At 40.2% G+C, this 115,343-nt stretch carries 104 protein-coding genes (1 of these 104 running past the window's edge); 70 read left to right on the top strand and 34 right to left on the bottom strand.

Going from position 1 to position 115,343, the window contains the following annotated elements; all coding sequences use genetic code 11:
* Together rmuC and ACEQ81_RS16340 are read left to right on the top strand one after the other, a co-directional pair.
* A protein-coding gene (gene rmuC, locus ACEQ81_RS16345; protein WP_411031987.1) for a DNA recombination protein RmuC crosses the window boundary here: on the top strand, positions 1 to 234 show its 3' portion. Its footprint begins 1,110 nt before the window's first position; the window shows 234 of its 1,344 coding nt (coding positions 1,111-1,344); its start codon lies beyond the left edge, outside the window; it ends in the stop codon at positions 232 to 234.
* A 9-nt stretch (positions 235 to 243) separates the two neighbouring features.
* Entirely contained in the window at positions 244 to 786 is a 543-nt protein-coding gene (locus ACEQ81_RS16340) for an acyl-CoA thioesterase (RefSeq protein ID WP_411031986.1), read from the top strand.
* Here ACEQ81_RS16340 and pgl read toward each other — a convergent pair.
* Positions 770 to 1,492, bottom strand: coding sequence for a 6-phosphogluconolactonase (pgl, locus tag ACEQ81_RS16335; protein WP_411031985.1), 723 nt, complete (start codon positions 1,490 to 1,492; stop codon positions 770 to 772). The two genes, ACEQ81_RS16340 and pgl, sit on opposite strands and share 17 nt — an antisense overlap.
* Before the next feature lie 9 nt (positions 1,493 to 1,501).
* Complete coding sequence (zwf, locus tag ACEQ81_RS16330) at positions 1,502 to 3,034, bottom strand: glucose-6-phosphate dehydrogenase (RefSeq protein WP_411031984.1); 1,533 nt, start codon at positions 3,032 to 3,034, stop codon at positions 1,502 to 1,504.
* Positions 3,035 to 3,237: 203 nt separating this feature from the next.
* Between zwf and gndA the strand changes: the two genes are divergently transcribed.
* Entirely contained in the window at positions 3,238 to 4,650 is a 1,413-nt protein-coding gene (gene gndA, locus ACEQ81_RS16325; RefSeq protein WP_411031983.1) for an NADP-dependent phosphogluconate dehydrogenase, read from the top strand.
* Between the two features lie 48 nt (positions 4,651 to 4,698).
* Here gndA and ACEQ81_RS16320 read toward each other — a convergent pair whose 3' ends face one another.
* Entirely contained in the window at positions 4,699 to 5,376 is a 678-nt protein-coding gene (locus ACEQ81_RS16320; RefSeq protein WP_411031982.1) for an RNA polymerase sigma factor, read from the bottom strand.
* Positions 5,377 to 5,485: 109 nt separating this feature from the next.
* Here ACEQ81_RS16320 and ACEQ81_RS16315 point away from each other — a divergent pair, with 109 nt between their 5' ends.
* Both ACEQ81_RS16315 and ACEQ81_RS16310 read left to right on the top strand, forming a co-directional pair.
* Positions 5,486 to 5,869, top strand: coding sequence for a hypothetical protein (locus tag ACEQ81_RS16315; protein WP_411031981.1), 384 nt, complete (start codon positions 5,486 to 5,488; stop codon positions 5,867 to 5,869).
* Positions 5,870 to 6,007: 138 nt separating this feature from the next.
* Entirely contained in the window at positions 6,008 to 6,787 is a 780-nt protein-coding gene (locus ACEQ81_RS16310) for a hypothetical protein (protein ID WP_411031980.1), read from the top strand.
* An 18-nt stretch (positions 6,788 to 6,805) separates the two neighbouring features.
* On the opposite strand, the gene carB is transcribed toward ACEQ81_RS16310, so the two are convergent.
* Together carB and rpmH are read right to left on the bottom strand one after the other, a co-directional pair.
* Entirely contained in the window at positions 6,806 to 9,658 is a 2,853-nt protein-coding gene (carB, locus tag ACEQ81_RS16305) for a carbamoyl-phosphate synthase large subunit (protein ID WP_411031979.1), read from the bottom strand.
* Between the two features lie 90 nt (positions 9,659 to 9,748).
* Positions 9,749 to 9,907, bottom strand: coding sequence for a 50S ribosomal protein L34 (gene rpmH / locus ACEQ81_RS16300; protein ID WP_411031978.1), 159 nt, complete (start codon positions 9,905 to 9,907; stop codon positions 9,749 to 9,751).
* A gap of 173 nt (positions 9,908 to 10,080) precedes the next feature.
* Here rpmH and ACEQ81_RS16295 point away from each other — a divergent pair, with 173 nt between their 5' ends.
* On the top strand, positions 10,081 to 10,965 hold the full coding sequence (locus ACEQ81_RS16295; protein ID WP_411031977.1) for a DUF6263 family protein: 885 nt from the start codon (positions 10,081 to 10,083) through the stop codon (positions 10,963 to 10,965).
* A gap of 1 nt (position 10,966) precedes the next feature.
* On the top strand, positions 10,967 to 11,482 hold the full coding sequence (locus ACEQ81_RS16290; protein ID WP_411031976.1) for a DUF2892 domain-containing protein: 516 nt from the start codon (positions 10,967 to 10,969) through the stop codon (positions 11,480 to 11,482).
* Positions 11,483 to 11,489: 7 nt separating this feature from the next.
* Here the strand turns inward: ACEQ81_RS16290 and ACEQ81_RS16285 are convergent, their stop codons facing one another.
* Both ACEQ81_RS16285 and ACEQ81_RS16280 read right to left on the bottom strand, forming a co-directional pair.
* Entirely contained in the window at positions 11,490 to 12,434 is a 945-nt protein-coding gene (locus tag ACEQ81_RS16285) for a lytic transglycosylase domain-containing protein (protein WP_411031975.1), read from the bottom strand.
* A gap of 177 nt (positions 12,435 to 12,611) precedes the next feature.
* Positions 12,612 to 13,274, bottom strand: coding sequence for an alpha/beta hydrolase (locus ACEQ81_RS16280; protein ID WP_411031974.1), 663 nt, complete (start codon positions 13,272 to 13,274; stop codon positions 12,612 to 12,614).
* Positions 13,275 to 13,445: 171 nt separating this feature from the next.
* Here ACEQ81_RS16280 and ACEQ81_RS16275 point away from each other — a divergent pair, with 171 nt between their 5' ends.
* Entirely contained in the window at positions 13,446 to 13,739 is a 294-nt protein-coding gene (locus ACEQ81_RS16275) for a GNAT family N-acetyltransferase (RefSeq protein WP_411031973.1), read from the top strand.
* Between the two features lie 32 nt (positions 13,740 to 13,771).
* Here ACEQ81_RS16275 and mtaB read toward each other — a convergent pair whose 3' ends face one another.
* The 3 genes from mtaB to ACEQ81_RS16260 form a co-directional block, all read right to left on the bottom strand.
* The gene (mtaB, locus tag ACEQ81_RS16270; protein WP_411031972.1) at positions 13,772 to 15,100 is read right to left on the bottom strand and encodes a tRNA (N(6)-L-threonylcarbamoyladenosine(37)-C(2))-methylthiotransferase MtaB; all 1,329 of its coding nucleotides are present in this window, start codon (positions 15,098 to 15,100) and stop codon (positions 13,772 to 13,774) included.
* Between the two features lie 80 nt (positions 15,101 to 15,180).
* Positions 15,181 to 16,365, bottom strand: coding sequence for a GlmU family protein (locus ACEQ81_RS16265; RefSeq protein ID WP_411031971.1), 1,185 nt, complete (start codon positions 16,363 to 16,365; stop codon positions 15,181 to 15,183).
* Between the two features lie 80 nt (positions 16,366 to 16,445).
* Positions 16,446 to 16,703 carry a type B 50S ribosomal protein L31 gene (locus ACEQ81_RS16260; RefSeq protein ID WP_411031970.1) on the bottom strand — a complete coding sequence of 86 codons (258 nt, stop codon included), beginning with the start codon at positions 16,701 to 16,703 and terminating at the stop codon, positions 16,446 to 16,448.
* Between the two features lie 167 nt (positions 16,704 to 16,870).
* On the opposite strand from ACEQ81_RS16260, the gene ACEQ81_RS16255 reads away from it, so the two are divergent.
* From ACEQ81_RS16255 to ACEQ81_RS16220, 8 genes are all read left to right on the top strand, one after another.
* Positions 16,871 to 17,389, top strand: coding sequence for a DUF4199 domain-containing protein (locus ACEQ81_RS16255; RefSeq protein WP_411031969.1), 519 nt, complete (start codon positions 16,871 to 16,873; stop codon positions 17,387 to 17,389).
* A gap of 42 nt (positions 17,390 to 17,431) precedes the next feature.
* Positions 17,432 to 18,406 carry a glycosyltransferase family 2 protein gene (locus tag ACEQ81_RS16250; protein WP_411031968.1) on the top strand — a complete coding sequence of 325 codons (975 nt, stop codon included), beginning with the start codon at positions 17,432 to 17,434 and terminating at the stop codon, positions 18,404 to 18,406.
* Positions 18,407 to 18,438: 32 nt separating this feature from the next.
* On the top strand, positions 18,439 to 20,148 hold the full coding sequence (locus ACEQ81_RS16245; protein ID WP_411031967.1) for a phospho-sugar mutase: 1,710 nt from the start codon (positions 18,439 to 18,441) through the stop codon (positions 20,146 to 20,148).
* Positions 20,148 to 21,974, top strand: coding sequence for an ABC transporter ATP-binding protein (locus ACEQ81_RS16240; RefSeq protein WP_411031966.1), 1,827 nt, complete (start codon positions 20,148 to 20,150; stop codon positions 21,972 to 21,974). The genes ACEQ81_RS16245 and ACEQ81_RS16240 overlap by 1 nt, the downstream gene beginning before the upstream one ends.
* 57 nt (positions 21,975 to 22,031) lie before the next feature.
* On the top strand, positions 22,032 to 22,574 hold the full coding sequence (locus tag ACEQ81_RS16235; RefSeq protein WP_411031965.1) for an RNA polymerase sigma factor: 543 nt from the start codon (positions 22,032 to 22,034) through the stop codon (positions 22,572 to 22,574).
* Between the two features lie 33 nt (positions 22,575 to 22,607).
* Positions 22,608 to 23,120, top strand: a complete 513-nt coding sequence (locus ACEQ81_RS16230; protein WP_411031964.1) for a hypothetical protein — start codon at positions 22,608 to 22,610, stop codon at positions 23,118 to 23,120.
* Complete coding sequence (locus tag ACEQ81_RS16225; protein ID WP_411031963.1) at positions 23,110 to 23,565, top strand: hypothetical protein; 456 nt, start codon at positions 23,110 to 23,112, stop codon at positions 23,563 to 23,565. The genes ACEQ81_RS16230 and ACEQ81_RS16225 overlap by 11 nt, the downstream gene beginning before the upstream one ends.
* 102 nt (positions 23,566 to 23,667) lie before the next feature.
* The gene (locus ACEQ81_RS16220; protein WP_411031962.1) at positions 23,668 to 24,018 is read left to right on the top strand and encodes a DUF6515 family protein; all 351 of its coding nucleotides are present in this window, start codon (positions 23,668 to 23,670) and stop codon (positions 24,016 to 24,018) included.
* Positions 24,019 to 24,079: 61 nt separating this feature from the next.
* Here the strand turns inward: ACEQ81_RS16220 and ACEQ81_RS16215 are convergent, their stop codons facing one another.
* The 5 genes from ACEQ81_RS16215 to ACEQ81_RS16195 all read right to left on the bottom strand — a co-directional run bounded on the left by ACEQ81_RS16215 (position 24,080) and on the right by ACEQ81_RS16195 (position 28,184).
* The gene (locus ACEQ81_RS16215; RefSeq protein WP_411031961.1) at positions 24,080 to 25,108 is read right to left on the bottom strand and encodes a WD40/YVTN/BNR-like repeat-containing protein; all 1,029 of its coding nucleotides are present in this window, start codon (positions 25,106 to 25,108) and stop codon (positions 24,080 to 24,082) included.
* 100 nt (positions 25,109 to 25,208) lie between these two features.
* Positions 25,209 to 26,597, bottom strand: a complete 1,389-nt coding sequence (locus ACEQ81_RS16210; RefSeq protein WP_411031960.1) for a cytochrome-c peroxidase — start codon at positions 26,595 to 26,597, stop codon at positions 25,209 to 25,211.
* Positions 26,598 to 26,762: 165 nt separating this feature from the next.
* A complete protein-coding gene (locus ACEQ81_RS16205; RefSeq protein ID WP_411031959.1) occupies positions 26,763 to 27,221 on the bottom strand; it encodes a Spy/CpxP family protein refolding chaperone in 459 nt (152 codons plus the stop codon).
* A 5-nt stretch (positions 27,222 to 27,226) separates the two neighbouring features.
* Positions 27,227 to 27,550: a hypothetical protein gene (locus tag ACEQ81_RS16200; RefSeq protein WP_411031958.1), complete on the bottom strand. Its 324-nt coding sequence runs from the start codon at positions 27,548 to 27,550 to the stop codon at positions 27,227 to 27,229.
* Between the two features lie 52 nt (positions 27,551 to 27,602).
* The gene (locus ACEQ81_RS16195) at positions 27,603 to 28,184 is read right to left on the bottom strand and encodes an RNA polymerase sigma factor (protein ID WP_411031957.1); all 582 of its coding nucleotides are present in this window, start codon (positions 28,182 to 28,184) and stop codon (positions 27,603 to 27,605) included.
* A 74-nt stretch (positions 28,185 to 28,258) separates the two neighbouring features.
* Here ACEQ81_RS16195 and ACEQ81_RS16190 point away from each other — a divergent pair, with 74 nt between their 5' ends.
* The 8 genes from ACEQ81_RS16190 (at position 28,259) to ACEQ81_RS16155 (ending at position 41,903) form a co-directional block, all read left to right on the top strand.
* Positions 28,259 to 29,470 carry an RsmB/NOP family class I SAM-dependent RNA methyltransferase gene (locus ACEQ81_RS16190; RefSeq protein WP_411031956.1) on the top strand — a complete coding sequence of 404 codons (1,212 nt, stop codon included), beginning with the start codon at positions 28,259 to 28,261 and terminating at the stop codon, positions 29,468 to 29,470.
* A 200-nt stretch (positions 29,471 to 29,670) separates the two neighbouring features.
* Complete coding sequence (purL, locus tag ACEQ81_RS16185) at positions 29,671 to 33,342, top strand: phosphoribosylformylglycinamidine synthase (protein WP_411031955.1); 3,672 nt, start codon at positions 29,671 to 29,673, stop codon at positions 33,340 to 33,342.
* A 10-nt stretch (positions 33,343 to 33,352) separates the two neighbouring features.
* On the top strand, positions 33,353 to 33,805 hold the full coding sequence (locus tag ACEQ81_RS16180; protein WP_411031954.1) for a GNAT family N-acetyltransferase: 453 nt from the start codon (positions 33,353 to 33,355) through the stop codon (positions 33,803 to 33,805).
* Between the two features lie 191 nt (positions 33,806 to 33,996).
* Positions 33,997 to 35,769, top strand: a complete 1,773-nt coding sequence (locus ACEQ81_RS16175; protein WP_411031953.1) for an AMP-dependent synthetase/ligase — start codon at positions 33,997 to 33,999, stop codon at positions 35,767 to 35,769.
* 125 nt (positions 35,770 to 35,894) lie between these two features.
* On the top strand, positions 35,895 to 36,344 hold the full coding sequence (locus ACEQ81_RS16170) for a MarR family winged helix-turn-helix transcriptional regulator (protein WP_411031952.1): 450 nt from the start codon (positions 35,895 to 35,897) through the stop codon (positions 36,342 to 36,344).
* The gene (locus ACEQ81_RS16165) at positions 36,344 to 38,749 is read left to right on the top strand and encodes a 3-hydroxyacyl-CoA dehydrogenase NAD-binding domain-containing protein (RefSeq protein ID WP_411031951.1); all 2,406 of its coding nucleotides are present in this window, start codon (positions 36,344 to 36,346) and stop codon (positions 38,747 to 38,749) included. The genes ACEQ81_RS16170 and ACEQ81_RS16165 overlap by 1 nt, the downstream gene beginning before the upstream one ends.
* Before the next feature lie 87 nt (positions 38,750 to 38,836).
* On the top strand, positions 38,837 to 40,027 hold the full coding sequence (locus ACEQ81_RS16160; protein ID WP_411031950.1) for an acetyl-CoA C-acyltransferase: 1,191 nt from the start codon (positions 38,837 to 38,839) through the stop codon (positions 40,025 to 40,027).
* Positions 40,028 to 40,097: 70 nt separating this feature from the next.
* Positions 40,098 to 41,903: an acyl-CoA dehydrogenase family protein gene (locus ACEQ81_RS16155; protein ID WP_411031949.1), complete on the top strand. Its 1,806-nt coding sequence runs from the start codon at positions 40,098 to 40,100 to the stop codon at positions 41,901 to 41,903.
* Between the two features lie 61 nt (positions 41,904 to 41,964).
* Here ACEQ81_RS16155 and ACEQ81_RS16150 read toward each other — a convergent pair whose 3' ends face one another.
* Complete coding sequence (locus ACEQ81_RS16150; RefSeq protein WP_411031948.1) at positions 41,965 to 43,233, bottom strand: outer membrane beta-barrel protein; 1,269 nt, start codon at positions 43,231 to 43,233, stop codon at positions 41,965 to 41,967.
* Between the two features lie 82 nt (positions 43,234 to 43,315).
* Between ACEQ81_RS16150 and ACEQ81_RS16145 the strand changes: the two genes are divergently transcribed.
* Positions 43,316 to 44,746 carry a pyridoxal phosphate-dependent decarboxylase family protein gene (locus tag ACEQ81_RS16145; RefSeq protein ID WP_411031947.1) on the top strand — a complete coding sequence of 477 codons (1,431 nt, stop codon included), beginning with the start codon at positions 43,316 to 43,318 and terminating at the stop codon, positions 44,744 to 44,746.
* A gap of 28 nt (positions 44,747 to 44,774) precedes the next feature.
* Here the strand turns inward: ACEQ81_RS16145 and ACEQ81_RS16140 are convergent, their stop codons facing one another.
* Positions 44,775 to 46,574 carry a glycoside hydrolase family 15 protein gene (locus ACEQ81_RS16140; protein ID WP_411031946.1) on the bottom strand — a complete coding sequence of 600 codons (1,800 nt, stop codon included), beginning with the start codon at positions 46,572 to 46,574 and terminating at the stop codon, positions 44,775 to 44,777.
* A gap of 101 nt (positions 46,575 to 46,675) precedes the next feature.
* On the opposite strand from ACEQ81_RS16140, the gene ACEQ81_RS16135 reads away from it, so the two are divergent.
* The 26 genes from ACEQ81_RS16135 (at position 46,676) to ACEQ81_RS16010 (ending at position 74,962) form a co-directional block, all read left to right on the top strand.
* Positions 46,676 to 48,889 carry a bifunctional alpha,alpha-trehalose-phosphate synthase (UDP-forming)/trehalose-phosphatase gene (locus tag ACEQ81_RS16135; RefSeq protein ID WP_411031945.1) on the top strand — a complete coding sequence of 738 codons (2,214 nt, stop codon included), beginning with the start codon at positions 46,676 to 46,678 and terminating at the stop codon, positions 48,887 to 48,889.
* A 13-nt stretch (positions 48,890 to 48,902) separates the two neighbouring features.
* Positions 48,903 to 49,760 carry a hypothetical protein gene (locus tag ACEQ81_RS16130; protein WP_411031944.1) on the top strand — a complete coding sequence of 286 codons (858 nt, stop codon included), beginning with the start codon at positions 48,903 to 48,905 and terminating at the stop codon, positions 49,758 to 49,760.
* Positions 49,761 to 49,932: 172 nt separating this feature from the next.
* Entirely contained in the window at positions 49,933 to 50,448 is a 516-nt protein-coding gene (locus ACEQ81_RS16125) for a VOC family protein (protein ID WP_411031943.1), read from the top strand.
* Between the two features lie 14 nt (positions 50,449 to 50,462).
* Complete coding sequence (locus ACEQ81_RS16120; RefSeq protein WP_411032034.1) at positions 50,463 to 51,797, top strand: M28 family peptidase; 1,335 nt, start codon at positions 50,463 to 50,465, stop codon at positions 51,795 to 51,797.
* Positions 51,798 to 51,812: 15 nt separating this feature from the next.
* Positions 51,813 to 53,438 carry a M1 family metallopeptidase gene (locus tag ACEQ81_RS16115; RefSeq protein ID WP_411031942.1) on the top strand — a complete coding sequence of 542 codons (1,626 nt, stop codon included), beginning with the start codon at positions 51,813 to 51,815 and terminating at the stop codon, positions 53,436 to 53,438.
* A gap of 25 nt (positions 53,439 to 53,463) precedes the next feature.
* On the top strand, positions 53,464 to 54,507 hold the full coding sequence (locus ACEQ81_RS16110) for a zinc-dependent alcohol dehydrogenase family protein (protein WP_411031941.1): 1,044 nt from the start codon (positions 53,464 to 53,466) through the stop codon (positions 54,505 to 54,507).
* A 57-nt stretch (positions 54,508 to 54,564) separates the two neighbouring features.
* Positions 54,565 to 55,143 carry a YdeI/OmpD-associated family protein gene (locus tag ACEQ81_RS16105; protein WP_411031940.1) on the top strand — a complete coding sequence of 193 codons (579 nt, stop codon included), beginning with the start codon at positions 54,565 to 54,567 and terminating at the stop codon, positions 55,141 to 55,143.
* 103 nt (positions 55,144 to 55,246) lie between these two features.
* A complete protein-coding gene (locus ACEQ81_RS16100; protein WP_411031939.1) occupies positions 55,247 to 56,659 on the top strand; it encodes an amidohydrolase family protein in 1,413 nt (470 codons plus the stop codon).
* 10 nt (positions 56,660 to 56,669) lie between these two features.
* Complete coding sequence (locus ACEQ81_RS16095; RefSeq protein ID WP_411031938.1) at positions 56,670 to 58,064, top strand: amidohydrolase family protein; 1,395 nt, start codon at positions 56,670 to 56,672, stop codon at positions 58,062 to 58,064.
* A 5-nt stretch (positions 58,065 to 58,069) separates the two neighbouring features.
* Positions 58,070 to 59,317 (top strand): amidohydrolase family protein, encoded by a 1,248-nt coding sequence (locus tag ACEQ81_RS16090; protein ID WP_411031937.1) that lies wholly within the window; start codon positions 58,070 to 58,072, stop codon positions 59,315 to 59,317.
* Positions 59,318 to 59,419: 102 nt separating this feature from the next.
* Entirely contained in the window at positions 59,420 to 62,635 is a 3,216-nt protein-coding gene (locus ACEQ81_RS16085) for a VPS10 domain-containing protein (RefSeq protein ID WP_411031936.1), read from the top strand.
* Complete coding sequence (locus tag ACEQ81_RS16080) at positions 62,632 to 63,327, top strand: DUF2490 domain-containing protein (RefSeq protein ID WP_411031935.1); 696 nt, start codon at positions 62,632 to 62,634, stop codon at positions 63,325 to 63,327. Before ACEQ81_RS16085 ends, ACEQ81_RS16080 begins: the two co-directional genes overlap by 4 nt.
* Positions 63,324 to 64,538, top strand: a complete 1,215-nt coding sequence (locus tag ACEQ81_RS16075) for an alpha/beta fold hydrolase (protein WP_411031934.1) — start codon at positions 63,324 to 63,326, stop codon at positions 64,536 to 64,538. Before ACEQ81_RS16080 ends, ACEQ81_RS16075 begins: the two co-directional genes overlap by 4 nt.
* Before the next feature lie 211 nt (positions 64,539 to 64,749).
* A complete protein-coding gene (locus ACEQ81_RS16070) occupies positions 64,750 to 65,871 on the top strand; it encodes a protein kinase family protein (RefSeq protein ID WP_411031933.1) in 1,122 nt (373 codons plus the stop codon).
* Between the two features lie 223 nt (positions 65,872 to 66,094).
* Entirely contained in the window at positions 66,095 to 66,421 is a 327-nt protein-coding gene (locus tag ACEQ81_RS16065; RefSeq protein WP_411031932.1) for a cupin domain-containing protein, read from the top strand.
* A gap of 259 nt (positions 66,422 to 66,680) precedes the next feature.
* Positions 66,681 to 67,166 carry a hypothetical protein gene (locus tag ACEQ81_RS16060; RefSeq protein ID WP_411031931.1) on the top strand — a complete coding sequence of 162 codons (486 nt, stop codon included), beginning with the start codon at positions 66,681 to 66,683 and terminating at the stop codon, positions 67,164 to 67,166.
* Positions 67,167 to 67,354: 188 nt separating this feature from the next.
* The gene (locus tag ACEQ81_RS16055; RefSeq protein ID WP_411031930.1) at positions 67,355 to 67,984 is read left to right on the top strand and encodes a hypothetical protein; all 630 of its coding nucleotides are present in this window, start codon (positions 67,355 to 67,357) and stop codon (positions 67,982 to 67,984) included.
* A gap of 222 nt (positions 67,985 to 68,206) precedes the next feature.
* Positions 68,207 to 68,971 carry a creatininase family protein gene (locus tag ACEQ81_RS16050; protein WP_411031929.1) on the top strand — a complete coding sequence of 255 codons (765 nt, stop codon included), beginning with the start codon at positions 68,207 to 68,209 and terminating at the stop codon, positions 68,969 to 68,971.
* 76 nt (positions 68,972 to 69,047) lie between these two features.
* Complete coding sequence (locus ACEQ81_RS16045) at positions 69,048 to 69,488, top strand: hypothetical protein (RefSeq protein WP_411031928.1); 441 nt, start codon at positions 69,048 to 69,050, stop codon at positions 69,486 to 69,488.
* Between the two features lie 245 nt (positions 69,489 to 69,733).
* Positions 69,734 to 70,429, top strand: a complete 696-nt coding sequence (locus ACEQ81_RS16040; protein WP_411031927.1) for a hypothetical protein — start codon at positions 69,734 to 69,736, stop codon at positions 70,427 to 70,429.
* 73 nt (positions 70,430 to 70,502) lie between these two features.
* Positions 70,503 to 71,174, top strand: coding sequence for a hypothetical protein (locus ACEQ81_RS16035; RefSeq protein WP_411031926.1), 672 nt, complete (start codon positions 70,503 to 70,505; stop codon positions 71,172 to 71,174).
* 118 nt (positions 71,175 to 71,292) lie between these two features.
* The gene (locus ACEQ81_RS16030; protein WP_411031925.1) at positions 71,293 to 71,586 is read left to right on the top strand and encodes a hypothetical protein; all 294 of its coding nucleotides are present in this window, start codon (positions 71,293 to 71,295) and stop codon (positions 71,584 to 71,586) included.
* A gap of 89 nt (positions 71,587 to 71,675) precedes the next feature.
* Positions 71,676 to 72,386, top strand: a complete 711-nt coding sequence (locus tag ACEQ81_RS16025; RefSeq protein ID WP_411031924.1) for a membrane or secreted protein — start codon at positions 71,676 to 71,678, stop codon at positions 72,384 to 72,386.
* 91 nt (positions 72,387 to 72,477) lie between these two features.
* A complete protein-coding gene (locus ACEQ81_RS16020; protein ID WP_411031923.1) occupies positions 72,478 to 73,293 on the top strand; it encodes a DUF6597 domain-containing transcriptional factor in 816 nt (271 codons plus the stop codon).
* Between the two features lie 74 nt (positions 73,294 to 73,367).
* Complete coding sequence (locus ACEQ81_RS16015; RefSeq protein WP_411031922.1) at positions 73,368 to 73,862, top strand: VOC family protein; 495 nt, start codon at positions 73,368 to 73,370, stop codon at positions 73,860 to 73,862.
* A gap of 125 nt (positions 73,863 to 73,987) precedes the next feature.
* Positions 73,988 to 74,962 (top strand): MBL fold metallo-hydrolase, encoded by a 975-nt coding sequence (locus ACEQ81_RS16010; protein WP_411031921.1) that lies wholly within the window; start codon positions 73,988 to 73,990, stop codon positions 74,960 to 74,962.
* Between the two features lie 36 nt (positions 74,963 to 74,998).
* On the opposite strand, the gene ACEQ81_RS16005 is transcribed toward ACEQ81_RS16010, so the two are convergent.
* The gene (locus ACEQ81_RS16005; protein WP_411031920.1) at positions 74,999 to 75,895 is read right to left on the bottom strand and encodes a helix-turn-helix domain-containing protein; all 897 of its coding nucleotides are present in this window, start codon (positions 75,893 to 75,895) and stop codon (positions 74,999 to 75,001) included.
* Between the two features lie 350 nt (positions 75,896 to 76,245).
* Between ACEQ81_RS16005 and ACEQ81_RS16000 the strand changes: the two genes are divergently transcribed.
* The 8 genes from ACEQ81_RS16000 to ACEQ81_RS15965 all read left to right on the top strand — a co-directional run bounded on the left by ACEQ81_RS16000 (position 76,246) and on the right by ACEQ81_RS15965 (position 85,348).
* The gene (locus ACEQ81_RS16000) at positions 76,246 to 78,006 is read left to right on the top strand and encodes a serine hydrolase (protein WP_411031919.1); all 1,761 of its coding nucleotides are present in this window, start codon (positions 76,246 to 76,248) and stop codon (positions 78,004 to 78,006) included.
* Positions 78,007 to 78,069: 63 nt separating this feature from the next.
* On the top strand, positions 78,070 to 81,174 hold the full coding sequence (locus ACEQ81_RS15995) for a carboxypeptidase-like regulatory domain-containing protein (RefSeq protein ID WP_411031918.1): 3,105 nt from the start codon (positions 78,070 to 78,072) through the stop codon (positions 81,172 to 81,174).
* Between the two features lie 51 nt (positions 81,175 to 81,225).
* Positions 81,226 to 81,732, top strand: coding sequence for a DinB family protein (locus ACEQ81_RS15990; protein WP_411031917.1), 507 nt, complete (start codon positions 81,226 to 81,228; stop codon positions 81,730 to 81,732).
* A 55-nt stretch (positions 81,733 to 81,787) separates the two neighbouring features.
* A complete protein-coding gene (locus tag ACEQ81_RS15985) occupies positions 81,788 to 82,606 on the top strand; it encodes a CPBP family intramembrane glutamic endopeptidase (protein ID WP_411031916.1) in 819 nt (272 codons plus the stop codon).
* A 6-nt stretch (positions 82,607 to 82,612) separates the two neighbouring features.
* A complete protein-coding gene (locus ACEQ81_RS15980) occupies positions 82,613 to 83,239 on the top strand; it encodes a hypothetical protein (protein ID WP_411031915.1) in 627 nt (208 codons plus the stop codon).
* Positions 83,240 to 83,372: 133 nt separating this feature from the next.
* Positions 83,373 to 83,951: a superoxide dismutase family protein gene (locus ACEQ81_RS15975; protein WP_411031914.1), complete on the top strand. Its 579-nt coding sequence runs from the start codon at positions 83,373 to 83,375 to the stop codon at positions 83,949 to 83,951.
* Between the two features lie 74 nt (positions 83,952 to 84,025).
* Positions 84,026 to 84,556 carry an RNA polymerase sigma factor gene (locus ACEQ81_RS15970; RefSeq protein ID WP_411031913.1) on the top strand — a complete coding sequence of 177 codons (531 nt, stop codon included), beginning with the start codon at positions 84,026 to 84,028 and terminating at the stop codon, positions 84,554 to 84,556.
* Positions 84,557 to 85,348: an anti-sigma factor domain-containing protein gene (locus ACEQ81_RS15965; RefSeq protein WP_411031912.1), complete on the top strand. Its 792-nt coding sequence runs from the start codon at positions 84,557 to 84,559 to the stop codon at positions 85,346 to 85,348.
* 397 nt (positions 85,349 to 85,745) lie between these two features.
* Here ACEQ81_RS15965 and ACEQ81_RS15960 read toward each other — a convergent pair whose 3' ends face one another.
* From ACEQ81_RS15960 to ACEQ81_RS15950, 3 genes are all read right to left on the bottom strand, one after another.
* Positions 85,746 to 87,029, bottom strand: a complete 1,284-nt coding sequence (locus ACEQ81_RS15960; RefSeq protein WP_411031911.1) for a tetratricopeptide repeat protein — start codon at positions 87,027 to 87,029, stop codon at positions 85,746 to 85,748.
* A gap of 89 nt (positions 87,030 to 87,118) precedes the next feature.
* The gene (locus ACEQ81_RS15955; RefSeq protein ID WP_411031910.1) at positions 87,119 to 87,892 is read right to left on the bottom strand and encodes a hypothetical protein; all 774 of its coding nucleotides are present in this window, start codon (positions 87,890 to 87,892) and stop codon (positions 87,119 to 87,121) included.
* A 23-nt stretch (positions 87,893 to 87,915) separates the two neighbouring features.
* A complete protein-coding gene (locus ACEQ81_RS15950) occupies positions 87,916 to 88,596 on the bottom strand; it encodes a DUF4331 family protein (protein WP_411031909.1) in 681 nt (226 codons plus the stop codon).
* Positions 88,597 to 88,765: 169 nt separating this feature from the next.
* Between ACEQ81_RS15950 and ACEQ81_RS15945 the strand changes: the two genes are divergently transcribed.
* The gene (locus ACEQ81_RS15945) at positions 88,766 to 89,950 is read left to right on the top strand and encodes an LETM1-related biofilm-associated protein (RefSeq protein WP_411031908.1); all 1,185 of its coding nucleotides are present in this window, start codon (positions 88,766 to 88,768) and stop codon (positions 89,948 to 89,950) included.
* A gap of 96 nt (positions 89,951 to 90,046) precedes the next feature.
* Here ACEQ81_RS15945 and ACEQ81_RS15940 read toward each other — a convergent pair whose 3' ends face one another.
* From ACEQ81_RS15940 to ACEQ81_RS15905, 8 genes are all read right to left on the bottom strand, one after another.
* The gene (locus ACEQ81_RS15940) at positions 90,047 to 90,802 is read right to left on the bottom strand and encodes a LytR/AlgR family response regulator transcription factor (RefSeq protein ID WP_411031907.1); all 756 of its coding nucleotides are present in this window, start codon (positions 90,800 to 90,802) and stop codon (positions 90,047 to 90,049) included.
* A 41-nt stretch (positions 90,803 to 90,843) separates the two neighbouring features.
* Positions 90,844 to 91,194 (bottom strand): 2TM domain-containing protein, encoded by a 351-nt coding sequence (locus ACEQ81_RS15935; RefSeq protein ID WP_411031906.1) that lies wholly within the window; start codon positions 91,192 to 91,194, stop codon positions 90,844 to 90,846.
* Between the two features lie 10 nt (positions 91,195 to 91,204).
* Complete coding sequence (locus tag ACEQ81_RS15930; protein WP_411031905.1) at positions 91,205 to 91,543, bottom strand: 2TM domain-containing protein; 339 nt, start codon at positions 91,541 to 91,543, stop codon at positions 91,205 to 91,207.
* Positions 91,534 to 91,836: a 2TM domain-containing protein gene (locus ACEQ81_RS15925; protein WP_411031904.1), complete on the bottom strand. Its 303-nt coding sequence runs from the start codon at positions 91,834 to 91,836 to the stop codon at positions 91,534 to 91,536. Before ACEQ81_RS15925 ends, ACEQ81_RS15930 begins: the two co-directional genes overlap by 10 nt.
* Before the next feature lie 121 nt (positions 91,837 to 91,957).
* The gene (locus ACEQ81_RS15920; protein ID WP_411031903.1) at positions 91,958 to 93,292 is read right to left on the bottom strand and encodes a 2TM domain-containing protein; all 1,335 of its coding nucleotides are present in this window, start codon (positions 93,290 to 93,292) and stop codon (positions 91,958 to 91,960) included.
* A gap of 33 nt (positions 93,293 to 93,325) precedes the next feature.
* The gene (locus ACEQ81_RS15915) at positions 93,326 to 93,949 is read right to left on the bottom strand and encodes a hypothetical protein (protein WP_411031902.1); all 624 of its coding nucleotides are present in this window, start codon (positions 93,947 to 93,949) and stop codon (positions 93,326 to 93,328) included.
* Between the two features lie 205 nt (positions 93,950 to 94,154).
* On the bottom strand, positions 94,155 to 94,889 hold the full coding sequence (locus tag ACEQ81_RS15910) for a LytR/AlgR family response regulator transcription factor (RefSeq protein ID WP_411031901.1): 735 nt from the start codon (positions 94,887 to 94,889) through the stop codon (positions 94,155 to 94,157).
* 2 nt (positions 94,890 to 94,891) lie between these two features.
* Positions 94,892 to 96,853: a histidine kinase dimerization/phosphoacceptor domain -containing protein gene (locus ACEQ81_RS15905; protein ID WP_411031900.1), complete on the bottom strand. Its 1,962-nt coding sequence runs from the start codon at positions 96,851 to 96,853 to the stop codon at positions 94,892 to 94,894.
* A gap of 214 nt (positions 96,854 to 97,067) precedes the next feature.
* Here ACEQ81_RS15905 and ACEQ81_RS15900 point away from each other — a divergent pair, with 214 nt between their 5' ends.
* The 10 genes from ACEQ81_RS15900 to ACEQ81_RS15855 all read left to right on the top strand — a co-directional run bounded on the left by ACEQ81_RS15900 (position 97,068) and on the right by ACEQ81_RS15855 (position 107,441).
* Positions 97,068 to 97,607, top strand: coding sequence for an ester cyclase (locus tag ACEQ81_RS15900; protein ID WP_411031899.1), 540 nt, complete (start codon positions 97,068 to 97,070; stop codon positions 97,605 to 97,607).
* Between the two features lie 63 nt (positions 97,608 to 97,670).
* A complete protein-coding gene (locus tag ACEQ81_RS15895; RefSeq protein WP_411031898.1) occupies positions 97,671 to 98,444 on the top strand; it encodes a hypothetical protein in 774 nt (257 codons plus the stop codon).
* A gap of 46 nt (positions 98,445 to 98,490) precedes the next feature.
* Positions 98,491 to 99,006 (top strand): nuclear transport factor 2 family protein, encoded by a 516-nt coding sequence (locus ACEQ81_RS15890; protein ID WP_411031897.1) that lies wholly within the window; start codon positions 98,491 to 98,493, stop codon positions 99,004 to 99,006.
* A gap of 113 nt (positions 99,007 to 99,119) precedes the next feature.
* The gene (locus ACEQ81_RS15885; protein ID WP_411031896.1) at positions 99,120 to 100,166 is read left to right on the top strand and encodes a hypothetical protein; all 1,047 of its coding nucleotides are present in this window, start codon (positions 99,120 to 99,122) and stop codon (positions 100,164 to 100,166) included.
* A 2-nt stretch (positions 100,167 to 100,168) separates the two neighbouring features.
* Positions 100,169 to 101,584, top strand: coding sequence for an MBOAT family O-acyltransferase (locus ACEQ81_RS15880; RefSeq protein WP_411031895.1), 1,416 nt, complete (start codon positions 100,169 to 100,171; stop codon positions 101,582 to 101,584).
* Between the two features lie 43 nt (positions 101,585 to 101,627).
* The gene (locus tag ACEQ81_RS15875) at positions 101,628 to 102,392 is read left to right on the top strand and encodes a hypothetical protein (protein ID WP_411031894.1); all 765 of its coding nucleotides are present in this window, start codon (positions 101,628 to 101,630) and stop codon (positions 102,390 to 102,392) included.
* Between the two features lie 174 nt (positions 102,393 to 102,566).
* On the top strand, positions 102,567 to 104,210 hold the full coding sequence (locus ACEQ81_RS15870; protein ID WP_411031893.1) for an AMP-binding protein: 1,644 nt from the start codon (positions 102,567 to 102,569) through the stop codon (positions 104,208 to 104,210).
* 35 nt (positions 104,211 to 104,245) lie between these two features.
* Complete coding sequence (locus ACEQ81_RS15865; protein ID WP_411031892.1) at positions 104,246 to 104,599, top strand: hypothetical protein; 354 nt, start codon at positions 104,246 to 104,248, stop codon at positions 104,597 to 104,599.
* A gap of 94 nt (positions 104,600 to 104,693) precedes the next feature.
* Positions 104,694 to 106,721, top strand: a complete 2,028-nt coding sequence (locus ACEQ81_RS15860) for a S9 family peptidase (RefSeq protein WP_411031891.1) — start codon at positions 104,694 to 104,696, stop codon at positions 106,719 to 106,721.
* 3 nt (positions 106,722 to 106,724) lie between these two features.
* Positions 106,725 to 107,441: a DUF6090 family protein gene (locus tag ACEQ81_RS15855; RefSeq protein ID WP_411031890.1), complete on the top strand. Its 717-nt coding sequence runs from the start codon at positions 106,725 to 106,727 to the stop codon at positions 107,439 to 107,441.
* A 149-nt stretch (positions 107,442 to 107,590) separates the two neighbouring features.
* On the opposite strand, the gene ACEQ81_RS15850 is transcribed toward ACEQ81_RS15855, so the two are convergent.
* The 5 genes from ACEQ81_RS15850 to ACEQ81_RS15830 form a co-directional block, all read right to left on the bottom strand.
* Positions 107,591 to 108,211, bottom strand: coding sequence for a response regulator (locus ACEQ81_RS15850; protein WP_411031889.1), 621 nt, complete (start codon positions 108,209 to 108,211; stop codon positions 107,591 to 107,593).
* Positions 108,212 to 108,470: 259 nt separating this feature from the next.
* Positions 108,471 to 108,644 carry a hypothetical protein gene (locus ACEQ81_RS15845; RefSeq protein WP_411031888.1) on the bottom strand — a complete coding sequence of 58 codons (174 nt, stop codon included), beginning with the start codon at positions 108,642 to 108,644 and terminating at the stop codon, positions 108,471 to 108,473.
* Positions 108,645 to 109,026: 382 nt separating this feature from the next.
* Positions 109,027 to 110,808, bottom strand: coding sequence for a PorP/SprF family type IX secretion system membrane protein (locus ACEQ81_RS15840; RefSeq protein WP_411031887.1), 1,782 nt, complete (start codon positions 110,806 to 110,808; stop codon positions 109,027 to 109,029).
* A gap of 220 nt (positions 110,809 to 111,028) precedes the next feature.
* Complete coding sequence (locus ACEQ81_RS15835; RefSeq protein ID WP_411031886.1) at positions 111,029 to 112,312, bottom strand: cell envelope biogenesis protein OmpA; 1,284 nt, start codon at positions 112,310 to 112,312, stop codon at positions 111,029 to 111,031.
* 300 nt (positions 112,313 to 112,612) lie between these two features.
* The gene (locus ACEQ81_RS15830) at positions 112,613 to 115,276 is read right to left on the bottom strand and encodes a hypothetical protein (RefSeq protein WP_411031885.1); all 2,664 of its coding nucleotides are present in this window, start codon (positions 115,274 to 115,276) and stop codon (positions 112,613 to 112,615) included.
* Positions 115,277 to 115,343: the final 67 nt, after the last annotated feature.

Raw genomic sequence — 115,343 nt, 5'->3', positions numbered from 1 at the left:
TTGTACGACAAGTTCGAAGGTTTTGTAACAGATCTTACTAAAGTTGGTAAAAAAATGGATGAGGCCAAGAGCGAATACAAGGGAGCCATGAACAAATTGGTAGAAGGCCGTGGCAATATCATTACCAGCATTGAAAAACTAAAAAAAATGGGTGCCAAGGCAAAGAAGTCCATTCCCGAGCCTATCTTAAAAAGAGCCCAAGAAGATGATTTTATTGAAGAACCCACCGATTAAACCAATACTATGTCCACCTTTAAAACAGCCAAGGAATCTCGTCTTTCCATTACCGAACTTATGCTCCCCTCCCATTCCAATTTTGGAGGCAAGGTACATGGCGGGCATATTCTAAACCTTATGGATCAAATAGCTTTTGCCTGCGCCTCTAAACATTCGCAGCGCTATTGTGTAACCGCTTCCGTAAACAAAGTAGATTTTTTAAGCCCAATAGAAGTAGGCGAACTCGTTACCTTGAAGGCCTCCATCAACTACACTGGGCGTACGTCTATGGTAGTCGGGGTTAGGGTAGAGTCCGAAAATATCACCACAGGAAAGACTAAACACTGCAACTCATCCTACTTCACCATGGTGGCGAAGGACACGGATGGTAAAAGTGTTCCAATTCCTGGCCTATTGGTAACCGATAAACAGGGTATACGCAGATTTGCCCGGAGTATCCAAAGAAAAGAACAAGCTACCCAAAGGAGCACTCGTTTTGATGCTTCAAAATTTAAGGTAGATGACTATATGACATCTCTGGAAAAAGAGAATATCAAGATTGCGCTGTAGCAATCCCCGCTGCGGCATCTTCATCCAAAAACCATAATAAACGACCAGTATTAGGGGCTACTAAAGACGCAGGGTACGTTTTGTAATCGCCCTCGCTCTTCATAATTTCCCTGATCTTTTCTGATTTACTACTCCCGGTAACCAAGAAGGCCACCTCCTTGGCATTATTTATCACTTTGCCGGTAAGTGTAATTCGGCGCTGACCAGAATCGGGATGTACCGCCACCTCACAATTGTTTGGAGCATCCCATAAGTGAATTTCATGTGGAAATATAGATGCGGTATGCCCATCATCGCCCATTCCCAAAATCACCAGATCAAATTGCGGAAGATCTTCTGATCGCGGTATAGTCGAGTTCAATAATTCGCCATAAGACACGGCTTCCTCCGAAGGATTTTTTTCTCCTTTAATGCGATGTATGTTGGTACTGGGAACAGAAATCTTCGAAAATAGATGCTCATCGGTCATCCGGTAATTGCTCTCATCATCGGTTGGAGGCACGCAGCGTTCATCTCCCCAATAAAAATGAACCTGGGACCAATCCAAATCCTTAAAGTTATCAGCGAGGTAATCGAAAACTATTTTGGGCGTGCTTCCTCCGGAAAGAGCTATATGTATTGACTCTCCTTTCTGAATAAGCCTTTTTAAATATTCAGAGAAATGTTGGGCAACCTCTTGCTTGGATTTATAAATCTTTACTTCCATTTAAACAATTTAACTAATTACGCAGAAACCGGGATCGTCCGCTAAATTTTCCCCAGGATTCCGCCACATATACAAGCCATCAATAAGATCATCGGCGTTGGTAGGGCCCCATACCCCGGCAGAATAGCCATAGATATGTACATCTTTGCCATTTTCCCAATAATCTAGAATAGGGTCTACAAACTCCCAAGCTGCCTCTACCTCATCGGCCCGTGCATACAAAGTGGCATCACCCTGCATTGCATCCAATAGCAGCCTTTCATAGGCTTCCATCACATGGGTCTCTACCAAACTCGAATAGTAAAAATCTAAATTGGCCCGTTCTACCTTAAACCCTTGCCCCGGTACTTTTACTCCAAATTTCATTAGAATGCCTTCATCGGGCTGTATTCTTATAATCAATTTGTTGTCTTTGTTATTGATATTGCCTTCTTTAAAAATCTGATGATGGGGCGACTTAAAGTGAATTACTATTTCCGTAACCTTGGTAGGCATACGTTTGGCCGTACGCACATAGAAGGGTACATCTTTCCATCTCCAATTGTCTACATAAAATTTTAAGGCAGCGTACGTTTCCGTAGTAGACTCAGGATCTACACCTGGTTCTTCTCTGTATCCGTTTACCTTTTCCCCATCAATGACCGATGAGACATATTGCGCCCTGATGGTATTTTTAAAAAGCGTTTCTTCATCCTTCATAATCCGAAGCGATTTTAAGGCCTTTACTTTTTCGTTCCTAATCTCCTCTGCCTGATCCCCTATAGGAGGCTCCATAACAACAAGGGATACTATTTGTAGTAAGTGATTTTGGAACATATCCCTAAGGGCGCCCGATTTATCATAATAACCACCTCTTTTTTCTACGCCCACCTTTTCGGCATTGGTAATTTCCACATGGCGTATGTAATTGCGGTTCCACAACGGTTCAAAAATACTATTGGAAAAACGGGTCACCAGCAGATTCTGAACGGTTTCTTTACCCAGATAGTGGTCTATCCTATAAATTTGAGATTCCTGAAAATAACGCTGCAATCCTGTGTTCAGGTTTTTTGCCGTTTCCAAGCTATAGCCAAAAGGTTTTTCAACAATTAACCTCTTGCATCCGTCTTGCTCCGAAGTAAGGCCCTGATCATATAAATTTTTAGCTATAGGTTCATAGATACCGGGCGGTGTAGACAGGTAAAAAATATAGTTGTTGTCCGTGCCATATTTGGTGTTCAGATCTGCAATACGTTTGCCAAGTCTATCGTAGCTGGTATCGTATTCGCGACCCAAATCTTCGTAGAAAAGCGAATCTGAAAACTTTTTAACAAACGCCTCGCTCTTCTTATCAATTTTATCGGACAGGTACGAACTTTCCAAGACCACCTTTTTCCTAAATTCTCCATCGGTAAGGTCGCTTCTACTTACACCAAGTACTACAAAATTTTCTGGTAGATGATTTCCTAAGTATAGATTGTATAACGCCGGAATCAGTTTCCTGGCAGTAAGGTCTCCGGATGCTCCAAAGATAACCAGCATTTGATTGGATGTCTTATTCATATGAGTTGGATATGGTGGTTGGTCGATAAATATATAACAAGGGAGTTACGCTGTGTTGCTTTATCTAACAAACTTCCCCATTGTCGATATTTTAAATTATTTTTGATTTTAGCTTTAACGAAGATAAAGTTTATTTAGGTTATCTGATTTACAACTTTGTTACTTAATAGACCAAATTTGTTAAGTAACTGCAACATAATTATATGGGACAAGATAAATACGATTTTGGTTTGATAGGCCTTGGCGTCATGGGGCGTAATTTTATATTGAATGTGGCCGACAATAACTTTAAAGCTTTTGGCTATGATCTGGATGAGGAAAAAGTAAGTGCCTTACAAGAAGAAGGAGGCGATACTGCAAGGGTAGATGCTACATCCGATATAGTAACTTTTGTAGCCGCTTTGGCCCAACCCAGAAAGATTATGCTCTTGGTACCCGCAGGAAAGATCGTGGACGCCGTAATTGAAAATTTATTACCACATTTGGAAAAGGACGATATTATCATTGACGGTGGAAACTCTTTCTTTACCGATACCGACAGACGTGAAGCTTATCTACAATCCAAAGGTATACATTTCTTTGGGGCTGGTGTTTCGGGTGGTGCCAAAGGAGCCCGTAAAGGTCCAAGCATAATGCCAGGCGGGTCTAAACCCGGTTATAGGGAGGTACAACCAATTTTTGAGGCTGTTGCCGCCAAATTCAAAGGTGAACCTTGTGTGGCCTACCTAGGTCCAAAATCGGCCGGGAACTATGTAAAAATGGTGCACAACGGCATTGAATATGGACTAATGCAACTTACCTCGGAAATCTACGATTTACTAAAAAAAGCGGGCGATTTCAATAACGACGAACTCCATGAAACTTTTGCAGCATGGAACAACGGTCGTTTGCAATCTTTTTTAGTTGAAATTACCGCGGAGATTTTAAAACAAGAAGACGACCAAGGTCCTGGGCGCCTAGTAGATAAAATTTTGGATAAGGCCAAACAGAAAGGTACCGGAAAGTGGACATCTCAAAATGCCATGGATCTAGGGATACCCATCCCATCCATAGACATAGCAGTAAGCATGCGAGAAATATCGGCCTTAAAAGAAGAGCGGGTAAATGCCGACAAGCTTTATGATAGACCCACCCCTACTGCCATGGATAAAGATGTACTGGCAAAAATGGCCGAGGAAGCCCTATACTTTTCATTTATTGTTACCTATGCCCAGGGGTTACATCAATTGGCGGACGCCTCCAAGGAGTATGGTTATGATCTAGACCTTGCGGTTATTTCCAAAATATGGAGAGCTGGTTGTATCATTAGGGCTGGACTTCTCGAAGATATTGCCCTGGCCTATAACAGTGATACAACGCTACCCAACTTATTAGTGGCGCCAACTTTTGTGGAAAAGATTAAATCTACGGTCGATGCTGCGCGGGAATTGGTTGCTTATTCCGCTAAAAATGGAGTGCCATTACCCGGCCTCTCCAATTCACTTACCTATTTTGATGCTTACACATCTGGTCGTTTACCATTAAATTTAATACAGGCTCAGCGCGATCATTTTGGTTCGCATACCTATGAGCGGACAGATAAGGAGGGTATTTTTCACACAGCTTGGGGAGCATAGTTAATTTATAATCAGCTTTCTATACGGTTTGCTGTTATCTTTTACGCTTCAAACCAATATCTTGGACATTACCTCCACCACAAGAACATCGCATTTGGTAGACCCAAACTCGAAAACATCCTTGGTTATCGATAATTGGTATAACTCCTCTTTTACCATTTTCTTGGCGCGGTGTAGTCGTACTTTCACATTTGCATTAGTAAGATTTAAGCAATCCCCGATTTCCTTCAATGACATCCCCTCAACGGTCCTAAGGATATAAACAACTCTGTATTTTGAGTCTAGTTTTTGAATAGTTTGTTCCAACATCAGCGCTGTTTCTTTCTGAATGAACTTTTTTTCGGGGTCTAGTGGGCCAAAACTTTCATGTGTTTCCAAGTTTTTGGTATTCCTTCCAATTAAATCCGTGTTAAGTGGTACGTACTTGCCTCTCTGCCTAATTTTTATCAACGCCTCGTTTATGGCTATGCGTATCAACCATGTGGAAAAACTGGCATCGAATCGAAATTGATATAATTTCTCATAAGCCTTTAAATAAGCTTCCTGCATAACATCCTCAATATCTTGCTTATCCCTTAAATACCCAATGACAACCCTGTACAGTTTTTGATTATAACGCCTCATCAGAAGTTCATACAATTCTTTTTCCCCTGCCAAAACACGTTTAACAACCTGCTCATCGGATAATGTATTGCGGGTAAAATCATATAGATTAATGGCTTTCATCACTTTTAGTTTTACTCTTTGGATGAAATTACACCAAAAAAGTTACAAAGTTTTGTAACCTTTTTACCCATGGCCTATCCAAAACAATAGAAACCAAAAAGAAACTAAAATGAATTCGAACAAAGAAGTAGCCGTTAACTTATTGAAATACACCTTTGGATTGGTCCCTATTGTTGCGGGATTGGACAAGTTTTTAAATCTTTTGACCGATTGGTCCCAATATCTTGCACCTAGTTTAGGAGATATGTTACCTATGGAAGCGGGTGCCTTTATGGTGGTTGTGGGGATAATAGAAATTGTAGCTGGGATTCTGGTGCTCGTCAAGACCAAAATAGGCGCCCTTATCGTATCGGCATGGTTAGGACTTATTGCCCTTACTTTATTGTTTAGCGGCACTTATATTGATGTTGCCGTTAGGGATCTTGTTATGGCCATTGCAGCTTTTTCGCTCTCTAAACTGGTATCCGAAGATCCAATAAAAAGCAAAAACTAAAATAGGCACCAAAGGTCTATCTTCTATGTCTAAAGCCTCAATTATGAGGCTTTTAGCGCTTTACAAATAGGGATCAAAAAGTAATATTTCTCTAGAAGTAACGTTTGTTTAAGACCCAATCGATGTTTTTATAGACCTATGAAACGCTACTATCTTATACTTTTCCTGTCGCTATTTTTGTCGTGTTCCGATGATGACTCCCAAACACCGGATGAAGATGGGGAAGAACAGAACAATACAGCGGATTTTGTTGATGAGTTTAATGGTACCGGATCCCTTGTGGACTATGTCACCAACAACGCGCTGGCCTTACCTCAGGTAACAAGGTCAGCAGGCAGGTATTATGCGGAACTCACTGACAACACAAACAATACAACGCTTCATTTTAATGAAGAACAAGGGCGGTTAGATGCCAAAGCGCTTACATTCCCTTTCCAATTTATCGCCAGAAACATTGGGATAGGGACCATGGACGATTCGCAGTCTGCCCCCTTGCCAACTGGTAGTCCCTATATATTTTCTGGGGTACAAGTACATGTAACCGATTTTAACTCCATTAATTCTTCCCATGTGGTTGTGGGTCACAGAGGTGGAACGGGTTTTACCATAGAAGGGAAAAATACCGTAAACGGCGATTCTTCCGTAAACGATATTGGAGCCAATACAGTTCCTGAAGGACGGGCCGATATTAGAATAGTAGGTGATGAAAATAATGGGCTTACCGTATATTGGCAGTTACCTAACCTTAATTTTACTACAGTAGCGGACAATTGGATATTATACAACGACACCGGACAACTACCAGGAGAAGCACCATCATACGGCAATGAGGTATATGTTGGGCTTATCACCTATGCTTTCGGTGACACCGGTGTTCCCTTTATTGGGACTTGCGATGCAATTCAAATAACTGACTAAAAAACTGGCGCCTTACCCCTATTTGCTCAAATACATCTTACGACGGGCGTACAGATTGTAGAACTCGTCGTCCTTTAAACTATCTATAAACAGAATACTTTCGCCGGTACTCTTCATTTCCGGGCCTAGATTTTTGTTTACATTGGGAAACTTGTTGAATGAAAAAACAGGTTGCTTTATCGCAAATCCTTCTAACTGCGGGTTAAACTTAAAGTCTTTCACCTTTTTTTCACCTAGCATTACCTTGGTTGCATAGTTTACATAGGGTTCTTTATACGCTTTTGCTATAAAGGGAACTGTTCTGGATGCCCTTGGATTGGCCTCTATAATGTAGACCATATCATCCTTAATGGCAAATTGTATATTGATAAGGCCTACGGTATTAAGGGCCAGGGCAATTTTTTTGGTATGATCTTTTATCTGTTGCATAACAAACTCGCCCAAGTTAAAGGGAGGTAGGGTGGCATTGGAATCTCCCGAATGTATTCCGCAAGGTTCTATATGTTCCATAATACCAATAATGTAAATGTCTTTCCCGTCGCAAATTGCATCGGCCTCTGCTTCTATGGCGCCATCCAAATAGTGGTCCAATAACAATTTATTGTTGGGTATCTTCCTAAGCAAGTCAACAACATGCGCTTCCAATTCCTCTTTATTGATCACGATCTTCATCCCTTGCCCACCTAAAACATATGAAGGTCGTACCAAGAGTGGAAAATCGAGTTCATCAGCAAGATGAAGGGCCTCATCGGCTGTTTCCGCTACGCCAAATTGTGGGAAGGGAATGTCATTGTCCTTCAGCAATTTAGAGAAGCTTCCCCTATCTTCGGCCAGATCCAGGGATTTAAAACTTGTCCCTATTATCTTAATCCCGTATTTATCCAATTTTTCTGCAAGCTTCAGGGCCGTTTGTCCACCAAGTTGAACTATTACCCCTTCGGGCTTTTCGTGCCTAATAATATCGTAGATATGTTCCCAAAAAACGGGTTCAAAATACAGCTTGTCTGCTGTGTCGAAATCCGTTGAGACCGTTTCCGGATTACAATTGATCATAATTGTTTCGTAACCGCATTCGGCAGCGGCCAAAACCCCGTGAACACAGCAGTAATCGAACTCTATTCCCTGTCCAATACGGTTAGGTCCGGAGCCTAGCACCACTATTTTCTTCCTATCGGTAACAACACTGTCGTTTTCCACATATTTCTTACCATCGGGTGTTTCTATTTCCGCTTCAAAAGTGGAATAGTAATAGGGTGTCATTGCCTTAAATTCTGCGGCACAGGTATCTACCAATTTATAAACCCTGTTGATACCCATATCAGAACGCTTTTTATGTACTTCGCTCTCATAACAGTCTAACATATGGGCCACTTGTCTGTCGGCGAAGCCCTTTTGCTTGGCTTCTAGCAGTAGTTCCTTGGACAAGGTTTTTATCGTAAATTTTGAAATTTCTTTTTCCAAGAAATGTAGCTCCTCGTATTGCTTTAAGAACCACATATCTATTTTGGTAATTTCATGGATCCTACTTAAAGGAATACCTAGTTGAATGGCATCATAGATTACAAAGACCCTGTCCCAACTTGCAATGGTAAGTTTTTGGATTATCTGATCATAATCACGATACCCTTTGCCATCGGCGCCAAGGCCGTTTCTCTTGATCTCCAGGGATTGGGTGGCCTTATGTAGTGCTTCCTGAAAGGAACGCCCAATGCCCATAACTTCTCCAACAGATTTCATTTGTAATCCCAAAGTTCTATCGGAACCCTCAAATTTATCAAAATTCCAACGTGGAATCTTAACGATCACATAGTCTAAGGTAGGTTCAAAGAGTGCGGAAGTAGATTTGGTGATCTGATTGTCCAATTCGTCCAAATTATAACCGATGGCCAATTTGGAAGCTACTTTTGCAATAGGATATCCGGTTGCCTTGGAGGCCAAGGCCGAAGACCTGGATACTCTTGGGTTGATTTCGATTGCAATAATATCTTCTTTTTCATCCGGACTAACAGCGAACTGTACATTACATCCCCCTGCGAAATCGCCGATACTACGCATCATCTTTATGGCCATATCCCGCATACGTTGGTAAGTACGGTCGGACAAGGTCATGGCGGGGGCAACCGTAATGGAATCTCCGGTATGGATTCCCATGGGATCCATGTTTTCTATGGCGCAAATGATTACCACGTTATCGTTTTTATCGCGCAGCAATTCCAACTCATATTCCTTCCAACCCATAAGGGCCTTATCTATCATTACCTCATGGATAGGGGATATTTCTAGGCCTCTACTCAATAGTTCATCAAAATCTTCGGGTTTATAAACAATGGATGCACCCGCTCCTCCTAGGGTATAAGAGGCGCGTATTACCAAAGGAAAACCAAATTCTTGGGCTATCTCTTTACCTTTTAAAAATGAAGCCGCCGTAGCCTGCGGAGCCATGCCTATGCCAATTTTCAGCATTAGCTCGCGAAACTTCTCCCGATCTTCCGTAATATTTATGGCGTCGATATCCACGCCGATAATTTCCACTCCAAAATCTTCCCAAATACCTTTCTCCCCCGCCTCAATACATAAGTTTAGTGCTGTTTGTCCACCCATCGTTGGTAATACCGCATCAATATTTGGATGTTCTTCCAAAATCTGTATGATAGATTTAGTAGTCAGCGGTTTAAGATATACATGATCGGCCATGGTAGGGTCGGTCATAATAGTAGCTGGGTTGCTATTAATTAGGATTGTCTCTATCCCATCTTCGCGTAAGGAACGAAGGGATTGGGAGCCAGAATAATCAAATTCGCAGGCCTGCCCAATTATGATGGGACCGGAACCAATAATTAAAATAGACTTCAGATCTTTTCTTTTCGGCATTTTTCTATGGTTTGTATATCAATTTATTGGACAAAAAAAAGGTGCTACTTTTAGAAAAGTAACACCAATTTATTTTAAAGAATATCGTCATTATTTTTTGTGTCTCAGCTCAGAGGATACAGATAGTTTTTTTCTTCCCTTGGCTCTTCTTCTGGCAAGAACCTTTCTACCATTCACAGACGCCATGCGTTCCCTAAAGCCATGCTTGTTCTTTCTTTTTCTCTTTGATGGCTGATATGTTCTTTTCATCCCAGAATAATTTAACCGTGCTTATAAATACTATTTGAAAGTCTTGCAATTATACTCTGCAAAATCTGGGCGCAAATATACGAAGAGTTTTTGCTTTGCCAAACCGAAATATAAAAATGTTTCGAATTGTTTTTATTACTTTTGCCGCAGTGGAATTACAAGCCATCCAAAACATGAAATTTTTACTGTCGCCCCTAATCCTTTTTCTTTACAGTTCCGTCCTATTTGCACAGACTTCCCTGCAGTATAATTTGAAGCAAGGCGAGGTATTTACCGTAAAACAAGATGCGGTGCAGATTATTACCCAGGAACTAGAGGGTGCTGCCCACGAGATTACAAATGTAATCAATGGTATTTTAGAGTTTAAGGTTGTAGCTCTGGCAAAAGACAGTTATGAAATTGAACTGCGTTTCAAAGACCTTAATCTAAGTATGACATCCAGTATACAGGGAGAATTGATGAACGTAAAGGCCAGTGAGGTAATAGAAGGAGACATGCAATCCAAAATTTTTAACAGCCTCCTTAACAGTCCGGTAATGCTTACTTTGGCCAGAACCGGAGACATCCTTCAGGTTATTGGCGGGGATAGTTTGGTTTCCAAAATGGCGGACGCCTCTGGTATTGAAGACGAGTTTTCTCTGAACCTAATGAAGAAATCCTTGGAAAAGGAGTTTGGCTCCGAAGCGCTATCCAACAGTTACAAGCAAATGACCTATATATATCCAGATGAGCCTGTAAGTGTTGGCAGCACATGGGAAAATAGCTATACGGGCAAGCTTAATACAAAAAATTCCTGGGCTTTGGATGAAATAACGGCTGCCCAGGCGATGATAAGTGGTAAGGCCGAAGTGGTAATGGATATTAAGGAACCTGCTACCACCATGCTCCTTAATGGTACACAACAAACTAAAATAACGGCCAATTTGGATTCTGGTTTTATCCAAAAAATGGAAGTTGAAGGTTTGTCCGAAGGTTTTTCTACAATAACCCAACTTGGGGAACAAGAAATACCTACCAAGATAAAATCTACGATTACCTACGAATTAATAGAAGAATAATATGTTCAATAAAAATATTAAACTAGTAATAGCTGCTTTGATAATTGCGTACGCCGTATATCAATTTGTGGAAGGCAACATTGGAAACGGAATATTTTTGATTTTGCTTTCCCTGATCTTTGTATTTCTTTATTTCCGTAATGAAATGATCCTTTTGGCATTTCTTAGGATGCGAAAGCAAGATTTGGAAGGTACACAAAAGTGGCTGTCCAAAATAAAAAATCCGGAAGCTGCCCTAATTAAAAAACAACAGGGATATTATAATTACCTCCACGGTATTATTTTTTCACAAAAGAACCTTACCCAGGCGGAAAAATACTTTAAAAAGGCATTGAAACTTGGACTTACCATGGATTATGATATTGCCATGGCCAAATTAAGTTTGGCCGGTATTTCTATGCAAAAACGCCGTAAACGCGAAGCTACCCAATTACTACAGGAAGCCAAGAAATTGGACAAGAACAATATGCTTACCGAGCAGATACGGATGATGCAGCAACAGATGAAAAAAATCTAAATTTTCTTTACTTAATAATTTTGTAGTAACCCTTGTTCGGAATCGCTATCGCATATGTTTTACGGGAGTTGTTGTTGAGATGTGGCTCCCTTAACCATGGATTGTGCCGTTTTAATACTTTGTAATTTATTTCGTAAAGTTTGGCGAAATCGGCAAAGTTGGCAATGGGTTCGTTAACTTCCACCGTAAAGGTGGGAACGGAATTGTACAAATCTTCTTGGGCAATGTCGAAACCATATTTATCCGGATTGGAAAGGATTTCCTTAATTGCCAAAATCCTAAAAACGTAACGGCCCGTCTCTTCTCCCAACAGCAAATCGTAATATCCTTCAGCTTTCTGAATACCCATAAATTTATTGATAGAACCAGATCCTGCATTGTACGAGGCTGCGGCCAACGTCCAACTCCCAAACTTCTTTTTTGAGTTCTTTAGATACCTGCAGGCCACTTCCGTTGCTTTTTCTATATGATAACGCTCATCAACATTGGTGTTTACCTCTAATCCATACTCCCTTCCGGTGGCTCTCATTATTTGCCAAAAGCCAGTAGCGCCCGCAGGAGATACCACATTTTGTAGCCCACTCTCCGCAACGGCCAAATATTTAAAATCGTCCGGAATCCCATTCTTTGCCAAAATTGGCTCTATGATAGGAAAATATTTGTTGGCTCTTTTCATTAAGAGCAATGCGTTAGATTGCCAATAGGTATTGACCAAAAATTCGCGGTCTACACGCTCCATGATCTCCGGGTCATCGGAAGGAACAGATTCCCCAGCAAAACTAAGATCTTTGGGAATATCGATGGCAGAAATCCTATACCCCTTAACTTCATTGTCCATTTGTTCGTCCTTTTCTACACTGGCTACATCACCTGTATTTTGCACGGCAAAAATTAGACTGCCCAATACAAAAACCAATCCCAAACCCATCAAAATATTTTTCAAAAACCGCATAACGTTTACTTTATTCATAGTTCAAATATACTGAAGAAATAATTTAAAAATATCTTTGACAGCTTTCCCGTTTTCACAATTAACAATGGTATTGCCCATTATTTAGCGGAAAAAAACTTCTTAATTGTAATAGGATATCTAGACCAATCTTCTATTTCTTTGAAATAAATAACTCATTTATTCCAATATAATTGCAGGCAAATGTTCATTAAACCATTTAAATCTATGAATGATCATGGCATGGGTACCGTTTTTAACGGTAATACAGTTTTTAATGTTGACCTTGGGAAACACTGCGTCCTTTTCGCCATGGATGTGCACCAAATTGGACGGGGATTCTTTTGGTTCCCAATTAACTATTTGATCTATGGACCAATCTATGTAGTACTTGTCCCTTATGGAAAGATATTGTTCGTAAAGTTCCAATCTTTTTGTTACCGTCTCCCCAAATGCGTATTTGGCCAACAATTCCACATTGTTTACCAAACCCGTGGGAAGTAATTTGTGGATTTTGGTATATCTGGCAAAAATCATACGTTTTGGTAATTCGGATTTTGTTTTTACGCTAGATACGATAACCACTTTTTTTACCTCGATGTGTTTTGCTATTTCCTGTACCAACATGCCCCCAAAGGAAACACCTACCAAAACTGGATTTTTGTGTACTATTCTTTTGCTCATTGCCAAAGCATATTCCTGTAATGTTGCTCCTTTTTCGGGAACAAACCAATCCAGAAAATGCTGTTCAAACTGTTTTTTCGGTAAGGAGATATTGCTGAAAATTGTAGAATTTGCAGCCATTCCCGGCATAAAGTAAACGTGTATTTTGTTAATGGTCATGTTGTGTTAACTCTCCGTAAAAATAGGAAATTACCATTTTTTTTAGTACTTTTGCTGTCCTAACCAAAATTTAACCCCGAAGAAATAATAACTTAATCCAACCAGTGATTTTAAATTACAATTTGAGAACGTTGTAGTTTTAAGACCAATCAAAATTAAAAATCAAACTATATGAATGAAGTAGAAATTAAGGATAATAGTTTCTTACGCCAATTTGAAACTAGAATGGATGGTCATTTAGCCAAGATTGAGTACTCATCACAAGAACGTAAAGTTTTTCTAACCAAGTTGGTTATTCCTGAAGAGATTGTAAAAGAAAATTTTAAAGAGGATTTTATCAAAGGTGTGCTTAACCACATACAAGAGAAAAATCTTCGAGTGGTTCCTACCAGTCCGCAAATTGCAGGGTTTTTAAGAAAAAACCGGCAATACAAAGAAATGTTACCGGTAGGCATACGCATCTAACTTCTTCAAACCTCTCCACTCGAGAGGTTTTTTTATGCCATTACCCTATCTGTCGAGAATTGCATCCTAACCAAGCCGTCTTCAGCAATTTCGGTAAGCACTACTTTTTGTAAGGTGTTTACCAATTCCGGATTCCAAGGAGTTTTTACCTTAACATAATTCTCTGTAAATCCTTGTATAAACCCTTGTTTGTTCTCCCCTTCAAAAAGTACGGTTCTTTCACTTCCCAACTGACTTTCATAAAAGGCCCTTCGTTTTTTTACGGACAGGCCCCTGAGCATTCTGCTCCGCTTGTTCCTTACTTTTTTAGATACTACACCCTCCATGGAAGCCGCTACTGTATTGTCTCGTTCAGAATAGGTAAACACGTGTAGATAAGAAATATCCAACGTATTAAGGAAATGGTAGGTCTCCAAAAAATGTTCCTCGGTCTCCCCCGGAAAGCCAACAATGACGTCTACGCCTATACAGGCATGGGGCATCCTTTCTTTTATTCTATTAACGCGATCTACGTATACCTCTTTTTGATAACGTCTGCGCATCAATTTTAGAATGGTATTACTTCCGCTTTGCAAGGGTATATGAAAATGCGGTACAAAAGAATTGCTACGGGTAACGAAGTCTATGGTTTCATCCTTCAGTAGATTGGGTTCTATGGAAGAAATACGTAGCCGATGAATACCTTGTTTTTTGTCCAGAGCCTTAACAAGGTCCAAAAAAGTGTGCTCGTGCTTTTTGTCGCCAAACTCACCCTTTCCATAATCTCCTATATTGACGCCTGTGAGCACAATTTCCTTGATGCCTTGCTCAGCTATTTCCGATGCATTTTTCAATACATTTTCTAGACTATCGCTACGCGATATACCCCGGGCCAAGGGAATGGTACAATAAGTACATTTGTAATCGCATCCGTCCTGTACTTTCAAAAAAGCCCTGGTCCTATCGCCAATGGCATAGCTACCCACATAAAAGTCTGCCTCCCCAATTTCACAGGAATGCACTTCTCCAAAGTCGTTTTTGGATAGATCATTAATATAATCGGCAATCTTAAACTTTTCCGTGGCTCCCAACACAAGGTCTACCCCATCTACCGATGCCAGTTGCTCTGGCTTTAGTTGGGCATAACAACCAATGGCTGCAATAAAGGCCTTTGGATTGGTTTTTTGCGCTTGCTTAACAATGGTCTTAAAACGTTTGTCTGCATTTTCTGTGACCGAACAAGTATTGATGACGTACATATCCGCCGGCTCCGAAAAATCCACACGCAAATACCCATCTTCCTGAAAGCCCCTGGCTATAGTAGAGGTTTCGGAAAAATTAAGTTTACATCCCAAAGTATAAAATGCTACTTTCCTTTCCATGGAATTCGATGCTGATTTTTTTGGATTGCAAATATACCAACTTATGCGCTAAGTATAAAGAAATGGATAGTTCCGTTAATTTAGCTATGGTAACTTTTACGCCATTTTTTTGTTTCTTCAAAAACGTGGTTCAATATAGAAGCTTCTTCTTCGTTAAACTCCGCTTTTCGGCGTGCCATCATTACCTTTGCCGCTTCAAACGCTTTTTTTGGAAGGTAAGTAGTAAAACCAGCTGCTCCTCCCCAACTAAAGCTAGGAATAAAATTTCTTGGAAAGCCGCTTCCAAAAATATTGGCGTTAACACCTACCACTGTACCTGTATTGAACATTGTATTAATGCCACATTTGCTATGATCGCCCATGATTAAACCGCAAAATTGGAGTCCGGTCCGTGCAAAACCTTCGGTTTCATAACTCCAAAGGCGCACCTGATCGAAGTTATTCTTAAGATTGGAATTATTGGTGTCCGCCCCAATATTACACCACTCGCCTAAAACAGAGTTCCCAAGATATCCATCGTGCCCCTTACTGGAGTTGGCAAAGATCACCGAATTGTTTATCTCACCGCATACCTTGCCACGGGGTCCTACTGTGGTAGGGCCATAAATTTTAGCACCCATTTTTACCACGGCCTTTTCACAAAGTGCAAATCCGCCCCTAATCATATTACCTTCCAAAACCTCTGCATCCTTGCCAATATATATTGGCCCTTCATTTGCGTTAAGGATACTGCACTCTACCTTTGCCCCCTCTTCCAAAAAAATGTTTTGAGGGTTCAATACCGTATTGGTTTTAGAAATTGCGGCGCTTTTCCTATCCTTAGTGATAAGATCAAAATCTGCTTGAAGCGCTTCCCCATTTTTGGAAAAGATATCCCAAGTATGTTGAATCCGAAGAACATCTTCTTCAAACTCAATACATTTATAGTCTTCAAAATCTATATTTTCCTGAGTCTCCAAAGAGAAAAAGGCAATAACTTCCTCGCCATAAAAAATGGCTTCCCTTTCTTTTAGTGCCTTTACGGCACGGACTAAAGTTGGATTAGGTAAAAAAGAGGCATTGATCATTATGTTGCGTTCCATCTCTACCATAGGATACTTTTCCGAAAGATATTCCTCCGTTAGCGAAGTAGTGGTATACCCCAAGTATTTTTCCCATTTTTCGCGAATGGTCAGTATTCCTATTCTAATTTCGGCTACAGGTCTCGTATAGGTAAGGGGCAATAGGGCTTTTCTAACTGGTCCGTCAAAAAGAATGTAGTTCATTGGTTGGATTTTGAATAAAATTAAAAAAAATACGCCCCCGATGCTATCGGGGGCGTAACTTTATATTGCAGAAAAGAATTTTATTCCTCTTTCTTAAATTTTTTGTACTTATTCTTGAACTTATCAATACGCCCTGCTGTATCGATCAATTTGGATTTTCCGGTGTAGAAAGGATGTGATGTTCTGGAAATTTCCAATTTCACTAAAGGATACTCAACGCCATCCACTTCCAAAGTCTCTTTAGTATCTGCGGTAGACTTGGTGATAAAAACATCGTCATTGGACATGTCTTTAAAGGCTACCATTCTATAATTCTCCGGATGTATGTCTTTTCTCATCTTAACTAATCTTTACGTCTTCTAGATTTTAGAGGTGCAAATTTACTTATTTTTCTCAAAACAACAATTTTAATTCTTAAAAAAGGCAAAGAAAATCGTATTTTTAAATGTAACAAAAGTCTGTGCGGAGCAACTAATCTATATAAAACCTATAAACAATTCTTAAAATGGAAGAAAACCAACCCAAAACAGGAAAATTTTCACTGAACTACGGACTTATTCTAGGGGCACTTGGAGTTGCCTTTGGCATAATGTTGTATACCATGGATGCCCATTACACACAAGAGATTTCCAATACCATCATAGGCATTACCATGATGGTAGCTGTAATTGTATGGGGTATTTTTAGCTATAAAAAAGCCAATGGAGGTTTCCTAACACTTAGCGAGGCACTTAAATTGGGTGCCGGTATCGCCCTAGTTGCCGCTATTATTGGGGTAATTTATTCTTTGATTCTTTCTAACTTCATAGATCCGGATTTTGCCCAGAAAACCATTGATTATCGCATGGCAGAGGTAGAAGCTTCCGGAGAGTTGTCGGCAGAGGCCATACAACAGCAGAAAGAGATGAGCCTAAAATTCTTTTGGATGGGATATCCTTTTTACCTGATTATCAATATAATTCTAGGGTTGATCATTGCATTGGTAACGGGCCTATTCATGAAAAAGCAAAAGCCCGCTTATTGATAGTAAATTTGTACTTTTGAATAGATTTCCCAAAAGTATTCAATGAATTTGTCCATAGTTATTCCGCTGCTCAACGAAGAAGAATCCATAGAAGAGCTGCACGATTGGATTGTAAAAGTGATGCAGTCCAACGGTTTTTTATATGAAATCCTTTTTATAGACGACGGTAGCAACGACGGTTCTTGGGAAATAATAACCTCCCTTTCGGAAACCAATCCCCAGGTTAAGGGTATTAGGTTTCTAAAGAATTTTGGGAAATCGCAGGCATTGCATGCAGGTTTTAAAGCTGCCAATGGAGATGTGGTGATAACCATGGATGCCGACTTGCAGGACAACCCCGAGGAAATTCCGGAATTGTACAGGCTCATCTCCAAGGAAAATTACGATCTAATCTCTGGATGGAAGAAAAAGCGGTACGATTCCGTAATCAGTAAAAACCTCCCCTCCAAACTATTCAATTGGGCGGCTCGCAGAACATCTGGTGTAAAACTGCACGATTTTAACTGTGGCCTAAAGGCTTTCAAAAAAGAGGTGGTGAAGACCATTGAAGTATCGGGCGAAATGCATCGCTACATACCAGTACTGGCCAAAAGCGCCGGCTTTTCTAAAATAGACGAGAAAGTGGTACAGCACCAAGCAAGAAAATACGGTAAAACTAAATTTGGTATGGAACGTTTCATAAATGGCTTTTTAGATTTAATAACCATATGGTTCGTTTCCAAATTCGGTAGGCGGCCAATGCATCTCTTTGGTGCCTTGGGTGTAGTTATGTTTTTAATAGGTTTGGGGTTTGCGCTGTATTTAGGGATCGACAAACTATTTATTCACCCAACGGGTAGACTTATAACAGACCGCCCCCAATTTTTTATCTCTCTAACTTCCATGATAATTGGTACCCAGCTCTTTTTGGCAGGTTTTTTAGGTGAAATTATGGTACGGTCGCGAAAAAATGAAACACGCTATACTATTTCCGAGGAATTAAATCTAAGACCAAAAGAAAACCAATATTCTTCGTAATTTTGAAGTGTTAAATAAATCTCCAAACGTATATGGATCCTATTGTAAATACCGCCAAGAGTTGGCTGACCGATTTTTTCGATTCTGAAACTAAAAAAGAAGTACAACAGCTCCTGGAGAAGGATCCCGAGGAAATTAAGGATCGGTTTTATCGTGATTTAGAATTTGGCACAGGTGGCATGCGGGGCATAATGGGCGCTGGCACCAATAGAATAAACAAATATACCTTGGGGAAAAACACTCAGGGACTTAGCAATTACTTAAAAAAAGTATATTCGACAGAAGCAATAAAAGTAGTCATAGCTTACGACTGCCGTCATAATAGTGATACGTTGGCCAAAACTGTAGCCGATGTTTTTGCCGCAAACAATATTAAAGTGTATTTGTTTTCGGAACTACGCACAACACCGGAGCTTTCCTTCGCTGTAAGGCACTTGGGCTGCCATGCAGGTATTGTATTAACAGCATCGCATAATCCTCCAGAATATAACGGTTATAAGGTGTATTGGACAGATGGCGGACAGATTGTACCTCCTCAAGACAATGCAATCATTGATGAGATAGACCGCCTTACTTTTGAAGATGTTAAATTTAATGCTGATGAAACGCTCATAGAACTGATTGATAAGGATGTGGACGAAGCTTTTATTAACGCTTCCGTGGCCAATGGAGACTTCGGATCACAGGGAAAGGATAACTTCAAAATTGTTTTCACCTCATTACACGGCACCTCCATTACCGCTATTCCAGAGGTTCTAAAACGTGCCGGATATGCCAACGTAACTATTATAGAAGAACAAGCCGAGCCCGATGGAAATTTCCCCACAGTTGTATCCCCAAATCCCGAAGAACCAGAGGCACTGACCTTGGCCATTAAAAAAGCCGAGGAAATTGGAGCGGATATGGTTGTAGGTACGGACCCCGATAGTGATCGATTAGGTATAGCCGTAAGGAACCTGGAAGGGAATATGGAGCTTCTGAACGGTAATCAGACCATGATCCTTATGACCAAATTTTTGTTGGACAGAAGACAGGAGAAAGGAATGAAAGGAAACGAATACATAGCCTCTACCATTGTTTCCACTCCTATGATGGACAAACTGGCCGAGATCTACAAAGTGGAATGCAAAACAGCCTTGACCGGATTTAAATGGATTGCCAAAATGATAAAGGATTTTCCACAACAAGATTTTGTAGGTGGGGGCGAGGAAAGTTTTGGCTTTATGGTAGGCGATTTTGTAAGGGACAAAGATGCGGTTACCGCTACCCTACTAGCCTGCGAAATAGGATCTAGCGCAAAGGCCATGGGAGGATCTTTTTATGAAGACCTCATAAACTGTTATGTAGATTGCGGTTTCTACAAAGAAAAGTTGGTCTCCCTAACCAAAAAAGGAATGAGCGGGGCCGAGGAGATAAAGCAAATGATGGTAGACTTTAGGGAGAATCCTGTTAAAACCATAGACGGTTCCAAAGTAGTTTGGATCCACGACTATAACACCTCCGTAGCGAAAAACATACTGACCGGAAAGACTGAAAAAATAAACATACCACAATCTAACGTACTTATTTATACTGCGGAGGACGGAACACGGATGGCAGCACGCCCAAGTGGCACAGAGCCTAAGATAAAATTTTACTTCAGCATAAACGCGCCGCTAAACAAGGCCGAGGATTTTAAATTGGTCGAAAAAGATTTGGACGATAAAATAACTCGGATACTCACCGAGTTGAAACTGCATTAATGGAATATTTTAAGAAAATCCTTCGCTTTGCGAAACCATATAGCAAATACGGTTACCTAAACATTTTTTTCAATATCCTTTATGCCCTTTTCAGTGCATTGTCCTTTGCGGCCCTCATCCCCATGTTGGATGTGTTGTTTAAACAAGATGAAAAAGTACTCGAAGCACCCAATTACACAGGAATAAGATATTTAAAGGACTATCTCCAAGATTATATGAATTATAGGGTTACTATTTATTCTGGAGATGACGAAATGAAAGGGTTGGTCTTGGTCATTGGCCTGGTATTGGTATTGTTTCTCCTTAAAAACGTGTTCAACTATTTGGCCATGTACTTTATTACCTTTCTTAGAAACGGAGTCTTAAAGGACATCCGGAACAACATGTACCGCAAGGTGGTTGAATTGCCCATTAGTTACTACTCCGAAAAACGCAAAGGAGATGTAATTGCCCGCATTACTTCTGATGTTTTGGAAATTCAGCATTCTTTCCTGTCCGTTCTAGAGTTGATCGTAAGAGAACCACTGACCATCCTCTTCACCATTATAATTATGTTCGGGATAAGTACAAAGCTCACGCTGTTTGTCTTCATATTTATACCCATAGCGGGGATGATCATTTCTAGAATTGGTAAATCGCTAAAGAAAAAATCGGATCGCGTACAAAAAGAGCAGGGCGAATTTTTGTCCATTATCGAAGAGACCCTTAGCGGTCTTAGGGTAATAAAGGCGTTTAATGCAGAATCGCGCTTCTTTAAGACATTTAAGACTTCTACCTATCGCTTTTTTAGATTTTCCAATAAACTGCTCAACAGACAGAACTTAGCATCCCCCACTGGGGAATTCTTAGGTATCCTGGTCATTGGGGTATTGCTTTGGTTTGGAGGTAAGATGGTTTTGGTACATCGTACCCTGGATGCTTCATCCTTTATTGCCTATATGGGCTTGGCCTACAACATTCTAACCCCGGCAAAGGCAATTAGCAAAGCTTCTTATGGTGTAAAAAAAGGGAACGCCGCAGCAGAGCGGGTACTGGAAATCTTGGAAACGGAGAACCCTATAAAAGATAAGGACAATGCAATATCAAAAACCAGCTTCGATAAAGACGTTCGCTTAGAAAATATCTCTTTTAAATATGAGGACGATTATGTCCTTCGTAATTTTAACCTCACCGTACCCAAAGGAGGTACCGTGGCCCTTGTTGGGCAATCTGGAAGTGGTAAAAGTACCATTGCCAATTTGGTTACACGTTTTTACGATGTTAATGAAGGGGTAATAAAGATAGATGGGACGGACATTAAGGACCTTACCAAAAAATCGCTTAGGGAATTATTGGGCTTGGTAACCCAAGATTCCATACTTTTTAACGATACCATAAAAAAGAACATTTCCCTAGGAAAAGAAGAAGCCACAGATGAAGAAATTATAGCAGCGGCCAAAATAGCCAATGCCCATGAATTTATCATGGCATTGCCCAAAGGGTACGATACCAATATTGGTGATGGGGGTAACAAAATAAGTGGTGGCCAAAAACAGCGTTTGTCCATTGCCAGGGCCGTACTAAAGAACCCACCTCTAATGATCTTGGACGAAGCCACTTCTGCGCTCGATACGGAAAGTGAGCGATTAGTACAAGATGCCTTGGAGAAAATGATGCGCAACAGAACCTCTATAGTTATTGCCCACAGACTTTCTACTATCCAGAATGCCAACACCATCGTGGTACTCCACCAAGGAGAAATCGTGGAGCAAGGGTCGCATAAAGAACTGCTTGAGGCCAATGGAATGTACAAAAAGTTGGTAACAATGCAATCTTTGGCCGGATAGTGGATTAAACCTTTTGTAAGAAAATTTGTCTTAGAACAAAACCATAAGCGAAAAACTTTGATTGGCGAAGAAGCTTTAGTACATCAACTAAAACAACAGGAGACCCAGTCGCAGGCCTTTGAGATACTGGTAAATCTCTACAAGGAACGGCTGTATTGGCATATCCGTAGAATAGTATTGGACCATGATGATACGGATGATGTACTTCAAAACACCTTCATCAAGGTGTATAGGAATATTGGTGGTTTTAAAGGAGATAGCAAATTGTATTCCTGGATGTACCGCATTGCAACCAATGAATCCTTGACATTTTTAAAGACAAAGTCGAAAAAACTTGGTGTTACCAACGATGAACTTATAGATAAAATGACCGACAGATTAGAGGCAGATGTCTATTTTGAAGGCGATGAAATTCAGTTGAAGCTTCAGAAAGCCATTGCATCGCTGCCAGAAAAGCAAAAACTGGTGTTCAATATGAAGTATTTTGAAGAAATGAAGTACGATGAAATATCGGAAATTTTAGAAACCTCGGTAGGCGGTTTAAAAGCTTCCTACCATTTGGCAGTAAAAAAACTGGAAGCCTATTTAACAACGGATTAAACCTTTTAATATATTGAAGGTCAAATTATACACATGAAAAATTCGAACAACAAACAGGGTTTTAAGACTCCGGACGGCTATTTTGATAAGCTTACGGACAAAATTTTGGAGCGTACATCCAAAGTGGGCCCGTCCTTACCAAAAAAGGATGGATTTAAGGTCCCTGACGACTATTTTGAGAATCTTTCAGCAAAAGTGGCGCAACAGGTAGGCCATAAGGAAACAAAGGTGATTTCGCTATGGGCCAATAAAAAATGGTATTTGGCGGCAGCTTCCATAGCTGCCATCGCAATCATTGTATTTGGAACACAATGGAACAGTGCAGGCGAAATTAGCTTCGATGACCTCGCCAATACTGATATTGAAACCTATTTACAGCATAATGAACTGGAACTTACTACCTACGAGATAGCCCAAGTGCTCCCTGTAGAGGAACTAGAGATAAATGACATCTTGGATATAGCATTGGATGGAGAACATATTATTGAATACCTTGATGAAAATATAGACGATATAGAAGACCTTAACCTTGAATATGATGAATAACACAACAAAAATGCTGGCTTTGGTATTTGCCCTGTTGGTAACCGCTTCGTTTTATGGGCAGCGCAGGCCAGGGGAACGTATAAAGGCCTTAAAAGTTGCATTTATAACCGAACGGTTAAACCTAAATTCAGAGGAGGCCCAGGCATTTTGGCCTATATACAACGCCCATTCGGATAAATTGGAGGCGTTGAGGCGAAAAGAAATCTCGGAGGTACGTGCCCCACTTAAAAATATGGACGGTATGTCCGATAGGGATGTCAACAATCTTCTGCAACAAACTATAGCAATACAACAAGAACGGCATAACGAAAATATGTCCTTTATAAAAGAAATGGGCAAAGCCATATCTGCCAAGAAAGCATTTCTATTGATAAAAGCCGAGGAAGATTTCAAAAAAAGGCTGCTGCAGCAAATACAAAAGCGCCGCAAGGGACTGGGTAACTAAAGAAAATCGATATAGTGTAAAAAAAGAAGCCAATTGGCTTCTTTTTTGTTTAAACCTTTTTCCATTTCCCAAGTCAAAGAAGTATTAACCCTAAAATTTAAAATGATGAAAAACGTAAAAATAATCTTAGTCGCAGCAATATTGTTTGGAACCTTATCCTCCTTAAGTGCGCAAAGAATAGTAAAAGTCTATCCCAGGCATGGTACCGTGGTAACCACTTTACATAAACCAAAAGTGGTAGTCCATAAGGGTATAAACTTTCATTTTGCCGATGGGGTTTGGTATAAGGTAAGAGGAAGAAAATATATAGTCTGCGCCGCTCCAACAGGAATTGCGGTAAGAAGGTTGCCTAGAGGAAACAAGGTAGTTATACATAACGGTCGTAAGTTATACAAATACAAAGGTATTTGGTATAAGAAAAAAGGCCGGGGTTACGTAGTGATCAACGTTTAGTTCAATTTGGTTTGGTTTGGTTGAATTGTGTTAGAAAAAGGGATGTACTTGCATCCCTTTTTCATTTAAAGGTAAGTTTTGAAATCTTGTTCTTTCCAGCAGCATAGGCAACGGAATCGTTCAAAAATCGTAAGGTATAGAAAGATTCCTCCGAAAGAGAGGTCCATGTTTTTCCCTTGTCCTTGGAATACGAAATACCTGTGAAACCAAGAGCAATAAGGTCTTCCCCACCAGAATTAGGGACAAATTGTACACAACTTTTATATTCTGGTTCCAAACCATTGGCCACCAAATGCCACGTTTTTCCACCATCAGTGGTAAGAGCCTTATTTTTATCCTTGTTCTCAGGGTCTGTAAAATCTCCTCCAATAACAAACCCTAAATCTTCATCATAGAAGTCGATGGAATAAATCCCCTGGGTAGCCTTTGAATTTACAATGGGTGTATTGAATATCTCCCAATGATTGCCTTTATCCTTTGTATAATAAACGGTGGCACTAGTGGTAACTATCCATGCTTTGTTTCCTTTAGTAACCACATTGGTATTGCTAGCGGCAAAGGCACCTTCCTTATCCCTTCCCTCAGGAAGTTGATCACAAGGAATTTTTTTCCAATTGTGGCCTCCATCCCTAGTGATAATAATGGACAGGCAACCACCTACACTATCGCCAATAGCAATACCTTCCATATCATTCCAAAAGGTCATGGCATCATAAAATACCCCATCGCCGGTTTCTTGGTATACCAACTGCATTTGGCCGTTGTCTCCAGTTTTAAAAAGTAAGGCAGGGCTGCCCACAGATAGCATAAAGAAGTCCGAAGTGGTATGGGCAACGGCCCTAAATTCTGGTATAATGCTGTCATATATCTTACTATTTGTCTTTATGGCATTGGTTTTCAAATCCATCAAACCATAGGTTCCTTTGTTAGCGGCAAAAGCCAAACTTCCGTCCATAATTTCAATTGCCCTAATACTAAGGGAATCTGTAAACAGGGGTTCTATTTTAACTTGTGAGAAATTGTGGCTACCTACTTTTTGGTTGCACGATTGAAAGAGAACTAGACAAAAAAGAATTATTGAAATACGCATGTCTAAAAATAAGGACAAATCTCGGGTTGAACACATTTTTTGCAATAAAGAAAGGGGAGGTATCCAATAACCTCCCCTTTCTACCTAACCAACATAAAAACTAATCGCAACCTAACTCTTCTTTTGCCTGAGCATCATTTGCCGGAAAGCAAAACCCGGAAAGTACTTCTTCTGGCACATAACGTTCTAAATTGGGATCTCGTAAAGCGACTGTTAGAAAAGCCGTGAGATCTTCTATTTCTTCCTGATTAAGATCAATATTCCCAAATTCTTCGGCCAAGCGATCGTTGGGCACCCGATCATTTTGTTTATTGCCATTATTTTTATAAGCTACCACATCTTGTATACTTGTAAGTGTTCCTCCATGCCCGTAGAATGGGTTATCTGCCAAATTGTAAAGGTTGGGGACCTTAAATTTGAAGTTATCCTCCTCTCGATTTGTAAATGCCCCTCTTCCTCGGGTAACATCTTTTCTAAAACCCCTTCTGTCTAATATTATGGCACCATTACCAATTAAATCGCCCATGCCAAACGCATGGAATTCGTTAGATTTTAAAGAAGGTCCTGTGTGGCAGTTTACACATTTACCGTTGTTCATAAATACAATGGCCCCTCGCTTTTCTTGTTCGCTCATGGCACTCATATCTCCTTTTAACCAAGATTGCCATGGTGCCTGGGTAGCTAAAACCGTCCTATTGAAAGCCGCTATGGCCAGTGCGCCTGTTAAGCGCGAGTACCTATCGGCCTCTGGCACATCCGGGAAGGCAGCATCGAACATTGCCGTATAACCAAACTCTTCGGCAAATTCTTCGTCTATTTTTAATCGATGAACATCTTGCCCGGCCATGCCTTGTACTTCCAAACCTTCGAAACCTAAAAGATTATCTGGCAAATCAGTGGCGTTGGTACCCGTATTTATATAGGGGGTATTAATTCCTGTACCACCCAAAGCACCATTCCAGAGCATTACCTCTTGGTAGGCAACATTCAATAACGAGGGTACTTTTATAGGCAAAATATCCACGGAATCTAAAGGAACACTTGGGTCTACACGCCTACCTTCACCGGCAAAACCAAAACCAATCCCTCCTTCGCTGATACCTTGGCGAGCCCCAGCATAAAAACCCGAAGCCACAGGATGACACGTAGCACAGGCATAGGTAAACTTTGTAGAAACTGTTTTTGGAGCGCCCCCCGTTGCTGTTTCATGCACCAATAATTTACCAAGGGCCACTTTTTCAGCAGTTAGCGGGTTTTTAGGGTCTTGTGGTATGCTTGCCAAATCCGTTTCAGCCGGCAATACAAAAAAACTGACCCCTGCCCCATCCGAGGCTATGTTTATGGCCGTTAATAATTCCTGATCTAGGGAGCTCATATTCGCAAATGGTTCCTCAATCATTTCCCCTTCGGTTTCCATGTCCGTAAACTCCTCTACCTTTCCGCAAGAATATATGGCCGCTAGGGCCAAAAGAACAATACACTTTTTCATATTTATAATTATTAAAATGGGTTAGTGAATAATAGAAAAAGTAATTGTTCATCATATCCTATGTCTAAAGTGTATATAATATGAGATGATAAAAAGAAAAATAACTTGCGGTACCCAATAAAAAAACCTCCCTTGTTTTCAAGAGAGGTTTTTATCTTATAGATCTTAATGGCCATGTGGCGGTCCGGGGCCTTTTTTGCGACCTCGTTGGAGGGCATCTTGCACTATACGCTGAAAGCGCTTTTTCTGTTCTGGATTACAAAGTTCATAAATAGCCCTAAAGTGATAATATACTTTTAAATCGCGTTCTTTTTCGGAATCTCCAATTAAATCGGTTATAGAATCTATCTCCTTGACAGAACCGTTACCTTCAGAAATCATTTTGAACATTTCATTCTTTAACTGCCTTCGCCGGTGGTGTAATGGCCGCATACCTTGCTCAAACTTTTGGTCCAATACCTGATACTGCTCCATCTGTAAAGTATTGAAATTGAGCTCTTTTACAACAAACATATGTGGGGGACCAGATCTTCGAGGTGGTTTGCTAAAGAAAAGAAAAAGTAGTACTCCGTTCATTAAAACCAAAAAAACCAGTAAAAGGGTTAAGAGTAAATTTTTCTTCATAAAATCTAATTTAAATTATAGAATGTTTCATCATTAGGGTTGGAGAGCCCATAAGCTTCCGCAAAGTTGTCTACGTTCACATCGTAGCTACCCGCACTATACCAAAACAAGGCAAAAGCATTAAGCGTAACGAAACATAATAAAACCGCCACCTGATATTTAATGGAAAACCACCCAAGTAGGCTGTCTTCTTCTTCAACATCCTCATTTCGCGCCAATTTATTAAAAACCCGTTCCTTAAAAAATGGAGGCGATTTTAAAGTGTCTATGGTAGAGGCCGAATCTAGGACTTCATCTACCAGTTTTTCAATATTCTTATTTTTTTTCATGCTGCAAATTGGTTTGTATCCTTTAAGATGTCTTTAACATAAAAAACTTGCGTTAATTTCCTTCTTTTTTATAATAGTCGTACAACAATTGCTGTAGTTTCTTTTTTGCCCTGAACATTAAAGATTCTACAGCGGAAACACTTAGATTAACAATTTCCGCCACTTCTTTATAACTTAACCCATCTACTTTGTGCAGGGTAAAAACAATCCGCTGATTTTCTGGTAGCTTGTTAATTGCATTGAACAGTATTTCATTCTTCTCCTTTTGCTCTAATTGAACGCCAGGATGGTTAAACTCCGTAAAATAAGAACTTCTATCTATTGCAAGCCCTGTTCCCAAAATAGATTGCATAAATCCAAAACGTTTTTTAGTATTCCGTTTTCGGATAAACTCCAGACTTTTGTTTACAGCAATCCTATAAATCCAGGTAGAAAGCTTAGAATTCCCTTTAAATTTAGAGACCGAGTTAAAAACCTCAACAAATACCTCTTGCGCAATGTCTTCCGCATCTTCCTTATTAGGTACAAAGGAAATACAGGTGTTGTATACCCGCTGCTCATAAGCTTGCAACAATTCGCCATAAGCCTGCTGGTTTCCTTCCTGTAGGGCCTTAATAAAGTAATTTTCTTCCAATGACGGAGTTTGGTCGCCAAATTACATAATTTATACGATTTCAAAACCCTACCTTTGCGTTCTTAATTTTAACAATGAAATTACATAGAAATCTGGTGTTCGCCGTGGTAGATGCCCTAAACCTTATATTTAATGAAGGGGGGTATGCGGATAAGGTGGTAGCAAAAGTTTTGAAGTTCGATAAACGATGGGGAGCAAGAGATCGCGGATTTATTGCCGAGACCACCTATGATATAGTTCGTTGGAAACGCCTATATGCGGAAATTGCAGAGGTAAAAGCACCTTATAGTCGTCCAAATTTATTTCGATTGTTTGCGGTATGGGCGGTGCTTCGGGGCATAGAAGTGCCCGACTGGAAACAAATAGAACCCATCCCATCACGAAGAATCAAAGGGAAGTTCGATGAGTTATCGAAAATCAGAAAATTTAAAGAATCCATCCCAGATTGGTTAGATGAGCTTGGGGTTAAAGCCCTTGGCGAAAAATTATGGACCTCGGAAGTAAGCGCCCTTAACAAGCAAGCCGATGTTATTTTACGGGTAAATACCCTTAAGACCACCAACAAGGAACTCCGAATGGTATTGAAGGAAAATGATATAGAGACCGATTTTATTAAGGGGTATCCGGAGGCACTAAAACTAAAAGAGCGGGCCAATGTATTTGTTACCGATGCCTTCAGCAATGGTTTTTTTGAAGTACAGGACGCATCTTCGCAACGTGTCTCACAATTTTTAGAGGTACAACCTGGTCATCGGGTGGTAGATACTTGTGCTGGGGCCGGCGGTAAAACCCTACATCTAGCGGCCCTTATGCAAAACAAGGGTCAGTTGATCGCTTTGGATATTTACGAAAATAAGCTGAGGGAACTAAAGCGCCGTGCCAAACGTGCCGGTGCACATAATATAGAACCTAGAACGATAGACTCCACAAAGGTTATTAAAAAGTTGCACGGCAGTGCGGACAGGGTCCTTATAGATGCCCCATGCACAGGTCTTGGGGTCTTACGCCGAAATCCTGATGCCAAATGGAAACTACAACCCGAATTTTTGGAAAAAATTACCAAAACCCAATCAAAGATTCTCAGCGATTATAGTAAAATAGTTAAAACAGGCGGTAAAATGGTATATGCCACTTGTTCCATTCTGCCCCAGGAAAATTTTGAACAGGTACAGTATTTTCTCAACTCAGACGAAGGACAAGATTTTCGTCTTGTAAAGGAAGACAAAATTTACGCTTCCAAATCCGGATATGACGGATTTTATATGGCCCTGCTAGAGAAAAACTAATCTCTCATTGCCAGGGACAATAGCATCTAATATCCACGGCCCATATCTGCATTTCTTAGCGGTAAGGTACACGGAAAAAGGGGTACAACAATAAAATGGGCATAGTTAACAAGTCGTTTTATAAATGTTGACTTTTCTCTTCCGATAATACACTATAAAATGTAAATTTGTGCTTTCCTAAATAAAATATATCGTTGTTCATGATTCACTTTTTTGGAAGTCTAAGCACTAAAGTCTTTGCCGTTCAGACAAATCAGGATCCTACCCCCGAAGAAATTACAAAACTCACATGGTTGTTCGGCAACCAACCAAAAATAAACATGGCGTCTCTAGACGCCTTTTTTGTTGGGCCTAGGGCCGCTATGGTTACCCCATGGAGTACCAACGCTACCGAGATTACCCAAAACATGGGAATTAAAGGGATAGTGCGTATTGAAGAGTTTGCTGCAGTAGACAAGGGTTATACCGACTTTGACCCCATGCTTTCTCAAAAGTATAATGGCCTTACCCAAGATATTTTTACAGTTGACATTAGCCCAGAACCCATTTTGGAAATAGATGATATTGGTGCTTATAATAAACAAGAAGGGTTGGCTTTAAGCGATGAGGAAGTGACTTATCTGGAGCAGGTAGGCCAAAAAATGGGAAGAAAATTAACGGACTCTGAAGTCTTCGGGTTTAGCCAGGTAAACTCCGAACACTGTCGGCACAAAATCTTCAATGGTACCTTTATAATAGATGGTAAAGAAATGCCATCATCCCTTTTTCAGCTTATAAAAAAGACATCCAAAGACAACCCCAACGACATTGTATCGGCCTATAAAGACAATGTGGCTTTTGTAAAAGGTCCTAAAGTGGTGCAGTTTGCCCCAAAAAGTCCGGATAAACCAGATTACTATGAAGAAAAGGGGTTCCAATCCGTAATCTCGCTAAAGGCGGAAACCCATAACTTCCCTACTACGGTAGAACCTTTTAACGGGGCTGCCACTGGATCGGGTGGAGAAATACGCGATAGATTGGCAGGTGGTAAAGGGTCTTTACCCTTGGCAGGAACAGCCGTGTATATGACTTCATATTCCAGGCTAGAAGACAATAGACCATGGGAAAATGCTATGGAAGAACGTCCTTGGCTATACCAAACGCCCATGGATATCCTTATTAAGGCTTCTAATGGAGCATCAGATTTTGGAAACAAATTTGGCCAACCGTTGATTGCTGGTTCCGTACTTACTTTTGAGCATCAACACCAGGCAAGGCGCCTAGGATTCGACAAGGTAATTATGATGGCAGGTGGCATAGGTTACGGCAAAGCGGAGCAGGCCATAAAGGAAATCCCGACAAAGGGAGACAAACTCGTTATTCTTGGTGGAGACAACTACCGTATTGGCATGGGCGGAGCGGCAGTCTCCAGTTCGGACACCGGCGAATTTGGATCGGTAATAGAATTAAACGCCATACAGCGCTCCAATCCGGAAATGCAAAAACGTGCTGCCAATGCGGTACGTGGCATGGTAGAGAATGATGAAAATACCATCGTATCCATTCATGATCATGGTGCTGGCGGACATCTTAATTGCCTGTCGGAACTGGTGGAAGAGACAGGAGGTAAAATAGATCTGGATAAATTGCCCGTAGGTGACCCTACCCTTTCCGCTAAGGAAATCATAGGGAACGAATCCCAAGAACGCATGGGGTTGGTAATTGGTGAAAAAGACCTTGCTCTTTTGGAGCGAATTGCAGCACGGGAACGTTCGCCAATGTATACTATTGGTGATGTAACGGGCGACAATAGGTTTACTTTTGAATCTAGTAGCAGTGGCCAAAAACCAATGGATGTTGAGCTATCCGATATCTTTGGGAGCTCACCAAAAACGGTAATGACCGATACTACGATTAAGTATAACTATCCGGAAATTGGCTATGAAACATCCCTTTTTCATGATTATTTGGAGCAGGTACTTCAGCTTGAAGCTGTAGCATGTAAAGACTGGCTAACGAACAAAGTAGATCGTTGTGTTGGGGGCAAGGTAGCGAAGCAACAGTGTGCAGGTCCCTTGCAGCTACCGCTTAACAATTGTGGGGTTATGGCCCTCGATTTTAAAGGAAAAGAAGGTATAGCAACCGCTATTGGCCACTCACCTATTTCGGGTCTGATTGATCCGGCAGCGGGAAGCAAGAACAGTATCGGTGAAGCCCTTACCAACATTGTATGGGCACCACTAAAGGAGGGATTAAAATCCGTTTCCCTATCTGCCAATTGGATGTGGCCCTGTAAAAATGAAGGAGAAGATGCCAGACTATACGAGGCGGTAAAGGCCATATCGGACTTTTCCATCGCTTTGGGCATCAATGTCCCAACAGGAAAGGATTCGCTTTCCATGAAACAAAAATACAAAGATGGAGAGGTCATTGCACCCGGAACTGTTATTATTTCGGCCGGTGCGCACTGTAGCAATATCACACAAATTGTAGAACCGGTATTGCATAAAGAAGGGGGTGCAATTTATTATATCAACCTATCCCAAGATAGTTATAAACTGGGAGGTTCTTCCTTTGCCCAAATTTGTGACCGAATAGGGAGTGAAACCCCAACAATTAAGGATGCCGCATACCTTAAAAATGTGTTCGATACCATTCAGGATCTAATTAAGGATAACAAAATACTCGCAGGGCACGATGTGGCATCGGGCGGACTAATTACCACCTTGTTGGAGCTTTGTTTTGCCGATACTAATTTGGGTGCCGATCTAGACCTTTCAAGTTTAGCCGAACAAGATACCATTAAACTACTTTTTGCCGAAAATACTGCTTTGGTGTTTCAATCCAAGGATACCTCTGTGGAGCAGGTGCTCAACGAAGCTAATATAGCCTACCATAAAATTGGCAAAGTGGTTGCAAAGCCCGAATTGACCATTAAAAATGGAGGTATGGAAATGGGCTTAAATGTAGATTCCTTAAGGGATACCTGGTTTAAGACCTCCTTTCTATTGGATCAAAAGCAAACAGCAAATACGCTGGCCCAAGATCGTTTTAAGAATTACAAAAAACAGCCGCTTACCTATAAATTTCCCGACACTTTTACCGGGCGTTTGTTAGATAGATCCAAACTGGGCACACCAAGGCCAAAGGCCGCCATTTTACGAGAAAAAGGCAGTAATTCTGAACGGGAAATGGCCAATGCCATGTACCTTGCTGGTTTTGATGTGAAGGACGTACATATGACAGACCTTATTACTGGGCGCGAAACGTTGGAGGATATTCAGTTTGTGGGTGCTGTAGGTGGATTCTCAAACTCCGATGTCCTCGGTAGTGCCAAAGGCTGGGCAGGTGCCTTCAAATATAACGATAAGGCCAACAGTACCTTACAAAGGTTCTTTACCCGGAAAGATACCCTATCTGTTGGTATTTGCAATGGCTGTCAGCTGTTTTTGGAACTAGATCTTATCAACCCAGAACACAATAAGCTTGCAAAAATGACCTTTAACGACTCGCATAAACACGAGAGCAACTTTACCTCTGTAAAAATACAGGAGAACAACTCTGTAATGCTGTCTTCACTAGCGGGTACTACCATGGGGGTTTGGATATCACACGGGGAGGGTAAATTTAGCTTACCCATGCCAGAAGATCACTATGGAATAGTAGCAAAATATGGTTATGAAGGCTATCCTGCCAATCCAAACGGTAGTGATTACAACACGGCAATGCTTTGTGATGAAACGGGTAGGCATTTAGTGACCATGCCCCACATAGAGCGCTCCACCTTTCCTTGGAACTGGGCACATTACCCCAGTGAACGTAATGACGAAGTTTCGCCTTGGTTGGAAGCCTTTGTCAACGCACGAAAATGGATAGAAGCATATACAAAGTAAACCCTTGTTGATGATAATCAGAAAAGCCATTAAGGAAGATGTGCCAAGTATCGTTAGCATGATTGCCGATGACAAATTGGGTGCCTTACGCGAAAATTATCAAAACCCATTGCCATTGCGCTATTATGAAGCCTTTAAAAGAATCAATGAAGATCCAAATCAGGAATTGGTTGTAATAACGAATGCAAAAGAGGATGTAATTGGCACCCTGCAATTGTCTTTTATTCAATATCTTACTTATCAGGGTGGTATTAGGGCCCAGATCGAGGCCGTGAGAGTGCATAAAACGTACCGGAGCAAGGGCATTGGTCAAAAATTGTTTGAGTGGGCCATAAACAGAGCCATGGAGCGTAAAGCACACGGAGTGCAGCTTACAACCGATAAGAAAAGACCGGAAGCCCTAAACTTCTACGAAAAACTTGGCTTTAAGGCCTCCCACGAAGGAATGAAACTGCACTTGTAATTGTCATAAGGCAAAACCACACCACAAGGAGGCAAAAAAAGTAACGGAGCCATAAAACACATTTTCAATCCAATTTAAGGATAGGCTTTTTTTTTTGGGAAATATCAGATTATTGTCGCCACTTTATGCGAATCCCATTTTATTATACCGTTCCCTTTTCTTATTTTGCAATTACCTATTAGAAACTAAGTATGCAAGAAATCACCAGACTCTTTGATTTTCCTTATTACCAATTGGAAAAATTTAACCTTGATGCGGCACTCGTTACCAAATACAATGGCAAATGGGTAGCCACCTCAACACAAGAATATATAGACAGGGCCAATGCCATGAGCCGCGGACTCCTACGTCTTGGTGTAGCACCCAATGATAAGGTAGCGGTAATCTCTATGACCAATCGTACGGAATGGAACATCATGGATATAGGAATATTGCAACTTGGAGCCCAAAATGTTCCCATATATCCAACAATTTCAGAGGAAGATTATGCCTACGTACTAAACCATTCGGAGGCCAAGTACTGTTTTGTTTCTTGTACGGAAGTTCTTGAAAAAGTTATGGCCATAAAGGACAAAGTGGCCAGTCTAAAAGAGGTTTACTCCTTTGATGACATTACAAATTGTAAACACTGGAGCAAAGTACTGGAATTGGGAGCAGATACTGCTAACCAAGAGGAAGTGGAGCAACTTAAGAATGCTGTTAAACCTGGGGATTTGGCAACTTTGATATATACTTCGGGTACTACCGGAAGACCCAAAGGCGTTATGCTGTCCCACCACAATTTGGTAACCAACGCAATTCACAGTTCTGCACGTTTCCCTATTGTTGATGGTAAAACAAGATCACTAAGCTTTTTACCCCTATGTCATGTCTACGAGCGTATGCTGATATACCTCTATCAATTTAGGGGCGTTACCATTTACTATGCCGAGTCGCTAGAGAAAATAAGCGATAATTTAAAAGAGGCAGAACCTCATGTAATGACGGCTGTACCCAGGTTGTTAGAGAAGGTATACGATAAGATAATAGCAAAGGGGGCCGATTTAAGCGGAATAAAAAAGAAACTCTTCTTTTGGTCGGTTGAAATTGGTTTAAAATATGAACCTTATGGACAAAACGGTTGGTGGTACGAGCAAAAGCTGAAGCTTGCCCGTAAACTGATTTTCAGCAAATGGAAGGCCGGCTTGGGTGGTAATTTAGGGTTAATAGCCTCAGGTAGTGCAGCTTTGCAACCCCGATTGGCAAGGATATTCAATGCAGCAGAAATGGGTGTTATGGAAGGTTATGGCCTTACGGAAACCTCTCCAGTGGTTTCAGTGAACGATATGCGCGATAGTGGTTTCCGTATTGGTACCGTAGGAAGACCCATTGGTGAGACGGAGGTTAAAATTGCAAGCGACGGAGAAATCTGCATTAAAGGACCACAAGTAATGATGGGCTATTACAAAGACCCGGAGAAGACCGCAGAAGTCTTAAAAGATGGTTATTTTCATACAGGGGATATTGGTGAGGTAGACTCCGACGGATTTTTAAAAATAACCGACCGCAAAAAGGAAATGTTCAAAACCTCGGGAGGGAAATATGTGGCACCCCAACTGCTAGAAAATAGATTTAAACAATCTCGTTTCATAGAACAGATCATGGTAGTGGGAGAAGGTGAAAAAATGCCAGCGGCATTGATACAGCCCAATTTTGAGTTTCTTTATGAATGGGCAGAACGCCATAATATAACCCTAGGTGAAAATTCTGATATCGTTATCAATGAAAAAATCCTGGAACGCTATCAGGAAGAAGTAGATGTTGCCAATGAAAGTTTTGCCAAATGGGAAAAAGTAAAACAGTTTAGACTCACTCCAGATGTATGGAGTATCGATGATGGACACCTTACCCCTACAATGAAACTAAGACGTAAAATCGTAAAAGAAAAATACTTAACCCTATACAATAACATCTATGGGCATTAACTACCCACTTTAATAATGCACATTCTTCCCTATTAATTCTATCTATAACGCAATAATTATTTTAATTAAATTTATTATGCATGCATAATAAATTTTGTTATATTTGAAGGCCAATAAACAGCTTTATGAAGGACCTAACCATTGACTATGCCCTAAGGGCCACTTGGCAGGCCGTTGCCAGATTGTATAACGAAGAAGCAAAAAACTATGACCTTACCATGGCCATAGGTTTTACGCTGCTCAGTATAGACCCTAAAACAGGTACTCCTTCCACAGCTTTGGGGCCAAAAATGGGTATGGAGGCAACCAGTTTATCTAGAATATTGAACAGCATAGAGGAAAAAGGCTATATAGAACGCAAACGAAATCCCAAGGATGGCCGCGGAGTACTTATTCATCTAACCAAACTAGGTCTGGATAAGAGAGAAATATCCAAAGCAGTGGTGCTAAGGTTTAATGAAGTAGTACGTCAAAACATAAGTGACGAAAAACTGAACATGTTTTTTGAGGTTACTGAAACGATCAATAAATTAATTATAGAAAAGAAAGTCTATACAAAACATACAGCTAATTAATGAACAAGCATATAAATAAGGTAGCGGTAATAGGATCTGGTATTATGGGCAGCGGCATAGCCTGTCACTTTGCAAATATTGGTGTAGAAGTATTACTGTTGGATATCGTTCCCAGAGAGCTCAATGAAAAGGAAAAGGCAAAAGGACTTGGTTTGGAAGATAAGGCGGTTCGTAACAGACTGGTTAACGACTCCCTAGCCGCAGCGTTGAAATCCAAACCCTCCCCTATTTACCATAGTAAGTTTGCAAAACGTATTAAAACAGGTAATCTGGAGGACGACATTGCCAAAGTGTCCGAAGTAGATTGGATTATTGAAGTGGTGGTTGAGCGCCTGGACATAAAAAAAATAGTCTTTGAAAATATAGAAAAACATCGTACCCCCGGTACTTTAATTACTTCCAATACCTCCGGAATTCCAATTAAATTTATGAGTGAAGGTAGAAGTGATGACTTTCAGAAGCACTTTTGTGGCACGCATTTCTTTAACCCTGCCCGTTACTTAAAATTATTTGAAATAATTCCCGGGCCAAAGACTTCCCCCGAAGTATTGGATTTCTTAAATGGTTATGGAGAGCAATATCTTGGAAAAACTTCCGTAGTTGCCAAGGATACACCTGCATTTATTGGGAATAGAATTGGAATTTTCAGCATACAGAGTCTCTTTCATGCAGTAAAGGACTTAGGCCTCACCATTGAGGAAGTAGACAAATTAACAGGGCCAGTCATTGGAAGGCCAAAATCTGCCACTTTCAGAACGGTTGATGTTGTTGGTTTAGACACTTTGGTGCACGTGGCCAATGGTATAGCCGAAAATTGTCCTGAAGATGAACGCTTGGAACTTTTTAAACTACCCGGTTTTATAAAAACAATGGTAGAAAATAAATGGTTGGGCAGCAAAACAGGACAAGGCTTCTATAAAAAGGTAAAAAAAGAAGACGGGTCTAGCGAAATTCTTTCCCTAGATCTGGATACATTGGATTATCGCTCAAAAAAGAGGGCTCAATTTGCCGCTTTGGAGCTCACCAAAAATGTGGATAGGGTAATCGATCGTTTTAAGATTTTGGTAAACGCCGAGGACAAGGCCGGAGCTTTTTATAGAAAAAGTTTTGCAGCGCTTTTCGCTTATGTATCGCATCGTATCCCCGAAATTACGGACGAACTTTACAAAATAGATGATGCCATGAAGGCAGGATTTGGATGGGAGCACGGACCGTTTCAAATATGGGATGCCATTGGTGTCGAAGCCGGTCTTAGCATAATGAAAGCAGAAGGTTCCGAACCAGCCACCTGGGTAACCGATATGCTGGCAGCCGGTATTGAATCTTTCTATTCCGTAAAAGACGGAACTACCCATTTTTACGACATACCCAAAAAGGCCATGGGCAAAATACCCGGCCAGGATGCCTTTATAATTTTGGATAATATTCGTAAATCCAACGAGGTCTTTAAAAATAGTGGTGTGGTAATCGAAGATTTGGGCGATGGTATTTTAAACCTGGAATTCCAATCCAAAATGAACACCATTGGCGGCGATGTCCTTGCGGGACTTAATAAGGCCATCGATTTGGCAGAAAAAGATTTTCAAGGCTTGGTGGTTGGTAATCAGGCCGCCAATTTTTCCGTAGGAGCCAATATCGGAATGATCTTTATGATGGCCGTTGAGCAAGAATATGATGAGTTGAACATGGCCATAAAAATGTTCCAAGACACCGTAATGCGAATGCGCTATTCTTCTATACCTACCGTATCGGCCCCGCATGGTATGACTTTGGGAGGTGGATGCGAAATATCATTGCATGCCGACAAAGTGGTTGCCGCGGCCGAAACCTATATGGGATTGGTAGAATTTGGTGTTGGGGTCATCCCCGGAGGTGGCGGTTCTAAGGAAATGACGCTTAGAGCTTCGGATACTTTCAGAAAAAATGATGTGGAATTGAATGTTTTACAGGAGTATTTTCTTGCCATAGGCATGGCCAAGGTTTCTACCTCTGGCTATGAAGCTTTTGATTTGGGCTTATTGCAGAAAGGGAAGGATATTATTGTTGTGAATAAAGATCGTCAGATAGCAACCGCCAAGGCCCACGCCAAACTAATGGCGGAAGCCGGTTATACCAAACCCGTAAAACGAAAAGACGTTAAAGTACTTGGCAAACAGGCTTTGGGAATGTTCTTGGTAGGTACCGACTCTATGGAAGCCGGCCACTACATTTCGGAGCACGATAAAAAAATTGCCAACAAACTGGCGTACGTTATGGCCGGTGGTGATCTGTCCGAGGCGAGCTATGTAAGCGAGGATTATTTATTGGATCTGGAACGGGAAGCCTTCCTTTCGCTTTGTACGGAACGTAAAACTTTGGAGCGTATCCAGCATATGTTAAAAACAGGGAAACCCCTTCGTAATTAAGGGAATAGACAATAAAGTCACTGAGCAGCAATAAATAAATTCAGATATAAAAGCGCAGTATTAAATACGAATACGTAACAATAAAGCATGAGAACAGCATATATAGTAAAAGCGTACCGCACCGCCGTAGGCAAAGCGCCGAGAGGATTATTCAGGTTTAAAAGACCGGACGAATTGGCTGCCGAGACCATAGCACATATGATGAACGAGGTACCGCAATTAGACAAAAAGCGCATAGACGATGTAATTGTCGGTAACGCAATGCCCGAGGCCGAGCAAGGGTTAAATATTGCCCGTCTCATTTCTTTAATGGGATTGAATATAGAGGACGTACCAGGGGTAACCGTAAATCGCTACTGTGCTTCAGGTTTGGAGACCATAGGCATCGCAACGGCCAAAATACAGGCCGGAATGGCAGATTGTATCATCGCTGGTGGAGCGGAGAGCATGAGCTATATTCCTATGGGCGGATACAAACCTACTCCGGATTATGCCGTTGCCAAGCAAGGAAATGAAGACTATTATTGGGGTATGGGCCTAACTGCAGAAGCCGTGGCGCAACAATTTAAGGTTTCTAGGGAAGATCAGGATGAATTTGCCTACAATTCCCATATGAAATCGCTAAAGGCACAGGCAGAAGATCGTTTTCAAGATCAAATAGTGCCTATAGATGTGGAACATACTTTTGTAAACGAAGCGGGTAAGAAGGAAACAAAGACCTATACAGTTAAAAAAGATGAAGGACCCAGAAAGGGCACCAATTTAGAAGCACTAAGTAAATTAAGACCTGTATTTGCCGCAGGAGGTAGTGTTACGGCGGGCAACTCATCCCAAATGAGCGATGGAGCCGCATTTGTGCTAGTTATGAGTGAAGAAATGGTTAAAGAACTTAATCTAGAGCCAATAGCTCGAATGGTGAACTATGCAGCAGCGGGGGTAGAACCCCGGATTATGGGTATAGGTCCGGTAAAGGCCATTCCAAAGGCGTTGAAACAAGCCGGAATGAAGCAAGACGATATAGATCTTATAGAATTGAACGAGGCCTTTGCTTCCCAATCCCTGGCGGTGATACGAGAACTTGATTTGAACCAGGAAATTGTAAACGTAAATGGAGGTGCCATTTCTCTTGGACATCCTCTAGGTTGTACAGGAGCAAAACTCTCTACACAACTGTTTGATGAAATGCGAAAACGGAATATGAAAGGAAAACACGGGCTGGTTACCATGTGCGTTGGTACAGGACAGGGAGCAGCCGGTATTTTTGAATTTTTAAATTAAGTTAAGAATTGGGAAAGAAAATGGACCTTCCAATCTATCCATTCTTTTTCCTATCCCTAAAAATTAAACTATGGAGACAATAGAAAAAGACATTCTGCGCGGTGGACAGTTCCTTGTTAAGGAAACCAAATGTGAAGACGTATTTACCTTGGAAGACCTCTCCGAGGAGCAGAAAATGATGCGAGATAGTACCAAAGAATTTGTAGATCGCGAGCTTTGGTCGCATTGGGAACGTTTTGAAAGTAAGGATTATGCCTATACGGAAGAAACAATGAGGCATGCCGGAGAACTTGGGCTTCTTGGTATTGCAGTTCCTGAAGCCTACGGCGGACTGGGCATGGGGTTTGTATCCACGATGTTGGTCTGCGACTATATTTCCGGAGCCACAGGCTCGTTCAGTACAGCTTTCGGGGCCCATACTGGTATCGGTACCATGCCGATTACCCTATATGGAAATGAGGAACAAAAAAACAAATATGTGCCCAAACTGGCCACTGGTGAGTGGTTTGGTGCCTATTGTCTTACGGAGCCCGGCGCGGGTTCCGATGCCAATTCCGGAAAAACAAAAGCAGTTCTATCCAAAGATGGGAAGCATTATTCCATCTCCGGACAGAAAATGTGGATATCCAACGCCGGTTTCTGCAATTTGTTTATCGTTTTTGCACGGATTGAGGATGATAAAAATATAACTGGGTTTATCGTAGAAAACGACCCCAGTAATGGCATTACCTTAGGTGATGAGGAAAAGAAACTGGGAATACACTCCTCCTCTACCAGACAAGTGTTCTTTAATGATTGCAAGGTTCCTGTAGAGAACATGTTATCGGAAAGAGGCAACGGGTTTAAAATTGCCATGAACGCGCTAAACATTGGACGTATAAAATTGGCAGCTGCCTGTTTGGATGCACAAAGGCGCGTTATTACCGAAGCTGTGAAATACGCCAATGAGCGTTTACAGTTTAAAACACCTATCATAAACTTTGGGGCCATTAAATCCAAAATAGCAACAATGGCAACCAATGCTTATGCCGGGGAATCTGCAAGTTACAGGGCCGCCAAAAATATCGAGGACAGGATTACACTACGCGAAGCCAGTGGAAATTCTCACCAAGAAGCTGAATTAAAAGGTGTTGAGGAATATGCCATAGAATGTTCCATTCTTAAGGTTGCTGTTTCCGAAGATTGCCAGAGTACCACCGATGAGGGGATACAAATTTTTGGAGGTATGGGCTTTAGCGCGGATACCCCTATGGAATCTGCCTGGAGAGATTCGCGAATAGCACGTATCTACGAGGGCACCAATGAAATAAATAGAATGTTGGCGGTAGGTATGTTAGTGAAAAAGGCGATGAAAGGTCATGTAGATCTTTTAGGACCTGCAACAAAGGTAGGCGAAGAACTTATGGGAATCCCTTCTTTTGATACACCAGATTTTTCGGAATTGTTTGCTGAAGAAAAAGATTTGGTAGCCCGATTAAAAAAAGTATTCCTGATGGTTGCAGGTAGTGCGGTACAAAAATTTGGACCGGATTTAGAGAAACATCAGCAATTACTGATGGCAGCCTCGGATATTCTTATTGAAGTATACATGGCAGAATCTACTTTATTGCGCACGGAAAAAAATGCCAAGCGTTTTGGGGAAGAAGCCCAGTCCACGCAAATAGCAATGTCTAGATTGTACTTGTACAATGCTGTGGATACGATAATCCAAAAAGGGAAAGAAGCTATTGTTTCTTTTGCAGAAGGGGATGAACAGCGCATGATGCTCATGGGCTTAAAGCGCTTTACAAAATATACAAATCAACCTAACGTTGTAGCCCTCCGTACACAAATTGCGGATAGGATAGCAGCGGATAACGGTTATACCTTTGACTAATTCAGATTGCTACTTTTGTGAGACAGAAGTGGAAACCGCTCCCTATAAAGGAGCGGTTTTTTTAAATCTTGAATCCGACCATACCCGAAACTCTGGTAAGTTGATTTCTTTCAACAGGAAGTCCTTTTACAACATCTTGTCCAATATGATAATTGAGCCTAAAATACAACCACTTGTTGTAGTTATACCCTACTCCGGCTCCAATTCCCAAGCTCTGGTCCCTAGTCCTAAATGCCCGCAAATCAGCTATGACGAATGGGTCATTTGAAACCTCGGAAATATTGTTGTTGAACGTGGAATTAATAAGAAAATCGAGTGTTACACCACCTTCAAGAAAAAGACTGTTCTTTTTATCCAAAAACATATAATGCCTAAGTCCAAACATATTTTCCAGTATCGTAAGATCCATGTTAAAACGAAACTCATCACCAAAAAATAGGACTTCTCCCATTATTGGTGAATACTCAGTCTCATAGTTAGAATAATATGTTCCTAAAAAAACACTCCATTTGTTATTGTTAAAAGGTAATATCCCTTCTAATTCCGCACCAAGTTTTAGAGTTGTTTCAGACTTATAATTCTGATTATCATTAAAAATCTCCAGATCAAAACTGTGTTCTTGTGCACCCGCCCATAAATTTAGGGACAAAGAGAATTTACTTTTTGTACCAGTACCTGTACTATCCAGTGTAATACCCTCAACACCAGCTCCCACATCAATTCCGACACAAGTATTATATTTCTTAAAAAATTGAATCAGCGACTTTTTCGAATATTTAGTGCGTTGAATCATCTCTGGTTTGTCGCAAGCTAAATGTTCTAGGAGTTGTCTTCTAAAGGCATTGTTTTCCCTGATTTCCAAATTATCACTTGCTACGTATCGCTTAAAAATTAGAGGTACTATTGGGCCATTATCCTTTTTGTATAAATAAACAGCTCCATTACCATCAGAATAAACATATAGTTGAGCTTTTCCACTAACCAATTGCCTAACAAATTCTGTTTTAGCAGCTAATTTTATGTTTGGATTGGCTTCATCGTTTTTTAGGCCGGCATTAGTAATTGGGAAATCACCTGTGGCCCGTCTGTACACGGATTCTCCATAGACCGCAAATTCCTTGACGTTCTTTACAGTGAAATATTGAGATTCCCCATTTGGTTTGATTTTATAGAATATTCTTTTAGGACTAGAAAGCCATTTTTCATTCTTAATAAGACAATCTATTTTCTTATTATTGTCACTGATAAAATATCCACTATCAAATTCAGTCTGAGCAGTGATTGTTGTAACGGTAAAAACTAAAAAAAGTAGTAAAAATCTATATTCCATGTGCATAAGTATAGGTTAAATTCAAAATTAGTGATTATGGGTTGAATAAATCCTAGTTTAATCAAATTAATTACATTTAATCATGACCAGCATTCTAAAAAAAGCATACGACCCCGACGACTTTAGAAAAAGAGGGCATCGACTTATCGACGATTTGGCAGATCATCTGGAGCGTACTTTGGAGGAAAAATCCAAAAATACTACTTCTTGGAACCCTCCCGAAAAAGAACATGTGTTTTGGAAGGAGTTTCTTCAAAGTGGTGACGAAGGGCAATTTTTCAAAGAAGTGCTGAACCATACCATACACCTTCATCATCCTAAATACATGGGGCATCAGGCAAGTCCAACGGCGCCTATTACAGCCTTATCCAGTATGGTAGGTGCGCTTCTTAACAATGGGATGGCCGTTTATGAGATGGGTATGGCGCCCACAATGATTGAAAAGATAATTACCGATTTGCTATGTGCAAAAATTGGTTTTGGACCAGATGCCTCGGGTTTTCTTACCTCAGGTGGCACCTTGGCAAATCTCACCGCCTTGCTCACAGCCCGAAAAGCCAGTGCCTCTTATGATGTATGGAATGAAGGCAATTCCAAATCTCTTGGCATTATTGTAAGTGAAGAAGCACATTACTGTGTAGATAGGGCGGCCAAAATTATGGGCTTGGGATCCCAGGGAGTTATCAAGATTCCTTCCAACGCAATGTTCAGTATGGATACCTCCCTTCTAGAATCTTATTATAATGAGGCCTTGGCCAAAAACATTGAAATTTTTGCAGTGGTGGGTAGTGCACCTTCCACAGCTACAGGTATTTATGATGATTTGGAAGCACTGGCCGATTTTAGCGAAAGGCACAACCTTTGGTTCCATGTAGATGGTGCCCATGGCGGAGCGGCCCTATTTTCAGAAAAGTATAAACATACGCTTAAAGGTATGGATCGGGCAGACTCTATGGTAATAGACGGCCATAAAATGATGATGATGCCCATGATTACAACCGCATTATTGTTTAAAAAAGAGCAAAACTCCTACGCTACTTTCAGCCAAAAGGCAGATTACCTTTTAGAGCAATCCGCGGAAAAAGACTGGTACAATTCTGGAAGAAGAACCTTTGAATGTACAAAGACTATGATGTGCCTAAGCTGGTACATATTGCATAAAACCTACGGTGAAGAACTATTTGATGCCTTTGTTACCACCTTATACGACCTTGGTCTTACGTTTGGAGACATGGTTAAAGAAGATCCCCAGTTTGAACTGGCGGTAGCACCCATGTCCAACATTGTTTGTTTCCGATATAAGGATGCCCATTTAGACAACGTAGAAACCGATAAAATTAATTTAGGGATAAGAAAAACGTTGTTAGAGGAAAGCGAATACTACATAGTACAGACCAAGTTGCGTGGTAGGAGCTATTTGCGCGTAACCCTTATGAATCCGTTTACGACCAGAAAACACCTAACGTCACTATTGTCCAGAATAAAGGAGCTCGCCAAAATTTCGCAAACCTGATTTAGACCCAATAGTTCTTCGGGACCAATTACCTCATGGAGGCCAAAACGGCCTCCTCACTGGCCTTTTTGGAAAAGTTGACCGCACATTCTATAAGCGCCAAATGCGAGTATGCCTGGGGAAAATTCCCCAACAATCGTTTGGTTTTAAAATCGATATCCTCGCTAAACAGCCCAAGATGGTTGCTGTAACCTAATAGTCTATCAAAATGTGCCATGGCCTTTTCTTCCTCCCCTATTTTAAAAAGGCTGTTGATAAACCAAAATGTACAGATGGTAAAAGATGATGACGGTAACCCAAAATCATCTTCGTTCTTATAGCGATACAAAAGTCCATCATTACAAAGATCTTTCTCAATGGCCTTTACTGTGCTAACAAATTTAGGATCCTTCGCATGTACAAACCCATAAGATTCCATTAATAGGACAGAAGCATCAAGATGTGGTGAGCCGTAAGATTGTGTAAATGCGTTGACCTTCTTATTCCAAGAGTTCCGAAGAATATCTTCCTTAATTTCCTGTTCTAGTTTTGTCCATTTTTCAATTTTTCTGGATTTACGTAAGATTCGGGCTATTTTAATCGCACGGTCTATGGCTACCCAGCAAAGCACTTTCGAAAAGGTAAAATGCCGGTCCTCAGCCCTAAACTCCCAAATACCCTTATCTGGTTCCTGCCAGTGATTTGTTACAATCCAAACGATACCCTTGGTTATGCCCCACAACTCCTCACCGTTCTCTATATCGGTACTAAACTTGGCAAGCTGCTCGTAAATAACATCCATAAGAATGCCGTATATATCGTTCTGCCTTTGCTTATAGGCGGCATTTCCGATTCTTACGGGTTTAGATCCCTTGTATCCGTTTAAATGATCTAGGGTTTCTTCGGTTAACTTTTTTTCCTTGTTTATTCCGTACATAATCTGAAGTTTTTCATCCTTATCGGGGATAAGGTCTATGATAAACTGCAGGTATCTTCTAGCAACATTTTTATGTCCCAATTCCGACATCACCTTAATGACCATGGATGCGTCACGGATCCAGCAAAAACGATAATCCCAGTTTCGTACCTCCCCTATAGTTTCTGGTAAAGAGGTAGTGGCAGCTGCCAACACGGCCCCGGTCTTATCATAACTAAGCAATTTTAAAGTTATGGCACTGCGACTTATCTGGGCGTTGTACTTTTTATAATTGGGTGTATCATCGCTCCAATTTAGCCAGTACACTTTGGTACGTTCCAATTCCAAATACATTTTTCTGGTGCTTGGCAAGAATATTTTTTCATTGTATCCCAACAAAAAGTACCCATCTTTGGTAAGTTCTATCTCCCGTCCTTCCACCACAGCATTTTTGTTGAACGAGGTATAGAGAAAAATGGTATCGTACTTTTCAGTGTGGGTTAGACTAACCACAAAATTTTTCTTCACAAAAGTCTCGGTCTTTCCCAATGCATATTCAAGCTTTGGGTTGTAGTGTACCTTAAAAACAGGCTTGCCGTCTATGTGCTTTATATAACGGATTATTTCCGGAGGGGCATTATAGCTGCCGTCTTCTTTATAATACCTCGGCATAAAATCGTGAAGCTCAAATTTGTTGGTTCCATCGGAAAATCGTGTAATAAGAACGGCGGTATGTTTTTTATATCGTTGCGTGATCTTATATTCCTCCGAAACCTGTATCTCAAAACTCCCACCAATTTTTTCGTCCAAAATTTTGGCAAAAACAGATGAAGAATCAAATTCGGGCAAACAACACCAATCCAAAGAACCCTTTTCAGAAATTAATGCTGCACTTCTGCAATTTCCGATGATTCCATAATTTAAGTTATCCATATTTTAATTAATCTTAAAAACGTCTGTATAGTTGGTTTTACACTTCAATTTGTCGAAATTTAGGGAAATTTCACACCAAACAGTTCTAAATATTTCAATTTATGGGCAAAACTATCATAATCTCAAATAGACTACCCGTACAATTGCAAATTCATAATGGCACCATCAATGCAGTGCCAAGTGTTGGTGGACTAGCAACCGGAATGAAGACCGTTCACTCGGGTAGTGATAGTCTCTGGATTGGATGGAGTGGTCTTACCGATGAGGAAATTCCGCAAAGCCTGGAAACAGATATTGATAAGGCCCTAAAAGAACACGGATGTTCTAAAGTAAATCTTAGTGCCGAAGAAGTGGACGGGTTTTACTTTGGTTTTAGTAATCGTACCATTTGGCCGCTTTTTCATTACTTTTTGGAATATTCGGAATTTGAACTGGACAATTGGAACATGTACAATGCGGTGAACCAAAAATTTGCCGATGCTATTTTAGAAAAAGCCGGAGAAGACGATACCATTTGGATACATGATTATCAGCTTATGTTGGTTCCGCAGATGGTAAAGAAAAAGCGCCCAAATACCTCTATCGGTTTTTTCTTGCATATCCCTTTTCCCTCCTTTGAAATTTTCAGAACGCTTCCATGGCGAAGCGAGGTTTTGGAAGGTCTTTTGGGATCGGACCTCATCGGTTTTCATACGTACGACTACGAACGTCATTTCCTAAGTTCTGTTAGGAGGCTTTTAGGTTTGGAGGTTAGTTTTAACGATATCTATTTGGACAACAGGGTGATAAAGGTAGATTCTTTTCCAATGGGTATTGATTACAAGAAGTTTAGCGAAGCGGCCAAGGAACACCAACAGCGTAGCCCGGAAAAACAGTCGGAGCTTCAACAGCGTTTAAATACGCATAAACAATCTACCCCTGATGCCAAATTTTTGCTTTCCATTGATCGTCTGGATTACTCCAAGGGAATTGCCAAACGCCTTAACGCGTTTGAATATTTTTTAAACAAATACCCGCAGTATAAGGAAAAGGTAAGGCTCATTATTCTTGCCGTACCCTCTAGGTCTAACGTTCCACAGTATAAGTTGCTTAAAAAAGAAGTAGATGAACTGGTAGGTCGTATCAATGGGGAACTGGCAACGGTAAGCTGGACACCCATTTGGTATTTTTATCGCTCCATGCCTTTTGAAAACCTTATTGACCTATACACCTCTTGCGATATTGCTTGGTTAACGCCTATTAGAGACGGCATGAATTTGGTCGCCAAAGAATATGTTGCTACCAGAACGGACAAGACCGGAGTATTGATCCTTAGTGAAATGGCAGGTTCTGCCAATGAAATGAACGAATCGCTCCTAATAAACCCTAACAATTTTGAGCAAATAGCCGATGCGCTCAATGAGGCCATTACTATGCCCCCGGCAGAACAACAATACAGAAATGGCTTGCTACAAAAAAGACTGGAGCGTTATAACGTGGAAAAATGGGCCAACGATTTTATGAAATCGCTTTACGATCAGAAAGAACGCGATAATATATACGTATCGCGCAGATTGTCCATGAACATTATGAATACCACCATTAAGAGCTATACCAATGCCAGTAGACGTTTGCTGTTCTTAGATTATGACGGAACCCTGGCAGGGTTTCATAACGATCCGCAAAAGGCGGGTCCGGACGAAGAACTGTACGTACTTTTAGATCGGATTGCCGCTCAAAAAAACACGGATATGTACCTTATAAGTGGTAGGGACAAGGAAACTTTTACCCGGTGGTTCTTGCCAAAAAAATATAACATGATCGTTGAGCATGGGGTCTGGATTTCCCAAAAAGGGGAAGATTTTAGGATGTTGGAAAACGTAAAAAGAGACTGGATGGATAAGATAAGTCCGGTGCTAGAGTCTTTTGTAGATAGAACCCCGGGAAGTTTTATTGAGGAAAAAAACTACTCTTTGGCCTGGCATTACCGCAATACGGATCCGGATTTTGGTCAGAAAAGGGCCTCCGAACTTAATACCGTGCTTACCAGCCTCATCGCCAATGATGACTTAAGCGTCCTTAACGGAAATAAGGTCATGGAGATAAAAAGTAGTAACGTAAACAAAGGCAGGGCGGCCATGCGGGTCTATGGAGAGGCCAATTATGATTTTGTATTTGCCATAGGTGACGATTGGACGGATGAATTTATGTTCCAAGAACTGCCCGATTCTGCCATTACCGTAAAAGTGGGCCGACAAAAAACCCAAGCCAAATATTTTATTGACGGCATTAAAAACGTTCGCGAGCTTTTAAAACGCTTTGCGGACATCAAATAACAAAACGATTATTATGAGAAATGTGCTTTGTGCCATTTTTACGCTGGCCTTTTCCCTTTTGTGGGCCCAACCCAATACCGAGGTTTATCTGTTACATCTTAAAGCCGATGATACCGGCATATCATTAAGCGATCTTGTTAATATTTCAAATAACCATGGCTATGACAATCAACCCTCCTTTATTGGAGATAGCCTTGTCCTTTATACCTCCACAAGGGATAACCAAACTGATGTTGTTCTTTATCGCATTAAGGATCAAGACAAAACCTGGATTGCCGCTACCGAACAGGGCAGTGAATATTCACCATTAAAAATCCCCGAACAAGAAGCCGTATCGGCAATTAGGTTAGATAAGGACGGTACACAGTTGTTGTATCGATATGATCTAAAATCCGGTGCCCCCAATGTTTTGCTCAACGATCTAAAAGTTGGGTATCATGTATGGTACAACACCCATATGCTTATTTCTTCTGTCTTGGTGGAAGATCGTATGGATCTGGTAGTTTCCAATTTAAAGGACAACTCCAATCATGTAGTCCAAAAAAATGTAGGGAGGTCGCTTCATAGAATCCCCAATTCGGATCTTGTCAGTTTCATTGGCAAAGAACAAGATGAATGGGAAATTAAATCCTTGAATCCGATTACGGGAGCCACTGATAAAATAACGCATATGATTCCAAAGTCCCAGGATATATGCTGGCTCGCCAATGGTACTATTTTGATAGGGTCCGGTAATCGTCTGTTAAAATTTGATCCAAAAACAGATTCGGATTGGATAGTGGTCCAGACCTTTAGCCAAAAGGGTATAAAAAACATTACCAGGCTTTCCGTAAATAGCGCAAATACGCTGTTGGCTTTGGTAGCCGAATAATACATCCCTTATAGGGGAAAAAGGTCCAAGCCTCAAAGCTGTTTCCCTCTAAAGTATAAAACGGAAAAATTGCAAAAGTTACATTTCTTAGGTAACTTCAACCCGTAAAAGAATTGCCTCTGGCAATATATAGCCCATAGTACGGGGTACTCTCATATCAATCTATAAAAACATGAAAAAAATCAAAGAAATTTTGTTGCTCTTGGTCTGCTTACCTACTCTTTTAATAGGACAGACGACGTCTGAAAGCGCTTTTGAAAGGAATACTATTTCCATAGGTCTTGTAGCTTCGGACCTGGAAGAATCGCTAAAATTTTATACTGAAATTGTTGGATTGGTGGAGACCGGCGGATTTAGCATTGATGAGGCCTTCGGTAAAAGTTCGGGACTGACCGGAGGAACACCCTTCGATGTTAAAATATTAAAATTGGAGGATGACCCCAGTGCAAGCGAGTTAAAAATTGTGACGTTCAACAATGAAAAAAACATGTCGGAACAACATATACAAGAGCGAAACGGAATGCGTTACATGACCATATTTGTTAAATCTTTGGAGCCGGTTATAGCCCGGATTACCGAAAACAATATTCCTATGTTGGGCGATACACCTATAAAAATTGGTGATGGTAGGGGTTTTGTCCTTGTCCAAGACCCGGACGGGGTTTTCGTGGAACTGATAGGTCACTAAACTCAAAACTCATGATGAAAAGATTACTTATTCCCATAGCACTCTGTATTTCTTCCATAGCCTTATCCCAAACAGATGAACGTCTGTACGATATCATCAAAAACGTTTCGGCAAAGCGTATTGCCCAAGATGTTACCACCTTGGCAAATTTTGGTACCAGACATACCCTAAGCGATACGGTAAGCAATACCCGTGGCATAGGAGCGGCAAGACGTTGGATCAAAAGCGAGTTCGAAAAAACTTCGGCCGACTGCAATGGTTGCTTGGAAGTCTTTTACCAGAAGAATCTAGTGCCAAAAGGTGAGAACGATAGAATCGTAAACGACGTTTGGGTAGTAAATGTGGTGGCAATACAACGCGGCACCAAAAACCCGAATAGCTTTATTATTATGAGCGGCGATATAGATTCTAGGGTCAGCGATCCCAACAACTATACTTCTGATTCGCCAGGGGCCAATGACAATGCCAGCGGAATGGCCGGAACCTTGGAAGCCGCCAGGGTATTATCTAAATACACCTTTGAAAACAGTATTATTTATGTAGGGCTATCGGGAGAGGAACAAGGTTTGTTCGGGGGAAAAGGCTTAGCAGCCCACGCCAAACAAAACCAGTGGGACATTATCGGTATTTTGAACAATGATATGATCGGCAATGTTACCGGTGTGGATGGTGTAACGAGTAATAGGGATTTCAGGATATTTTCAGAACCCGTACCCGCTACGGAAACGGAAGACCAACGCAGGGCAAGGCGTTTTTACGGTGGTGAAGTAGATGGTATCTCTAGGCAATTGGCCAGATATATCCATAAAGCAGTAAAGAATTACATGCCCGAAATGAACCCTATGATGATCTACAGATTGGATCGTTTTGGCCGTGGAGGCCATCATAGACCCTTTAACGATGCTGGTTTTGCCGGAATCAGAATTATGGAATCGCACGAAAACTATACACAGCAACATCAGGACATACGCACCGAGAACGGTATCGAGTATGGTGATGTACTGGAACATGTTAATTTTGATTACGCTAAAAAACTTACCGCCGTAAACGCTATTAGCTTAGCCTCCGCTGCCTGGGGACCTTTAGCACCTAAAGAAGTGAAAATTGGAGGTATTGTGGAGCCTTCCGCCAAATTTAAATGGTCAAAAGTAGATGGGGCGGTCGGCTACAAAATTTATTGGCGAGATACTACTTCGCCTACCTGGGACCATAGCAAATATGTTGGTGATGTTAGCGAATACACGTTAGATGGCATTGTAATTGATAACTTCTTCTTCGGTATAGCCGCAGTAGGTAAAGATGGTCATGAGAGCATGGTAGTATTTCCAAATGCAATTTTTAGAGATTAACAAATTCTTTCTACAATGAAAATTTTAAAGGTATTACCGCTTATCTTACTATGTACAACGGCCACCCTGGCGCAACACTCCCCATTTACGGAACAAGACACCTTACGGGGTTCCATTACCCCCGAACGTGCGTGGTGGGACTTGGGTTTCTACCATTTGGATATTAAGGTTGATCCGGACAACAAGGAGATTTCGGGCAGCAATATCATTCGATATGAGGTACTAACGGAAGCGCAGGTTTTGCAAGTAGATCTGCAACCCCCTATGAAAATTGACAAGATTACGCAAGATGGGAAGACCTTAGCATTTGAGTCCAACGGCAATGCCCATTTTGTTACCCTGCAAAAACCGCAACTAAAGGGTGCTGTCAATGAAGTAAAAATAGAATATCACGGTAAGCCCAAAGAAGCCGTAAGGGCGCCTTGGGACGGAGGTTTTTCCTGGAAAAAAGATGCTAATGGCAATCATTTTGTGGCCACTTCTTGTCAGGGACTTGGAGCCAGTGTATGGTGGCCCAACAAAGACCATATGTACGACGAAGTAGATAGCATGGCAATCAGTGTTGAAGTTCCCAAAGGTTTAATGAACGTCTCCAATGGCCGATTAAAAAAAGTGGAGGAACATACCAATACCACAACGTATCATTGGTACGTGAACAGCCCTATCAACAACTACGGGGTAAATGTAAATATCGGCGATTATGTGCATTTCGGTGAGAAATATGAGGGTGAAAAAGGAATGTTGGATATGGATTACTACGTGCTTCGCTATAATCTGGAAAAGGCAAAAGAACAGTTTAAGCAAGCCCCTATGATGATAAAGGCCTTTGAACATTGGTTTGGCCCCTACCCTTTTTATGAAGATAGTTTTAAACTTGTAGAGGTTCCTTATCTGGGAATGGAACACCAAAGTTCCGTTACCTATGGCAATAAATACGGTAATGGATACCTTGGTAATGACCTCTCCAGAACAGGTTGGGGACTTAAGTTCGATTTTATAATTATCCATGAGGGGGGACACGAGTGGTTCGCCAATAATATTACCTACAAAGACATAGCGGATATGTGGATCCATGAAGGGTTTACGGCATACTCCGAAAACTTGTACTTAGATTACCATTTTGGCGAAAAGGCAGCTGCTGCTTACGTTATCGGAACAAGGGACAACATACAGAACGACGTGCCCATAATAGGTACCTACGGGGTAAATTCCAAAGGCTCTGGTGATATGTACTATAAGGGAGCAAACATATTACATACCCTGCGTCACTTGGTAGAAGACGATAAGAAATGGCGACAAATTTTACGCGGGCTCAACAAAGAGTTCTATCATAAAACGGTAACTACGGAGCAAGTAGAGAATTACATCAGCAAAAAGACCAAAAAGGATCTATCGGCTTTCTTCGATCAATACCTAAGGACTACCAAAATACCGGTTTTGGAATATAAACAGGAAGGGTCACAACTAAAATATAGGTATACCGATATTATTGAGGAATTTGATATGCCGGTACGCATTTTCATCAACCACGATGAAAAATGGCTATTTCCCACCACCGAATGGAAAACAGAGTCTATGGACAAGGACGACTACAAGTTAAAAATAGACCAGAATTTTTACATCAAAACCAAGACGCTGTAACGCCTAATTAAACTTTACACCTGGCATGGAAGCAATCGTCTACCACACATTTAGAGGATCATTATCTATTGAAAAGGTAGCGGATCCTACTCCAAACCATCATGGTGTGGTCGTAAAAGTTGGCGCCACTGGCCTCTGCCGTAGTGATTGGCACGGTTGGATGGGCCATGATCCGGACATTGCCCTACCACACGTTCCTGGACATGAATTGGCAGGTACTATAGCAGCAGTAGGGAAACACGTAAAAGAATTTAAAATAGGAGATCGGGTAACGGTTCCCTTTGTTTGCGGATGTGGCCATTGTGAGCAATGCAACACGGGCAATCAACAAGTGTGTGACCACCAATCCCAACCCGGTTTTACACATTGGGGTTCTTTTGCGGAGTATGTGGCCCTAGATTACGCAGATACTAATTTGGTAAGGTTGCCAGATGAAATAAACGATGTCACTGCCGCAACATTGGGCTGTAGATTTGTAACGGCATTTCGTGCTATAGTGGACCAAGCCAAGGTGTCCGAAGGACAGTATGTGGCTGTACATGGCTGCGGCGGTGTTGGTCTTTCCGCAATTATGATCGCAAGGGCGCTGGGTGCAAAGGTGATTGCCGTGGATATCGATGAAGATACGCTTCAACTAGCCAAAACACTGGGTGCCTCACATACGCTCAACTCGCTAGGAAACAAGGCCATAACAGAACAGATAAAAGACTTAACCAGGGGTGGTGCCCATGTTTCCCTCGATGCGCTCGGCAGTCTGGAAACCTGTGTCAATTCCATTGCGAATCTTAGGAAAAGGGGAAAACACATTCAGGTTGGACTAATGACGGATAACCATCGGCAACCTCCTATACCCATGGATCAGGTATTGGCCAAGGAGTTGGAAATAATTGGGAGTCACGGTATGCAGGCCCACAGATACCCAGAAATGTTAGCCATGATAAAAAGGCGGGAATTACGGCCCGATCTACTAATAGAGCGAACCATATCGCTGAAAGAAACGATAAAGGAACTCCCCAAAATGAATCAATTCAATAACAAGGGGGTATTGGTGGTAAATTCTTTTTCATAAATTTAGATGTCCGATCAAAAAACCGCAAGGTCTAGGTATAACAACTTTTAGAAAACCATGTCCAATATTTCAGAACACTACTTTAAAAATGATACCGAATGGCGAAACTGGTTACATGTGCATCACCACGCATCGCAAGGTATTTATTTGATCTTGTACAAGGTAGACCATCCTAATGAAAGTATGCGTTGGGAAGAAGCCGTTAGAGTAGCCATTTGCTATGGTTGGATAGATAGCACCGTAAAAAGTCTCGGGGACGGAAAACGACGACAGTATTTTTGCCCTAGAAAACCCAAAAGCGTTTGGAGCAGGGTCAATAAAACACACATTGAAGAGCTTTTAGCGCTTGGACTGATGCACGAAAGTGGATTAAAAACCATAGAGGCAGCCAAAAAAAATGGCTCTTGGACCGCTCTGGATGCCGTGGAAAACGGAACTATTCCGGAAGACCTGCAGCTGGCGTTCAACAAAAACAAAAAGGCTTTGGAGAATTATCAAAGTTTTGCCCGTGGCTACCAAAAAAGCTACTTGTATTGGCTTAATCAGGCCAAAAGGGAAGAAACCCGTAAAAAAAGGATTCAAGAGATCATTAAACTCTGTGCGGAAAATATTAAAACACGTGAACCCCGGTTTTAGCCAAAAAACCATTTTCTGAAAATAGATTACATCAAATTAAACGGTGGCGTATTAAATTATCATGAATAATTAATACATTACGGTATCCTATCAATATAGCATAATGAAAAACTTGTTGTCCATACTAATCTTGTCCCTTGTCATTTTGGGTTGTATAGAGGAAGAAAAAGAGACGTTCGACCTTGCCATACTAAATGCCAACACTGTAGACCTTGTTACAGGGCAAATTACCCAGCAGTCGATTTTCATTGCCGAGGGAAGGATAAAAAAAATCACGGACGCACCCAATATCATGGATTATAAGGCGAAGGAAACCGTAGATGCTTCGGAAACATATGTTTTGCCAGGGTTTTGGGATAACCATGTACACTTTAGAGGCGGTGATAGCTTAATTAATGCGAATAAAAATTTCCTAAACCTTTTCATTGCCAATGGAATTACTACCGTGCGCGACGCCGGGGGGGACCTAACATTGTCCGTATTGGATTGGAAGACCCACGTTGCCGAGGGAAAACTTATTGGCCCTACCATTTTTACCTCGGGGCCTAAGATCGATGGTCCGGAACCTACTTGGGCAGGCTCCTTAGCGGTGGAAAACAATGATGACATTGCCATGGCCTTGGATTCCTTGCAAGCGTTGGGAACCGACTTTGTTAAATTGTACGACAGTAAAATATCGGGAGAGGCATATTTGGAAACGATAAGACAGGCCGAAGAAAGGAAATTGATTACCTCCGGGCATATGCCGTTTACCGTAGAACTAGACCATACCCTAGATGCTGGATTGGATGCCATAGAGCATTTGTACTACGTTATGAAGGGTTGTTCCAATCGCGAAAAGGAAATCACCGCTAAACTGGCTTCAAAAGAAATGGGTTTTTGGCAGGCTATGCCCGCGTTGCTGGCTAGTTACCAAGACAGTACCGCCCAACAAACCTTCGCTAACCTAAAGCAAAAAAATGTCTTTGTAGTGCCTACACTGCATATTGGGGAAACGTTGAGCTATTTGGACGAAGTAGACCATACCAAGGATGCCTATCTTCAATACATGGGCCATGGTATCATAAAAACCTATGACGGTAGAATACAAAGAGCCATGAAAGCCGATGACCAAGCCAGAAAAGACCGAAAGGCCCTAGATACCTTTTTTGGCCAACTAACAAAATCTCTCAATGATGCCGGGGTATTGCTCCTGGCAGGATCGGACAGTGGGGCCTTTAACTCCTATACGTATCCGGGCATTTCATTGCACAAGGAAATGGAAGCCATGGCAAAGACGGGCATGTCGCCCTTGCAAGTGCTCCGAACCTCAGCTTACAATGGGGCCCTATTTCTTGGAAAGGACGCTGATTATGGTACTATAGCGGTAGGTAAAATTGCCGACCTTGTTTTCTTAGAAGGCAATCCACTGGAGGATATCACCAATACGCAACGTATATTTTCTGTACTTAAGGGCAACAAAGTGTATTCCAAACAGGCACTTGCCAATCTTTTAAATACTTCTATAACCAATTAAAAATATGGATATGAAAAAAATAGTTTTCCTCATGATCGCCATGGCCCTTACGGCCTGCAACAGGGCACAGAATAAGACCGCTACACCACCGGAAACCGGTAAGGATGCCATCTTGATAACCGATGTAAATATTGTGGATGTTGATAACGGTAGTATTCTGGAAAACCGTCAAATTATTATCGACTCGGGAAAAATAAAAGGTATTCTAGAAACCGTTGAAAATGCTGATGGCTTTGCGACCCAGATCGATGGTAAAGGAAAATACGTTATTCCCGGACTTGCCGAGATGCATGCCCACATTCCACCGCCATCCACTTCAACGGAACGTTTGGAGGAAACCTTATTTCTTTACCTTTCCAACGGCATAACCACCATAAGGGGTATGCTCGGAGATCCTTCGCATCTTACATTGCGCGAAAAAGCAAAAAAAGGCGAAGTGCTTAGCCCAAGGATATACACCTCTAGCCCTTCCTTAAACGGCAATTCCGTTACCTCCGTAGAGCAAGCCACCACCAAGGTAACCGCCTACCAAAAAGATGGGTACGACTTTTTAAAGATCCATCCCGGTATTCAATTAGAGGTGTTCAACGAAATTGTACGTACGGCCAACGAGGTGGGTATAACCTTAGCAGGGCACGTACCTGTTGATGTAGGTATCAGACATGCGCTGGAAAGTAAATTTGCTTCCATAGACCATGTAGACGGCTTCTTGGAAGGTATGGTACCGACTTCGGCGAATGTGGATCCAAACGATAATGGCTTTTTTGGATATAATTTTACGCCTTTGGCCGATCTGTCCAAAATGGACGAACTGGTGCAATTGTCCAAAGACAATAAAGTCTGGATCGTACCCACCCAAAGTCTGTTCGAAAGATGGTTTGCTCCCATAGGCGCAGAAGAATTACTGGCCCAACCCGAAATGAAATACATGCCCAAAACCACTTTGGAGAATTGGAAACGGATAAAGACCAATTCTACGGGGGCCGATTCTGGTTTTAACGAAGCGCAATGGCAGCAATTTATAAACATTAGAAGGTCGTTGATAAAGAAACTCTATGAAAACGGCCATGGTATGTTGTTGGGGTCAGATGCCCCGCAATTGTTCAATGTACCTGGCTTTTCCATTCATCACGAAATGCAAGGTATGCTCCAAGCTGGGCTGACACCCTTACAGATCATTAGATCGGGGACCATAAATCCTGCGCTGTATTTTGGTATGGAAAACGCTTACGGATCCATTAAAGAAGGTTTATCCGCGGATATGGTACTGATAAATGCCAATCCCATGGAAGATATTAACGCTCTTAAGGAAATTTCGGGTGTCATGATAATGGGAACATGGTTGTCTAGGGAAACTATAGATGAAAAATTGGCCTCCATAGCCGAGAACGCTTCCAAAAATTAATGATTATGAAAAAAATTACCTTTCTATGTTTTTGCCTAGCCGTGGTTTGGGTACATGGACAAACCGTTTTGGTACCCAAAGCCGTATTTGACGGCCAGCAGACACATACCAACTGGTCCGTTATGGTAAGTGAAAATACCATAGTCTATGCAGGGCCGTCCAACGGGTTAACCATTCCGGAAGGGGCAGAAATTATAAGACTTTCGGAGTCTACATTAATGCCAGGTTTAATCGAAGGACATTCGCACCTTCTTTTGCATCCGTATAATGAAACCTCATGGAACGATCAGGTATTGAAGGAGTCGCCCGTGGAGCGCGCCATAAGAGGCGTGGTCTATGCCGAAAAATCGTTGATGGCCGGTGTAACCACTATGCGCGATCTTGGTTCGGAAGGTGCCGGTTATACGGACGTCCATTTAAAAAAGATGATCGATGAAGGTATTGTTCCGGGTCCCCGGTTACTGGTTGCCGGTCCGGCCATAGTTGCCACGGGAGCGTATGGGCCAAGAGGATTTCACGACGGGGTTACTGTGCCCTTGGGAGCGGAACCGGCCAGTGGAGATAAGGTCATTGAGACGGTTCGAAGGCAATTGGGCAATGGTGCCGACTTTATAAAAATATATGCCGATTACAGCTGGAGAAACGGTGAGTCTTCACAACCCACTTTTTTATTGGACGAAATTACCATGATGTCCAAAACGGCCAAAAGCGCAGGAAGGTACATTGTAGCCCATGCAAGTACCCCCGAAGGTATGCGCAGGGCGGTTTTGGGAGGTGCCGAAACCATAGAACATGGGGATGACGGTACCTTGGAAGTTTTTAAACTTATGAAAGAAAAAGGTGTTGCCTTCTGCCCTACCCTGGCGGCCAGTGATGCCGTAGCACAATACCGAGGGTGGAAAAAGGGAACCGAAAAAGAACCCGAGGGAATCACCCAAAAAAGAGCTTCCTTTAAACTAGCACTGCAGGCAGGTGTAGATATTGTGTTCGGCGGTGATGTGGGTGTTTTTTCGCATGGTGATAATGTAAGGGAGTTGGAAATGATGGTAGATTACGGAATGTCCACTATAGATGCGCTACGTTCCGCAACATCCTTAAATGCCCGTGTTTTTCACTTAAATCGATTGGGAAATATAAAACAGGGCAATTTAGCGGATATCATCGCCGTAAAAGGCGACCCCATCAAGGACATTGGGGCGCTTAGAACAGTAAATTTTGTGATGAAAGACGGTGCAATCTATAAAAATGAATGATCCGAAACACGCTCCGTTTAGATGAAAATCCTTAACATCGCTTTAAGAATTCTCCTTTAAGTTTTTGGTATATTTAGCCGACTAATTAACCATCTGAAACGAATGAAAAAAGCTCTCATCCTGTTGGCGCTATGCGCATCTATTCCCCTATCATCACAAGAATTTAAAATGGATCTTGTTCAAGATCTGAAGCCTCGGAATATAGGTCCGGGCGGTATGAGCGGTAGGGTTACCGCAATAGACGTGGTACATTCCAATACCGATATTATGTACGTGGGTACGGCATCGGGCGGATTGTGGAAATCTACCTCGGGCGGTATCACCTGGAAACCCATTTTTGAAAAAGAAGTTACCGCATCCATAGGCGCTGTAGCCATTCAGCAATCCAATCCATCCGTAATTTGGGTGGGTACCGGGGAAGGAAATCCCAGGAACAGTTTAAACGGAGGTTTTGGGGTATACCGATCTTTGGACGGCGGTAAGAGCTGGAAAGCCATGGGCTTGGAAAAGACCCGACATATCCATAGAATTGTTATCGACCCTACCGACCCAAACACGGTTTATGTAGGGGCAATCGGTTCTCCTTGGGGCGAACACCCCGAGCGCGGTGTTTTTAAAACCACCGATGGTGGCGATACTTGGGAAAAAATCCTATTCGTAAATAACAAAACCGGGGTTGCCGATCTAATCATGGACCCCACCAATCCGAATAAGTTGATAGCCGCACTATGGGAACATAAAAGAGACCCTTGGTTCTTTAATTCCGGAGGAAAAGGAAGCGGACTGCATATTACGCATGATGGGGGCAAAAATTGGAAAAAACTCTCGGATGAAGATGGCTTGCCAAAAGGCGAATTGGGCCGTATTGGGGTGGCCATTGCCAAAAACAGGCCCAACACCATCTATGCACTCATAGAGGCCAAAAAGAATGCCCTTTACAAATCCGAGGACGGCGGCTTTAAATGGAAAAAGGTAAACGATAAAAAAGATATCGGTAACCGACCTTTCTATTATTCGGAAATCTACGTAGATCCACAGAACGAAAATCGGGTATACTCGGTTTTTACCTACGTGAACGTTTCAGAGGACGGTGGAAAGAATTTTAAACAACTTATGCCTGCCTATCAGGTAAATAACGGTGTGCATCCCGATCATCATGCATGGTGGATTCACCCGGAAAACGGTCAGTTTATGATCGATGGCAACGATGGCGGATTGAATATTACCAAAGATGGTGGAAAATCTTGGCGTTTTATCGGAAACTTGCCGGTAGCCCAGTTTTATCATATCAATATAGATAATGAATACCCGTACAATGTTTATGGCGGAATGCAAGATAACGGCTCTTGGAGAGGGCCAGCTTATGTGTGGCGTGCCCAGGGAATCCGTAATAGCTATTGGCAGGAAATAGAATTTGGGGACGGATTTGATGTAGTACCCGATCTAGATGATTCGCAATATGGCTATGCCATGAGCCAGCAGGGTTATGTGTCTCGATACGATTGGAAAACCGGTAACAATTACACCGTACGCCCTACCCCACCCGATGCCAAAACAAAACTACGTTTCAACTGGAATGCGGGTATTGGTCAGGACCCCTTTAACAATAGTACCGTTTATTTTGGTAGTCAGTTTGTACATAAAAGCACCGATAAGGGATTGACGTGGGAAGTAATTTCGCCAGACCTCACCACCAACGATCCCGAAAAACAAAAACAAAGCGAAAGCGGTGGCCTAACGTTGGATGCTACCGGTGCGGAAAACCACTGTACCATTTTGGTAGTGGAACCTTCCCCTGTAGAAAAAAATATGCTTTGGGCAGGTAGCGATGACGGACGTGTGCATTACACCCAAAATGGCGGCACAGACTGGACAGAAGTTACCGAAAATATAAAAGGATTGCCAAAAGGCAGCTGGATCGCTCAAATAAAGGCCTCCAACAAAAACAAGGGCGAAGCGCTGTTGATCGCCAATGATTACCGAAGGTTTAATTACCAACCTTATGCCTACAGGACCAAAAATTATGGTAAGACCTGGGAACGCATCGTAGATGCTGGGGATGTAAAGAGCTATACGCTCTCTATTGTGCAGGACCTTGAAAACCCCAACCTCTTGTTTCTTGGTACGGACGACGGATTATATATTTCCTTCGATGGTGCGGTTAAATGGCAAAAATGGACCGACGGCTTTCCCACGGTTTCCGTAAAGGATTTGGTGATACAGCCCAGGGAGCAAGATCTTGTCATAGGTACCTTTGGTCGCGCGGCATGGGTATTGGACGATATTAGACCCCTTAGGGCCATAGCTTCCGATGTTTCGATCCTAGAAAAGGATATAAAATTGTTTACACCCCCTACTGCATTTTTAGCAGCCTACCAACAGCCTACCGGTTCGCGTTTTGGTGGGGATGCATTGTACAATGCGGAAAATAAAAAGTCCGGGGCCATGCTTACCTATTACCTGAAAAAAGGGAACGACAAACCCGAAAAAGAGACCAAAAAAGAGCAGGCCGATGATGCCGCTGAAGATGAAAAGTCGGCCGCAGAAAAAAAAGAAAATAAAAAAGATTCCATCACCATTCAATTCTATGACGGCGACCACCTCATCCGGACATTAAAACACAAAACGCCCAAGAAGGCAGGTTTTCATAGGGTGTATTGGAACATGGACGAAAAAGGGCCGAAAAGACCTTCCAGAAAAATAAACAAAAGCAAAAAAGAACCCGGTGGCTCTAAAGTAAGACCGGGCACCTATAAAGTAAAAATACAGTACGGCGAACATACCGATGAAACCGAGGTGACGGTAAAATCCGATCCTAGGCTCAATATTTCCCAAGAGGCCATCAACGAGGTGTATACCATACGCGGTACCATACAGGAATATACCCAAATAGCGGCGGATGCGGTGAAGCAACTTGTAGAAAGCAAAAACGTTACCAATAAGTTTCAAAAGGAACTTAAGGAACTGGACAAGGAAAAATACAAAGACCAGATAAAGGCCTCCACGGATATGGTAAAGCAAATAGACTCTGTAATTGCACTCTACCTCGGTAAGGAAGATAAGCGACAGGGCATTGTGCGCAATCCGGAGATTACCGTAATGAAAAGAATTAATGAGGCCGATGAGTACGTTAGCAGCAGAAAATCGCCCATAACGGAAACCGAAAAAAGATTGGTACGCTTTGCCAAAGAAGAACTGGAAAGTGCGCTGAAAAAGACCAATACTTTTTTTAATGAACATTGGACCCCCTATAGAGATACCATTAGTGGCCTCAATATATCGCGTTTCAAAGACATAAAACAGTTTCAGATAAAATGAAAAAACTACTTCTTACCATACTGCTATTTCCATACCTTTTAATGGCCCAAGAGAACGGGGAAGACAAATTTGGGGCCTGGTATATGTATTTTGGCACCAATAAGATATCGGAAAAGCTGAGCATACATACCGAAGCGCAGTTTAGATATTACGAGACCCTGTCCAATTTTAACCAGTTATTGTTAAGAACGGGGCTCAATTATCATCTTAGTCCATCGGCCATAGCCACTTTTGGGTATGGTTATATAGATACCGATCCTACATTTAGCGATGGTGCGTCTACAACCGACAACCTTAAGGAACATCGCATCTTTCAACAGTTCATTCTAAAAAATCAGGTGGGAAAGTTCAAATTTGAACATCGCTATCGGTTAGAACAGCGATTTATAGAGAACAAGGACCTATCTACCAACGATACCCAGCATAGGGCCCGGTATAGGCTTCAGCTGACCTTGCCCCTTACCGAGGCTATGTTCCTTAATTTCTACGACGAGGTATTCCTAAACCTGCAAGATTCCGTATTTGGACAAAACAGGTTGTACGGGGCCGTAGGGTTTCATCTTAATTCCAAGACCAGCCTACAGTTGGGGTATCTGAAAAACCATTTCAGCGCTACCAATTTTGATCGCATACAGATAGGAATTTTCTATAATCCCGACTTAAGGAAAAGGAATGAAAAAAATCAGTTATGAACCTCCAAAAAATAACCTTTGAAAACCAGGATGGGCAAAAGTTAGTAGGTAGATTAGAGCTACCTGCCGACAGACATCCCCATAATTATGCAATTTTTGCGCACTGCTTTACCTGCAATAAAAATTTGCTGGCCATTAAAAATATCGGTAAGGCACTGACCGCCAATGGCTTTGGGGTATTGCGTTTCGACTTTACCGGACTGGGCGAGAGCGAAGGCGATTTTGCAGATACCAATTTCTCCGGTAATGTGGGCGATTTGGTAGCGGCGGCAAATCATTTAAAGGAAAATTATGAGGCTCCCACGCTCATTATAGGGCATTCGTTGGGAGGGGCAGCGGCTATCTTTGCAGCTGCCGAAATACCTTCCATAAAGGCAGTGGCCACCATTGGTGCCCCCTCCAACCCCGAGCATGTTAAGCATTTGTTGAGGAGTGGTATCGAAGAGATACAGACCAGCGGCAAGGCCGTTGTAAACTTAAGCGGGAGGGATTTTACCATAAAAAAACAATTCTTGGACGATCTGGAGACCCAATCGCTTCCCCAGGTGGCCAAAGGGTTGCGTTTGCCATTGTTGATTATGCATTCGCCCCAGGACGATACCGTAGGCATAAAAAATGCGGAAGAGATTTACCTGGCGGCGCACCACCCCAAAAGCTTTGTTTCCTTGGACAATGCCGATCATCTATTGAGCGATAAAAGGGATTCCCAATACGTGGGTAAGGTTATTGCAGGTTGGGCACAACGGTATGTGGATATCCCAGAAATCTCCAACCTACGCAGCAAACACCAAGTAGCTGCAAGTCTGGACGGTGATGATGGTTTTACCACCCAAATGAAAATTGGGAACCACTATGTGCTTGCGGACGAACCCCTAGAGGTTGGCGGTAACGATTTTGGTCCGTCGCCCTATGAGTTGGTATCTGCGGGTTTGTCTGCCTGTACGGCAATGACCATACAGATGTATGCCAAACGCAAAGGCTGGCCCGTAGACAATGTAGAGGTGCATACGTCTTATGGTAAAGACCATGCGGCCGATTGTGAGGCCTGCGAACTGCCCAGTGCAAAAATAGATACCTTTAATAGGGAGATAAAACTGACCGGGGATCTGGACGAAAAACAACGGCAACGCATTATGCAAATCGCCGACAAATGCCCCGTACATAGAACACTACATAGCGAAACCCAAGTGATTACCAAGCTTATAGAATAAGCCCTTCCACTACTTTCTTTTTAAGGGTAAACCTTTTGGTTTTCCCAAACGGTTTGTGTGTATAAAATAGATCGGTTTTTTAGAACGTCTGTGGATAATTGAAAAGTTCACATAAACAATTGCCAAATACATCGATTTTATTCCGAAATTGGGGTATATAGATGTATTTTACATCTATATAAACAAGTTGGGTGCAATTTGAACAAAAACAATGAAAGGTAAGATTATTCAATTCATAAGAAGTAAAGACTTTAAGTTCATAGAAGAAATTGGACAAGGTGGAACTGGAAGAACTGTACTTCTTGAAGATGAAATAATTAACGAACGCTTTGTTTGTAAAAAATACTCGCCTTATTATGAAGAACACAAAAAATTATTCTTCAACAATTTCAAAGATGAAATTAAACTACTTCATCTTCTAAATCACAAAAATATTGTCCGAGTTTTTAATTACTACCTATATCCAGAAGAACATACTGGATATATTCTAATGGAATTCATTAAAGGACAAAACATTTCCAATTTCTTAAAAGATAATCCTGATAAATTAAATGATACTTTTAGGCAAACGATTAATGGATTTGTTCATTTAGAAAAATCGAATATTCTTCATAGAGATATTCGTCCTGATAATATTCTTATTTCCAAAGAAGGAATTGTCAAAATAATAGATTTTGGATTCAGTAAAAAAATAGATTTTGAATCAGACTTTGACAAAAGTATTTCTTTGAATTGGCGATATTCTCCACCTAATGATTTTCAAGAAAAAAAGTATGATTTTAGAACAGAATTATATTTTCTAGGAAAACTTTTCGAAGAGATTATAAAAGAAAATGACTTTCAAAATTTCAGATACAAAGACTTATTGAAAGTTATGGTCAATATAGATTATCTCAAAAGAACACCTTCCTTTTTCAACCTAAATAGAAAAATGATTTCTGAATTGACTAGTGAAATAACATTCACAAAAGACGAAAAGAAAACGTATCAAAATTTCGCAGACGGATTAGAAAGTGTTTTTAGTAATATTGATATTGACGCTAATTACATAACTGACATTCCAGAAATAATAAGAGAAGTTCAGGAAGTTCATAGGAATTCTATTTTAGAAGATAACATTCAAAACCAAAATAGACTTGCAAGATGCTTCATAAAAGGTAATTTTAGATATTGGAAAAACAGAGAAATAAAAGTTGATACTGTTTATGATTTTTCGAAATTCTTAATTTCTTCATCAAAAGAAAGACAAAAAGTGATTTTAAACAATTTGTGGCAACGACTTGATAAAATCGAAAGACACGACCCAAGTCTAGAAGACGATTTACCGTTTTAAGAAAAAATAAAAACTGCACCCAACACGGTGTATAAAACATAGCTAATAAGTGTTAAACTTAAAGACTTGTGCATATTTGCAAAGACCGCCAATCCGCCCGCTGGCGGATGGCTTTAAAATGAATAAATTAAAAACAATCCCAATAGCTATCGGGAATAAAAATTCGGCTTTCCGGACATTGACAACCTAGACAACCTAGACAACCTTAAAAAAACGATACGCTATGGAAAAAAAGTATAACTACACACAGGAAATGGACATAAAATTTGAACATCAAGAAGTGATTGATGTACCAAAAATTGTCGAAGAATGCAATGAGAAATGGTTTAATCAAACCTTGACGAAGGTAAATGACAGTGTAGCAAGAATAGGTATCGTGGAAGGGGAATATCATTGGCATAAACATGACAATGACGATGAATTTTTCTTTGTTTTAAGTGGCAAACTTTACATTGACCTCGAAAATAAAACAATTGAACTAAATCCTAATCAAGGTACAACTATCTCAAAAGGTGTGTTACACAGGCCAAGGGCGCGAAAAAAACCGTAATGTTAATGGTCGAAACAGACTCTATTGACCCAATTGGAAATGACAATGTCCAAAAAATGTAAATGTCTGTAGAATTAGTTCCGAAATCATTGAGCGCTAATGGAAGGCACGGGATACACAAACCGCTAAAATTTCATATAAACAATTGCTAAATACATCGATTTTATTTCGAAATTGGGGTATATAGATGTAAAATACACCTATATAAATAAGTTGGCAGCAAGTTGACCAAAGCAGAACACGAATTAAAAAATCAGAAATGAAAAGAATTTTTTACCTACTTATTGTTTTGACTTTAACAAGTTGCAGATATTTTAATGTAAGTCCTGCAAACGGAATTACAACTAAAAATCTGACTGAAAAACCAACTCAGTCTGAAATGATTGGAATTTGGGAAGTGGATAAATTCAGTTACGAATTAAACGAAGAGAAAGGATATGAAAAGAAAAAAATCGAATTGAATTTAAAGGAAAACGGAACTTTTGAAATAATAAACTTGCCGAATTACATAAATGTATTTGACCAAACAAAAGAACGTTTCGTAAATACAAACGGAACGTGGGAAATTGGAAAAGATTTTAAAGGAGAAAAATGGGTTCTGAATATTCGTTTTGACAAAAGCAATCTGTATGAAAACGGTATGTCGACTTCATACGATTTATATTTACAAAATGACGGAATCATTATTTGGAATTTTATTGGCGACCCAGATTCTGGAGAAAGATTTTTGTATGAGAAAAAATAAAAACCAGCTGCCAACAATGTATAACCGCAATTACGGCGGATTCGACTACGTCCGAATCCACTCGGAATTGCTAAAGCCTGTGCTAAACCGAATATTAACGCATATAAACCCGTAACTGACGGTTATACGAGACCGTTACCATGCATTGAAGAAAAGGCATCCTGGAATTGAGATAATCAAAGAAACTTATGACTGTAATAAACCAACTTTCATCATCATTAGGACAAAAAGGAAATGACGCAAATATTGCTTTAGCTAAAGGAATTGCTAAAACTGTAGATAATAATGCAATTCAGGAACTTGTTAAGAATTTGAAAAACAAGGATAAAAAAATTCAAGCTGATTGCATAAAAACTCTTTACGAAACTGCCTATATAAAACCTGACTTGATTGCTAATTATTATGTCGAATTTCTGGAATTATTATCAAGTAAAAACAATAGATTGGTTTGGGGAGGAATGATAGCTCTAGCAACAATTTCGGATTTAAAAAGTAAGGAGTTGTTTGAATCAATAGAACTGATTTCTAATACTGTAAATAACGGTTCTGTAATAACGGTAGATGCAGGAGTTGAAATATATACAAAGCTCAATAAATATTCGGAGTTTCAAGACAAAGTTGAGAACTTGTTGACTGACCAACTGTGGAAATGTCCTGTTAAACAATTGCCTAAATACATGGAGAAATCAACTATATCGATAAACGAGAAGAATAAAGAAATTTATCAAAAAATAATAAATGAACGAAAGACAGAATGTGAAAAGGAGTCGCAAATAAAACGACTTGACAAAGTGTTGAAACGAATTGAAAAAATATAAAACGCATGGTAACAATGGCTATAAGTAATTGCTTGTTCTCGCCTACTTCTGAAAATCCGCAATATAGAATACCCATAGCATAGCAGATTCGGAACCGTTTTTTTGATACCCCTACTTTCAAAAAGGGGAAATTGACTACATTAGAGGTATGGACAAAATAGAAATATAGTTACTAACGACTATATCCATACGTTGTGTAGAATTTTGAAAAACAAAATGCAAATGATAAGACCTTACGTTCTGGCTGATACAAACTGGAAACATTTAATGGATGAAAAATTTGATTTAGCCGTTCTTCCGTGGGGAGCAACAGAAGCCCATAATTATCATTTGCCCTACTCAACTGATGTAATTGAGGGAACCGCAATAGCAGAAGAGGCTGGAAGAATTGCTTGGGAAAAAGGAGCTAAAGTTATCATATTACCAACAATTCCTTTTGGAGTTAATACTGGACAACCCGACATATACTTGGATATGAATTTAAACCCAAGTACTCAATTCGCTATCCTAAAAGACATAATTGAGGTATTAGACCGTCAAGGCATCCAAAAGTTTATGATTTTGAACAGCCATGGGGGAAATAACTGGAAATCAATGATTAGAGAACTTGGACTATTATATCCAAAAATGTTTTTATGTGTTGGGGAGTGGGTAAAGGTTGTTAACCGAAATGATTTTTTTGATACCCCAGGAGACCACGCTGACGAAATGGAAACAAGTCTGATTCTTCATCTAGCACCTGAACTAGTTCTTCCAAGAAAAGACTGGGGCGCAGGAAAAGAAAAAAAGAATAAAATAAAAGCATTTAATGACGGGTGGGCTTGGACCGAAAGACCTTGGAGCAAAATAAGCGAAGACACTGGAGTTGGAAATCCAAAAGCTTCAACTAAAGAAAAAGGGGAAATATTTTTCAACGCCATTTGTAGTAAATTGGGAGACTTATTTTTGGAGATTTCAAACGCAGATACGAATGACCTTTATGAATAAAAACGCTACACAACATTGGCTATAATTCATTGTGACGGCTCTGTGGATATTGACAACCTTAAAAAAACGATGCGCTATGGAAAAAAAGTATAACTACACACAGGAAATGGACATAAAACTAATCACTCTGTTTTTAATCGGACTAATAACCTTCTCTTGCGCTTCTGAACAATCTGAAATGAACGAAGGCGAAACTTATTTAGCAGAGAAGTTAAGTGCTGAATGGATTAGCATCGGATTAACTCAAACCGAAACCAAGACGGATGGAAAAATAACCGAAAATCGAAAATTTATTAATGTGGTAATCAAAAACTCTTCGGACATTGAAAAAATAATTGAAGAAACTGACTACGCAGAAAAAAAGATGAAAAATGTTGCTCAATTCGTTTTGGACTCTATTCAGTTTGGCGAATTGACTTTTAAACCAGAAGAAATACGAATTGAGTTTATAAAAGATGACAGTTTTTTGATTTTTCAAAACGAAAGAAAACAATCAATGTCCTTTAATCTGGATTGAGTAATTGTGTGAAATAAAACTGGCTACAACAATGGCTATACGTAATTCGGGGTTTGGTTCTTAATCCAAAGTTTAGTGTATTTTTATAAAGTTCACCAAATCTTTTGATTTGGCTTTAAAAACTAAAAAATTAAAACAAAATAAAAAGTTTTGGCTAAGTGCTTAATCGGAAATTAATCGCTTCTTAATTCTCATACTAACCATAGCCGAAGCCTTTATAGGCAATTACAGACCAACTCTTACTAATGAATGATACTCTCGTTGTTATTTTAATTTTAGGGCTTTACTTTTCCCCAATCTTCTATCAATTAGTAATCGTCATTAAGGAGAGTAAAAGGGGTAATAAAGTACCTCTTAAAAAGTTCAAAAGAATCTTAAAGTATAGTTTTCTGACCCTTATCCCCTTGGTAGTCACTTTTGCAATTCTGACCCGAATTAACTTTTTAAACTATGAAAGTCCGATTACTTATGATAGGGTGGATCAAATAACATTTGAAAATTTCAGGGGCCTTGAGTTTTTCAAGAAATCCCTTTATGGAAATGAACGTTTCGCATATGTGGTAACCACCATAGAAACCGAAATTGACGATGATTCCGTTAGTGTCAAAGCTTTATTTCATCCCTCAAGATCCTTTGTCTACAATTCACATTCGAATAGCAAAGAATTACTGAGTCATGAAATTTATCATTTTAAAATCACCGAACTATTTGCCCGAAAAGCAAAAAAGAAAATAGTCGATTTAAAAAGTTCAAGCAAAAATGAAGTAAGTAAAATTATAAGTAGCTCATGGCGGCAAGAAAGAAAGTTTCAGAGCAAATATGACTATGACACTTTTCATAGCTACGTTTTTAGTGAACAAAAAAAATATGAAAGAGATATCGATAGTTTGCTAAATTTGCTTTTAGAATTTGAAAAACCAAAAGTTATATTAAATGAATGAACTCAAAACAGTAGCTCTAATCCTCCTTGGTATTACAATGTTAGGCTGTCAGACTGAAAAACATAAATTCCCCTTGGAAAAAAGATTCTGGGACGTAAATGACTATAGAGAAGTAACTTTAGAGCTAAACTATGGTTATGATGATGATGAAAAACTGCCTTCACTAGACGATCCTAAAACCCGAATAATTGTTGAAAAACTTACGGATCATCAAAACTATGAAGTGGTTTTAAATGACAAGGAACTAGGACTAAAACATAGAAATGGAGTTGCGGATGAGTTCTTTAAACAATGGAAAGATATGCATGAAGTGTATCAAGCTCGGGACGTTCAGGATAAATATTTGTATGACCGAGAACTGCTAAAAGTATGGCAATTTGGACTTGGTCTTCAGTTAAGATATTTTAAACTTGGAAATGACAACATTATTGCTAGCTCAGATGATCCAAATTCGGCTCGTGTGAAAAAAAATCTTAACTCTAATATTAGTACGTTGATTAACAACTTCAATATCTATTTGGTCGAGATAAAGAACGAAAATGCGTTTTCGGAAGAAGGAAAGGAATTACTGGCGGTTGGTATTGATAAGTACTTTACCAGACTTATTGAACTCTACCCTTCAGCAAATTTCGAAACAATGACACGAAAAATTGACCTGATGTACGACAAAAGTGAAACCAAGCGAATAAAGGAGTCTCTTTCAAAAATTAAGAAATTGATAGAATCCAAAAAATCCAAAGAATAAGCACTCATAACAATGCATATTACGATCATCCCGGGCAATAGCCGGTCACTCAGCAAACACAAGACCATTGACAAGAAAAATGAACGATTCTCTTGCAGATACTTAATCTAATCGAAAAATGCATAAAAAAGAAATAGTTAATCTTGACAGGATTATTAATCAAACTACATCCGAAATAAATTTTGGAACACAACTAGAGATGCTAGCAGCCAATAAGAAAGGGAAGGAAGTAGATGTAGGGCTTTATCCGTTATGCAGATTTATATGTGCTAAAAAAGGTTCAATTCAGTTTGAGATCTATGATGACAACAGAATTATTCGGTTACCAATTGAAGAATTGGAGAATTCGATTTTAGCTGCAAAAAAATGGGTTCAATCCGAAGATTCGTTCGATTATTCTGATGATAGTTAATTTAAAAAGACCACCAATCCAACTGTTTCCGGATGGCTTTTAAGAATATATACATTAAATATTATGCTCACCGATACTAAAATAAGGTCATGAAAAAAATAATTGTAGTGCTCGTTTTTATGCTCTTTTCAATTGGAATAAATGCCCAAAGTTTACTTGGAGCCTGGGAAAGCTATCATACTTCCGAAAATGGGGAGAAACTTAAAGATGTGGTGATTTTTTCCGATGGGTATCAAGTACTCACAACCTACCATGCCGTAACGGGTAAATTTATCCATTGCAATGGCGGGACCTGGAAATTACAGGGTGACACCGTCACGGAAAAAGTAGAATTTCATACCGATAATGCAGCAAATGTGGGTAAAGAGTTTAGCTTTAAAGTGGCTATTACCGACTCTATAATGAGCATTATTGGCAATGAAACGCAGTTTAAACGAATTGATAGTGGAACGCCCGGTAAGCTACAAGGTGCATGGTTAATGTCCGGTAGAATTAGGGATGGTGAAACACAATTAAGGGATACGACCAGACCCAGAAAAACGATGAAAATTTTGTCGGGAACTCGTTTTCAATGGATCGCTTATAATACGGAGACAAAGCAATTTATGGGAACGGGCGGAGGAACCTATACCACAATTGATGAAAAATATACCGAGAACATAGAATTCTTTTCACGGGATGATGCCAGAGTAGGCGCTAGTTTGGAGTTTAATTACAGTCTGGTAGATGGTAAATGGCACCACACCGGCCTGTCCAGCAAGGGAGACCCGATCCATGAAATATGGAGTATCAGAAAATAGGGTCTCTTGTAAACCAAAAAGTAAATCCCTTAAAATTCACAATTTTTCATATATTAATCGTTGTGCGTTACTCTGAAAAAAAGAACTATTGATGGATTATCAAACTTTTCGACCACATTCAGATTTAGAAGCTGTCGTAAACTGTTATTGGACTTTAGAAGTGCCAGCAGAAAATAATGCGCAAAGACAACGGATTATACCTGATGGTTGCATTGAAATGGCTTTTATACTCGGAGACGATATAAAGCGATATTCTTCCCAAGATGAATTTATCTTGCAACCCCGGGCAATGGTTCTCGGACAGACCATTGAGCCTTTCTACATAGAACCTACGGGCTATGTCAATACATTTGCAGTTAGCTTTTATCCCTATGGTTTTGCCAATTTCGTTTCCATACCCATTAAAAACTTGGCAAACAAAGAAACGCCAATAGAACTACTCTTCGAACCAAATGCGGCTAAAGAATTAGAACAAAACATAATCCAAGCAACAACTACAAAACAGCGAATAGAAATCATTGAACACTTTCTTTTAGGTGAGTTAAATGATACAAGAACCATTGACAAAATCGTAAAAATGACCATTGACGTACTACAGGCAACGAACGGAAGTGCTTCGATAAACACCATTCTTAACGAAGATTTGTCAAAAAGGAGACAACTCGAAAGAAATTTCATCAAACAAATCGGGGTTAGTCCAAAGCAATTAGGTAAGGTAATCCGATTGCAAACAGCCCTAAAAATGTTACTTAGTGAAAAGGCAGAAAGTCTAACCCATGTTGCGTATGAAAGTGACTATTTTGACCAATCGCATTTTATTAAAGACTTTAAGGAATTTACCGGGGTTAACCCGAAGGATTTCTTAGGAAATGAAAATATGGCCCTTTCTACGCTCTTTTACAGATAGACAAGGTGTCGCATTTTTACAATTTCGGTCTTCTCAAGTAATTTAAATTTGGGAGCCCATTTAAATAGATTAGCATGAACAGAGCCATACTATGTTTACTTACAGTACTTTCCATTACCATCTTTGCTTGCAAGGACCAAAACAAGTCTAAAACCGAAACTACGGCGGTTGACTCAAACGTAAAACAAATAACAAACGAAATGAAAAGTCATATTTCAATATTTGAAATTCCAGCTACTGAAATTTCACGAGCAGTCGATTTTTATCAAACAATTTTGAACATCACCATTGAGAAAGTGGATATGCCCGAAATGCAAATGGGAATATTCCCATACGAAGGAGAAATAGTTACGGGAGTTATAATCAAAGGAGAAGGGTATAAACCCTCAGCTGATGGCGTCACCATATATCTAAATGGTGGAAACGATCTTCAGGTTATACTTGATAAGATAGAGGAAAACGGCGGGAAAATTATGGTTCCAAAAACACTTCACGCCGATGAAAGTGGGTACTTTGCGATATTTCTTGATTCGGAAGGAAATAAAATTGGTCTTCATTCCCCAAATTAAAAGGCGGAAATAGCTAAGGCCCAATAATAGCTGTAAAGCAGTGCTGCCCTGCTAATCCAATCCGCCAGTGGACAGGTGGAGTACACAAAGTTTAGGCCAGAACGTCGGTATTAATTAGAGCCAACATGAATAAATATTTTAGCTGCTTTTTTATATTTTTTATTCTTTCTTGCGCTGAAAAAAAATCTTCGGACAACGGTTTGGACCAACAATCACCCCCAGAGCTAAATCCATACCAAACTTCCATTGTTATTCTTGGAACCGTACAAGACGCGGGGTCTCCTCAAATAGGTTGTAAAAAAGAATGCTGTATTGAACTTTTTAAAAATCCGGATCATACCCGAAAAGTAATTTCATTGGGCCTAATTGATCGACAAACCAATAAAACCTATCTGTTTGAAGCTACTCCAGATATCGCCACACAAATGAAAATGCTTACGAAATCCGAAAGGAAAAGTGATAGGGAGTTGGTAGATGGCATTTTCTTAACCCATGCCCATATAGGACATTATACAGGATTGCAATTTTTAGGAAAAGAAGCAATGAATTCCAAAAACACACCCGTTTATGTGATGCCCAGAATGAAGGAGTTCCTAACTAACAACGGGCCTTGGAGTCAACTGATAACAAAAAGCAATGTAATACTAAATGAATTGGAAAATGAAAAACCGGTTCAACTATCCGAAGCTATTGAAGTAACGCCCATAATGGTGCCTCATAGGGACGAGTATTCCGAAACTGTAGGTTATAAGATTAAAGGACCCCATAAAAGTGCGCTGTTTATTCCCGACATAGATAAATGGGAAAAATGGAACAAAAATATTATTGATGAAATAAAGCAGGTAGATTACGCATTTTTAGACGCTACCTTTTATAACGAAAAAGAAATAAATAACAGGGATATCAGTCAAATTCCACATCCCTTTATTATTGAGAGTCTTGAAAAATTTAAAGCCCTGAACCGGCAAGAAAAAAGTAAAGTCGTTTTTATTCATTTTAACCATACCAATCCTTTGCTAAACCCAACTAGTAAAGAAAGTGAGGCAGTAATTCAGCAAGGCTTTAAAATTGGGAAGATTGAAGATGTTTTTGAATTATAGCAAATGCCTACAATGTTTACAATAGCTTGCTCCTTCTTAGCGAAAACCCCTATTAAGACTAGGTTTTTTGTTGAAGAACCGCATATAGTGTTTGTAAAAAACCGAGTACTCGTAGAATCCAAAATCCGATGCCAAGCTTCTTAAAGATTCAATTTGCAAATCGGAGTTAATTAGGGCGTGCATTTTATTTAGTTTAAGTTCTAAATGAAATTGGTAAGGCGATTTTCCGTAAAGTTGTCTAAATGTTCTAACCATGTAATACTTGGATAAGCAAGAAACATGGGATAGCTCATCAAGGCTTATATTTTTATAGAGATTATCTTCTATATATTCCCTAACGACGGACAATCGCCTAAAAATTTCTAGCCTAGTTTTTTTACGCTTAAATTTTAAATTGTTTTTTTCCAGGCCAAGTTTATTCTGGGCAAGGATTACATTTTCGGCCAGCTCCAAATAAAAAGATTCATCCAAAACGGCATTGGAATTTGCTGCTACCATATTTATTATCCTTTTAAGCTCTGGGCCACTGCAAGTGGTCTTAATAGGTAAGAACGGTACGAAATCTGTTGAAAAACTGTCAAAAGGAAAGTCGAGTAACTTATCACCCCATAAAAGATACTTATGGGCTTCCAGCATAGCATCGGGTTCTAGAAAAATTGATGTTGCCAAACCATTGGCTTTAAGAAATTGCACCTTGGAATCTGGTTGTACAAATAAAACGGAACCTGTCCCTAGCCGCTTTAGTTGGCCATCTACCAAATAATCTTCCTCTCCGTTTACAACGCATTTTATGGCATAGGATGAACGGTAGGAAACCGGAGCGGCATATTTTGGCGATTTACCCTTTGATATATAAATTTCATTAGAAAATTTAACCGGGAAGCTCTGGGTCTTGTCGTTGCTAAAGCATATTATTTTATCCCTTACTTTCATCTATAAACTTTTACGATAACAGTTCTTACTCAATAGACTTTCAACAAAAGCCAGTGTTACAATTATCTTATTTAGTTAAACATTTTGAAACCAACGCTAAATCGCAACAATTGAAATGTTTTCAAGTCTTCAAAACAATACCTTCATAACCGTATTTTTCGTCAAATCGAAAAAAGAAATTCATAGAATAGAATCGTAAGAGCCCCAAATACCGGTATATGGACCCATGTTATAAATCAATTCTTCATAAAGTCAGCCTTCAATTCTTTCTACTTTGCCTTCTAAGTTTATTATCAACACGGGGTACTGCACAGTATTCCGGGGATATCCTTAAAGAAGAGGTTGTTAGCATGATAGACAGCCTCGCTCTAAATAAACAATTCTCCGGATGTGTAATATTGGCAGATAATTTCTCCAATACCATAGTGCAAGAATGCCGTGGTTACAGCGATGTAAAAAAGAGCATTGCAAATACCCATGCTTCCAAGTTTTCCTTAGCCTCAGTGGGTAAATTTTTTACAATGGTCGGAACATTAAAACTGATAGAGGAGCAAAGACTAATGCTAGATGATAGTCTTGAAAAATTTAATTTCAACTTCTCAGATCCGCGGGCCCATAAAATTACCATAAGGCAACTTCTTGCCCATAAATCGGGCTTTGGACATTATTGGAACAACCCGGAATTTCTTAAAAAAAGAAGTGATCTCGATAGCATATCGGAGTATCTAGATTTCATATCAAGGAAAAAACTAGATTTTGACCCCGGCTCGGAATATCAATATAGTAATGAAGGATACATAGTTTTAGGAGCTGTTATTGAAAAGATCTCGGGAATGGATTTTTACTCTTTTGTAAATCAAAAGATATTTGAACCGCTTAATATGAAAGATACAGGTTTTCCATATTTGGATGTACTAGACTCCTCTTTTGCGAAACCCTACGTTAAAAATCAGAACCATATATGGGTTGAATCAAACCAAGAAGTATCATTGAGAGGAGCCTCGGACGGTGGCGGTTATTCTTCCATAAGGGATTTATCCATCCTTTTAAATGCCGTTTTTAACCACAACTTTATCACCAAAAAATCTGTATCCCTACTGTCGTCAAATTTTGAAAATGAGAATCTAAAAAAGAATGGGCAAATTTTTGAATTGGTTGGTGCTTTCCCGGGAGTAAGCGCATCCATTGGTTTTCATGGGCCTACCGGTTTAAATATTGCCGTCTTATCTAACTATGACTCCCCTGCCTCAGAAAATGTTGTTATCGGTGTTCTCAATATAATTACAAAGGCATCCCTTAAAAAAGAACACCATACAAGCACTAAAATTTCTTACCTAAAAGGAACTGTGTACGATAAAAACGGTGCCCCTATTCCTTACGTAAATATCGGTATTGAAAATACAAATGTGGGTACCGCTTCAGATGAAAAAGGAAACTTCACCATTAATATCCCAGCCGCGCGTATCAATGAAATGCTAACTGTATCCGCACTAGGATACGAAAAACAAAGAATTGAGATAAAAACTGTTCAGGATGCAGATGCTATGGCGCTCAGAATGACTCGGCTAATTGAAGCGTTACCCGAAGTGATTGTAACCGGTAAGAAAAAGAAAATTGTAAAAGTGGGTAACAAGGGGTTGGGTATCGTATCTTCTGGAGCATACATCGGTGGTAAAATACCCGGAGCTTCTTTAATTACAAAAATAAAGATTGAATCTCCTGGAAAATTAATGAAACTACGTGTACATATTAGGAACAACAGGTTGGGCAAGAATTTTAAGCTAAGAGCAAGGATTCTTGAATGCATAGATGGAAAAAATCCGGGGAAGGACATCTTGCAAACCAACATTTTGGTAGCGTCAAATTTGAAAAAAGGATGGTTAGAATTTGATCTTGAAAACTCCGGGATTTATCTTACCGAAACTGTTTTTATTGGGGTGGAATGGGTAGACAAACATCAAATCAAAGAAAGCGCTTCTACCGCATATCCCAGGGTCTCATATACGCCAAAGGCAAAGGCTATTAGCTTTGCCAGGGCAAATGGGTTAAAAGATTGGAAACCAATAGGCATTGACCCAAATTTTTACGTTTTGTTATCGGTAGATCAGTAACATACTATAAAAGTTTGTAGAAAGACTCCAATGTGCAAAAGACAGGACAAATTATTTTTGGAGATGAGAAAATTCATTATCGTCAACAAAATCTTGTTATCTTTAATTGTGCCTTTGTCATTACTTTTTATTTTGCGGAATAGATACCTGATGGTAATGTTATTCATTTCCATTCAAGGCCTTTTTGCCCAAAAAACATTAGTGGGCACTATATTGGACCAAGAAACAGGAAAACCGGTCGATTATGCAAATATTGGTGTTATAGACCAAACCATTGGTACGGTGTCCGATAATGATGGAACATTTAACTTGGTATTGAAAGAGTTAAATCAAATAGATAGTGTCCAAATCTCCCGTATTGGTTACACCCCACTTAGGTTATCAACTTCCGACCTTCACAAAAGAATATCGCACAACCCCGTTATTTTTCTACAGGAGGAAGTGTATCAGTTGCAAGAAGTAGTGGTAGATGTTGGCGAAGTGGAAAAAAACCGAATAGGTTATTCGAAAACAACGAAAAATCTAATTGGGTTTTGGAATGACAGTCTTGCTCTTGGCGGAGAACATGCCTCAAAGATTTTGGTCAGGAAAGGGCCCATAAAATTAGAAGACCTATCGTTCAACATTATTAAGAGTATTTCTGATAGTATTCTGGTGAGGGTAAACGTTTACGATATAGAAAAGGGCCTTCCGGGCCGAAACATCTCCAAAAGAAATATCCTTTACACCATTAAGAAGAAAAGTGGTAGGGAAATCATAGATCTTTCTCCCTATGATATTGTGGTAAATAACCATTTTATCGTAAGTCTGGAGTTACTAAAAATATACGGTGGTAAGGTGGGAATAGCTATTGCCGCCTTTAACGACGGTGCAAGATCATATACGCGGTTAATAAGTCAGGATAGATGGCGAAGAATTCGTAAAGGTACTACCATAGCGTTCAACCTTAACACTTCTCCTTTGGAAGGTGACCAAGCATCCTTCATGAATATCCAAAAGAAAAACAAAAAGCCCAAATCGGTTAAAGTTCTATGGGATAACTCACTATCTATGGAAAACCGTGATTTGAAAAAGGAACTGAATTATCTCGATCTATTTTTTGAACGGATGGGAGATGTTAAAGTGTCTTTTCAATCTTTTGGTTACAAATTGGGTCAAGAGAAATCATTTGAAATCAGGAAGGGTCAATGGAACGCGCTCAAAGCCCATATTGAACAAATAGAAAACGATGGGGCCACTAATATAGACGTACTAGAGCAACTGAACACAGAAGAATTTACGCTGTTGTTTACAGACGGAGCACGTTTTATGACCGATGTTAACCAAAAATGGTATGGAAAAATTTTCCCGATCAACACCCACAAGAAAGGCAATCACGAACTTCTGGCTTTCATTGCTGAAGAATCTGATGGGAGCTATATTAATCTAACGGACCTACACGATATTAGAAAAGCCACAGATTACAGAAGAATGAAAGGCAATTACACTTCTAAAAATAAGCCTAAAGATGCGCCACCCAAATTGATCATCATCAGGGGTAGTGTTTCAGATTTTGATGACCCCATTGAGCGGGTGCTTGTTCAGGTAAAAAACACCAATCGGAAAACTAGAACCGATACAAAGGGGAATTTCACAATTCTGGCAGAAGCAGGAGAAACACTTATGTTTACCTACCCAGGAAGAATAAAAGTAGAGGCCGCAGTAAATTACGGCACCTCTAATCTTAGTATTACCATGCCATTAGGGGTAAAAGTGTTGGATGAAGTGGTATTGGAAGACAAAAGGAAAGGGCTGGAAAAGCTGAGCGTAGATGCCATGGGTAAAAAGAAAGTATCTACCAACTTTGGGGTTTTGGATCCGGAAAGCACCGGTTTTGCTATAAGACAAATAGAAGGTGATCTTTTAAACACCTCATCCCAAACGTTAACAGATGCCCTAAGGGGTAAATTTGCTGGTGTAAGAATTGTTGGTAATCTCGTGGGAATACGTGGAAATGAGGCCCTGGGTATATTTGCGGCCTGGGATATTGATGGACTACAGTACCCTCCCGATGGAGTTTTACCGCCCATAGACGTTACTAATGTACAGCACATAACCATTATGCCGGGAAGCTGGGCGGCAGCCCGATATGGTAGGATGGCCGCAGGAGGAATTATTATCGTACGCACTAAAAATCAATCATTCGAAGATGTTAAGGTTGAGAAAAAATCGTTGTATGACCAAACCTTGTTCAGGAACAATGGCTATAAAGGAGAAGCTATTTTCCCAGAACACAATGCGGGGAGCAAACCTAAATACCTACAAGAAATTGCAAAGGCAAAATCATTGGGAGATGCCTATCAACTTTATTTACAGCAACGATCACTTTACCAAAATATGCCTCACTTTTTTTCGGACGTACACCATCATTTGCTACAAAAATGGAATGCAAGAGATATGGCATTATTAATTTTATCCAATATCGCTGAGAAATTTCCGGAAGATGTTAATGCCCAAAGGTTACTGGCATATTCTTATGAACAACATGGTTTATATACGAAGTCGCTCTCCATTTACAAACGAATTTTAGATTTAAAGCCAACTCAGGCCCAAAGCCAAAGAGATTTGGCCAAAGCCTTTGTTAATAATGGAGATTATAAAGAGGGATGGAAACTGTATAAAAAATATCTCAACATGGAACATAAGGATCCTGATACGGATGGTTTATATAAAATTGTAAAGCGCGAAATGCGCGACCTAGCGGAAAACTATTACAATGTATTGGGGTTGGATAAAGACAGTTTTACTTTCGATCAGGACCAGGAGGACATCTCCATCATCGTTCAGTGGAACAATCCTAATGCAGAATTTGAGCTACAATTTGTTGGTCCTCTGAACCGATACTATACTTGGAGCCACACCAAAACGGAAAATCAACAACTTCTCAAAGAAGAACGTAAAAAGGGCTGTTTTTCCAAAAGTTTTGGGATTCAGGACATTGGTGCTGGTCCATGGATATTGAACACCAAGTATATTGGAAATCTAGAAAACACTCCTACTCACCTAAAATTTACCATACGAGAAAATAATAAATCGAAAGAGACCGTAAAGGTTTTAAAACTGCAACAAAAAAATGTTAACTACCGTTTTTTAGATATTTCAGCAACGAATATTGCGGTCTTCCATTAACTTACGCGCAGGTATACTATTACTAATGGCAACCAGAAAATAAAGTAACAAATGAATTATAGTGATGCGCTTCTTAGTATTGTAGAAAATGGTTCGAAACAAATTAAGGAAATTGATGCTAAAAACATGTCGTTTAAGCCGTCGGATGAAAAATGGTCCAAAAAACAAATTCTAGGTCATTTAATAGATTCTGGGGTAAACAATTATAGTAGAATACTGCTTGCCCAAACGAAGGACGATTTAATTTTTGAGGGCTACGACCAAGTAAATTGGGTGAAGTTGAACAATTATCAATCTAGAAATGCGGAAGAAATTCTGAAAATTTGGGAAATGATAAATATTCATATTTCGCAGTTAATCGCTGTAATTCCCAAATCTGTTATGAACCGGAAAACCGTGCATCATAACTTTGATAAGATAAGTATGCGGACCTTGCAAAAAGGGAAAGAATCGAATCTGTCTTATCTCATTTGGGATTATATATTTCATGTGGAGCACCATTTGGCCCAGATAATCGGTGATTACAAAAAGTTGAATATCAAATTATTGGCCTATTAGAAATATCCATACGGTTACTTTAATTTGTACATTGATAGCAAGAAAAAATTATGATATGACCGAAAAAAAAAAGAAACCAAACATTTATAATTACTTTATACTTACGTTTCTAATCTCATGGGGGCTTTGGAGTCCCTTTTATTTCTCAGAAGAAGTAAGTGAATTTTTGGTATTACCCGGGGCTTGGGGGCCAACAATTGCTGCCCTGATCCTAACATACCGCAGTCACGGAAAAACAGGAATTAAGCAACTGCTAAAAAAACTTCTGATTTGGAGAGTACCTTTTAAATACTATATTTTTTCCATTTTTGGTATTTTATTCATTGGTACAATCGCGGTTTTAATCCATAAAGCTTTGGGCGGGGATTTACCAAGTTCCGCAGCAATATTGCAGGGCATGGGTTTGGCAGAGGGGCAACTTATGGTGGCCATACTGCTGTCTCCTCTTTTTTTCTTAATTAACACATTATTGGGTGGGCCAATAGCTGAAGAGTTGGGATGGAGGGGTTATGCCCAGGAAATGATGCAACAAAAATACAATCCAAATCTTTCCGGTTTAGTTATTGGATTCCTATGGAGCATATGGCATCTACCTTTAATACTGTTTTTACCTAAAGCTGTTGGCAATATGTCCGTTTTGGCATACATACCATTAATGACTGCTATGGGGGTTATTTTTTCCTGGTTATACAATAGAACAAAAGGCAGCGTCTTGTTGGCAATATTATTACATGGAGGAATGAATTTCACGCACGGTTTTCTAGGAGCCGACGCCTTAAGTGACAAGAACCTATTAGTGATTCAGGTTGGACTTATCATTATCGTGGCCATTATATTATCTCGAAGTAATAAAAATAAACCGGTAACAACATAGCGCATTATGGAAAAACAATACAGGAATCTTGGGTTCATTTTTTTGCTTTTCATACCACTGACATTTTTTGGGTTTTACAAGACCTATTTTGTCCTGGCTCCCGAATTTGAAGGCACCGTAGATATCTATACCCATGTACACGCGTTTACGGCCTCCTTGTGGATAACATTGCTCATTGTCCAGCCATTGCTAATTAGATATAAAAACTTTAAACTGCATCGAATCTTTGGAAAGGTTTCATACGTCGTTTTTTCAGCATTAATTCTGTCGTTCTTACCACAAATGGTAAAACAGTACAGTAGCGGTTCTTTTCCAATAAACGCCAGTTTAGATGTTATTCTGCTTATCCTATTCTATGTATTGGCAATGCGGAACAAGAAGAACGTTACCATTCATATGCGCTATATGATCGCCATTGCACTCATTTTTGTGGGCCCCACCTTGGGAAGGATTATTTACCTTACGCTTGATTCGGTTTATCTAAGGTTCCTGGAATTACCGTACCTATTAGTCAATGCGCTACTTATTGGTTTAATTTTTTGGGATAAAGCTGCTAAAAGAAATTACAAGCCCTACTTGGTGGCACTAGGTTGTTTTATGATTTACCTGGCCATATTGTATCTATTTAAATAAGTGATTGTCCTAAAAAATTATATGTTTACTAACATGGGTCAGCACATCGTATTAATACAAATCATTTTAAACAATAGGTTGCCCTAGGCTGAAATAATGTGTAACTTTAAAAGCAATAATTAAACTACAGACCATGAAAAAAATAAAACTTTTGTTTACAGGACTTGTTATCCTGGTTTCCTATAACTGTAAGGAAGTTAAAAAGGAAGTAAAAGAGGAGATGGAAACGGCAGTTGATGAAATCAAAGAAGAACTACAGGTAAAAACCATTTCCTTCACCATGGAGCCTAAGAGCGATAGCAATGTTACCGGTGAAGTGACTTTTACCCAAGAAGACTCGCAGGTAAGCATGATTGCCAAATTAACCGGGCTTTCCGAGGGAGAACATGCCATACACATTCATGAAAAGGCAGATTGCTCCTCCGCGGATGGTAAATCTACAGGAGGGCATTGGAACCCTACATTCCAACCACACGCCAAATGGGGCGCAGAGGAAGGATATCACAAAGGGGATATAGGCAACCTTACAGCGGACGCCGAAGGGAATGCCACCGTCGCTTTTTCTACAGACCAATGGTGTATTGGGTGCGATGACGATACAAAAAATATTATCGGCAAGGCCGTAATTGTTCACCAAGGTGTGGACGACTTTACCTCCCAGCCCAGCGGAGCCGCCGGTGCCCGTGTCAGTTGTACGGGAATCATACAATAATTGTGGTAAATATCATGTAAAAAGCTGTCTTTTGGGCAGCTTTTTTTATAACTTGATATAATAAAAGCCCTTGCATGGAGCTAGATGATTTAATTGCACTTTTTCAAAAAAAGGACATGGTTGCTTTTGAGAAACTCCATGAAATGTACTCGGAGAACATTTGTGGTGTAATCAATGTCATTGTAGGTGATAATGATGTTGCCCAAGAAATCTGTCAGGATGTTTTCTTAAAAGTGTGGAACAAGGCGGAAAGTTATGATCCATCTAAAGGCAGATTCTTTACATGGATCCTAAATATTGCCAGAAACGCGGCCATTGATGAACTTAGATCAAAATCGTACAAGGACCGTAAAAAAAACTTATCCGCAGATTATTTCGTAGGTACCCTTGAGAATGACGATAACCTCAATAAAAAAGTTGATGCAATAGGACTTACCAACTTATTAAAAAACTTAAAGGATAAATGCGTACAGCTCATAGAACTGCTATATTTTAAAGGGTATACCCAAAAGGAGGCGGCCGAGCAATTGCAGATTCCGTTGGGAACGGTAAAAACAAGAAACAGAAACTGCATTTCGCAGTTAAGAGATAATATATTTTCGTAGATGGATGTAAAAAAGTACATAGCCTCTGGGATTTTGGAACTCTACGTAGCCGGCACACTATCTGATGAAGAGAATTTAGAAATATATCATTTGGCCAACGAGCACCCGGAAATAAGGAAAGAAATAGAACAAATAGAGGCGGCCATTCTCGCTATGAGTGCAGCTTCCTATTCCGGTACCACAAATTTTGAAAAGTTAAAATCTCGCCTCAATGAAACCAAATCGTCCAAGGCATTAACACTACCAGGTAACAAAATAAATTGGAAAATATATTCGGGCTGGGCGGCGGCCGCTCTTTTTGCAGCAGGAATGCTCTGGTTTTATAGCGACAATAAAGAGCTAAAATCCAATATAGATGTGGTTACCCAAGAAAATGCGGTAATGGAAGAGCAAATTTTAGAAGCTAGAAATTCCTTGGAAGATTCTGAAAAATTGCTGAACACCTTGCGCGACAAAAATATAGCGGTGATACCCCTTGCCGGACAAGATATTTCGCCAAACGCTTATGCAAAGGCTTTTTGGAACAAACAAGAAAAAAAGGTTTTTATAGATGCCCAAGGATTACCCGCACCTCCCAAGGGTAAGGTATATCAGGTATGGTCTTTAAAATTAGATCCGTTTAGCCCTACGAGTATTGGACTACTAGAAAATTTTGATTTAAACGGAAATAAGGTCTTCGCCTTACTAAACGAAAACGAATCGGAAGCTTTTGGCATTACACTAGAACCGGCAGGTGGTAGTGAAGTACCCAACTTAGAACAATTGTACGCGCTTGGTGCTACAACATCTTAGAACGGAAAAGAGGTTATTTCCTCATTCGTGTATGCTTCTGTAACGACCTATGGGCCGCCAATACTTTCAGAGCCACAAACAACATTGCTGAAATCCAAAGAAAGAAAAGAAAGTATTCCATAACAGTTATAATTTGTGTTGGTCTTTCGGACAATTTTTAAATGTCCTTAGGTTAAATCTGTACTATTTAGGGCTTATAAAGTAGTACTATAACGGCATTTGAACGGTAATAATATACATTTCGTCCGAAACCGCCTAAAAAAACTGTTAAAATTCGATGAAACACCATGGCCGTGAGACCATGGTGCTCTTAAAAACAACCTAAAAATAAAACAAACATCTTGTAAAAAATGGGGTGCACGATGCAAAACCTTAGGTGTTGCCATCTTATTTACCACTACAATTCACTTATCCTTTGTTCCATTAACGGGCCCAGTTCATAAATTGCCTGCTGCAACGCTTCCTTAAGGTCCGCTACTTTTTCGGTAACCCCATTTTCTTTATAGATTTCAGCCAAATGATACAAGATTTCGGGTTCCTGGGTTTGTCCCGCCACATGCTTTTCGGCAATTTCCATGGCCTTGTTTTTATCGCCACGTTTCAAATAACTGTATGCCAACATATCATACGTTTGGGGAGTTGCCCTATTTTGCACCTCTTTCATTGCCAAATGCAAAGCCTTATCAGTGGTATCCGGTCTTTCTTGTAACAATGCAACAGTATGACCGTTGTACATGTCCCCATAGGAAGGATTACCAACTTCACGATCAAACTGTTCCAAATAGGAGTCTTTTTTCTGGTTATCTTCTAAATATTCCGCTATTTCTGCTTTTAACAGCCAATAATCAGGGCTTTGGTTTTGATGTGTAACGGCATCCAAAATGCGTAGGGCTTCGGTAGCATTTCTTTCGTACGAAAACACAATCCATGCGATGCCTTTTTTGGCGTATGCATTTTTGGGATCCAATTGTAAGGATTTAAGGTAATGGTCGTATGATTTTTTGATACGACCGGCATGACCATAGTAATCTGCCAAATTTGTATAGGACCAAAGTATCAGTTCTTTATTTTTAGAAGTTTCGGCTATTCTCTTGGCAATTTCCATAAATCCAATGGCCTTGGTAAGATCTCCTTTATGATCGCTCCATTTGGCAAGTCGGATCAGGTATCCAAAGTCCGACATATTTCTAATTTTCTTTAAATAACTTTCTGCCTCGGTATAATTGCCCAATTCCATATGAACATCAAAAAGTAGCTGCTCCGATTCTTTTAGTCCGCTCCCAAGATTATGGGCCTTCACGGCCCATTCCAATGCCTCCTTAAACCGATGTTGTGCAATGTAATTTCGGGCCAAGGCCCTATAATAATTAGATTTTCCCACCGCTGCTATGGTCACCGCCCTGTGCAAAGCCTGTGCTGCTTTCTTTAGATATTGGATATCTCCGGTAGATTTAAAATAGCGGTTATATTCGCTGGCTACAATACCAAAGCTGGTAAGCTGCATACTATCTGGTTTTATTTTCGAATTCCAAATTTCAAAATACTTGGACGTGGTGGTCGGAGCCTCGGCAGTAAGGAATTTGTTGTAATCATTTTCATTGGTAATTGCACCAACAGGTTTCTTTTCTGTATGACAGGCACTTAAGATGAGTAGCCCCATTACTAGTGTTATAAATTTCATGATCGGAATTTTAGTTGTTAAACATCTTTTTAAAAAGAGGAGGAAAATAGATGCCCCTCCCCTTTTCTCTTCTTCATAGTCAAAAGTTCTTATTCGGGAGCACCCAAGTAAGGAAAGGTATCAGAGATATCCGATGTTAGACCAACACCATCGGATGTTAGCCTAGGCAAATCGGCGGTACCGTCATCGTCCAAATCTTGCCCGCTGAACCGTGTTCCTTCAGCACCTCCAAAAAACAAGATCAATGACACATCTACAAAATCATCGCTCAACGATCTTCCTGTGAGCGCTATTTCATCTCCATCCGGAACCAAAATCCGACCATCATTGTCCAGATCCGTACCTGGGTTAAAATAGGTGGTCGGTGCATCCGGAGCAACGTCTAAGGCATCGGCTGCTAAAGCACCTGTCAGTGTAGCTGCATCTAGCCCCAAAATGTTGTTTTCATAGTTTACGGCCAAGGGATCTAACCCCAGTAAATTGGCATAAACATCGTGATATTGCTCTAATCTGGCCTCAAAAGCAGCTTGGAAGGCGGCTCCCATTTCAGAGGCTATGGTATTGTTATTGGCATCTTTTATGCTGGGTTGCCCTTCCATATCAAAGCCCAGGGTAGTATTAATTCCGGGTCGCCCCATATGATCTACCTGGGCGTAGTCGCCGGAGAAATCCAAGGAAATAGCACAGGGCTCACAAGAACCGCCACAATCTATATCGGTTTCATCGCCATTTTTAATACCATCGGTACAACTGGCCTCGGCCATCATACCCGGAATTTGCGCATCATCATCATTATTGCAAGCGCCCAGGGATATTACCGCTATCATAGAAAACAGCAAATATTTTAAATTGAATAGTTTCATTTTTTTTGTGTTAGATTAATGTTCTATTGTTTTTTATTGGTGGTAACCCACACCTTGTAAACAGGGATTCCTAAAATATTTGTTCCTGTAGGCGTGCCCAGGAGACTATTGGGTATTTCCATAACTATGGACATGGTATTGGTACCATCGAAAGCATCTGAGGCCTCTTCCGGGGTCTTAAATCCTTCAGGGGCCATTCCGCCTGCTACCGCATTAAATTGAAAGAAATCGAAAAAGAAGGGATCCTGTCTTGGTCCGGCAAAAAGTGAAACACCTTCCGATGTGGTCTCAATAATGGCTGTTGTGCCCGAAATCTCCACATTACCAAGTGGAGAATCTACCAACACCTGGCTCCTTAACCCGGTTTCCAATGGAGCCACAGGTCCAAAAAAATACATGTTTCCATTTCTTGGTATGGCTTGAATGACCAAATCTTCAACTAAATCGCCATCGGTGTCGATATTAATCTCGGTCAATACCGTTTCGTCAAAAGTGCCGTAGGCCAGCTCTGGCAAAATGTCCGATTGCAAGTCAACTGCAAAAACCGTGTTGTCTGAACCCTCGCTGGGCTCAAAGGCATAAAGATCCGCAATATCGGCGGTAGTACCCCTAGATGAAGGTGCATCAATATGGTCTGCCGCAATTAGGACCAGCCCCATAATACTAAGGCCAATAAGGCCCAATTTTCTTCTTTTGTTTTTCATGATAAGTTAATTATTATTAGCATTGCCCTTACCTACGCAACCTGCCGTGAGGGGGTTTTGTTTTTTCTGTTAAATTGATGTTAACGAATGCTTCCCTTATACCCAACGCTCGTTGAGACCTACGAAAATTTCTATATTTGGTTTTATTTTGGGAACTAAATTTTAGCCTATGAACCCTTCCGCATCAGGTTGGATTGAAAAGTTTGGGCACCTCTTGAAGGATAATTGTGACAATTATGCCAGCTTCGGGGAGCTATATACCACCCTAAGGGAATGCGGATTCATCTATGGTATCAACCTAAGCACTTTCCACTTTATAGTAGCGGAACATCAGCTATCGGAAGATGAGATAGCCAAGATCAATCTTTTGGGAGGTTTGTATTTTACCTATGCGCAACAGGGATCGAAGCCTTCTTTTGATGACTTTTTAGATACCATATTTGGTTTTTATCAAAGCCTGGACATTGGGAATATTTCGTTTTTTAAAAAAATATTGTCGGACAACAAAACCTCTTCGCAATTGGAGAAGCTTATTGGGAGTAGGGTTTATTTAGAAGACAATTTGATCAGTAAAACTTTTAATAGCATCATTACCAACTCGCTCTTATTTATTGATGTACTAACCTTTAAAAAATACTTGGAAGGAGAGGTACAGATACGGGAATATGCCCAAAACTTAGAGTATATAACGATAAATCTTACCTACCACGCCCTAAATTCCAAGGAAAAGAACAAAAACGACGAAAAACTGGCACAGCTTTTTGCCGCATCATTGACTTTTATAGATAGTGATCAGACCAATTTTGACGGTTCTTATCGGAAAAAAATGATAAACAAATTTTCTCCTTGCGAGAACCAATATTTTATGGATGTGGCTTGCCTTACAGTTTGGGAAGATCAAAATTTGGATTATTTGGAGTCCGAATTTATTTTTGGTATTGGAAAAGATTTAAATTTTTCTCCAGAGGAAACTGCCGTGTTGTTAAAATATGTGGCCTCTTTTTTTGATTCAAATTTTAAAAAGATACCCCATCTAAAAGATAGTAATCTGGCCATTCAATTTTATGATAGTATGGCCAAGATTGTAAATAAATTAATTCTAAGAAACAGTAAAAGACTTCAAAAAGAGCTTTCGGAAAGTAAAGAATTGGTAGCCTTAATTTCTAAATCTACGGTGAAGGATTTAAGTCCCGAAGAAAAGAAAAAAATTCAAAACCAGTTGTTGGATATTTTTAAAAGCATTCCGTCTTTAGCAATTTTTATGCTACCAGGGGGAGCGGTTTTGTTACCAATTTTTATTAAATTGATTCCTAAATTACTGCCTTCGGCATTCGACGACAACAGGGTGGAGTAAAAAGGGGTTATTTTCTTGAAAAAAAGCACTATAAGAAAAATTTATAGTTGTAAATATGACTATTTAAATATTTATTAATCAGATATTTAATTCAATTCATTCCAACCATAACTTAAAGTCCTTAACCCGTTCCCTACTTACAATGATTTCTTGGTCATTATAGCGGTTCAGCTTAATTTTCAGCCTAGAATTGGTGTACGAAACAATGTCTTTAATATGATTTATGTTCACGTAAAACCTACGGCTTACCCTAAAGAATAAATTGGGAGCAAGTTCGGTTTCCAAATTTTCCAAAGTAGTATCCAACAAATAATTTCTACCATCGGAAGTTGCTGCATAGGTGCCCTTGTTCTCACTATAAAAACACTCCACGTCATTGGCATTTATAATTTTTAGATGTTGGCCTACCCTAACCGTAAATCGTTTTTTATATTCTCGCTCCAAAGGGTTAACCAACAACTTTTTTATGTCGTCAAAATCTACCGCAATTTTCTGTGATGACGGTTTTAGTTTTTTATATTTTTCTACGGCCTTTTCCAAATCCTCATCGTCAATCGGTTTTAAGAGGTAATCAATACTGTTTAGTTTAAAAGCTTGCAAAGCATACTCATCGTAAGCGGTGGTAAATATTATTGCACTATTGACGTTGATGGCATCAAAAATTTCAAAAGATAGTCCATCGGACAACTGAATGTCCAAAAAAATAAGGTCGGGATGCTGGTTTTCCTGAAACCATTGGATAGATTCTTCCACGGAGTATAGCATGGTGGTTACCTGTATGCCCAAAACTTCCAATAACCTGGAAAGCCTTCTCGCGGCCGGTTTTTCATCTTCTATTATGATTACCTTCATATTGTTCAAGAGTTTATTATGGGTCTCTGTAAGCGTTATAATTAGTGGTTATCTTGCTCCATATATTTCTGAATCTGCCGTTCTTCCCATTCCTTTAAACGTTTAGGTTTAAATTCTTTTAGAGGCTTTCCCTTAAGCAGAAACACATAGAGGCCGTGAAATACAAGGCCAAGCCCCCAAAACAGCGGGGTTGCCAAAAAATTCCAGGCCAACCAATCGCTGAAACCCTCACCCCATGTATTTTCATGGATAACACCATGAAAGAGTTTTATCTTAATCGCAACCAAGACTATGTTGATGACAATGTAGACCATAACATGCTTATAGAATTTTTTTTGCATGTCTACCCTCCTTAGGGCTTTCTTATATTTTTCTGATTGATAATTCTCCATATGTTAATACTTACTTGTACCGCTCTGCCTCTTTTTTATCTTCTTCTATAAATTTTTGAATTTGTCTGTCTTCCCAACCTTTTGTCAAAAATGGATTTAATGAAAAAACCTTCAGTGCATGGAACAATACTCCGATACCCCAGAAAATCCAAATCGCAAAACTGCCGAAATCAAATAACGCTTGCTGTAGCGTTTCACCTTCACCCAGGTTCCGTACCACCTTCATAACCGTAATAAATGTGTTGACGGCTAAATACACTGTAAGATGTATATAAAACCCCTTCAACTCCTCTACCCGCTTTTTGGCCCTTGTAAACTTGTCCGAACCGTTGTTATCCTTTAGTTCCATTTGTTCTCTTTTCCATCTTCTTGCATGTACTCCTTAATCTTCTTCTCTTCCCAGTTTTTTCCAAAAAAGGGATTGAGGTTAAAAGTATCCATGGCATGGAAGAAGACACCTATCCCCCACCCAAGCGCTGCCCAAAGGAACCACATATATCTAAAATTATTAGTGAAGTAATTTATAAATGCCAAAAGGGAAATGACTATGATATATGACCAGAGGTTTGCATAAAACTTCTTCAGTTTATCTACGCGTTCCTTGGCTCTAAGGTATTTATTGTCAGTGTTTTGATTTTCCATTTGTTTTACTTTTTCTATTCTTGCTGTTACAAAGATCCTACGTATGCGTTATCTTTCTAAAAATTAATTTCTGAATTGTCATTTTTTAAACCCCGATCGTTATTATTCATTACAAACGCGGTCAAAACTTGTCGTCCTCCATAAACTCTTTCATCTTACGCTCTTCCCACCTTTTCCCTAAAAACGGATTGTACCCATAGGCTTCCATACCGTGCATAAAAACGCCAAAACCCCAACCTAGTGTAGGGAAAATGGCCCATGGAAATCCGCCATTACTATAGTTCATCCAAATAAGTATCGGTATCACAAAGCAATAGGCGGTAAGGTTACCGTAAAACCCTTTGATTGCCTCAACTTTCTCTTTAGCTTTTTGATAGCGCTTATCGGAAATATAGCGTTCTTGGGTGGCCATAACCGATATTTGCTTGGTAAGCATCGGCAGATGCACCTTAAATTCTTTTTTGCTTTTGGCTACATCAACCGTTCTATCGGTAAGTATCCCGTACCGCTGCTGTATGTTTCTAAGCCCTACCCCACTGCTCTTTTTAACCACTTGCTTTTCTTGCAGGTTGTTGCTTACGGTAAGCATTCCGTCGGTCTCAAAAACCTTTATATGAAGTGGTCTAGATGCTGTTACTACATTATGTTTTACCGCATTTTCCAATAACAATTGAAGGGAAAGTGGAACAATTTTGGCTTCTGGGTTGCTGCTTTTTTCAGGGACATCAAAAACAATACTATCCTCGAACCTCATCTTCAAGAGACGTACATAAGTCTTGGCAAATTGTAGTTCCTCGTCTACGGAGACCAAATCTTTATTTTTCTGTTCCAAAACATAGCGATACACTTTGGAAAGAGAGGTTGTGAACTTCTGAGCCTGATCGGGGTCTTCTTCAATTAAACTGGTTAGTACATTGAGGCTGTTGAACAAAAAATGGGGGTCTAATTGATTTTTTAGCGCGTCAAATTTGGCCGAAGCCGTACCTGCTATTATTTTTTGTTCCTTTACCCTTTTGTCTTGCAGAGACCTGTAAAAATGGACCGCATGGAAAAAGACCGAAACAACAATGGTAATCAACAGGGCAACCACGTAGTAAATGGCCTTTTCACCATCAACAAATACTTCCCAACTGGCCCCCTCGAAACCCATACGGATCAGAATACGGATCCAAAGGATGCCCAACATGGTAAAAAACACGCCCCCCGCAGCACCTATTAAAATCCTGTGTTTTGCGTATTTCTTCCAAACAACCTTGTTATTCAGATAATCGAAAAACATGCTATTGATGAGGGTCAATACAACGGCATAGAGCATGTTATAACCTATTTCCGTTAAGAGTTTATCATTAAACCCTAGTGTTTCCCCAGCAATAGCACGTGTGCCAATAAAGACGATGGATATAATTGCCCCGACCAACAGACCGATCCCCAATATTTTTCCAATGTATTTTACCATCCTTATTTGTTTGATATTACCTAGCGGCAAATTTTAGCTTTTACAATTTTCAAAAGTAGCTTCTGCCCGCTCTTTCCCCCAATTTGGATGAAACGGAGTTTCTGGTTTAAAGTTAGCAAAAAGTTCCAAGGAGCGTGCTACCTCCTTACAATAGGGCGCAATGTCCTGACCAAAATACTTGGCCGATCCCATGTCCCATTCCGCTTTGGAAAAAACTACCCGTGGGTTATTGCCATCAATTTGTAATGCTTGCTGATATAGAGCAGCTACTTTACCGGATAAAGTGGGTCCGTAGGTTGCTCCATCAAAAGCTACCCAAACCGTGTGGATCATGGCCTGTTGTACCAATATTTCGGGATGGTTAGGGGCTATGGCCTTTGCAAGATCCAATAGTTCTTGTGCTTTTGCCATTTGCTGAGACAGCTTCTCTTTGTCCTTTTCTTCAAAAGATGCAAAGGTATTTATCTGTGAGGCATAATATAGCGGTAACCAGTTATCGGGCTCCGCCATACTTATTCTTTCGAACAAATTGGCGGCTTCCGTATTTTTTTGTTCTCCCCAAAGTTGAAATGCCTTTTGCATCCCTTGTGTGTATTGATCTTGGGCTATTGCCATAGGGCCTATTAACAACATAATGATTGCAACTACTCTTTTCATGGTTTCTGTTTTTTTAGATTATTTATAGGGCAAAGTTGTCGCTATCAACCGTTGAAAGGAAAAAAGAACTACCGAATTGTAGGTATTGCAGGATGGGTTGTAAAAAAGCGTGCCGACCGTATACGGGTCGTATGCTTGAAAGGAATTAATCGGGGCGTTGGTTTACAGCATGGGCCCTACCAAGAGATTTGGTAGTAAAGTATTCTTAGATTGTCTGGATTCGGTCAAATAAAAATTCGCGATGCGATCTACTTAAGGGTATTACCTTTCTTTTTATTTCCAAATGCCCTTCGCCCACCACATCCAATCGGGATATATTTATAATATATGACCGGTGGACCCTTAAAAAATGATTTCTTGGCAGCTTGTCCTCCATCATTTTTAGGGTACTACTAAGTAAGTAATTGCCGTTTTGGGTTACAATATTGCAGTAGTTTCGGTCCGCTTCTATGTAAAGAATGTCATCTAACAACAACTTTATCATTTTACCCCCCTTCCTTACAAATATCCGATCGTGCAGTATTTGGATATTGGATTGTGGCCTATCTTTTTTTACTTTTTTCTCTTTAATACGCGCTACCAATAGGGCTATTGTGCGCCGAAGTTGTTGTGCATTTAACGGTTTGGGAACAAAAGCAAAGGGATGGGTGGCCTTGGCTCTTGAAAAAGTAGCGTCATCTGTATTGGCCGTCAGATACACTATGGGTATATCCGAAACTTGTTGTATTTGTTCTGCAGTGGCAATACCATCTATATGTCCTTTAAGGTTTATATCCATCAGGATAATATCCGGAACACTGGTTTTGGCATGCATAATGGCCTCTTCCCCCCTAGATTCTATTCCTGTGACCTCATAACCCAGGTTGGTAAGTTGTAAGGAAATATTGGCGGCAATGATCATATCGTCCTCTACAATTAAAATACGTGTTTTTTCTTCCATCGTTAAGCAGCTTTGTTGAGTTGAAATTTAAATGAAACCGAAGTCCCTTGGTTGATATTAAGCACCATTTTACCGTCTAATTGCCTGGTAAGCAAATCTATAAGCCTTGTACCAAATCCTGTACCCTCTTTTTTTACGTTTTCCTCCATCCCTATACCGTTATCCGAAACTTGTAATAGGAGATGATGATGGGTATGGGTAAGACTTATGGTTATTTTTCCCTGTCTACCGTTGGGAAAGGCATATTTTAGAGCATTGGTCAAAAGCTCGTTCACAATCAGGCCAATTGGAATGGCCATGTCCACATCCAGTTCTAGAGGAGGCATATCGCAATGTATATTTATTCGATCTTCGGCACCAAAAGCACTGATAATGTAATGGCCCAGATTAATAAAATAGTCTTTCATCTCTACCGATGCCAAACTCTTTCCTTGATATAATTTTTGATGGATCATTCCCATACTATGAACCCGGCTCTGGCTTTCTTCCATAAGTTCCTTTACTTGGGAATCTTTAATTTCAGATGCTTGCAGGGATAATAAACTGGATACAATCTCCAAATTGTTTTTTACACGATGATGGATTTCCTTTAGCAAAAATTCTTTTTCTTCGTTTTGTTTTTGCAGTAACCGGTTTTTTCTTCGGTTTACCTTGATGGCATTGTAAAAAAGAACTACCGAGAATAGTAGCAGCGCGGTGGCTATACTAATGAGCGTTTGTCTAAACTGCTGTTTTCTTATTTGTATTTCTTGCTGTGCTATGGTACCCTCTTTTTGGGCTACCTCAAACTCTGTATGGAGTAAGGATGTGCGGTGATCTGCCTCTGAGGTAAATACCAAATCCTTCAGTTCGTCATATTTGGCAAATGCCTCATATGCCTTCTTGTAATTATGGCTGCCTGCATACGCCTTTCCCAAAGTCTCGTAGGCCTGGCTTAAGTGAAATTCGTCCCCGAAATCCGCGGTGGCTATATCGATGCTTTTTTCCAGACTTTCTACCGCTGAAATATACTTGCCTTGTAGGTTTTGATATTTTCCTATGGAAAGCCATGACCGCATCATCATAAAATTGTTATCTAGCAATTCTGCATACTTAACTGCATTCTCGCCCGCAATAGCGGCCTTGTCAAACTGATTGAGATAGGCATATAAATCTGTCAGGGAAATGTAAACATCACTTAAATTATTATAGAAACCATAGCGTTCTCCTATGGCGATGGCATGTTCATAATAGCGCTGGGCCTTTTCATAGGCTCCTAGTGCCAAATGATTGTTGCCAACCACATAGAGCGTAAAATCATAGTCCAAGTCGTTAATGCCCCGTTCCTCAAATATTTTCAGCGATCTAAGACCATATTCCAAACCTTTTTGAAACTTGGTCTGTTTCCAGAAAAGATTGCTAAGATCGCTATAGGCCATTGCAATAGCCTTCTTGTCTTGTAGTTCTTGTCCCAAACGTAAAGATTCCATGGCATAGTCCGCCGCTTTTCCAAGTTCTCCCCTTCTTTCAAAAACATAGCCCATCTGGGTATACAAAAAAGGAAGATCCTCTGCATTTACAAGACTTTTGGCTTCTTCTAAAACTTCAAGGGCCTTGTCCAATTTTTCCATACGCAGTAGAATGGCCCCTTGGGTAATCATAAACCTACCTTGCCAAAGGGTATCCGTAATTGCTGCGGTAAGTTTTAGTCCTTCCTGGGTAAATTCTAACGCCCTATTTAAATTTCTGGTGTGCCAGTAGTAAGCCAAATCGTTAAGGAGGGAAAACTTAATTGCGTTGGTCTTGGCTTTTGGATAGGCTTCCTCCAATGTCTTTAAATAGGATATCCCAAAGTTATCCGTGCTTACAAAAACCTTTTTGTAAGGGGTTTCGCTGCTAAAATCAACAAATTGACCAATAGTATTGAGGAAGCTCAACAAAGAACAGGTAGTGGCAATAAAGGCTTTCAACAAGTGCTTTCTCATTTCTGGAGTTTTCTCACGGGGGAAACGAGAACTCTAAATATACAAATAATTTCAGCATTTGGAACCCGATAAATAAGGAGGCCCTTTCGGACAATAAAACATGCTTTTCATCCAAAGTAGCTTGATGGTTCTCTTGGAAAACAATTAATTGAAATGAAATTGATAGTAACGGCCAGCCATTTTGGTCTAAGGTTACTATTTTGAATTGAAGGGCATGCGAACAATGAGGATGGTACAGGTAGTTCTTGTTTTGATGCTAATGAGCTGCAAAAATAAGGACAACAGGTTGAGGGAACCCGATATGAATTTAGAAAAACTGTCGCTGAACGACACCATTACCAACCAAGTAAACGTCTTTCTCGCAGATTTTCTAAACAATAGAGATAGTTCAAAACTTGCCTCTGTTGTTACTCCAGATTTCGCACGCTTTATGAATGGAATAAAGGTTGCGTCCAATGCGTCCGAGTTAAATGCCAGTCTTAACGTTTTTTATACCGGTTTTCCAGATATGCATATTTCCAAATCGTCCAACTATATTAAAGATAATCAGGTATTTGTTCAATGGGTTTTTACAGGAACCAATACCGGCGAATTTGGCGAGGTGCCGGCAACGGGAAAAAAAGTGAAAATATTGGGTCTATCGCAACTCCATTTTAATGAAATGGGAAAAATGTACCAAGAAGATGTGTTCTATAACGAGTTAGATCTTTTGCAACAATTGGGCTATACCTTAAAACCTCCGGTTATGGAATAACCATGGTGATTTTAGCATAAAAAAACTTATAAAAACGATACCATTAATCTAAATTTTTAAACAATGAAAACACTAAAAACAACCCTATTGGCCACCTTGGCTATTTTACTGATACCATATTTTGGTACCGGCCAAGAAGAAGAAAAAACTACTCAGTCTTTTTGGGTACATGAAGACCGCGTAAAACCATCCATGGTTACGGAATATGAAAAGGCAGCCAAAGATCTGGTAACACAGTGCCAACAACACGATATTAAAGGACTCAATTGGATTTCCGCTGCTACTAAGGACTTCCGTTACCTCTTTATATCCCCTATAAGTTCTATGGCCGATATTACTTACGACGGTTTTGGTCCCTTACAGGAAAAAATGGGAGAAGAGGCGTTCAATAAACTGTTTTCTGATATGGACAAGTGTTATACCGCCCATGGAGATTATGTGATTACCTTGGATAGTGACCTCTCTTATATGCCAGATGGAATGACCCAAACTCCTGAAGGAAAGGATTATAGGCGATTCTATTACTTGCATACTACGCCCGAAAATTTAGGTCCTATCACAGAAGCTATAAAAGGAGTTAAAGCCCTGTACGAAAGAAAAGGATCCAAATCTCATTACCGTATCTACAGAAGTGGTTTTGGAACTATAGGCAGCTTCTTTATGGTGGCCGTTGCAGATAAGGACGGTATTTCTTTTGAAACCCATGGAGTAGAAAATGATGCTCTTTTAGGGGAAGATGCGGCCGGTACGTTCGGGGAGGTAATGAAATATGTTACCGAAATGGAAGAAGTAACTGGTAGAATGCGACCAGACCTTGCCTATAGTCCAAAAGATTAACCCGTATAATAAAGAAACATTCCATACATCAACTTAAAAACAAACAATGAAAAAAGCAATCTTTTTAATTTTAACTATAGGGCTATTCGCTTCTTGCCAGCCCAAAGGCCCTGCTAGGTACAGCGTTAATTCGGCTGAAATAGATGTTGCAAAGAAATTGGTGGCCGATTATGAAAAAGGTGATTGGGACGCATGGACCGGTCATTACGCAGATTCTGCCAAAGTTTACCATAATAGCGTGGATGCCGTTACTCCAGAACAAATATCGGAGGGACTAAAAGATCTGTTGAAGTCCGTGTCGAGCTACGGATTTTCTGACGAGGACGTGTACTATGAAATGGTTATCGATGACCAGGGTGAAAAATGGGTGAATTATTGGGCAAACTGGGAGGGTGTGCTCGAAGCAAACGATAAAAAATTGACCATTCCGGTACATATTACCCTGCAATTTGTAGAAAACAAAATTGTAGAAGAACATGCTTATTACGATATGTCCGAATACGTAACCAGTATGAACGAAATTGCGGCCGCCAAAATGGCCGAAGAAGCTGTGGAAGAGTAATTATTTTGTTCGATAACCCTGCTTTAAACAAGCAGGGTTTATTCTTCAGGGACCTATTACTCTGGCGAACTACAAATACTGTCGGAACCAACCTTTTCTAATCAAAAACCAAAATGGATTTAAAACAATCTTTCATCATTGCTTTGACCCTTGGCGTTATTGGTCTTACCAGCTGGGAAATTTACTGGCGTTCACAGGGCAAAGTACCCACTTTCCAGGATGATAAGGCGCTATGGGCATCAAATAGGGCCAGGGTAGAAAAACTCACTTCTGAAGACTATGTTTTTGCTGGTTCTTCGCGTATCCATTTTGATGTTCAACTGGATGTCTGGGAAGAATACACCGGAAAACGCCCTGTACAGCTGTCTATGGGAGGCGCCTCGCCATTACCAACTATACGCGACATTGCCAGAAACACCAATTTTGCAGGAACGTTGGTAGTGGGGATTACACCTCCCCTTTTCTTTTCTACGACCTTTCCGCAAGCTCCGCCCATATTGGGCATACAAGAACGGGTAGATTATTACCACGACCGTACCTATGCGCAGCGCATCAACCATTGGCTTTCCATGCCATTACAACGTAACCTTGCTACAATTCATTCTTATGAGGATCTTGTCTCGGGCAATTTTGACTTAAAATCTCTTTTACAGAATATCAAAATAGGCAACCGAACCGGGCACCCCCAGATGCCACCCTTCCCAGATTTTGGATTTAGTAGTGAGGAGCGAAACGTTCGCATGTTAGATCGTATGGTTACGGATCCGGCTTTCGCCCAGTCCATAATAGACGTCTGGATGTTTTGCCTAAAAGGGGGACCAAACATGCCTCCTCCAGATCGGGAGGGGACTACCGCATTTTTTCTTGAAGATGTGGCGTTAATAACCCAAAGAGGTGGTAAAGTAATTTTACTACGATGCCCTTCCGCTGGCCAATTTAGGGAACTGGAATCTAATATTACACCCAGGGAAGCATTTTGGGACCAACTTGTGGTCCAAAGCGGGTTGCCAGCATATCATTTTGAGGATTTTGGACAACTCCAAGGGCTTAGAACACCAGAACTATCTCATCTGGCGGCACCTGATGCCGATATTTTTACGCGCGAACTAATAGCAATAATGATAAAAGACGAACAGATACCTAACCACCAAACCAATTAATAATGTTATTCAACTCTCTTGGGTTTATTGTCTTTTTGGGCATTGTCCTGGCACTATATTATGCTCCGCTATTTAGTTGGACGGGAAAAAAATTAATGCTGCTATTGGCAAGCTATGTTTTTTACGGCCTATGGAACCCCCCACTTATTTTATTGCTTTGGATATCTACTATGGTAGATTGGACCGCAGGAAATAAACTTGCCAAAGAAGAGCGACCGAACATTAGAAAAATGTGGTTGCTATTGAGCTTGGTAGTTAATCTAGGCTTTCTGGCCTTCTTTAAATACGGGGATTTTCTGTTGGAAAACTTTGTTGGTATTGCTAGTGGTCTAGGTGTTGAATTTGAAGCTGCCCCTATGGATATCATTTTACCAATGGGTATCTCTTTCTATACATTCCAAACCATGTCCTATACCATAGACATTTACAAAAGAAAAATTGGGCCGGCAAAAACCTTCCTGGATTTTGCCCTGTACGTAACCTTCTTTCCACAACTTGTAGCAGGGCCCATAGTTAGGGCAAAAGACCTCATTACGCAATTCTATGAGGCAAAAAAAGCAACGACCAAGCAATTTATTTGGGGTTTGTTTTTACTGACTATTGGACTGTTTCAAAAGGTTGTCCTCGCAGATACATTATTATCCGGAACCGCGGATAGTGTATTTGGTTCCAAGGAAATCTTGAACGTTTGGGATGCTTGGTCGGGCACCTTGGCATTTTCTGGTCAGATATTCTTCGATTTTGCCGGGTATTCTACCTGCGCTATCGGGATAGCATTGTTATTGGGTATTGTACTGCCAGATAACTTTATGTATCCCTATGCCTCCATTGGTTTTTCCGATCTATGGAAACGGTGGCATATTTCACTTTCTACCTGGTTACGGGACTATCTCTACATTCCCTTAGGAGGTAACCGTCATGGAATTACACGTATGTATGTAGCATTGATGCTTACCATGCTTTTGGGTGGCCTATGGCACGGAGCTGCTTGGACCTTTGTAGTATGGGGTGCCTTGCATGGTATTTATCTGGTGGTTGAAAGATTACTGAGGAACGTTGTAAAAATCCGGATAACCACTTGGAACGGTATTTTATTGGCACTGTTAACCTATACTTTGGTGAATTTCACATGGGTTTTCTTCAGGGCCAGGGAATTTATTACCGCCAAGAACATGGTGGCCTCCATGCTTTTTATGAACGATGAAGGAACCAAGATTTTAGGCACCTTCGATATAATCAAAATATTTACTGTTATAAGCGTATTATTTCTTTGCCATTGGTTTATGAGGAATACCAATTTAAAGCAAGTTGGTCAAAAAACCCCCTCATGGTTGTTGGGAACCGTATGGGCGGCTATGTTTTTTCTAATATGTATGGCACAGGGCAGTGGCGAGCAGTTTATCTATTTCCAGTTTTAATTAAATCAAAAACTAAATATTAACCCTTTAAATATTAAACCAAATGAAAAATGTATTTTATCTGATGTTGCTTGTACCCGTAATAGCAATATCGCAAACCGCAACGGAATATGCCGTTTTTGAAAACGGAATGATAACCGCACACCCGGCGAAGATTACAGAATTTGAAGCGGGTATGGCCGCCCACAACAAAAAGTACCATGCCGAAAGCCCCTATGGTGCTCGCGTTTACTGGATATCTAACGGATCTAACGTTGGTAGTTATATGTGGGTCATGGGACCACTACCGTGGAGTGCTTTGGATAACAGACCCGCACAGGAAGGCCACGATGCCGATTGGAACACTAATGTATTGCCTTATATGATGCCCGAAGGAAATCAGACCTATTGGAAGTTTGAAGCAGCTCTCTCCCACTTTCCTAAAGATTTCAATATTGCTAAACTGCATATCAATATGTTCGATATTAAGCGATTTCAACGTCAAAAGGCTTTGGAACTGGTGAAAAAAATCCAAAGAGTAATGGTGGAAAAACTTCCTGAAGATACCTATGGCATTTACACCAACGAGTTACCCAGCACCAAAGAAGGTAGGGACATGGTCTTTGTTTCATTCTTCGATAAATTTAGCTGGATGGGCGAGGACATCGAATTCCCCAAAAAATTCAACGAAGTCCATGGCGAAGGTGCCTTTGCCGATTTCCTGAAGGAGTGGGGTGAAGTTACCCATGGTGGAGAGCAAGAACTTTGGATATTCCGAGAAGACCTTAGCGGGTTAAGCGGAGCAGTACAGGCGGCGAGTAGAGAATAATCGGTATTTGTATTAGCGTTCTTGATTAATCTTATGAACCGTTAGGAGACCTGCCCTAGGGCGGGTTTCATTTTTTTAACCCACTAGTATTTTGCAACATAGCAAACTAATTTTCATATATTTAAGGTGGTGCCACCTAAGGGACATGTAAAACCTCCAAACCCAGCAATATTTATGAAAAAATTCAGCACACCATTGGAAGCCTTTTTATATTGGGAAAAGGAAGCCCCATCGATGGCTTTTTTAAATCAACCTATAAATGGTAAGTTAATCACCTATTCCTATAAGACCGCAGGGGAAGAAATTAGAAAAATTGCTTCGGGTTTCGCACGGTATAACCTAGCCGAAAAGAGTAATATTGCACTGTTATCAAAGAATTGTGCCCATTGGATTATGGCAGACCTTGCCATTATGATGGCCGGCCATGTTTCTATCCCCATATACCCAACTTTAAATGCGCAATCTATAGGTCAAATCCTCGACCTTAGCGGTGCTAAGGCAATAATTATTGGAAAATTGGATGATTTCGCTTCTCAAAAAGCGGGCATCCCAGACATCCATAAAATAAGCGTTCAATTGTACGGGGAGGATATTGGTGATTCATGGGAATCCCTAATTGCTCAACAATCGCCCATAGAAAAGCCTTATGTACAGCAAAAAACTGATCTGGCGACCATAATATATACTTCGGGCACAACGGGGATACCCAAAGGTGTTATGCATACCTCGGGTAATTTTATGGAAAGTGCAGATGCATTGGCCAATTTGGTAGAGCTGCCGAAACATCCGCGATTCTTCTCGTATCTACCCTTGTCGCATGTTGCAGAACGTGCAGGTATAGAAATGAGGGGACTTGCCATGGGCGCACAAATATATTTTGCGGAATCGTTGGATACTTTCGCGGCAAATTTGGAAGCCACACAACCTCATTCTTTTGGGGCGGTACCCAGGATCATGACAAAATTTCAAGAAAAAATATTAGAAAGCCTTCCCCAAAAAAAGTTGGACGTTCTGTTGGGTATTCCAATTATTAAAAATCTGATAAAAAACAAGTTAAAAAAGAAATTGGGACTTAAAGATGCCCGGATTATTGCCGTAGGAGCGGCTCCGGTAGCTAGCAGCCTAATTAAATGGTATCAAAAATTAGACATCCATATTATGCAAATGTATGGGATGACAGAAGACTGCATTGTTTCGCATACCAACCTTCCCGGGGCCAATAAAATTGGTACCGTTGGAAAACCCTTACCCGGAGTACAGGCCAAATTATCCGCAGAGGGCGAAGTTTGCATTAAAAACAACTGTTTAATGACAGGGTATTACAATGCGCCCGAAATTACTAAGCAGACATTTACGGAAGATGGCTACCTAAGGACAGGGGATATTGGCGAATATGATCATGATGGATACCTAACGCTTACCGGGCGGGTTAAAGATCAATTTAAGACCGATAAGGGAAAATACATTTCACCGGCACCCATAGAACTGGCCTTATCCAAGAATACGGATATAGACCAGATATGTATTGTTGGCACGGGTATACCGCAACCCATTGCACTCATAACACCGTCATTATCAGGCAAGGCGAAGAACCGTGACGATTTTACAGCTGGTCTTATAAAGACGATGCACGAGGTAAATCCCTCCTTGGAAAAACATGAGAAAATTGAAAAAATAGTGGTGATGAAGGAAGATTGGACCGTAGAAAACGGATTAACCACGCCTACTTTAAAAGTAAAACGAAGTAGTATCGAAAAAATTCATCAGTCTTACTATAAATCGTGGTTTTCCGAAGAAGAACTGATCATTTACGAATAAACAAATCTCGTTATACGCTTCACTAACCAAAAACTATGCAACAACTGTTTAAACCGGCTAAGCTACTTCTTTACCTGCTGGCGGCCATTTTGGGATTAATGCTTGGGGCCATGTTGGCAGGGTTACTGGGTGCCGGAAAAGGTCAAGGACTTGCCGGTGGTGCCATTGTATTGGGATATGGGGTAATGGGCTCACTTATCGCTTTCATATCCTCAATAATCATAGCAAGCTATTTAACTGTTAAACAAGTAATTAAAATCAATAAAATAGTAGTGATTTTGTTGTTGATTTTTATAGGTGGCCTAACATATCGTTATCTAAACAAGGAAAAAACCAAGACCATCAATACTGGAATTAACAAAAAACCTACTCCGGTGCTGCGCTTGTAAATATGCGGCAAGCAGCATGCGCCCCTCTAAATTACCATTATATTATTTCTTATCTTAACTTTTTAAATCCCTAATACTTCAAACAAAAAATACAATGAAATACTTCTTAAAAATAGGCATCTTACTTGTTGCCCTCCAAGGCTCCTACGCGCAAATGAATTCAAACCTGGAACTCATCGATGTTTTCAATATGGAGTATGTCTCGGACCCACAAATATCGCCCGATGGAAGTAAAATTATCTATGTCAGAAATTTTAAGGATGTGATGACCGACAAAAATTTGTCTAACCTATGGATCATAAATTTTGATGGGTCTGGGAATAGACCACTCACCACAGGTAATCAAAACGATTTTTATCCCCGTTGGTCGCACAACGGTGAAAAAATCATCTTTAAGTCTAATAAAGCAGACAATAGGGTAAAATTGTACCTCATGTGGATAGATACCAAAGAAATTGCGCCTTTAACAAACAGCAAACAAGCTCCGGGACAGGTTACCTGGTCGTACGATGACCGGTACTTGGCTTTTACCATGTTTGTCCAAAAAAAGGGAGAATCTATCATAAAACTACCCGCGAAACCCGAAGGGGCAAAATGGAACGAACCACCTGCGTATATTGATGAATTAAATTATAGGGCAGACGGTGAGGGTTATCTAAAAACAGGGTACAATCAAATTTTTACGCTATCCACAGATGGCGGCACCCCCAGGCAATTAACGTTTACGGAATATGATCATGGTACACCGCAATGGTCCAAAAACAATACACAATTAATTTTTAGTGCCAACCTAAGGGAAAACCATGAGCTTGAACCCTTGAATAACGAAATTTATAGCCTTAACCTCAGCGATGGAAAAGTAAGTGCCATTACTTCTCGTTTTGGTCCGGATTTTAGTCCCACGGTTTCTCCGGACGGTTCTAAAATAGCTTACTTAGGTTTTGATGATAGGTTCCAGGGATACCAAATAACCGATCTATATCTCATGGATTGGGATGGAAGCAATCCACAGAATCTATCCAAAGATTTTGATAGAGATATCCAAAATCCAAAATGGGCTTCCCATGGGAAAGGCCTATACTTTCAGTATGACGATGAGGGCGACACCAAAATTGGCTACATTAACCTTACCGGCAAGGTAAGTACCATAACGGATACCTTGGGAGGTCTTTCATTAGGTAGACCTTATAACGCCGCCTCTTACACGGTGTCCAAAAACGACAAATTTGCTTACACCCTGGGAGGAACGAAGCACCCCGCAGATTTGGCTACCTCATACAAAGGGAATGATAGAACACTCACCCGTTTAAACGCAGACCTGTTTTCTTTCCGAAATTTGGGCAGCGTAGAAGAGCTATGGTGGGAATCTTCTTTTGACCAAAGAAAAGTACAGGGTTGGTTAGTAAAACCTCCCAACTTTGATCCCTCCAAAAAATACCCGATGATCTTGGAAATTCATGGAGGGCCATTTGCCAGCTATGGATCTGTGTTCTCTGCTGAAATACAATTGTACGCCGCGGCAGGTTATGTGGTTCTGTACACAAACCCGCGTGGGAGCACAAGCTATGGTGAAGAATTTGGAAATCTTATCCATCACGACTATCCCAATAACGACTACCATGATTTAATGTCTGGCGTGGACGCGGTACTGCAAAAAGGATTTGTAGATGATAAGAACCTTTTTGTTACCGGCGGTAGCGGCGGCGGTGTACTTACGGCCTGGATCGTGGGAAAAACAAATCGGTTTAAGGCCGCCGTAGTAGCCAAACCTGTTATTAACTGGTATAGTTTTGTTCTATATTCCGACGGACCAGGATTTTTCTATAAATATTGGTTTCCCAACAAACCTTGGGAAGACCCTACCAATTACCTAAAACGATCTCCCCTAACGTATGTGGGTAACGTTACCACACCAACTATGCTGTTGACAGGAGAGGAGGATTACAGAACGCCGATTGCAGAATCCGAACAATTTTATGCGGCTTTAAAACTACAGGAAGTGGAAACGGCGATGGTAAGGATACCAGGAGCTTCCCATGGAATTGCCAACAGGCCAAGTAATCTTATTGCAAAAATTGCCAGTGTACTTGCATGGTTCAATAAATACAAGGACAAGGAATAACTTATGATCAAATTCTTTAGACGGATACGACAACGTATACTTATAAATAATAAAGGGACAGAAAACAACTTCAGAAAATACTTGTTTTATGCTCTTGGCGAAATTGTTTTAGTAGTAATAGGCATCCTTATTGCACTGCAGATCAACAATTGGAACGAAGAGCGGAAAAGCGAAGCCAATACCCTGATTATGTTAAAACAGTTGAAACAAGAGAATACGGCCAATATGCTGGATTTAATTGTAGATAAAACGGCCAGGGAATCTACCTACCCCAAGATGCTAAAATTCAACTCTTTTCTTGCAAAGCAAGATATAGAAAAGGAACGCGATTCATTGCGGGTTTATCTGGCAGAATTTTTCATTTCAACCTCCTATAGTTTTTCGGAAAGTTATCTTATGAGCTATATCAACTCAAATACCAAAGAAAACTCTATACTGAGCACGGCATTGGTAGATTTGCATTCCCTGCAGGAGCAACTTACTTACATTTCTGAAAAAGGTATGGATTCAAGATTCGAAAACTTCTACAATGTCCTAGTAAAGGACATCGATTTTACAAATCTGGAAATAAACTCTTATGAAACATTAAAATCATTCGAATTCCGCAATAAGATTATTATGATGGCCATAGTGGAACAAGCAATAACCACGCAATACAACGCTACACTACAGCAGCAACAGAAAGTAGATTCCATTATAACCAAATTCCTAAAGGAATAGAGCTTAGACCAATGGTCGTGATGGGTACAAACCATAGGGATACCCCATTACAACGGGAATTCGGGTGCCTAGATGATTAATTCCGATATAGAACAACAACCTTAAAAAGTAACGGTCTTAAAGTAGTGGTTTCCTTATATTTTATTGTTTTATAGTTCTTTCAATTTCATTAACGCTTCGGATTTTGAGTTCACATTAAGTTTCAGATAAATATTCTGCACGTGGAAATTTATAGTGCTCGTGGTAACAAACAACTTGTCGGCTATAACCTTGTAAGTAGCTCCCCTACACAGATAATCTATAATTTGGTTTTCTCTTTCGGAAAAAGATTTGTACGATTTTCTGCGGAACATGGAGATTACTTTCTTCGCAATATCGTTGCTCATGGCCGCACCTTCATATTTAATGGAGTTTAAAGCATGGTGCAAGCGTTTTTTGCTTACTGGTTTGGTAAGGTACCCATTGGCCCCATTTTTAAAAGCCTTTTTAACGACTTCAAAATCGCTTTGTTCACTTACCATAATAATTTTTACATCGGGGTCTTTTTTCCTAAAAAGTCTAATTCCCCTTATACCAAAAATATCGGGTAAGGAAGCTTCCGATACAATGATATCGGGCATAGCGTTGTCATAATCCAACAAAGCGGTTTCCATAGAACTATAAATGCCCATAAGGGAATAGTCTATGTAGGTTTCAAAATAATACTTGTAGGCTTCGTGGAACTTTTGGTCATTGTCCACAACGATGATTCTTAAAATATTTGATTTCATATCTTATAGTATTTTAATGGTTTGATTTAAAATTTTCTAAAAAATGAATATCCAGAATGTAGAAATAGGGAACGGTTTATGAGCATAGATTTACCTGCTAAGCAGTTTCTTATGCATAGGAAATGTTGATGCCACGTATCGAAATTTGAAAATCAAATTTCCACGTAGAAGATAAATAGGGATGTATATGCTAATAAAAGAGAATTACCTTCTTATAATTTTAGCAGCACAACAATAAAGATTCCCGTTTCCACAATGGTTAACAGGATTTGTGTTTCTCTCCAAATTGTGTGTTAAATGATAAAAAAGATTCGTGTTTCTTATGCCTTGGTTTTGCATAAGCGTCTTGCGGACCAGTAGGTCCGGTTTTTGCATAAAGGCTACAACCTGTGTCTCCTTTTTGGTTACTGTAGAGGTAGAGGTAAGATTTCATATAGCGGGGTTTTTGGGGTTTTATAATGGTTTTGTATAATCTTCTCTATACTTAAATATAGTAATATTTAATACTTGCCTCTAAATTTGATGCGTATTTTCGTTCAAATGCACACCTGTTGTTCATTATTTTAACGCTAAAAACGTAAAAAAATAACAACTGAAACACATTCTTATAAATATGATAACCCTAGACTACATCGTTTTTTTGCAGTTAATAATTGATGCGTCAGTAGTTCTGGCCGTGCGTGTAGTGGTTAAAAATACCTTAACCGACGATTACCTTATCAGGGTTAATCGTCGGCAAGGTAAAAGCAAACTAGGACGTGCTTTTAGTTCCGTACTATTTTGGTGATTTGTGGATCACCGCCGTCAAAAACGGTCTACTGGTCTTCAAAAGTAATATCGGCAGTAGCGGTATTGGTATTGTTTACCTGCATGATCCATTTTTCGTCTCGATACTTGCCATCCAAATTGGAGACAAAGGCGTTCTCGGCATCTGACTTAACATTAAAATCTGCCAAATAAACATAGTGCAACCCATTTTTCTTATTGTAAAACTGCTTGGCATTTAAACCTTGTTCTTTAAGGTCTTTCATAAATGCGTTTAGGTACCTTTTGTTTTTATAAACGTTGGCGATTACGTAATATCCAGATTCTACACCAATGATATCGGAAAGGTTTCCAACCTTAATAGGGAGTTTTTCATACTTTTTGTGCTGCCCGCTTAACGACGTATTTGATGTTCTCGATGTTTCGTTACTTGCAACACGCACTGTATTGGATGAACTTCTATAGTTCTTTGGTTTGCTATCGATGTTTCGCCTAACATCGTTCCTTAGAATTCTTACAATAGTTTCAAACTTCTTCTCAAAAGCTTCGTTTCTGGCCTCTTCAACAGAGTCTTGTCTTAGGATCAATTCGTCCAAAATTAAACGGTTCTGATAGGCAAGGGAGTTTTCATCTACACCGGTAAAGGTTACCTCATTATATCCGGCCCCATTTTTTTTGGCATCCTTTTCGGTTTTACCGGCAAGAGCCCTGGTACTTTGCTTACGTTCTTTTTTGTTCTTTCTTTCCTGTGCAAGACTGGTTTTTTTTAGTTCTTTTTCACTTTTATCTTTTTCCGCAACCAGCTTTAAGATTTGTTCTTCGTAGTTTCTAACGATGCGATCTATCTGCCTATCGTTAGACTCTTCGGTGCTATCCCCGAAGCCATTGCCATTATTTTTAAAGGTATAGGCCAAGGAAAGTTCATGGTTCCAACCAAGATCTACCTCCTCTTCAAAAACATTTTTCTCCAATAAATACCCGAGGGATAATTTTTTATTTAGATTAAGTCCAAAACCCAAAGACAATCCGTATTCATCATCCAAGGTGGTTTGTAACCAGCCGTACTCGGGTAGATCAAGTAAGATAGAACCAACATAGTCCATACTGCCATCCTCGTTTTTACCGAGTTGCATTAAGGGCATTATCCTCGCTTTGGAGAACAATCCGGTTCTAGTCATAAATGAATAAGTATATTGGAGAGATGCTTTAATGCTTTTATCATTAAAGCTTGTTAAAAAACTGTTTGTTGTTTGATTATAGTTCAATAAGTTTTCTGCGTACAAACCAAAATCAAAACTACCTACGGACAATGTAATTCCGGGCTGAATTGCAAGTTTGTTCTCTAAACTCGCTTCAAGAAGTTCGGGGTCGTTTTCCGTTGCAATAACCCTGTTCTTGGCCAACCCTTCACTGAAATAGGTAACGTTTGTCCCAAAAGTTAGTTTGCTCTTTTTACTTAATTGTACAGAAGTGGCGTAATTGGCATTAAAACCAAATTCTTGGATAACACCTGCCCATTGGCTATAAACGCTTATTCCTAAAGCTGTATGATCATTTAGCTTATTGCTAAAGCCCAAGAAATAGTTTTGACTGTTATCTTCGAAGGTAGCATACTGGTTTCTATGTAAAATGTTAAGATAGGATTTGTTCTCCCTTACCAAAGAAAATGTGGGGTTGATTAAAAACCTATTAAAGAATAACTGATTGTGATAGGCCGTATTAGAACCAAACTCTGAGATGGTTTCCTGGCTATAGGAAATCTGACCACCAAGACCGAGGCTCAATACTACTATTGAAAATACCTTCGTTGCTATTGTAATATTACGGTTCATCTTATTGAAATTATTGTTGTCCTAATCACTAAACGTGATTATATCTGCTTTGAAATCCTTGCAAAGTGCTAATCGGCCAGGGTCTAATAAAAATAGCTCAATACACTTTTAGATCGGTCCGTTTTTCGTCATCGGTCTTGCTCACTATCAAGTAGGCCGTGCTGAAATTTCCTTCGTTTAAATAATTGAATTGAATAGTTGGTAGTTAGTTACCACCGTGTTAATCATCCTCAAAAATGGAGGTGGTGTAGTTCGTCTTCGCATCACTATTGAGTACTTCCAGGATGTTATACCCTTCGTTTTCCTGTAGCTTGTCGTTTTTATTTGTTGAGAGTGAAAATGCCACTGGGTAAACAGCACCCTTTTCCCTTCCCCTATTAGACATTACGTAGCCCACGCCTTTTTCCGTTAGGGCTATGGAAAAATCGTCCTCAATGCTATTGATAGAACTACCAAGGTTAACGGACCAGCCCACTTTTTTACTTCCTACTTGGGCCATAAACACATCTAATCCGCCATGTCCCTTATGCCCATCCGAGGCAAAAAACAAGGAAGTTCCACCTACAATATTCGGGTACAGATCGTTCTTGTCCGTGTTTACCTTCGTACCTAAGTTCTTTGCCACTCCACAAGTACCATCCGCATTTATTTTGGAAACATAGATATCGTATTTACCAAAAGTACCCGGCATATTGGACGCAAAAAACAATCTTTTTCCGTCATCTGAAATCGTTGGATGCAAGGCTGATGAATATTTAGGGTTAACAGCTACTTCGCGGATGTTCTTCCATTGCCCATTGATCTTGTCTGCCCTGTATATTTTGTGAACCATTTGTTCCTTGGAAAAAACACCATATAAGGGTTTTACCAAACTGGCCCTACTAAAATAAGCCGTATTGCCATCTGCAGTAACAGAAATTGGGGTTTTATATGCATTTTGATACCCAAGGGTCTTATCGCTCAAAAAATCGGAACCTGCCTTTCTTGGAATCTGTTGTTCTACCATATCCTCAAGAGCGCTGGTTCCGTTATTTTGAAGAAAATCCAGGGATTTATATTTACTGTTGGTATTGGATGAAGCTAAAGTAGTTTTTACCGGTTTTTTATTTACCTGATAGTCCTCCTTTATAGCAGCCACCCAGTCCCTGTTATTTACTACCAATGTAGAGGCGGTTGCCTTGGTTTTTTCCAAAGCATACTCATAACGCTCTTCGTAGCTTGGTTTCAGTACGCCATCCCTATTATGATCTCGTAGTTTATCATACCAATATATGGCGGTCTCGTAGTTTTCAATTAAGAAGTTGGCGTTGCCTAGGTCTTCAAAGATCTCACTATCCTTGTATCCCAATTTTGAGAGTTCTAAATAGTGGTCAATTCTTCTGTTCCCTTCGCGAACTTCCCAATTGTCTGATTCGTAGTGCTTTGCATTTTGCGCTGACAATGAACAGCAAAAGAAAGTAATAATACATGCAAAAGCAACGTTGTAGGTTATAGACGTATACATAATGTAAGATATTGGGGTTACTAATTCCTCCAAAGTTCAATAAAAGTTTTGAACCTTCTACTAGCAAAAATTCATAGGTTTTGAATTTTTTCGGGCAATTCTTAGAAGTTTAGCGTATCTAATACGATGCACTATTGGTTATGAAATAGGCCGATAACTCCCACATAAACAGTGTACATACGCTTATCCGGCACAAAAAGATGTATCCTCCGCGAATATTTTTTTAAAAAGTTTCTGGAATTTCTAAAAATCTTCAAGTTTAAAGAATTAAAGAAGTTCTATTTGGGATTCTATGTGTTATTACTTGTGATTTTCATCCGCATGTTCCAACCAATAAATAAGGTAAGGAATGTTATAAGCATGTGTCCAACCAAATACCCTTAACCCCTGATTTATTTCCCAGTTCGTAAACATTCCTGCACTTTTTGGCAGATTAGATACTTTTAAAAGGGCTTCACTTAACTCTTTTTCATTATCAAAATCATTGATGTCTTTGGTCAATTCAGAGACTTTAAGTACCTCGGCCCTCGCCAATGCCTCCTCTAGAAAACTTTTTTGGCAACTAAATTCATAACCCAATAACAACGGATAAATGGTTGCCAGGTAAGATTCCATTTCATGATTGAGAGGCGGAACATTGCGTACCCATCTGGCGTGTTCTAACAGCGCTTTTCTAATTTCTTTCTTACCGGTAATCTGATAATACTTATAGAGTCCCTGTACGGCATAGGTCTGACTGTAACCATACCGATCTAACAACAGGTTACCTCCCTGTTCTTGTTGCAGGGTAAGCATTAGGTTAACCCTTTCATCCAGTTCTTTCCGATACCGCTCCAATTTGGTGGCATCATATAGTTCTACAAGGTTAAGAACAGATAAATACAATCTTCTGCCTCTTAGATCGTGATCTCCCCAAATGCGTTTTATATAGGTATCGCCGGTCATTTTGGCTATTTCCAAGGCCCGTTGATCGCCTGTAAGGTAATACGATGCAATCCAACCCTGGATCCATACATGCGCACTTAACAGGGCATACCAATGCTCTCCCGCATGTCTGCGCCCAATACCTAAATACGGAGTGGATTCTTTCTCTTCTTCATAATCCCAAAAGTCTATGGCATCATTGATCTGACCCAAGTAACTTCGCTTTTTTGGCCAATGAATATTATCCACGTCCATAGTGTGCCTGCTCATAGCCTGGGCCATGTAATAATATTTGGCATCGCCGGTACGCATAAAATTGGTCCATAGCATAAAGTCTACAGTGGGTTCGTTGTTTGTCCATTGAAACCATTGATCCCTAACATAGTAACTTTTGCCATCTCCATAATCGAATATGCCGTACCACGGCTGTCTTTTTTGATTAAACAAATACCATTCGTACTTGTACTGCAACGCGTTCTCAAATTCGGGGTACTTGGTTGAAAAAGGTGCTATGTTCCCATATACTTTTGCGTTTGTATACCATGCAGGGGATACGTGTGCCACAGGACTCTTAAGTACGTAGTCCATTTTTTTATCGACTTCGGTGGTGGCCTCTCCGTCATGAAAATAATAGAGGAATTCCGTAGTCTTTGTAATCCCTTGGGCAAAATTAGCCAGCATCTGGCCATCGGGTTCGGTATTCTTTCGCGCAAAGCTCATAGGACCATTTTCCAAAGGCCAGATATTCCCAAGTATTGCGTTTGTTTTGGGATCTACCTCTAGCCCTTTAGGGTACTCTTCGAGAAAATTCTTGATCCCGATACCAATGCCCCTGTTCTTATCGGATATGTTGATCCATCCTTTGGCTTTTTGTGCCTTGCTCAAAACAGCGCTACCATTCAAAATCGTAGCTTCAAATTTATCATTTTCATCGACCGCGGCAGCCGCACTTTCCCCACTACCCGAATTTGTTTCTCCTCTAAAGAGGCTTCGTAAACCCTTGATTCCTCTATTCCTTCCCGGTCCTGTTTGTAATAGGCTAACTTTGTCTTCCGCAGAAACATTTACAGTTTCCAATTTTTGATCGGTATTCTCATCATACCAATTACCCCTGAACATGGGCATGGTAACCGTCGCCGTTTGGTCTAGATGATACTTCAATTGAAGTCCGCAGGCAGCAATTTGATCGTTGGGCTGCGTCCATCCCGGATCGTCCGACGTATCTTCGGAAAGTATTTTCTTATTCTGCGTTGCTATGTTGGCATGCTCACCTTCTTGAATCTTATGTTTGTCCGGAATACCAGTATACGTCATGGTATGTAAGACCTTAACATATGTTTTTCCGGCGTAAGCATGGATACGAATGGTAAAAGGAGATATATTGTTGTCTTTTCGTTCATAGACATAAGTACCCTCAATTCTAAAAATCGCATGCATAGGTCCCGATCCTTTTTCTCGAAACACTTCATTGATCATGGCTTTTGAAGTATCAATGCCCGCATCGTCCAAAATATCCAAAAAAGTACCCCTATGTTCCTCGGGTGATGAGGCAATTACTTCGCTCTCATCAAAGGTGCCATCGTCATTAAAGTCCATGGATACCTTATCCAAAAAACCGTTTCCTCGTTTGTCAATTGTAAAAGACAAGGGACCTGTATTAACATCTATACCTCCTCCGGGGCGCATGTTATTTATTGATACAATACGTTCCTTGGGAGACATTGGGAAAACCTCATCCCCATACTCCAAGGTATATTTGGAGGCCTCATCGGAAAAGAAAAATACCCATACCCATTTTATACTATCATTAATTGGAGCCCAAGTAGTGACTTCCGTGGTCTGACAGGGAATTTCCTCTCCCTTGGAATTTAGGAGACGAATGTTATCTACATAATGCAGTTCTCCCATAGGAAAGGGTATGCCCAAGGTAATAGGTGCCCCTACTACGTTGTTCTGTATTTCAATGGGAAGCTGTTTCTTTTCAGCCGCCAACAAGTTGAGCGAAATGCAAACCAAGAAAACTGCTATGGTATTTTTCATATTCTTTTTCTATTTTTTATTTTAAAACGGAAAGCCGTTATTTTATTGAACTGCTTTTCGTACACCA

It is taken from the genome of Spongiimicrobium sp. 3-5, assembly GCF_046557915.1.
Taxonomy (GTDB): domain Bacteria; phylum Bacteroidota; class Bacteroidia; order Flavobacteriales; family Flavobacteriaceae; genus JBHEBG01.
This window is presented reverse-complemented; position numbering and strand designations above follow the sequence as displayed.

Coding starts and splice junctions, on each gene's coding strand:
- ACEQ81_RS16340 (WP_411031986.1), top strand. CDS start 244: ATGTCCACCTTTAAAACAGCCAAGGAATCTCGTCTTTCCATTACCGAA.
- pgl (WP_411031985.1), bottom strand. CDS start 1,492: ATGGAAGTAAAGATTTATAAATCCAAGCAAGAGGTTGCCCAACATTTC.
- zwf (WP_411031984.1), bottom strand. CDS start 3,034: ATGAATAAGACATCCAATCAAATGCTGGTTATCTTTGGAGCATCCGGA.
- gndA (WP_411031983.1), top strand. CDS start 3,238: ATGGGACAAGATAAATACGATTTTGGTTTGATAGGCCTTGGCGTCATG.
- ACEQ81_RS16320 (WP_411031982.1), bottom strand. CDS start 5,376: ATGAAAGCCATTAATCTATATGATTTTACCCGCAATACATTATCCGAT.
- ACEQ81_RS16315 (WP_411031981.1), top strand. CDS start 5,486: ATGAATTCGAACAAAGAAGTAGCCGTTAACTTATTGAAATACACCTTT.
- ACEQ81_RS16310 (WP_411031980.1), top strand. CDS start 6,008: ATGAAACGCTACTATCTTATACTTTTCCTGTCGCTATTTTTGTCGTGT.
- carB (WP_411031979.1), bottom strand. CDS start 9,658: ATGCCGAAAAGAAAAGATCTGAAGTCTATTTTAATTATTGGTTCCGGT.
- rpmH (WP_411031978.1), bottom strand. CDS start 9,907: ATGAAAAGAACATATCAGCCATCAAAGAGAAAAAGAAAGAACAAGCAT.
- ACEQ81_RS16295 (WP_411031977.1), top strand. CDS start 10,081: ATGAAATTTTTACTGTCGCCCCTAATCCTTTTTCTTTACAGTTCCGTC.
- ACEQ81_RS16290 (WP_411031976.1), top strand. CDS start 10,967: ATGTTCAATAAAAATATTAAACTAGTAATAGCTGCTTTGATAATTGCG.
- ACEQ81_RS16285 (WP_411031975.1), bottom strand. CDS start 12,434: ATGCGGTTTTTGAAAAATATTTTGATGGGTTTGGGATTGGTTTTTGTA.
- ACEQ81_RS16280 (WP_411031974.1), bottom strand. CDS start 13,274: ATGACCATTAACAAAATACACGTTTACTTTATGCCGGGAATGGCTGCA.
- ACEQ81_RS16275 (WP_411031973.1), top strand. CDS start 13,446: ATGAATGAAGTAGAAATTAAGGATAATAGTTTCTTACGCCAATTTGAA.
- mtaB (WP_411031972.1), bottom strand. CDS start 15,100: ATGGAAAGGAAAGTAGCATTTTATACTTTGGGATGTAAACTTAATTTT.
- ACEQ81_RS16265 (WP_411031971.1), bottom strand. CDS start 16,365: ATGAACTACATTCTTTTTGACGGACCAGTTAGAAAAGCCCTATTGCCC.
- ACEQ81_RS16260 (WP_411031970.1), bottom strand. CDS start 16,703: ATGAGAAAAGACATACATCCGGAGAATTATAGAATGGTAGCCTTTAAA.
- ACEQ81_RS16255 (WP_411031969.1), top strand. CDS start 16,871: ATGGAAGAAAACCAACCCAAAACAGGAAAATTTTCACTGAACTACGGA.
- ACEQ81_RS16250 (WP_411031968.1), top strand. CDS start 17,432: ATGAATTTGTCCATAGTTATTCCGCTGCTCAACGAAGAAGAATCCATA.
- ACEQ81_RS16245 (WP_411031967.1), top strand. CDS start 18,439: ATGGATCCTATTGTAAATACCGCCAAGAGTTGGCTGACCGATTTTTTC.
- ACEQ81_RS16240 (WP_411031966.1), top strand. CDS start 20,148: ATGGAATATTTTAAGAAAATCCTTCGCTTTGCGAAACCATATAGCAAA.
- ACEQ81_RS16230 (WP_411031964.1), top strand. CDS start 22,608: ATGAAAAATTCGAACAACAAACAGGGTTTTAAGACTCCGGACGGCTAT.
- ACEQ81_RS16225 (WP_411031963.1), top strand. CDS start 23,110: ATGATGAATAACACAACAAAAATGCTGGCTTTGGTATTTGCCCTGTTG.
- ACEQ81_RS16220 (WP_411031962.1), top strand. CDS start 23,668: ATGATGAAAAACGTAAAAATAATCTTAGTCGCAGCAATATTGTTTGGA.
- ACEQ81_RS16215 (WP_411031961.1), bottom strand. CDS start 25,108: ATGCGTATTTCAATAATTCTTTTTTGTCTAGTTCTCTTTCAATCGTGC.
- ACEQ81_RS16210 (WP_411031960.1), bottom strand. CDS start 26,597: ATGAAAAAGTGTATTGTTCTTTTGGCCCTAGCGGCCATATATTCTTGC.
- ACEQ81_RS16205 (WP_411031959.1), bottom strand. CDS start 27,221: ATGAAGAAAAATTTACTCTTAACCCTTTTACTGGTTTTTTTGGTTTTA.
- ACEQ81_RS16200 (WP_411031958.1), bottom strand. CDS start 27,550: ATGAAAAAAAATAAGAATATTGAAAAACTGGTAGATGAAGTCCTAGAT.
- ACEQ81_RS16190 (WP_411031956.1), top strand. CDS start 28,259: ATGAAATTACATAGAAATCTGGTGTTCGCCGTGGTAGATGCCCTAAAC.
- purL (WP_411031955.1), top strand. CDS start 29,671: ATGATTCACTTTTTTGGAAGTCTAAGCACTAAAGTCTTTGCCGTTCAG.
- ACEQ81_RS16180 (WP_411031954.1), top strand. CDS start 33,353: ATGATAATCAGAAAAGCCATTAAGGAAGATGTGCCAAGTATCGTTAGC.
- ACEQ81_RS16175 (WP_411031953.1), top strand. CDS start 33,997: ATGCAAGAAATCACCAGACTCTTTGATTTTCCTTATTACCAATTGGAA.
- ACEQ81_RS16170 (WP_411031952.1), top strand. CDS start 35,895: ATGAAGGACCTAACCATTGACTATGCCCTAAGGGCCACTTGGCAGGCC.
- ACEQ81_RS16165 (WP_411031951.1), top strand. CDS start 36,344: ATGAACAAGCATATAAATAAGGTAGCGGTAATAGGATCTGGTATTATG.
- ACEQ81_RS16160 (WP_411031950.1), top strand. CDS start 38,837: ATGAGAACAGCATATATAGTAAAAGCGTACCGCACCGCCGTAGGCAAA.
- ACEQ81_RS16155 (WP_411031949.1), top strand. CDS start 40,098: ATGGAGACAATAGAAAAAGACATTCTGCGCGGTGGACAGTTCCTTGTT.
- ACEQ81_RS16150 (WP_411031948.1), bottom strand. CDS start 43,233: ATGGAATATAGATTTTTACTACTTTTTTTAGTTTTTACCGTTACAACA.
- ACEQ81_RS16145 (WP_411031947.1), top strand. CDS start 43,316: ATGACCAGCATTCTAAAAAAAGCATACGACCCCGACGACTTTAGAAAA.
- ACEQ81_RS16140 (WP_411031946.1), bottom strand. CDS start 46,574: ATGGATAACTTAAATTATGGAATCATCGGAAATTGCAGAAGTGCAGCA.
- ACEQ81_RS16135 (WP_411031945.1), top strand. CDS start 46,676: ATGGGCAAAACTATCATAATCTCAAATAGACTACCCGTACAATTGCAA.
- ACEQ81_RS16130 (WP_411031944.1), top strand. CDS start 48,903: ATGAGAAATGTGCTTTGTGCCATTTTTACGCTGGCCTTTTCCCTTTTG.
- ACEQ81_RS16125 (WP_411031943.1), top strand. CDS start 49,933: ATGAAAAAAATCAAAGAAATTTTGTTGCTCTTGGTCTGCTTACCTACT.
- ACEQ81_RS16120 (WP_411032034.1), top strand. CDS start 50,463: ATGAAAAGATTACTTATTCCCATAGCACTCTGTATTTCTTCCATAGCC.
- ACEQ81_RS16115 (WP_411031942.1), top strand. CDS start 51,813: ATGAAAATTTTAAAGGTATTACCGCTTATCTTACTATGTACAACGGCC.
- ACEQ81_RS16110 (WP_411031941.1), top strand. CDS start 53,464: ATGGAAGCAATCGTCTACCACACATTTAGAGGATCATTATCTATTGAA.
- ACEQ81_RS16105 (WP_411031940.1), top strand. CDS start 54,565: ATGTCCAATATTTCAGAACACTACTTTAAAAATGATACCGAATGGCGA.
- ACEQ81_RS16100 (WP_411031939.1), top strand. CDS start 55,247: ATGAAAAACTTGTTGTCCATACTAATCTTGTCCCTTGTCATTTTGGGT.
- ACEQ81_RS16095 (WP_411031938.1), top strand. CDS start 56,670: ATGAAAAAAATAGTTTTCCTCATGATCGCCATGGCCCTTACGGCCTGC.
- ACEQ81_RS16090 (WP_411031937.1), top strand. CDS start 58,070: ATGAAAAAAATTACCTTTCTATGTTTTTGCCTAGCCGTGGTTTGGGTA.
- ACEQ81_RS16085 (WP_411031936.1), top strand. CDS start 59,420: ATGAAAAAAGCTCTCATCCTGTTGGCGCTATGCGCATCTATTCCCCTA.
- ACEQ81_RS16080 (WP_411031935.1), top strand. CDS start 62,632: ATGAAAAAACTACTTCTTACCATACTGCTATTTCCATACCTTTTAATG.
- ACEQ81_RS16075 (WP_411031934.1), top strand. CDS start 63,324: ATGAACCTCCAAAAAATAACCTTTGAAAACCAGGATGGGCAAAAGTTA.
- ACEQ81_RS16070 (WP_411031933.1), top strand. CDS start 64,750: ATGAAAGGTAAGATTATTCAATTCATAAGAAGTAAAGACTTTAAGTTC.
- ACEQ81_RS16065 (WP_411031932.1), top strand. CDS start 66,095: ATGGAAAAAAAGTATAACTACACACAGGAAATGGACATAAAATTTGAA.
- ACEQ81_RS16060 (WP_411031931.1), top strand. CDS start 66,681: ATGAAAAGAATTTTTTACCTACTTATTGTTTTGACTTTAACAAGTTGC.
- ACEQ81_RS16055 (WP_411031930.1), top strand. CDS start 67,355: ATGACTGTAATAAACCAACTTTCATCATCATTAGGACAAAAAGGAAAT.
- ACEQ81_RS16050 (WP_411031929.1), top strand. CDS start 68,207: ATGATAAGACCTTACGTTCTGGCTGATACAAACTGGAAACATTTAATG.
- ACEQ81_RS16045 (WP_411031928.1), top strand. CDS start 69,048: ATGGAAAAAAAGTATAACTACACACAGGAAATGGACATAAAACTAATC.
- ACEQ81_RS16040 (WP_411031927.1), top strand. CDS start 69,734: ATGAATGATACTCTCGTTGTTATTTTAATTTTAGGGCTTTACTTTTCC.
- ACEQ81_RS16030 (WP_411031925.1), top strand. CDS start 71,293: ATGCATAAAAAAGAAATAGTTAATCTTGACAGGATTATTAATCAAACT.
- ACEQ81_RS16025 (WP_411031924.1), top strand. CDS start 71,676: ATGAAAAAAATAATTGTAGTGCTCGTTTTTATGCTCTTTTCAATTGGA.
- ACEQ81_RS16020 (WP_411031923.1), top strand. CDS start 72,478: ATGGATTATCAAACTTTTCGACCACATTCAGATTTAGAAGCTGTCGTA.
- ACEQ81_RS16015 (WP_411031922.1), top strand. CDS start 73,368: ATGAACAGAGCCATACTATGTTTACTTACAGTACTTTCCATTACCATC.
- ACEQ81_RS16010 (WP_411031921.1), top strand. CDS start 73,988: ATGAATAAATATTTTAGCTGCTTTTTTATATTTTTTATTCTTTCTTGC.
- ACEQ81_RS16005 (WP_411031920.1), bottom strand. CDS start 75,895: ATGAAAGTAAGGGATAAAATAATATGCTTTAGCAACGACAAGACCCAG.
- ACEQ81_RS16000 (WP_411031919.1), top strand. CDS start 76,246: ATGATAGACAGCCTCGCTCTAAATAAACAATTCTCCGGATGTGTAATA.
- ACEQ81_RS15995 (WP_411031918.1), top strand. CDS start 78,070: ATGAGAAAATTCATTATCGTCAACAAAATCTTGTTATCTTTAATTGTG.
- ACEQ81_RS15990 (WP_411031917.1), top strand. CDS start 81,226: ATGAATTATAGTGATGCGCTTCTTAGTATTGTAGAAAATGGTTCGAAA.
- ACEQ81_RS15985 (WP_411031916.1), top strand. CDS start 81,788: ATGACCGAAAAAAAAAAGAAACCAAACATTTATAATTACTTTATACTT.
- ACEQ81_RS15980 (WP_411031915.1), top strand. CDS start 82,613: ATGGAAAAACAATACAGGAATCTTGGGTTCATTTTTTTGCTTTTCATA.
- ACEQ81_RS15975 (WP_411031914.1), top strand. CDS start 83,373: ATGAAAAAAATAAAACTTTTGTTTACAGGACTTGTTATCCTGGTTTCC.
- ACEQ81_RS15970 (WP_411031913.1), top strand. CDS start 84,026: ATGGAGCTAGATGATTTAATTGCACTTTTTCAAAAAAAGGACATGGTT.
- ACEQ81_RS15965 (WP_411031912.1), top strand. CDS start 84,557: ATGGATGTAAAAAAGTACATAGCCTCTGGGATTTTGGAACTCTACGTA.
- ACEQ81_RS15960 (WP_411031911.1), bottom strand. CDS start 87,029: ATGAAATTTATAACACTAGTAATGGGGCTACTCATCTTAAGTGCCTGT.
- ACEQ81_RS15955 (WP_411031910.1), bottom strand. CDS start 87,892: ATGAAACTATTCAATTTAAAATATTTGCTGTTTTCTATGATAGCGGTA.
- ACEQ81_RS15950 (WP_411031909.1), bottom strand. CDS start 88,596: ATGAAAAACAAAAGAAGAAAATTGGGCCTTATTGGCCTTAGTATTATG.
- ACEQ81_RS15945 (WP_411031908.1), top strand. CDS start 88,766: ATGAACCCTTCCGCATCAGGTTGGATTGAAAAGTTTGGGCACCTCTTG.
- ACEQ81_RS15940 (WP_411031907.1), bottom strand. CDS start 90,802: ATGAAGGTAATCATAATAGAAGATGAAAAACCGGCCGCGAGAAGGCTT.
- ACEQ81_RS15935 (WP_411031906.1), bottom strand. CDS start 91,194: ATGGAGAATTATCAATCAGAAAAATATAAGAAAGCCCTAAGGAGGGTA.
- ACEQ81_RS15930 (WP_411031905.1), bottom strand. CDS start 91,543: ATGGAACTAAAGGATAACAACGGTTCGGACAAGTTTACAAGGGCCAAA.
- ACEQ81_RS15925 (WP_411031904.1), bottom strand. CDS start 91,836: ATGGAAAATCAAAACACTGACAATAAATACCTTAGAGCCAAGGAACGC.
- ACEQ81_RS15920 (WP_411031903.1), bottom strand. CDS start 93,292: ATGGTAAAATACATTGGAAAAATATTGGGGATCGGTCTGTTGGTCGGG.
- ACEQ81_RS15915 (WP_411031902.1), bottom strand. CDS start 93,949: ATGAAAAGAGTAGTTGCAATCATTATGTTGTTAATAGGCCCTATGGCA.
- ACEQ81_RS15910 (WP_411031901.1), bottom strand. CDS start 94,889: ATGGAAGAAAAAACACGTATTTTAATTGTAGAGGACGATATGATCATT.
- ACEQ81_RS15905 (WP_411031900.1), bottom strand. CDS start 96,853: ATGAGAAAGCACTTGTTGAAAGCCTTTATTGCCACTACCTGTTCTTTG.
- ACEQ81_RS15900 (WP_411031899.1), top strand. CDS start 97,068: ATGCGAACAATGAGGATGGTACAGGTAGTTCTTGTTTTGATGCTAATG.
- ACEQ81_RS15895 (WP_411031898.1), top strand. CDS start 97,671: ATGAAAACACTAAAAACAACCCTATTGGCCACCTTGGCTATTTTACTG.
- ACEQ81_RS15890 (WP_411031897.1), top strand. CDS start 98,491: ATGAAAAAAGCAATCTTTTTAATTTTAACTATAGGGCTATTCGCTTCT.
- ACEQ81_RS15885 (WP_411031896.1), top strand. CDS start 99,120: ATGGATTTAAAACAATCTTTCATCATTGCTTTGACCCTTGGCGTTATT.
- ACEQ81_RS15880 (WP_411031895.1), top strand. CDS start 100,169: ATGTTATTCAACTCTCTTGGGTTTATTGTCTTTTTGGGCATTGTCCTG.
- ACEQ81_RS15875 (WP_411031894.1), top strand. CDS start 101,628: ATGAAAAATGTATTTTATCTGATGTTGCTTGTACCCGTAATAGCAATA.
- ACEQ81_RS15870 (WP_411031893.1), top strand. CDS start 102,567: ATGAAAAAATTCAGCACACCATTGGAAGCCTTTTTATATTGGGAAAAG.
- ACEQ81_RS15865 (WP_411031892.1), top strand. CDS start 104,246: ATGCAACAACTGTTTAAACCGGCTAAGCTACTTCTTTACCTGCTGGCG.
- ACEQ81_RS15860 (WP_411031891.1), top strand. CDS start 104,694: ATGAAATACTTCTTAAAAATAGGCATCTTACTTGTTGCCCTCCAAGGC.
- ACEQ81_RS15855 (WP_411031890.1), top strand. CDS start 106,725: ATGATCAAATTCTTTAGACGGATACGACAACGTATACTTATAAATAAT.
- ACEQ81_RS15850 (WP_411031889.1), bottom strand. CDS start 108,211: ATGAAATCAAATATTTTAAGAATCATCGTTGTGGACAATGACCAAAAG.
- ACEQ81_RS15845 (WP_411031888.1), bottom strand. CDS start 108,644: ATGAAATCTTACCTCTACCTCTACAGTAACCAAAAAGGAGACACAGGT.
- ACEQ81_RS15840 (WP_411031887.1), bottom strand. CDS start 110,808: ATGAACCGTAATATTACAATAGCAACGAAGGTATTTTCAATAGTAGTA.
- ACEQ81_RS15835 (WP_411031886.1), bottom strand. CDS start 112,312: ATGTATACGTCTATAACCTACAACGTTGCTTTTGCATGTATTATTACT.
- ACEQ81_RS15830 (WP_411031885.1), bottom strand. CDS start 115,276: ATGAAAAATACCATAGCAGTTTTCTTGGTTTGCATTTCGCTCAACTTG.